The organism is Parendozoicomonas sp. 2304DJ65-17 (assembly GCF_058148445.1).
Map to the genome: position 1 here is coordinate 57,672 of NZ_JBYVJV010000004.1, position 115,343 is coordinate 173,014.

Annotated in this window: 102 protein-coding genes (2 of these 102 cut by a window edge); 34 read left to right on the forward strand and 68 right to left on the reverse strand. The window is 48.1% G+C overall.

Annotated elements, in window-relative coordinates:
- Nucleotides 1-713, forward strand: partial view of a BatD family protein gene (locus ACY2RR_RS12290; RefSeq protein WP_490108442.1) — the end only. The gene continues 1,018 nt to the left of window position 1, outside the view; 713 of the gene's 1,731 nt are visible here — the last part of the coding sequence; its start codon lies off the left edge, out of view; the stop codon is at nucleotides 711-713.
- A gap of 209 nt (nucleotides 714-922) precedes the next feature.
- Here the strand turns inward: ACY2RR_RS12290 and ACY2RR_RS12295 are convergent, their stop codons facing one another.
- The 9 genes from ACY2RR_RS12295 to ACY2RR_RS12335 all read right to left on the reverse strand — a co-directional run bounded on the left by ACY2RR_RS12295 (nucleotide 923) and on the right by ACY2RR_RS12335 (nucleotide 13,845).
- Nucleotides 923-3,277: an efflux RND transporter permease subunit gene (locus tag ACY2RR_RS12295; protein ID WP_490108443.1), complete on the reverse strand. Its 2,355-nt coding sequence runs from the start codon at nucleotides 3,275-3,277 to the stop codon at nucleotides 923-925.
- Nucleotides 3,278-3,296: 19 nt separating this feature from the next.
- A complete protein-coding gene (locus ACY2RR_RS12300; RefSeq protein WP_490108444.1) occupies nucleotides 3,297-4,262 on the reverse strand; it encodes a WD40/YVTN/BNR-like repeat-containing protein in 966 nt (321 codons plus the stop codon).
- Nucleotides 4,263-4,353: 91 nt separating this feature from the next.
- Entirely contained in the window at nucleotides 4,354-5,727 is a 1,374-nt protein-coding gene (locus ACY2RR_RS12305; protein ID WP_490108445.1) for a DUF1329 domain-containing protein, read from the reverse strand.
- A 165-nt stretch (nucleotides 5,728-5,892) separates the two neighbouring features.
- Nucleotides 5,893-7,866 (reverse strand): DUF1302 domain-containing protein, encoded by a 1,974-nt coding sequence (locus tag ACY2RR_RS12310; protein WP_490108446.1) that lies wholly within the window; start codon nucleotides 7,864-7,866, stop codon nucleotides 5,893-5,895.
- A gap of 261 nt (nucleotides 7,867-8,127) precedes the next feature.
- Nucleotides 8,128-10,770: an aminopeptidase N gene (gene pepN / locus ACY2RR_RS12315; protein WP_490108447.1), complete on the reverse strand. Its 2,643-nt coding sequence runs from the start codon at nucleotides 10,768-10,770 to the stop codon at nucleotides 8,128-8,130.
- 58 nt (nucleotides 10,771-10,828) lie between these two features.
- The gene (locus ACY2RR_RS12320; RefSeq protein WP_490108448.1) at nucleotides 10,829-11,686 is read right to left on the reverse strand and encodes a DUF2797 domain-containing protein; all 858 of its coding nucleotides are present in this window, start codon (nucleotides 11,684-11,686) and stop codon (nucleotides 10,829-10,831) included.
- Nucleotides 11,686-11,949, reverse strand: coding sequence for a YeaC family protein (locus tag ACY2RR_RS12325; RefSeq protein WP_490108449.1), 264 nt, complete (start codon nucleotides 11,947-11,949; stop codon nucleotides 11,686-11,688). The genes ACY2RR_RS12320 and ACY2RR_RS12325 overlap by 1 nt, the downstream gene beginning before the upstream one ends.
- Nucleotides 11,950-11,967: 18 nt before the next feature.
- On the reverse strand, nucleotides 11,968-12,837 hold the full coding sequence (locus tag ACY2RR_RS12330) for a rhomboid family intramembrane serine protease (RefSeq protein WP_490108450.1): 870 nt from the start codon (nucleotides 12,835-12,837) through the stop codon (nucleotides 11,968-11,970).
- 126 nt (nucleotides 12,838-12,963) lie between these two features.
- Nucleotides 12,964-13,845 carry an NAD(+) kinase gene (locus tag ACY2RR_RS12335; protein WP_490108451.1) on the reverse strand — a complete coding sequence of 294 codons (882 nt, stop codon included), beginning with the start codon at nucleotides 13,843-13,845 and terminating at the stop codon, nucleotides 12,964-12,966.
- A 270-nt stretch (nucleotides 13,846-14,115) separates the two neighbouring features.
- Between ACY2RR_RS12335 and ACY2RR_RS12340 the strand changes: the two genes are divergently transcribed.
- Together ACY2RR_RS12340 and ACY2RR_RS12345 are read left to right on the forward strand one after the other, a co-directional pair.
- On the forward strand, nucleotides 14,116-14,964 hold the full coding sequence (locus ACY2RR_RS12340) for a hypothetical protein (protein ID WP_490108452.1): 849 nt from the start codon (nucleotides 14,116-14,118) through the stop codon (nucleotides 14,962-14,964).
- A gap of 108 nt (nucleotides 14,965-15,072) precedes the next feature.
- Nucleotides 15,073-15,762, forward strand: coding sequence for an SDR family oxidoreductase (locus tag ACY2RR_RS12345; RefSeq protein WP_490108453.1), 690 nt, complete (start codon nucleotides 15,073-15,075; stop codon nucleotides 15,760-15,762).
- A 47-nt stretch (nucleotides 15,763-15,809) separates the two neighbouring features.
- Here the strand turns inward: ACY2RR_RS12345 and ACY2RR_RS12350 are convergent, their stop codons facing one another.
- From ACY2RR_RS12350 to ACY2RR_RS12360, 3 genes are all read right to left on the reverse strand, one after another.
- Nucleotides 15,810-16,310, reverse strand: a complete 501-nt coding sequence (locus ACY2RR_RS12350) for a hemerythrin domain-containing protein (protein WP_490108454.1) — start codon at nucleotides 16,308-16,310, stop codon at nucleotides 15,810-15,812.
- A gap of 104 nt (nucleotides 16,311-16,414) precedes the next feature.
- A complete protein-coding gene (locus ACY2RR_RS12355; protein ID WP_490108455.1) occupies nucleotides 16,415-17,719 on the reverse strand; it encodes an HlyD family type I secretion periplasmic adaptor subunit in 1,305 nt (434 codons plus the stop codon).
- Entirely contained in the window at nucleotides 17,716-19,401 is a 1,686-nt protein-coding gene (locus ACY2RR_RS12360; protein ID WP_490108456.1) for a type I secretion system permease/ATPase, read from the reverse strand. The genes ACY2RR_RS12355 and ACY2RR_RS12360 overlap by 4 nt, the downstream gene beginning before the upstream one ends.
- Nucleotides 19,402-19,590: 189 nt before the next feature.
- Between ACY2RR_RS12360 and ACY2RR_RS12365 the strand changes: the two genes are divergently transcribed.
- The 3 genes from ACY2RR_RS12365 (at nucleotide 19,591) to ACY2RR_RS12375 (ending at nucleotide 24,196) form a co-directional block, all read left to right on the forward strand.
- Nucleotides 19,591-22,788 (forward strand): FAD-dependent oxidoreductase, encoded by a 3,198-nt coding sequence (locus ACY2RR_RS12365; RefSeq protein ID WP_490108457.1) that lies wholly within the window; start codon nucleotides 19,591-19,593, stop codon nucleotides 22,786-22,788.
- Nucleotides 22,789-22,878: 90 nt separating this feature from the next.
- Nucleotides 22,879-23,604 carry a TerC family protein gene (locus ACY2RR_RS12370; protein WP_490108458.1) on the forward strand — a complete coding sequence of 242 codons (726 nt, stop codon included), beginning with the start codon at nucleotides 22,879-22,881 and terminating at the stop codon, nucleotides 23,602-23,604.
- On the forward strand, nucleotides 23,525-24,196 hold the full coding sequence (locus ACY2RR_RS12375; protein ID WP_490108459.1) for a hypothetical protein: 672 nt from the start codon (nucleotides 23,525-23,527) through the stop codon (nucleotides 24,194-24,196). Before ACY2RR_RS12370 ends, ACY2RR_RS12375 begins: the two co-directional genes overlap by 80 nt.
- A 93-nt stretch (nucleotides 24,197-24,289) precedes the next feature.
- Here ACY2RR_RS12375 and ACY2RR_RS12380 read toward each other — a convergent pair whose 3' ends face one another.
- The 13 genes from ACY2RR_RS12380 to ACY2RR_RS12440 all read right to left on the reverse strand — a co-directional run bounded on the left by ACY2RR_RS12380 (nucleotide 24,290) and on the right by ACY2RR_RS12440 (nucleotide 31,960).
- Nucleotides 24,290-24,754, reverse strand: coding sequence for an enterotoxin A family protein (locus ACY2RR_RS12380; protein WP_490108460.1), 465 nt, complete (start codon nucleotides 24,752-24,754; stop codon nucleotides 24,290-24,292).
- Nucleotides 24,755-24,822: 68 nt separating this feature from the next.
- Nucleotides 24,823-25,287, reverse strand: a complete 465-nt coding sequence (locus ACY2RR_RS12385; protein WP_490108461.1) for a hypothetical protein — start codon at nucleotides 25,285-25,287, stop codon at nucleotides 24,823-24,825.
- Nucleotides 25,288-25,299: 12 nt separating this feature from the next.
- Complete coding sequence (locus ACY2RR_RS12390; protein ID WP_490108462.1) at nucleotides 25,300-25,584, reverse strand: hypothetical protein; 285 nt, start codon at nucleotides 25,582-25,584, stop codon at nucleotides 25,300-25,302.
- A 69-nt stretch (nucleotides 25,585-25,653) separates the two neighbouring features.
- On the reverse strand, nucleotides 25,654-26,346 hold the full coding sequence (locus ACY2RR_RS12395) for a DUF4145 domain-containing protein (RefSeq protein WP_490108463.1): 693 nt from the start codon (nucleotides 26,344-26,346) through the stop codon (nucleotides 25,654-25,656).
- Nucleotides 26,347-26,370: 24 nt separating this feature from the next.
- Nucleotides 26,371-26,712: a hypothetical protein gene (locus ACY2RR_RS12400; RefSeq protein ID WP_490108464.1), complete on the reverse strand. Its 342-nt coding sequence runs from the start codon at nucleotides 26,710-26,712 to the stop codon at nucleotides 26,371-26,373.
- Entirely contained in the window at nucleotides 26,705-26,911 is a 207-nt protein-coding gene (locus ACY2RR_RS12405) for a hypothetical protein (RefSeq protein WP_490108465.1), read from the reverse strand. Before ACY2RR_RS12405 ends, ACY2RR_RS12400 begins: the two co-directional genes overlap by 8 nt.
- Nucleotides 26,912-27,011: 100 nt before the next feature.
- On the reverse strand, nucleotides 27,012-27,254 hold the full coding sequence (locus tag ACY2RR_RS12410; protein ID WP_490108466.1) for a hypothetical protein: 243 nt from the start codon (nucleotides 27,252-27,254) through the stop codon (nucleotides 27,012-27,014).
- A gap of 90 nt (nucleotides 27,255-27,344) precedes the next feature.
- Complete coding sequence (locus ACY2RR_RS12415; RefSeq protein WP_490108467.1) at nucleotides 27,345-27,992, reverse strand: HNH endonuclease; 648 nt, start codon at nucleotides 27,990-27,992, stop codon at nucleotides 27,345-27,347.
- Nucleotides 27,993-28,078: 86 nt separating this feature from the next.
- A complete protein-coding gene (locus tag ACY2RR_RS12420) occupies nucleotides 28,079-28,498 on the reverse strand; it encodes a hypothetical protein (protein WP_490108468.1) in 420 nt (139 codons plus the stop codon).
- A gap of 112 nt (nucleotides 28,499-28,610) precedes the next feature.
- On the reverse strand, nucleotides 28,611-28,871 hold the full coding sequence (locus ACY2RR_RS12425) for a hypothetical protein (RefSeq protein ID WP_490108469.1): 261 nt from the start codon (nucleotides 28,869-28,871) through the stop codon (nucleotides 28,611-28,613).
- A 68-nt stretch (nucleotides 28,872-28,939) separates the two neighbouring features.
- Nucleotides 28,940-29,641 (reverse strand): hypothetical protein, encoded by a 702-nt coding sequence (locus tag ACY2RR_RS12430; protein ID WP_490108470.1) that lies wholly within the window; start codon nucleotides 29,639-29,641, stop codon nucleotides 28,940-28,942.
- A 93-nt stretch (nucleotides 29,642-29,734) separates the two neighbouring features.
- The gene (locus ACY2RR_RS12435) at nucleotides 29,735-30,544 is read right to left on the reverse strand and encodes a restriction endonuclease (RefSeq protein WP_490108471.1); all 810 of its coding nucleotides are present in this window, start codon (nucleotides 30,542-30,544) and stop codon (nucleotides 29,735-29,737) included.
- 936 nt (nucleotides 30,545-31,480) lie between these two features.
- Nucleotides 31,481-31,960 carry a hypothetical protein gene (locus tag ACY2RR_RS12440; RefSeq protein WP_490108472.1) on the reverse strand — a complete coding sequence of 160 codons (480 nt, stop codon included), beginning with the start codon at nucleotides 31,958-31,960 and terminating at the stop codon, nucleotides 31,481-31,483.
- 397 nt (nucleotides 31,961-32,357) lie between these two features.
- Here ACY2RR_RS12440 and ACY2RR_RS12445 point away from each other — a divergent pair, with 397 nt between their 5' ends.
- On the forward strand, nucleotides 32,358-32,633 hold the full coding sequence (locus tag ACY2RR_RS12445; protein ID WP_490108473.1) for a hypothetical protein: 276 nt from the start codon (nucleotides 32,358-32,360) through the stop codon (nucleotides 32,631-32,633).
- A gap of 73 nt (nucleotides 32,634-32,706) precedes the next feature.
- Here ACY2RR_RS12445 and ACY2RR_RS12450 read toward each other — a convergent pair whose 3' ends face one another.
- From ACY2RR_RS12450 to ACY2RR_RS12470, 5 genes are all read right to left on the reverse strand, one after another.
- The gene (locus tag ACY2RR_RS12450; RefSeq protein WP_490108474.1) at nucleotides 32,707-34,020 is read right to left on the reverse strand and encodes a DUF723 domain-containing protein; all 1,314 of its coding nucleotides are present in this window, start codon (nucleotides 34,018-34,020) and stop codon (nucleotides 32,707-32,709) included.
- Between the two features lie 36 nt (nucleotides 34,021-34,056).
- Nucleotides 34,057-34,266, reverse strand: a complete 210-nt coding sequence (locus ACY2RR_RS12455; protein ID WP_490108475.1) for a hypothetical protein — start codon at nucleotides 34,264-34,266, stop codon at nucleotides 34,057-34,059.
- Nucleotides 34,267-34,380: 114 nt separating this feature from the next.
- Nucleotides 34,381-35,151 (reverse strand): hypothetical protein, encoded by a 771-nt coding sequence (locus ACY2RR_RS12460; RefSeq protein ID WP_490108476.1) that lies wholly within the window; start codon nucleotides 35,149-35,151, stop codon nucleotides 34,381-34,383.
- Nucleotides 35,152-35,244: 93 nt separating this feature from the next.
- The gene (locus ACY2RR_RS12465; protein ID WP_490108477.1) at nucleotides 35,245-35,757 is read right to left on the reverse strand and encodes a GIY-YIG nuclease family protein; all 513 of its coding nucleotides are present in this window, start codon (nucleotides 35,755-35,757) and stop codon (nucleotides 35,245-35,247) included.
- A 34-nt stretch (nucleotides 35,758-35,791) separates the two neighbouring features.
- A complete protein-coding gene (locus tag ACY2RR_RS12470; protein ID WP_490108478.1) occupies nucleotides 35,792-36,061 on the reverse strand; it encodes a hypothetical protein in 270 nt (89 codons plus the stop codon).
- Nucleotides 36,062-36,292: 231 nt separating this feature from the next.
- Here ACY2RR_RS12470 and ACY2RR_RS12475 point away from each other — a divergent pair, with 231 nt between their 5' ends.
- Nucleotides 36,293-36,616 carry a hypothetical protein gene (locus tag ACY2RR_RS12475; RefSeq protein ID WP_490108479.1) on the forward strand — a complete coding sequence of 108 codons (324 nt, stop codon included), beginning with the start codon at nucleotides 36,293-36,295 and terminating at the stop codon, nucleotides 36,614-36,616.
- Nucleotides 36,613-36,903: a hypothetical protein gene (locus ACY2RR_RS12480; protein WP_490108480.1), complete on the forward strand. Its 291-nt coding sequence runs from the start codon at nucleotides 36,613-36,615 to the stop codon at nucleotides 36,901-36,903. The genes ACY2RR_RS12475 and ACY2RR_RS12480 overlap by 4 nt, the downstream gene beginning before the upstream one ends.
- Here ACY2RR_RS12480 and ACY2RR_RS12485 read toward each other — a convergent pair.
- Genes ACY2RR_RS12485 through nirB form a run of 4 tightly spaced genes read right to left on the reverse strand, consistent with a single transcriptional unit; the run spans nucleotide 36,861 to nucleotide 43,734 of the window.
- Entirely contained in the window at nucleotides 36,861-39,524 is a 2,664-nt protein-coding gene (locus tag ACY2RR_RS12485) for a molybdopterin-dependent oxidoreductase (protein WP_490108481.1), read from the reverse strand. The genes ACY2RR_RS12480 and ACY2RR_RS12485 overlap by 43 nt on opposite strands.
- Nucleotides 39,525-39,572: 48 nt before the next feature.
- The gene (locus ACY2RR_RS12490) at nucleotides 39,573-40,820 is read right to left on the reverse strand and encodes an NAD(P)/FAD-dependent oxidoreductase (protein WP_490108482.1); all 1,248 of its coding nucleotides are present in this window, start codon (nucleotides 40,818-40,820) and stop codon (nucleotides 39,573-39,575) included.
- Entirely contained in the window at nucleotides 40,820-41,164 is a 345-nt protein-coding gene (gene nirD, locus ACY2RR_RS12495; RefSeq protein ID WP_490108483.1) for a nitrite reductase small subunit NirD, read from the reverse strand. The genes ACY2RR_RS12490 and nirD overlap by 1 nt, the downstream gene beginning before the upstream one ends.
- A gap of 35 nt (nucleotides 41,165-41,199) precedes the next feature.
- Nucleotides 41,200-43,734, reverse strand: a complete 2,535-nt coding sequence (gene nirB / locus ACY2RR_RS12500) for a nitrite reductase large subunit NirB (RefSeq protein ID WP_490108484.1) — start codon at nucleotides 43,732-43,734, stop codon at nucleotides 41,200-41,202.
- A gap of 496 nt (nucleotides 43,735-44,230) precedes the next feature.
- On the opposite strand from nirB, the gene ACY2RR_RS12505 reads away from it, so the two are divergent.
- From ACY2RR_RS12505 to ACY2RR_RS12515, 3 genes are all read left to right on the forward strand, one after another.
- Nucleotides 44,231-45,700, forward strand: coding sequence for a NarK family nitrate/nitrite MFS transporter (locus tag ACY2RR_RS12505; RefSeq protein ID WP_490108485.1), 1,470 nt, complete (start codon nucleotides 44,231-44,233; stop codon nucleotides 45,698-45,700).
- Nucleotides 45,701-45,707: 7 nt separating this feature from the next.
- Nucleotides 45,708-47,435: a bifunctional protein-serine/threonine kinase/phosphatase gene (locus ACY2RR_RS12510; RefSeq protein ID WP_490108486.1), complete on the forward strand. Its 1,728-nt coding sequence runs from the start codon at nucleotides 45,708-45,710 to the stop codon at nucleotides 47,433-47,435.
- Between the two features lie 102 nt (nucleotides 47,436-47,537).
- Nucleotides 47,538-48,251: a 7-cyano-7-deazaguanine/7-aminomethyl-7-deazaguanine transporter gene (locus ACY2RR_RS12515; protein WP_490108487.1), complete on the forward strand. Its 714-nt coding sequence runs from the start codon at nucleotides 47,538-47,540 to the stop codon at nucleotides 48,249-48,251.
- 3 nt (nucleotides 48,252-48,254) lie between these two features.
- Here ACY2RR_RS12515 and ACY2RR_RS12520 read toward each other — a convergent pair whose 3' ends face one another.
- Nucleotides 48,255-49,187 (reverse strand): nitrate- and nitrite sensing domain-containing protein, encoded by a 933-nt coding sequence (locus tag ACY2RR_RS12520; protein ID WP_490108488.1) that lies wholly within the window; start codon nucleotides 49,185-49,187, stop codon nucleotides 48,255-48,257.
- Nucleotides 49,188-49,316: 129 nt separating this feature from the next.
- Here ACY2RR_RS12520 and ddpX point away from each other — a divergent pair, with 129 nt between their 5' ends.
- Nucleotides 49,317-49,898 carry a D-alanyl-D-alanine dipeptidase gene (gene ddpX / locus ACY2RR_RS12525; RefSeq protein WP_490108489.1) on the forward strand — a complete coding sequence of 194 codons (582 nt, stop codon included), beginning with the start codon at nucleotides 49,317-49,319 and terminating at the stop codon, nucleotides 49,896-49,898.
- A gap of 36 nt (nucleotides 49,899-49,934) precedes the next feature.
- Here the strand turns inward: ddpX and ACY2RR_RS12530 are convergent, their stop codons facing one another.
- Nucleotides 49,935-50,180 (reverse strand): YecH family metal-binding protein, encoded by a 246-nt coding sequence (locus ACY2RR_RS12530; protein WP_490108490.1) that lies wholly within the window; start codon nucleotides 50,178-50,180, stop codon nucleotides 49,935-49,937.
- A gap of 137 nt (nucleotides 50,181-50,317) precedes the next feature.
- On the opposite strand from ACY2RR_RS12530, the gene ACY2RR_RS12535 reads away from it, so the two are divergent.
- Both ACY2RR_RS12535 and ACY2RR_RS12540 read left to right on the forward strand, forming a co-directional pair.
- Nucleotides 50,318-50,740, forward strand: a complete 423-nt coding sequence (locus ACY2RR_RS12535) for a desulfoferrodoxin family protein (protein WP_490108491.1) — start codon at nucleotides 50,318-50,320, stop codon at nucleotides 50,738-50,740.
- A gap of 82 nt (nucleotides 50,741-50,822) precedes the next feature.
- Entirely contained in the window at nucleotides 50,823-51,344 is a 522-nt protein-coding gene (locus ACY2RR_RS12540) for an acyl-CoA thioesterase (RefSeq protein WP_490108492.1), read from the forward strand.
- Here the strand turns inward: ACY2RR_RS12540 and ACY2RR_RS12545 are convergent.
- On the reverse strand, nucleotides 51,322-52,692 hold the full coding sequence (locus tag ACY2RR_RS12545) for an MFS transporter (RefSeq protein ID WP_490108493.1): 1,371 nt from the start codon (nucleotides 52,690-52,692) through the stop codon (nucleotides 51,322-51,324). The genes ACY2RR_RS12540 and ACY2RR_RS12545 overlap by 23 nt on opposite strands.
- Between ACY2RR_RS12545 and rnd the strand changes: the two genes are divergently transcribed.
- Genes rnd through ACY2RR_RS12560 form a run of 3 tightly spaced genes read left to right on the forward strand, consistent with a single transcriptional unit; the run spans nucleotide 52,691 to nucleotide 54,641 of the window.
- Nucleotides 52,691-53,836, forward strand: a complete 1,146-nt coding sequence (rnd, locus tag ACY2RR_RS12550; protein ID WP_490108494.1) for a ribonuclease D — start codon at nucleotides 52,691-52,693, stop codon at nucleotides 53,834-53,836. The two genes, ACY2RR_RS12545 and rnd, sit on opposite strands and share 2 nt — an antisense overlap.
- A gap of 24 nt (nucleotides 53,837-53,860) precedes the next feature.
- Nucleotides 53,861-54,160, forward strand: coding sequence for a YcgL domain-containing protein (locus ACY2RR_RS12555; RefSeq protein ID WP_490108495.1), 300 nt, complete (start codon nucleotides 53,861-53,863; stop codon nucleotides 54,158-54,160).
- Nucleotides 54,161-54,182: 22 nt separating this feature from the next.
- Entirely contained in the window at nucleotides 54,183-54,641 is a 459-nt protein-coding gene (locus ACY2RR_RS12560) for a YcgN family cysteine cluster protein (protein WP_490108496.1), read from the forward strand.
- A gap of 60 nt (nucleotides 54,642-54,701) precedes the next feature.
- On the opposite strand, the gene ACY2RR_RS12565 is transcribed toward ACY2RR_RS12560, so the two are convergent.
- From ACY2RR_RS12565 to ACY2RR_RS12575, 3 genes are all read right to left on the reverse strand, one after another.
- The gene (locus ACY2RR_RS12565) at nucleotides 54,702-55,778 is read right to left on the reverse strand and encodes a hypothetical protein (RefSeq protein ID WP_490108497.1); all 1,077 of its coding nucleotides are present in this window, start codon (nucleotides 55,776-55,778) and stop codon (nucleotides 54,702-54,704) included.
- Nucleotides 55,779-55,780: 2 nt separating this feature from the next.
- Nucleotides 55,781-56,269 (reverse strand): SycD/LcrH family type III secretion system chaperone, encoded by a 489-nt coding sequence (locus ACY2RR_RS12570; RefSeq protein ID WP_490108498.1) that lies wholly within the window; start codon nucleotides 56,267-56,269, stop codon nucleotides 55,781-55,783.
- Between the two features lie 232 nt (nucleotides 56,270-56,501).
- Nucleotides 56,502-57,056, reverse strand: coding sequence for a nitroreductase family protein (locus ACY2RR_RS12575; RefSeq protein WP_490108499.1), 555 nt, complete (start codon nucleotides 57,054-57,056; stop codon nucleotides 56,502-56,504).
- A gap of 133 nt (nucleotides 57,057-57,189) precedes the next feature.
- On the opposite strand from ACY2RR_RS12575, the gene ACY2RR_RS12580 reads away from it, so the two are divergent.
- Nucleotides 57,190-58,596, forward strand: coding sequence for an adenylate/guanylate cyclase domain-containing protein (locus ACY2RR_RS12580; protein ID WP_490108500.1), 1,407 nt, complete (start codon nucleotides 57,190-57,192; stop codon nucleotides 58,594-58,596).
- 45 nt (nucleotides 58,597-58,641) lie between these two features.
- Here ACY2RR_RS12580 and queF read toward each other — a convergent pair whose 3' ends face one another.
- The 3 genes from queF to ACY2RR_RS12595 form a co-directional block, all read right to left on the reverse strand.
- Entirely contained in the window at nucleotides 58,642-59,469 is an 828-nt protein-coding gene (gene queF, locus ACY2RR_RS12585) for an NADPH-dependent 7-cyano-7-deazaguanine reductase QueF (RefSeq protein ID WP_490108501.1), read from the reverse strand.
- An 18-nt stretch (nucleotides 59,470-59,487) separates the two neighbouring features.
- Entirely contained in the window at nucleotides 59,488-60,264 is a 777-nt protein-coding gene (locus ACY2RR_RS12590) for an ABC transporter permease (protein ID WP_490108502.1), read from the reverse strand.
- A gap of 81 nt (nucleotides 60,265-60,345) precedes the next feature.
- Nucleotides 60,346-61,257: an ABC transporter ATP-binding protein gene (locus ACY2RR_RS12595; protein ID WP_490108503.1), complete on the reverse strand. Its 912-nt coding sequence runs from the start codon at nucleotides 61,255-61,257 to the stop codon at nucleotides 60,346-60,348.
- 150 nt (nucleotides 61,258-61,407) lie between these two features.
- Here ACY2RR_RS12595 and ACY2RR_RS12600 point away from each other — a divergent pair, with 150 nt between their 5' ends.
- Nucleotides 61,408-61,791 (forward strand): PA2817 family protein, encoded by a 384-nt coding sequence (locus ACY2RR_RS12600; RefSeq protein ID WP_490108504.1) that lies wholly within the window; start codon nucleotides 61,408-61,410, stop codon nucleotides 61,789-61,791.
- Between the two features lie 171 nt (nucleotides 61,792-61,962).
- Here ACY2RR_RS12600 and tssH read toward each other — a convergent pair whose 3' ends face one another.
- From tssH to ACY2RR_RS12650, 10 genes are read right to left on the reverse strand one after another with little or no spacing between them, the layout of a single operon-like run.
- The gene (tssH, locus tag ACY2RR_RS12605; RefSeq protein ID WP_490108505.1) at nucleotides 61,963-64,599 is read right to left on the reverse strand and encodes a type VI secretion system ATPase TssH; all 2,637 of its coding nucleotides are present in this window, start codon (nucleotides 64,597-64,599) and stop codon (nucleotides 61,963-61,965) included.
- Between the two features lie 47 nt (nucleotides 64,600-64,646).
- A complete protein-coding gene (locus ACY2RR_RS12610) occupies nucleotides 64,647-65,636 on the reverse strand; it encodes a type VI secretion system baseplate subunit TssG (RefSeq protein ID WP_490108506.1) in 990 nt (329 codons plus the stop codon).
- Nucleotides 65,600-67,375: a type VI secretion system baseplate subunit TssF gene (gene tssF, locus ACY2RR_RS12615; protein ID WP_490108507.1), complete on the reverse strand. Its 1,776-nt coding sequence runs from the start codon at nucleotides 67,373-67,375 to the stop codon at nucleotides 65,600-65,602. Before tssF ends, ACY2RR_RS12610 begins: the two co-directional genes overlap by 37 nt.
- On the reverse strand, nucleotides 67,368-67,793 hold the full coding sequence (locus ACY2RR_RS12620; RefSeq protein WP_490108508.1) for a GPW/gp25 family protein: 426 nt from the start codon (nucleotides 67,791-67,793) through the stop codon (nucleotides 67,368-67,370). Before ACY2RR_RS12620 ends, tssF begins: the two co-directional genes overlap by 8 nt.
- Nucleotides 67,790-69,100, reverse strand: coding sequence for a type VI secretion system contractile sheath domain-containing protein (locus tag ACY2RR_RS12625; RefSeq protein ID WP_490108509.1), 1,311 nt, complete (start codon nucleotides 69,098-69,100; stop codon nucleotides 67,790-67,792). The genes ACY2RR_RS12620 and ACY2RR_RS12625 overlap by 4 nt, the downstream gene beginning before the upstream one ends.
- A gap of 14 nt (nucleotides 69,101-69,114) precedes the next feature.
- Entirely contained in the window at nucleotides 69,115-70,596 is a 1,482-nt protein-coding gene (tssC, locus tag ACY2RR_RS12630) for a type VI secretion system contractile sheath large subunit (protein ID WP_490108510.1), read from the reverse strand.
- On the reverse strand, nucleotides 70,596-71,123 hold the full coding sequence (gene tssB / locus ACY2RR_RS12635; RefSeq protein WP_490108511.1) for a type VI secretion system contractile sheath small subunit: 528 nt from the start codon (nucleotides 71,121-71,123) through the stop codon (nucleotides 70,596-70,598). Before tssB ends, tssC begins: the two co-directional genes overlap by 1 nt.
- Before the next feature lie 46 nt (nucleotides 71,124-71,169).
- A complete protein-coding gene (locus ACY2RR_RS12640) occupies nucleotides 71,170-71,703 on the reverse strand; it encodes an Hcp family type VI secretion system effector (protein ID WP_490108512.1) in 534 nt (177 codons plus the stop codon).
- A 13-nt stretch (nucleotides 71,704-71,716) separates the two neighbouring features.
- A complete protein-coding gene (locus ACY2RR_RS12645) occupies nucleotides 71,717-73,201 on the reverse strand; it encodes a type VI secretion system protein TssA (protein WP_490108513.1) in 1,485 nt (494 codons plus the stop codon).
- 52 nt (nucleotides 73,202-73,253) lie between these two features.
- Nucleotides 73,254-74,810, reverse strand: a complete 1,557-nt coding sequence (locus ACY2RR_RS12650; RefSeq protein ID WP_490108514.1) for a tetratricopeptide repeat protein — start codon at nucleotides 74,808-74,810, stop codon at nucleotides 73,254-73,256.
- Nucleotides 74,811-74,847: 37 nt separating this feature from the next.
- On the opposite strand from ACY2RR_RS12650, the gene ACY2RR_RS12655 reads away from it, so the two are divergent.
- Nucleotides 74,848-76,884, forward strand: a complete 2,037-nt coding sequence (locus ACY2RR_RS12655; protein WP_490108515.1) for a type VI secretion system Vgr family protein — start codon at nucleotides 74,848-74,850, stop codon at nucleotides 76,882-76,884.
- A gap of 11 nt (nucleotides 76,885-76,895) precedes the next feature.
- Nucleotides 76,896-77,459: a DUF6931 family protein gene (locus tag ACY2RR_RS12660; protein ID WP_490108516.1), complete on the forward strand. Its 564-nt coding sequence runs from the start codon at nucleotides 76,896-76,898 to the stop codon at nucleotides 77,457-77,459.
- 4 nt (nucleotides 77,460-77,463) lie between these two features.
- Here the strand turns inward: ACY2RR_RS12660 and ACY2RR_RS12665 are convergent, their stop codons facing one another.
- From ACY2RR_RS12665 to ACY2RR_RS12695, 7 genes are read right to left on the reverse strand one after another with little or no spacing between them, the layout of a single operon-like run.
- Nucleotides 77,464-79,491, reverse strand: coding sequence for a hypothetical protein (locus ACY2RR_RS12665; RefSeq protein ID WP_490108517.1), 2,028 nt, complete (start codon nucleotides 79,489-79,491; stop codon nucleotides 77,464-77,466).
- A 15-nt stretch (nucleotides 79,492-79,506) separates the two neighbouring features.
- Complete coding sequence (locus tag ACY2RR_RS12670) at nucleotides 79,507-80,250, reverse strand: protein kinase domain-containing protein (RefSeq protein ID WP_490108518.1); 744 nt, start codon at nucleotides 80,248-80,250, stop codon at nucleotides 79,507-79,509.
- A complete protein-coding gene (gene tssM / locus ACY2RR_RS12675; protein ID WP_490108519.1) occupies nucleotides 80,247-83,723 on the reverse strand; it encodes a type VI secretion system membrane subunit TssM in 3,477 nt (1,158 codons plus the stop codon). The genes ACY2RR_RS12670 and tssM overlap by 4 nt, the downstream gene beginning before the upstream one ends.
- Nucleotides 83,720-84,508 carry a type IVB secretion system protein IcmH/DotU gene (icmH, locus tag ACY2RR_RS12680; protein WP_490108520.1) on the reverse strand — a complete coding sequence of 263 codons (789 nt, stop codon included), beginning with the start codon at nucleotides 84,506-84,508 and terminating at the stop codon, nucleotides 83,720-83,722. The genes tssM and icmH overlap by 4 nt, the downstream gene beginning before the upstream one ends.
- Complete coding sequence (tssK, locus tag ACY2RR_RS12685) at nucleotides 84,508-85,839, reverse strand: type VI secretion system baseplate subunit TssK (RefSeq protein WP_490108521.1); 1,332 nt, start codon at nucleotides 85,837-85,839, stop codon at nucleotides 84,508-84,510. Before tssK ends, icmH begins: the two co-directional genes overlap by 1 nt.
- Entirely contained in the window at nucleotides 85,836-86,339 is a 504-nt protein-coding gene (tssJ, locus tag ACY2RR_RS12690) for a type VI secretion system lipoprotein TssJ (protein WP_490108522.1), read from the reverse strand. The genes tssK and tssJ overlap by 4 nt, the downstream gene beginning before the upstream one ends.
- Nucleotides 86,336-87,148, reverse strand: a complete 813-nt coding sequence (locus ACY2RR_RS12695; RefSeq protein ID WP_490108523.1) for an FHA domain-containing protein — start codon at nucleotides 87,146-87,148, stop codon at nucleotides 86,336-86,338. Before ACY2RR_RS12695 ends, tssJ begins: the two co-directional genes overlap by 4 nt.
- Before the next feature lie 141 nt (nucleotides 87,149-87,289).
- On the opposite strand from ACY2RR_RS12695, the gene ACY2RR_RS12700 reads away from it, so the two are divergent.
- Nucleotides 87,290-91,558 carry a PAS domain-containing protein gene (locus ACY2RR_RS12700; RefSeq protein WP_490108524.1) on the forward strand — a complete coding sequence of 1,423 codons (4,269 nt, stop codon included), beginning with the start codon at nucleotides 87,290-87,292 and terminating at the stop codon, nucleotides 91,556-91,558.
- Nucleotides 91,559-91,632: 74 nt separating this feature from the next.
- Nucleotides 91,633-92,805: a hypothetical protein gene (locus ACY2RR_RS12705; protein ID WP_490108525.1), complete on the forward strand. Its 1,173-nt coding sequence runs from the start codon at nucleotides 91,633-91,635 to the stop codon at nucleotides 92,803-92,805.
- Here ACY2RR_RS12705 and ACY2RR_RS12710 read toward each other — a convergent pair.
- From ACY2RR_RS12710 to ACY2RR_RS12725, 4 genes are all read right to left on the reverse strand, one after another.
- On the reverse strand, nucleotides 92,747-93,553 hold the full coding sequence (locus ACY2RR_RS12710) for an SDR family oxidoreductase (protein ID WP_490108526.1): 807 nt from the start codon (nucleotides 93,551-93,553) through the stop codon (nucleotides 92,747-92,749). The two genes, ACY2RR_RS12705 and ACY2RR_RS12710, sit on opposite strands and share 59 nt — an antisense overlap.
- Nucleotides 93,554-93,893: 340 nt before the next feature.
- Nucleotides 93,894-94,175 carry a pyrimidine/purine nucleoside phosphorylase gene (ppnP, locus tag ACY2RR_RS12715; RefSeq protein ID WP_490108527.1) on the reverse strand — a complete coding sequence of 94 codons (282 nt, stop codon included), beginning with the start codon at nucleotides 94,173-94,175 and terminating at the stop codon, nucleotides 93,894-93,896.
- Between the two features lie 68 nt (nucleotides 94,176-94,243).
- On the reverse strand, nucleotides 94,244-95,659 hold the full coding sequence (gene rmuC / locus ACY2RR_RS12720) for a DNA recombination protein RmuC (protein ID WP_490108528.1): 1,416 nt from the start codon (nucleotides 95,657-95,659) through the stop codon (nucleotides 94,244-94,246).
- 56 nt (nucleotides 95,660-95,715) lie between these two features.
- Complete coding sequence (locus ACY2RR_RS12725; protein ID WP_490108529.1) at nucleotides 95,716-97,143, reverse strand: hypothetical protein; 1,428 nt, start codon at nucleotides 97,141-97,143, stop codon at nucleotides 95,716-95,718.
- Nucleotides 97,144-97,252: 109 nt separating this feature from the next.
- On the opposite strand from ACY2RR_RS12725, the gene ACY2RR_RS12730 reads away from it, so the two are divergent.
- Nucleotides 97,253-98,182 carry an alpha/beta fold hydrolase gene (locus ACY2RR_RS12730; RefSeq protein WP_490108530.1) on the forward strand — a complete coding sequence of 310 codons (930 nt, stop codon included), beginning with the start codon at nucleotides 97,253-97,255 and terminating at the stop codon, nucleotides 98,180-98,182.
- Nucleotides 98,183-98,235: 53 nt separating this feature from the next.
- Here ACY2RR_RS12730 and ACY2RR_RS12735 read toward each other — a convergent pair whose 3' ends face one another.
- Both ACY2RR_RS12735 and ACY2RR_RS12740 read right to left on the reverse strand, forming a co-directional pair.
- A complete protein-coding gene (locus tag ACY2RR_RS12735; protein ID WP_490108531.1) occupies nucleotides 98,236-99,903 on the reverse strand; it encodes a GMC family oxidoreductase in 1,668 nt (555 codons plus the stop codon).
- Nucleotides 99,904-99,959: 56 nt separating this feature from the next.
- On the reverse strand, nucleotides 99,960-101,528 hold the full coding sequence (locus ACY2RR_RS12740; protein WP_490108532.1) for a long-chain-fatty-acid--CoA ligase: 1,569 nt from the start codon (nucleotides 101,526-101,528) through the stop codon (nucleotides 99,960-99,962).
- Between the two features lie 445 nt (nucleotides 101,529-101,973).
- On the opposite strand from ACY2RR_RS12740, the gene ACY2RR_RS12745 reads away from it, so the two are divergent.
- The 9 genes from ACY2RR_RS12745 to ACY2RR_RS12785 all read left to right on the forward strand — a co-directional run bounded on the left by ACY2RR_RS12745 (nucleotide 101,974) and on the right by ACY2RR_RS12785 (nucleotide 111,658).
- Nucleotides 101,974-102,600, forward strand: coding sequence for a TetR/AcrR family transcriptional regulator (locus tag ACY2RR_RS12745; protein ID WP_490108533.1), 627 nt, complete (start codon nucleotides 101,974-101,976; stop codon nucleotides 102,598-102,600).
- Nucleotides 102,601-102,776: 176 nt separating this feature from the next.
- Nucleotides 102,777-103,787 carry an amino acid ABC transporter substrate-binding protein gene (locus tag ACY2RR_RS12750; protein ID WP_490108534.1) on the forward strand — a complete coding sequence of 337 codons (1,011 nt, stop codon included), beginning with the start codon at nucleotides 102,777-102,779 and terminating at the stop codon, nucleotides 103,785-103,787.
- Between the two features lie 101 nt (nucleotides 103,788-103,888).
- Entirely contained in the window at nucleotides 103,889-105,241 is a 1,353-nt protein-coding gene (locus tag ACY2RR_RS12755; RefSeq protein WP_490108535.1) for an amino acid ABC transporter permease, read from the forward strand.
- A 2-nt stretch (nucleotides 105,242-105,243) separates the two neighbouring features.
- On the forward strand, nucleotides 105,244-106,323 hold the full coding sequence (locus ACY2RR_RS12760; RefSeq protein WP_490108536.1) for an amino acid ABC transporter permease: 1,080 nt from the start codon (nucleotides 105,244-105,246) through the stop codon (nucleotides 106,321-106,323).
- A gap of 68 nt (nucleotides 106,324-106,391) precedes the next feature.
- Entirely contained in the window at nucleotides 106,392-107,174 is a 783-nt protein-coding gene (locus ACY2RR_RS12765; RefSeq protein WP_490108537.1) for an amino acid ABC transporter ATP-binding protein, read from the forward strand.
- Between the two features lie 128 nt (nucleotides 107,175-107,302).
- Nucleotides 107,303-108,811 carry a hypothetical protein gene (locus ACY2RR_RS12770; RefSeq protein ID WP_490108538.1) on the forward strand — a complete coding sequence of 503 codons (1,509 nt, stop codon included), beginning with the start codon at nucleotides 107,303-107,305 and terminating at the stop codon, nucleotides 108,809-108,811.
- Between the two features lie 85 nt (nucleotides 108,812-108,896).
- On the forward strand, nucleotides 108,897-110,447 hold the full coding sequence (locus ACY2RR_RS12775) for a hypothetical protein (RefSeq protein ID WP_490108539.1): 1,551 nt from the start codon (nucleotides 108,897-108,899) through the stop codon (nucleotides 110,445-110,447).
- A gap of 59 nt (nucleotides 110,448-110,506) precedes the next feature.
- Nucleotides 110,507-110,959: a ferritin-like domain-containing protein gene (locus tag ACY2RR_RS12780; RefSeq protein ID WP_490108540.1), complete on the forward strand. Its 453-nt coding sequence runs from the start codon at nucleotides 110,507-110,509 to the stop codon at nucleotides 110,957-110,959.
- Nucleotides 110,960-111,082: 123 nt separating this feature from the next.
- The gene (locus ACY2RR_RS12785; RefSeq protein ID WP_490108541.1) at nucleotides 111,083-111,658 is read left to right on the forward strand and encodes a GNAT family N-acetyltransferase; all 576 of its coding nucleotides are present in this window, start codon (nucleotides 111,083-111,085) and stop codon (nucleotides 111,656-111,658) included.
- A gap of 14 nt (nucleotides 111,659-111,672) precedes the next feature.
- On the opposite strand, the gene ACY2RR_RS12790 is transcribed toward ACY2RR_RS12785, so the two are convergent.
- Nucleotides 111,673-114,771 (reverse strand): efflux RND transporter permease subunit, encoded by a 3,099-nt coding sequence (locus ACY2RR_RS12790; protein WP_490108542.1) that lies wholly within the window; start codon nucleotides 114,769-114,771, stop codon nucleotides 111,673-111,675.
- Nucleotides 114,768-115,343, reverse strand: partial view of an efflux RND transporter periplasmic adaptor subunit gene (locus tag ACY2RR_RS12795; protein WP_490108543.1) — the 3' end only. The gene runs 765 nt beyond the window's last position; only the last 576 of its 1,341 coding nucleotides appear in the window; its start codon lies off the right edge, out of view; it ends in the stop codon at nucleotides 114,768-114,770. The genes ACY2RR_RS12790 and ACY2RR_RS12795 overlap by 4 nt, the downstream gene beginning before the upstream one ends.

The window sequence follows — 115,343 nt, forward strand, 5'->3', positions numbered from 1 at the left end:
TAGGAACCCGCAGTGAATCTGTCGCGTTGGTACCCACACAAGCCGGACAGCTGGAAATCCCTGCGGTAACCATCACTTGGTTTAATACCAAAACTCAGCAGATTGAAACCGCCAAGCTGGAAGGACAAACGATTACCGTACTCCCCGGTACAACGTCATTGAGTGGAACACCGCCAGTTATCAATCAACCGGGGCTTGCTCAATCTGCTGCACCAGCAATAGAGCAAACGCAGCCAACAACTACTGAAACTAAAGACAGTGACTCGCTGATTTACTGGCAGATTGCGACCGGGACATTTGGTTTGTTATGGCTGGGAACGCTGGCGGCTCTTGTTCGCAGAAAAAAACATCCTGTTACTGCAAAGACCCCCACTAAAAAGAAAGCAAAGTCTGGAAGCGATGAACAAAAAGCTTTTCAGAATCTCCAAGCAACCTGCTCAAATAATAATCTAAACAATGTTGAGAGTGCACTGAAACAGTGGGGAATGCTTCTTCTAAAGCGCCCAATCTATTCTTCAGGGGAAGTTATCAAAACTCTGGAACACACCAAACTTTCTAACCTATGGGTGAGCATTCAGCAATCACAATACAGCCAAAGCAAAGCTCAGAACACAAATACTGCAGAACTCGCGGAAGCTTTGAAGGTTGCAAGAAAGCTTTATTTAAGCCGAACTAAAAAATCCACAATAGAACTGGAATCCATTAACCCTTAAACACAACTCTTCTGCTTGAGGCGGGGAAGTAGATTTCTGTTTTCAAAGGCTATGGATGGCCTGAGAGCACCTCCAGACCAGGGAATGGTCTGCGGTGCGGAAAACAGAATATCACTTCCCGGTTAACGCCAATAAATATCACAACAGACACAAAAAAAGAGCCATCCGCATATCACGGATGGCTCTTTTTATATCAGCTTGCTAAGAGTTTAGAGACTTACCGCTGGGCGGACCTCCTCATCCTTCTCAACAACCTTCTCAGTACGAATAAAGAACCGAGCCAGAGCAGGCAGCAGCCAGATAGCACCAAACATATTCCACAGGAACATAAAGGTCAGCAGCATACCCATATCCGCCTGGAACTTGATTGGGGAGAAGATCCAGGTGCACACGCCAATCGCCAGAGTAACACCGGTAAAGACAACCGCCTTACCTGTAGTTCGCAGAGTTTCATAGTAAGCCTTCTGCAAACTCATGCCCTGCTTCAGGAAGCTCTCCAGACGAGTAAAGATATAGATACCGTAATCCACACCAATACCAACACCCAGGGCAATTACTGGCAATGTTGCTACCTTAACGCCAATACCCAGATGCACCATCAACGCCTGACACAACAGTGAAGTCAGAGCCAGAGGTACGATAATACAGATAACAGCGCGCACTGAGCGGAAGGTCAGCAGCAACAGAACACTCACTACTGAGTAAACCCAAACCAGCATCAGGTTCTGGGCGGAAGAGATAACCTCGTTAGTCGCTGCTTCAACACCCGCGTTACCAGTCGCCATCAGGAACTGGATATCATCGGTATTGTTGGACGCTGCAAAGACCTTAGTAGCCTCAACCACACGCTCAAGAGTTTCGGCTTTGTGATCCTCCAGGAACAGCAGCACAGGGGCCAAGCTGCAGTCATCGTTATACAACTGCTTGGCAGTACCATTACTGATCGCATTATTCAGCACGTACTGGTTACGGGACAGAGTCTGCCATTGAGGGTTACCCTCGTTCAGGCCACGAATAACCTGCTTGGCAACTGTCACCATGGATACCGCATCCTGAACGCCCTGCACCTGCGACATGTGCCACATGTACTTATCAATAGCGTTCATCACTTCATAGCTGGAACACATCTCTGTACCAGTCTGAACCATAGTGACAAACGTATCTGCACTGGTGGAGTAGTTTCCGGTGATGAAAGCATTGTCCAAGTTGTAACGGGAATCTGCGCGAAGTTCTGGTGCGCCGGGATCAAGGTCACCAATCTTCAGCTCTGACTTCATCATCATGCCATAGCCAAAACCAGCCAGTGCCAGAACAATGGAAACTGGAGCTACGTAAGGATGAGAAAACTTGGAAATCAAAGACCAGAACGGAGAGTGTTTTTCGCTCTCATCACCACGCTCACGAACACTCTTGCTCACACCAACCCAAGACATAAGCACTGGCAGTAGAACAAGGTTAGTCAGGATAATAACCGCAACACCCAAGCTAGCAGCGATAGCCAAATCCTGAATTACATCAATCTCAATAACCAACAGAGTTAGGAAGCCGATAGCATCGGAAACCAGAGCCAGCATACCGGGGATATAAAGAGCACGGAATGTCAGACGGGCAGCTTTTAGTGAGCTTGCACCCTTGGACGATTCGATACCAATATTATTGATAATCTGAACACCGTGGCTCACACCAATGGCGAAAACCAGGAACGGCACGAGGACGGAATAAAGATCCAGTGCAAAGCCCAACGCTGAGAGCAAGCCAAGCTGCCATACCACTGCAATCAAAGAACAGATAATGGGAACAATCGTAGACTTGAGACAGCGGGAATACATAAACAGCAGAACCGCAGTAATACCAAGGGCCATCAGGAAGAAAATACCGATCGCCTGAACACCCTCAAACAGGTCACCAACAATCTTGGCAAAACCAATAATATGAAGATTAACGTCCTGATCAGCGTAGCGGTCACGCATATCTTCCAGAGCGGTTGATAGTGCTGCGTAGTCCAGCTTTTCCCCAGTTTCCGGATTCAGTTCAAACAGAGGAAATTCAACAATACTGGACTGGAAGTCGTTGGCTACCAAGCGGCCAACTGTACCAGAGCGAAGAATATTGGTTCTCAGTTCTTCAAGGCTGTAGTCACTGCCATCATAGGTTTGAGGAATAACAGGACCACCCTCGAAACCTTCCTCTGTCACCATCAACCAGCGAACATTTGGTGTCCAGAGAGACTTCAGTGAAGCACGGTCAACACCCGGCAGATAGAAAACTTCATCAGTAATACTCTGCAGGGTTTTCATATACTCTGCGTTGAAGATATCGCCGTCTTTTGGAGCAACAGCAATACGCAGAGAGTTGGCACTACCCATATCATCACGGCGTTCAAGCCAGTTCATAATGAACGGGTGCTTGAGAGGGATCATTTTTTCAAAACTGGCATCAACGCGCAGGCCAGTAAGTTTCCAGCTCAGGAAAACAGACGCAAGAATAAAAAAGGCCAGTACTGGCAAGCGGTTATTAAAAAACACTCGCTCCAGCAGCGGCTCTGATGAATGATTATTACTCATAAATTAAATCCGCTAGTTCTTATTGGCCCAGAATTCCAGGGCTTACTCGCTTAATACCGTTATCGCCAGTAACCACAAACATATTGTCACGGGACTGCACTATGCCCGTTAACGCGGCACGGTCAGACTGGTTAGCCACCAGACTGTCATCACCATCGTTCAAAGCAAAGGTGCCACTGCTGCCCACAAGAAGTGGTTGGTTGCCAGTCAGTACAACAGCACTGTAGAGAGACTGATCAGTACCTGTATCCAGCTCTGCCCAGGTTTTCCCGCTATCTGTGGTGATAAATGCATTACCCCGCAGGCCATACGCGACAGCGGCATTTAACTGCTCTAAAGGCTGAACGCCAAAGAAAGAACCTTCATAAGGGCTCTCCAGGGTTTCCCAGTTTTTACCACCGTCTATTGAGCGATAAAGAGTGCCCGCCTCGCCTGCAATAACCAGAGTTCCATCCTTCAAGCGAGTCATGGCATTGAAGTGGAATTCATCTTCGTTATCGATAGAGTCACGACGGTCATGCCAGGTTTTACCACCATCTGTCGTCTGAATCAGATACCCATACGCGCCTATGGCAAAGCCGTTGTTATTGTCTGTGAAGAAAACGTCCAGCAAAGGTATTTCTGCTTCTTGATCCTGGTAAACACGCTTCCAGCTTTGGCCGCCATCCTGAGATTTAAAGACTTCGGCATCATGACCAACAGCATAACCAGTGTCGTCGGACGGAAAATCAACGGCTGTGAGGAGAACATCAGAAGGAGTTTGAGTCTGCTTCCACTCCTTACCCATATTGTCTGACCAGAGCACATAACCACGGTCGCCAACTGCAACCAGTCGCTGACTAGAACCAACGCGGTCAATATCATTAAATAAAGAGGAAAGAACTTTTTCAGACGCTGGTTCTGCGGCTGCTACTCCCCCCGACAAAGCCACTCCCAATGCCAGTAGGCCTGAACACGCTGAAAGCACAAATGAGGGAAACTTCATAGCCAACCCTGTGTGATTATTATTGTTTATTCTCAAACTGGCGCCCTGAAAAGGACGCCAGTGAAGGACAGATCAAGCGATTGTGATCAGATTATCGGCGACCGCGACGACGCAGTGCAGATGGCTTGAAGTATTTTTCGGAAGGAATGGCCTTGCTGTAATCCAGGAAGGTTTCTTCTTCGTTCGCCAGGCCCTGCACATGGTAACGACGGGACTGCAGATCGTGGAACACATCCAAAGTCGTCCAGGTCGTTGGCAGATCGTAGATATTGGTCAGGTAAGCCATGCTTACACGCCACAGGTCACCACGTCCATCATACTGGTCTACAACCGCTGCACCCCAGCTATCTTCATCAAGGTGGATGACACGCTTAGAGTAGATATGGCGCTTGCCCTTCTTCAGAGTACCTTCGATAACCCATACACGATGCTTCTCGTAGCGGGTGTACTTAGGATTAACGTGGCCAGGATCAAGAATATCGTCGTACTTCACCTTATCGCTGATCAGCTCGTAGTTGTTGTACGGGATATAAATTTCTTTCTTGCCAACCAGTTTCCAGTCGTAACGATCTGGAGCACCGTTGTACATATCAGTATCGTCAGCAGTACGCAGGCCATCGGCAGCAGCGATTGGGGTATCGTAAGCCAGGTTTGGTGCACGACGTACACGACGCTGACCGGCGTTATAACCCCAGGCTTTACGTGGCTGCTTGATCTGGTTCAGGGTTTCGTGAACCAGAATTGCGCCACCAGCCAGACGGGCTGGAGCCTTAGTGAATGAAAGATAGTAGAAGATAATGTTCTTCAGGTCTTTTGCTGCCAGTTCAGGGTTGTTGTACTTGAAGTACACTTCCTGCTGGGAGGTTACCAGTGAGTAGCTACCGTTACGCTGTACAGCCACTTCGGATGCACGACGAACCAGGTATTCACCACGATAGCGAACAATATGGTTCCAGAGGGCTTCCAGACCTGTTTTTGGAATTGGGAATGGATAAGCATCCATAGCACCTTCAAAACCATTACCACCTTTCAGCAGAGTGGCAGAAGTCGCAGCCTTTTTAGTATTGGCATAGATACGATCAGGATACTTGGCATTACGACGGGTCTGATAAACAGGCATCTTGAAGGTGTCAGGATAGGCCTTGAATAGGGCAATCTGACCGTCAGTCAGCTGACCTTTGTATTTATCGAGATTAGCGGCCGTAATAGTAAACAGTGGTTTGTCATTGGGGTAAGGGTTCGCCAGATGCTTGCCAGGGCCTTTGTAGCCGGCAGGAATATCGGCATCAGTGAATGGCTTCCACTCAGGGATACTACCATCGGCATTACCCTTACGCTCAGCACCAATTGGTGTTAGTTCTTTACCCAGTTTACCGGCTTCGGCGGAGGACACTTTCGCCGCCACCGGACCGGCACACATCATAAGTGCAGCCAGACTGGCAATCAGTGTTCTTGTTGTTCTCATATTATTTATTCTCACTTAGCCCTGCTATCGCGAAACCTTGCTGTCACCAATAGCGATGACAAATCATTGTAGCGGTAAAAATCTGAGCAAAAAGTAAATGTGTCAAAGGTTGATAGTAAAGAGGCTGGCTGATGCCAGCCTCCTGTCTTGGACAATAACCAACGATTAGAAGGAGTACTTCACACCGATGGAGATATTGTCACGGTCACGCTGGCTGTTGGTGCTTGGACCAGTAAATTCTGTGTACTGAACCTCAGCTTCCACATCCAGGTACTGTGCGGACATACCCACAGTCATGCTGTTTCTTCCTTCGAGGAAGTTACCAGTACGGTGAGAGTTGCCCTTCACATCCTGGCTCCAGCGGAGGTATGGATTCAGGGTCACACCGGCGTATACGTCGTTCCAGGAACCAGCCAGTACTGCACTGTAACCATAGGCGTTTGCAGAAATCTGATCGTCTGCATCACACTCACCAGAAGAGAAATCAACATAGGCACAGTCACCGCGGCCTGCAAACTTGCGCTCGCCATTAAAGGCATTGTAACTCAGGTCAGAACCACGCAGATGCTCAGAAGCAAACTCAACAATACCAAACAGGGAGTCGAAGCTCAGAGTTGGACCGAAGTTATGGATAGCGGACAGAGAAACATTGAACGATTCAACACGCTCGTAGTTATTGATTTCTCCGCCTTTGGCTACAATTTCCCCACCAATGTTTGCTGTTCCGCTCAACGCCCCACTATTGTCAGCAAGTTGCGCCCCCTGTTGAATGATATCGCCAAGGAGGTCGTCAGTTGTTGAAATACCTATTGGAAGGTTTGGACGGTAAGCAACTTCACCGGCAAAGGATGTATTTCCATAAGTGGTGCTAAAACTGAATCCATAAACACGAATATCTTCTACGTACTTACGATTAGCTTCAACATTGTCTAGAAGTTCAACAGTAGCCAGACCACCTGCCGCAGTACTATTACCGCCCAAAGCGCCTGTTAAACCTGCAAGATTGACCCCTTCAAAATCTTTATCAAGTGCTGCATAAATAAGAGGTTCTTTATTGTGATAATTCACAAAATAGAAGCCAAACTCAGTATCATTTAATTGCTCGGCAACATAACGGAAAGAAACACCAAACTGACCGCCATCTTTAGCATTTATATCCTCACCGATACGAGCAACTTTTGTTACGCCATTTGCAGCAAAGTCAGTATTAGCATCACCGCTGATACCAAGAGCACTGAAAGCACCAGTCTTAGCAGATGGAACGCCTAATGCTTGATTACCAAAGCCATACAACCCAACGGCTGGCGCCAATTCGGAAGATTCGGTATAGGCCGTATTACCACCTTCAGCAAACAAGTCAGTCTCAGCGAAGAAAGTACCTACCGGGTCAATCTGAGTCTTACGGAAGTTATACTGGTAGAACGCATCCATAGACAGGTTATCAGTCAGACCAACACTCAGAGAGAAGGTCTCTACTGGAATCAGTGCTTCCTTCAGCTCTGAACCTGGAAGGCGGAACTTGGCAGCATCAAGCGGGTTGGTAGAGTTGATACCGTTGCGGTAGAAAATACCTTCACCCCAGCTCAATACCTGCTTACCAAAACGCGCATCTACCGGGCGATCTGCGATATCCCAGCTGCCATATACGTAGGCATCGAGAAGCTGTGCATCATGGCCAGAGATATCTTTCGCATCACTGGTGAAACGGTTAGCTGGATTACTGGCATTACCTTTCTGAGCCTGACTAGGCTGGTTTGCATGCCAGGATTCCTGGCCAAAGTTGGTCTTACCATCCAACTCAGAGTCATAGAAAGCAGTACCACGGGCAAACAGACCGTAGTTTTCGTAGTTCAGTTCCAGATCAGAAGTGATCTTGTAAACCTGGGATACGATGCCAGTGTCGTAGTTACGGTTACCATCGTTGCCGTTGATACCGTCGTTATTTTTGTCCTGTCCCTGCACACGCCACATAGCGCCGTAGGAAAGAGTGGTATCAAGGGAACCAGAAACATCGCCATCCATCAGGTCGAATTCTACGGCCTGAACCGGAGCCACAGCCAGTATACTGGCTAAGGCAAAACCGGCGCGAGCCGGTGCGATATGCATGGGAGTAGAAACAGAGATCCTGCGCAGTTTCATTCTTATTATCACCTTGTGGCGTTGTTATTTTTAGTGCCCGTGAGGCTTAAAGTAAGCAACAGTTTTCCCCCCTGCTGCTTCCCCGCGATTGACTTCTTTGACCATCAAGTTTCGGGCTGGGGTCAATTTATCCTGATTTTTCGAATTTGTATAGCCTTTCTAGGTATTTAGACGTACAAATCGGCGATGTTTGCTACACGACACAACCCATAAAAAAACCGGCCTGTTAAGCCGGTTTTTTTCGTCAATGTAATTGGCAGTTTATGCCAGAGACTTACTCACCACTTCAAAGATGTCGGTAGAAAGATCATGACTCTGAATACGCTTCAGAGCTTTCTGCATTAACTCCTTACGTTTTTCATCATAACGCTTCCAGCGAGTCATCGGGTTAATCAGCCTTGCTGCCAACTGAGGATTCAGTGCATCTACACGAATCACCTCGTCAGCCAGAAACTCATAACCTGAACCTGATAAGTCGTGGAAGTTCACCAGATTGCGGGAGCAGAACACAGAAACCACAGAGCGCATTTTGTTAGGGTTCTTTTTATCGAACGCCTTGTGCTCCATCAGCTCTTTGATCTTCTCCAACTTACCGGTACGTGGGCTACCAGCCTGAGCGGTAAACCACATATCCATGACGTTGTTGTCGTCGATCCATTTCTCAGCAAACTCAGAGAGTGCTTTTTCTGCAACAGGTGCAGCACTTTCGTGAGCCGCATGAATCAAACAGTTCAGGGCAGCCATGGTGTCTGTCATATTGGTGGCGGAAGCGTACTGGCTTTTAGCCAGCTCAACACCAACAACATCATCCAGCTCTATCAGATAAGCCATACAGGTATTTTTGAGGACACGCTCGGCAATATCTTCAGCTTCGGGACTGTATGGTTTTTCGACATTCAAACGCTGATAGGTTGCCAGCAGCTGATCTCTCAAACCTGCAGCCACCTGCTGCTTCACAGACTCACGAGCCTGATGGATAGCACCAACATCAATCACATCCATCTGTTCAGCCAGGTAAGTTTCTGATGGCAGGTTCAACATTTCTGCAACCATAGCTTTATCCAAAGAGGTGTCAGATAGAACCTGCTGATAAGCATTAATCAGGCTTTGATCTACAACCAGCTCTTTACCCTGCTGAACAGCAGTAACCAGTTCCAGCAAAACATCAATAGCCAGACGTTGGCAGCTATCCCAACGATTGAAGCCATCTTCATCATTGCTCATCAGGAAGATCAGATCTTCACGACTGTAGTCGTAATTCAAACGCACAGGTGCAGAGAAGCCTCGCAGCAAAGACGGCAACGGACGCTCATCCATTCCGGTAAAGACAAAGACCTGCTCTTCTTCTTTAAGGTCAAGAACCAAAGTTGTTTTCCCTTCCGGGGTAACCGGCATAGGTTCGCCTTCACCATCCAGCAAACCAACTTCCACTGGAATATGGAAAGGCAGCTTGATCTTCTGCCCTGGAGTCGCCGGGCAGCTCTGACGAATTGTCAGGCGATATTCCTGCTTGTCTTCATCGTATTCGTCGGTCACATCCAGAACCGGTGTACCGGCCTGTGAGTACCAACGCTTGAACTGGGTCAGGTCAACGCCATTGGCATCTTCCATAGCGGCGACAAAGTCTTCGGTTGTCACCGCCCGACCATCGTGGCGATCAAAGTACAGATCAGTTCCTTTGCGGAAACCTTCCTTACCGACAATGTTATGAATCATGCGCACAACCTCTGCGCCTTTTTCATAAACCGTCAGAGTGTAGAAGTTATTAATTTCAATAAAGGAGTCAGGGCGAATGGGGTGAGCCATTGGGCCAGCATCTTCTACAAACTGATGACTGCGCAGCAGGTTCACATCTTCCACACGCTTCACTGTGCGGGAATTCATATCTGCAGAGAACTCTGCATCACGGAAAACAGTAAAACCTTCTTTCAGGCTCAACTGGAACCAGTCACGGCAGGTCACTCGGTTACCGGACCAGTTATGGAAATACTCGTGGGCAACAATTGCTTCAATGCGTTGGAAAGCCGCATCAGTCGCAGTATCAGGGCGGGCCAGCACAGCAGCGGAGTTAAAGATATTAAGACCTTTGTTCTCCATCGCGCCCATATTAAAGTCGTCTACCGCTACAATCATAAAGATATCGAGGTCGTATTCCCGGCCATATACCCCTTCATCCCATTTCATGGACTTCTTGAGGGAACGCATGGCGTGATCACACTTGGTGATATTGTGGGCTTCGGTAAAGATCTGCAGAGTAACTTCGCGGCCGCTCATGGTGGTGAATTTATCTTCGATAAATTCCAGGTTGCCTGCCACCAGCGCAAACAGGTACGCCGGCTTTTTAAATGGATCGTTCCAAGTCATCAGATGACGCCCATCATCCAGTTCCTGACGATCAACAGCATTGCCGTTAGACAGCAAAACAGGATACTTTTCCTTGTCAGCAATCACCGTAGTGGTGAACACAGACATCACATCCGGGCGATCCAGATAGTAAGTAATCTTGCGAAAACCTTCGGCTTCACACTGGGTGCAGTACATGCTGCTGGAGCGATATAAACCTTCAAGAGATGTATTTTCCTGAGGCTTAATGCGGGTCACGATGGTGGTTTCAAAGCTTTCAGACTTTGGCTGCAGAACCAGCTGCTCTTTATCAACCTGATACTGATCCGCAGGAATCACTTCACCATCAATAGCAACACTGACCAGTTCCATCTCCTGCCCGTGCAAAGGCAGAGGTGGCAGAGTGTCATGCTGTTTGGAATCGTTCAGATGAAAATTCAGGGTCGACGTTACCAGCGTCGACTCTTCACCGAGTTCAAAAGTCAGCGCGGTGGTATCTATCCAATAGTCAGGCTGCTGATAATCTTTCAGATAGATAGCCCGGGGTTGCGCGTCTTTCATGCTCTCTCCTTAACGCCGAATGAAAAGCTTGTGGCTTTACACTCAACTCATGTCACTTTTAGTGAATCGCTACCGCCAGTTCATAAGCGGTGTATTTACGGATATTGATTACGCCAGTATCGAAAATCAGATACTGACCCTTGATACCCATCAGAACACCTTCCGCAACAGGGTTCTTATCAAGGTTGAACGAGGTTACTTTGGTTGGGTATTCGGTAACAGGATAGTGAATATCAACAGGCGCGGCATCACTTACCGGTTGCACCGCCTGCAAGCCATGTTCCTGTAATAGAGCATCGATACCATCCGCATATTTGTCCAACAGCAGCTCACGCTCCTGTTCGAGATCAATTTCAGCAGCCTGCCCTTTGAGCATGGCTCGCCAATTGGTTCTGTCATTCACATCCTGACGCAACATATCTTCAACAAAACCAGACAGTTGCCGGGTAGCGACTCGCAGAATAGGTAAAGCCTGAACCGCACCTTGGTCAATCCAGCGGGTAGGAACCTGACTGGCACGGGTAATGCCGACCTTTAAGCCGGATGAGTTGGCCAGATACACAACATGGCCGGTCATACAGAACTTTTCGCCCCACTCCGGCTCACGACAGGTGCCATTGTGGTAGTGGCATTTCTCCGGACTCATAATGCAGCTGTCGCAACAGGCCAGCTTTTGAAAACAGGGCCAGCAAAAACCCTGACTAAAGCTCTTTTTAGTTTTTCGGTTGCAGTGGGTGCAGAAAATATTGCCGGTATGCTCCAAACGTACTTTTTTACCCAGTGCATCATTGAGGGAAACAAATTCTTCCCCCACGGGTAACCGGTAAGAAACCGGCTGACCATTTTCGCCCAGCTCGGTATGCATTTTGGAGACCGTTCCGGTCAATTGAATAGCGTTATTCACGGCGGTGGACATCAGGCATCCTGAAAACGAAGAATGGTTTGCTCAGCCTCAGTTTCCTGTTTTTTTTCTGAGCTTTTACAGGCCTGAGGCATATAGCCAGTGCGCTGTTCTTCCGGAAGATTACGGGCTTCCCAGGCCAACACAGCCTGCAGGCTCTGTTCTCTCTGCTCTTGGGTTAACACACGGCCATCAGGCCATTTCCCCAGCTCAACAGCGCGCTTCATGCTGGTAACAATTTCTGGTGTCAGGGTGGACAACAGCTGTTCAAAATCCATGATTACCCCCTTTTCGAGTTATCCTGCCTTTCTACCAGCAAATCGATTGAACAGCCAGCCTGCAGCAACACCGGATAACAATCCGCCGGTATGGGCAGCATTAGCAATCTTTCCAAACCCAAAGATATCGAGCATGCCAGTGGCACCAATTACCAGCCATAGCAACATAAACAGATAAATACCGGAGGGAACTCCATACAAACCCGGCTCCTGCTTTTCACGAATCCAACAGAAACCCAACAACCCATAGATAACACCGGACATTCCACCAAACAACGGATAACCATCCATAGCCACAAACTGAACAAGGTTGGAGATCAGCCCCGTACCCAGAACCAGTAATATTAAAAATGGTGTTTTATGGCGACTTTCGATTCTGTAGCCAAAGTCCATTAGCCAGAGCATATTGAACAGGAAGTGGAAAATACCGAAATGCAAGAATATGGGTGAAACAAGGCGCCAGAATTGCCCCTGTTCTAACATGGCAGTCAGGCTTGAATAGTGAATGTAGCCACCAGCAATGCGATAGTCCGCCATGGTAAACAGGGCAACCAGTGATTCGTTACCACCAAGACGGGTAATCGCAGCAACAACCAAACAGCCCAGCATAAACAACAGCGTGGCTGGCATTTTCTTCCAGTTCGCCAGCGGGCCAGTTACCAAACCGGCAGATGACTTCCAGGATACTTTCACCTTACCCAGCTGCAGCATCCCTGCTTTCCATTCCTGGTAGAAAGACAATACCTGCGACATATGCTCAGGGTGCTGAACCCACAATACCTGCCGCCCCCCTTCCTCAGTAATACGATGGGGAATGCTCTGCTTCCAGAGAAAAGCGGAGAATGGCAGAAGATCATCTTCAGAAGGAAGGTCAAAAACCCGGATCATATCCATAAGTCCTGGATCAAAACTCTGTGAATACTGCGTCTTCAGATAAGGTTGACGCAAAACAGAGCCAAAAGTAGTTCAATTCAGAAAAGCTCTGCCACCGCAGAAACGGCAGCAGAGAAGAAATCAGGTATCGAGACGATTACCCCAGCCCAGTTTGGACCGGCAGACTTCGTAGTAATTGTGATTGAGCGGGTGAATCAATCTCAATTTAAATGGTTTTTTGTGAATGGAGAGAGTATCTCCCGGCGCCGCGGTAATATGCACCTGACCATCACAGGAAAGCTGCGGATAAGTGGGATTCTTACGACCAATAACAATTTTGATTTCGCTATTGCCATCAATCACCAGCGGACGACTGCTCAGAGTGTGAGGGAACATCGGTACTAGCACCAGCGCATCCAAGCGAGGATGCATAATTGGCCCGCCGCCGGATAATGCATAGGCTGTAGAACCTGTCGGAGTGGAAATAATCAAACCATCGGAACGTTGGCTATAAACAAACTGCCCTTCAATAAACAGTTCAAACTCAATCATTCGAGTCGCTTTACCAGGGTGCAGTACCACTTCATTGAGCGCGTCCGCATGACCTATAGGCTCACCATTACGTTTCACTGTGGCTTCCAGAAGGAATCGGCTCTCGACTATATATTTGCCGTCAAGAACATCGCCCACCTGCTCTTCCAGATGATCTGGTTGAATATCGGTCAGAAAGCCCAGACTGCCACGGTTAACCCCAAGTACGGGAACATTGTGGCGCGCCAGTGCCCGGGCTGCCCCCAACAGGCTGCCATCACCACCAATAACAATCACCAGATCACAGATTTCCCCCATCATCTTGCGACTGCTGACCTGAAGGCCGTGCCCAGGCAACAGTTGAGCCATTGGCTCTTCAAGGATGACATGGAGATCCCGGGAAAGCAGAAAGCTTTTCAGGCGTTTCAGCGTGTCTACAACCTCAACACTGCCCTGACGCCCTATTACCCCTATATGTTTGAATTGTTCCATAAATGCCGGAAGTTTCTACGAGATTCCTGTTTGCCCCAGCCAAAGGGCGGCTGGAGACTATTACCCTTTATTATCGGCGAAGGTCAGGAAACAAGTCCATTTGTCTTTTCACTCTCGCCTGAAATCAAGCCCCCCCAAAAAAGTTCCCTTTCCCTCCTAATACCTAAGTCGTAATTGCGACCAAAGGCTCATGGCAGCTCTTCCAGCCCCTGACAATACTTCAGGCATAACGATACAAAATCATATTTATTGACAGAGGGAGAGGTCGCCATGCTAACACGTTCAGAATCTATCAAATCGCCATTTGCTGATCCGTTAAATGTAAATCAGGTAAGTCCATCGGAAACAGCAGTAACAATTGAAAGCTCTTCACCGGTACAGAGCTTGTCTGATGTAGAGCCTATGACGCCAAAGTCTGATAACTCTGATGTACTGGCTTTTAGAAAGCACAAACTTCTGAGTGACTACAAAATCACATGGAAAAAGAAAGTTAAACTATTTTTCAAGCATGTATACCGTGGCGCAGTGAAAGGTGCAAAGATTGGTGGTGCAGCAGGCTTTATCGCCGGAGTAGGAACTGCTTTCTTCACCATGCATATCACCGCTGTACCAGCAGGCGTAGGTATTGGTCTTGCCGCAGGGGCAGGTATTGGTGGAGCCGCTGGCGCAGTGAAAGGTGCCAGAGCTGTCCGCAACCTGACTCCACAAACGCTTTTGCAGGATAAAATTGATGATGCAGCTGCTGATGTGAAAAAGGCTCAGGAAGTTTATACAAAGGCAGCAAACCGTGCTGATGGTCTATTCCTGAAAGCTCAAAGGAAAATGGGTTTTGGTTTCGACTATCCTCAGCCAACGTTGTTGACTCATACCCGTGGGCTTGAAACACACCTTGGTGAAAACATTAACACTCTTACTGCTCTGAAAGATCCAAGCAGTAAGGATAAAAGCAACTTGAAAGCTTTGCAGAACCTGAAGAAGCAGCTCAATAAGTTGAACCCGCTTAAAGAAAAGCTGGATAACCTAAAAACTATTGAGCAAGGTCTGAAAGATGATCTGGAGCTTATCTCTGAAAAAATTGATGCAGACTCTCTGACATCAGACAGTGATAGCCCCGCTTAAACCTGATTTATCACTGACACAACCGCCTCTGCTTCCAGAGGCGGTTTTTATTATGAAAACAACAGATATGGCAGTTAAACTCTCCTGAGAATTAACAGGGGATATAACATGCCAAAAACCATTGTCATTACTGGGGCTAACCGCGGTATTGGATTGGAATTCTGTCAGCAGTACCTCACCGCTGGCGAGACTATTTTTGCTGTTATAAGAAACAGCAAGCCTTCTGAACAGCTGAGCGCACTTGCTGAAGAGTTTCCCAACACTCTGACATTGATCACGGCAGATGTAACCAAACAGGAAGACCTGCAGCACGTTCGCTCAGAACTTCAGGGGCAATCTATAGATCTTCTGATTAATAATGCAGGCATCTACGGTGAGCGGCTGCTTTTTGGTGAAGTCACTCAAGCGGAATGGCTGCGGGTTTTAGAAGTGAATAGCGTTGCGCCTCTTATGGTGACTCAAGCTCTTGTGGACTTGTTACCTGCAGGGGCTAAGATCGCCCTGATCAGCAGCAAGATGGGTAGTATTGGGGATAACACCAGTGGTCGCAGCTATATCTACCGCTCCTCCAAAGCAGCTGTTAACGCCGTTGGCAAAAGCTTGTCTCATGATCTTGCAGACAAGAGTATCTCTGTTGCCATCTGCCACCCCGGCTGGGTAAAAACAGATATGGGTGGCCCCAATGCTTTAATCGATACCCCAACATCGGTGGCTGGTTTACGGAAAGTTATTGAAAATTTAAGCACTGAGAATTCAGGTGAGTTCTTCAATTACGATGGCACTAACATCGATTGGTAACTGGAAAAAAGGAGCAGGCAGAGGTATCACTGCCTGCTCCTTATTTGTTAACTCGCCAGATCTCGATAAATCGGGTAAAGAACATTCTCTTCCAGCTCAATTCGCTCCCTTAAAGTCTGCCCTATTGATGAGAAGCGCCCGGCAAAGTGATTATCCTTACGGTCGTAACCCTTGTTTTTTGCCGTCTGGACAAATGAAGAAATCCTGGAGCTGGTTTCGCGCATACGCACACTGATGCCTGATATTATTGACTGAGAGAATGGACACTCTGTCAGCCCCTTAATCAACTGCGGGTACAGTTTCGAATCCTCAAGCACAAAGTGGTTTTCCAGTTCAGTCAAAAACTGAGCAAGCTGAACCTGCACATCAACCGTTTTTCGCTGAATACCCAAAGAAAGTTCAATATAACTTGCTAATAATTTTGTATGTTCCTTGGTAAGAACATCAGTCAATCGTTCATCGTAGCCAGAAAAACCGGGATACACAGAAACGAACCCCATTGGCTCAATTGAAACACCATCAAAATAATTATTATTGGCACACTTCATTATCAACACCTCGGGTTTAGCCCACTATTATCTATAGCTCTGAACAGAAGGCATTCCACGAAACCCAATAAGTAGTTAACGACAAATTTCAGGCACTCCCGAAGTCACGACTCACGCCAGGCCTTATTAAAAGAGTCCCTTAGAGGCTGGGTAAGATATTCCAGTGCTGTGCGGGTTCCCGTAGTAATCATAATGTCCGCTGGCATGCCTGGCTGAAGGCTTTTCCCCTGCAATCGCTGAATTTCCTCTGCAGTGACTTCTATCTGAACCAGGTAATAAGGCTCCTGCGTAGCATCATCGATCAAGCTATCTGCAGAGGCATAAATGACACGTCCATTTAACTGTGGTGTGGTTCGTTGAGGAAAAGCCGTTAACTGCACCCGGGCAGGCTGACCTACATGCACCTCATCCACATCCATAGGGTTCATACGAGCTTCGATAATCAGTGCGTCATGACCCGGCACTAACTCCATCAAAGTTTCACCGGCTTTCACTACCCCACCCACGGTATGAATCTGCCTGTCAACAATGACACCATCCGCAGGCGCCAGCACATCGAGGTGTTCCAGCATATAACGAGAAGCTCGTACCCGCTCAGTGAGGTCATTAATCTGGGCAATCGTACTATTTAAATCATTGACCAGTGCTTCCCGGCGATCCTGTTTCATTTGCAGGATTTCCAGCTGGGCTTCAGTAACACTGGTTTCTGCTTCTGCAATATCTGCCAGATACTCGCTGACCTTCCCTTCCAGATCAGCCTCCTCCTTAAGAGAAGCATTCACTGTCATTTTCTGGATGTAGCCCTGATCAAGAAGTTTATTCAGCCCCACCAGCTCTTCCTGAACCACATCCAGGCGTTTCCCACTGGCTTTGCGCAAACCTTGTAAGCCAACGATCTGTTCACCAATCTTTTCTATGCGTTGTTGAACGATAGATATCTTACCTTTATGAGACTGCTGCCGTTCATGGAACAATCGCGTCTGCAGCAATAATGCATCCGACAGACGTAAATTGTCGCCGGCCTGTTTCTGCAAAAATGCAGGAAAGCTTACCGTTGAACTGTTTTCAATCTCAGCTTGCACCCGAACCTTTGTCGCTTCGGCATAAAACAAACTGTCTTCCAGAATGGCCAGCCCGGCTTTGGCACGGGTATCGTCCAGACGGACAAGTACATCCCCTTTTTTAACAACATCACCATTAGCAACCTGAATATCCCCCACCCTTCCAGGTTGCAGGCTTTGTATCGCCTTACGCTGGCTATGCACCGTAACCTTCCCACTGCTTAATACCGCGCTATCTAAATTTGCCAATGCTGACCAACCAAAAAAGCCAGCAAACGTAGCCAACACAACAGCCACACCAACCCAGACATAAAGTGACGGCGCACTATAAAAATTGTTCGAAGTCATGCGATAGCTTCCCTGCTTTTCGAAGATTCTCTGGTAGATTCTCGATTTCCGTCGCCAAAATGCTCAATACAGCCATTTTTCAGAACCATTACTTTATCGACACAGTCGAGTAACGAAGGTCGATGAGTCACGATAACGACTGTTGTTTCCTGTCGTCGTAATTGTTCCAATCCATTGATCAGTGCAACCAGCCCCTGCTGGTCCAGATTGGCATCAGGTTCATCCAGCACTACCAGACAAGGTTGCCCATATACTGCTCGAGCCAATGCCACACGCTGCCTTTGCCCCCCGGAGAGGTGATAACCACCAGTTCCGATCACGGTTTCATAACCATCAGGAAGCGACAGAATTAATTCATGAATATCTGCCTGCCGAGCAGCTTCAACCACAGTTTCAGCATCGACATCGCTAAATCGTGCAATATTGTCGCTGATGGTTCCGGGAAACAGTTCCACATTCTGGGGCAGGTAGCCGATCCAGGGGCCAAGTTCGCTTCTATCCCAGCGGCTGACATCACCTCCATCAAGTCTCACTGCGCCGGAAGATGGTTCCCAAACGCCAGTCAACAGCCTTGCCAGAGTGCTTTTCCCCGAAGCACTTTGACCAATAATTGCCAGACTCTCACCAGCATCAAGCTGGAAGCCAATCCCTTTAATCACTGGTTGCTTTCCGCCAGGAACAGGAGCAACCAGTTTTTCAACACTGAGAAAGCCTGTAGGACGGGGGAGAGACATAGTTTGAGGTTGCCTATTGGCAGGCTGAAAACAAGGCTTAAGAGAGCGCCATGCAACCCTGGCCAGCAATATGTTTTTCCATTGGCCAATCACCATTTCCAGCGGAGCCAGTGCCCGACCAAGCAATATTGAGCTAGCTACCATCGCCCCGGCAGTCATCTGCTGGTTCAGCACCAGCATTGCCCCGGCACATAACATAGCCACCTGCAAAGCGGGTCTGAGGAACTTCCCCAAAGCCTGAAAGTTCCCACCCAGATCACTGGCATGATGGTGACTTAAGCCCGCCTGATAACGTTTATCCTGCCAATGCCTGACCAGACCATCGGCCATCCCCATAGCACGGGCAACTTCAACATTGGTTAAAGCCTGATCAGCAAAAGAACTGGCATGACCTCGTAATCGGGTGGCTGTCGTCAAAGGCTCATGGGTCACACGCTCCGACAGTAGAGCGACAGCTGCCAGAATAATGGCGCCACAAGTCGCAATAAGGCCCAGCACGGGATGAAGGAAACCAATAACGAGAAGATAAACCGGCAGCCACGGCGCATCACACAGAGCGAGAAAGCCACTCCCACCAAGAAAGCCTGATACCCGATCCATATCAGACAGCTTTTGCTTGCCTTCCTGGCTACCCTTCCCCTGAAGAAGTTGGTACAGAAGGGGCTTTTCCAAAAAGCCTTCCAGAAATCCTGCAAGCCTTACCAGCAGGCGACTTCGAACCCATTCCAGCAGGCTTGCCATAGCTACAAGCCCTACAGCGACAACAGTGAGAGCCATCAGCGTTGGTACGCTGCCAGCTGTTAAAACCCGATCATAAACCTGTAGCATATAGAGCGGCACCGTGAGCATCAGCAGGTTCAGGAAAAAGCTGAAGCCAAGCACTGTGCCAACCCTTTGCCTGAGCGTTCTTAGAGTCGATGAAGTGTCATCATTCTGGTCAGTGAACACACGCAATATCCTTTTTCGCGATCCACAGCCATTCTGGCAGGCAAATATTTCAGAGATGTGGCGAAAGTCTGTTTTTTGAAAGAGTTACGGAAGCAGATTAGATACTTCCCTGTCGCTCAGGTATGCCTCACTCCATCTCTGTATACACTTTCTGGTTAAGGATGAATAATTACTACTGGGAATGTAGCCATGTTAGGAACAGACGGTGCCGGCCATTATGATTTGGTGGCAAAGAACCTAGAAGCCCTTTCCAAAGCGGGACGATCCAAAGGTCGCCTGAAGGTTAAAAACCAACGGGGCCAAACAGTTGTCACTGTGGCTCCACGCTGGAGCCTGAAGCTCTGGTTAAAAAACACACTGTTTAACCGGTCAGCCCATAAAGCCCTTCATGAACAGGCCCGGGAAACACTCACCAGCGATACGGCTTCTCTGGATTTGAAACAACGTCTGGTTTCTGTAATTCAGGATGGAAGATTCCCGTTTCTCTCCAAACGGGAAAGACGTTCACTTTACAACCTGGCCTCGAGACAAACTCCTCCACCAACGCAACACTGGCCATCACCCCATAGTGAACCTCACCCTTATAGACCGGAAGAGCCTGACAACAGACCACCATTCTCAGATATCCATCGTCCTGAACCTCATTACATCCCACCTTTTGAGGATGACATCCCTCCCCCTCTACCGGATGATCACAATATCGATCCTGTTACAGACGTAGAACCACCTGTGCCAGACTCCGTTGATGTAACGCCCGCAGCCCCCTCTCTTGTTCCGCTGAAACTGAACCATACACAGTCACTGAAAACAGCAAGAGAGGAAATGAATCGTCTAAAGGCCAAGTTTCCATCAGTGAGTGTGGCTGATACCAAACAATATATGAGGGCGGTACAGAGCTTCGCCCTGCAAAAGCCGGACTCCGATGCAGAATTCTTCGAATTTAACGAAACCCTAAAGCAACACTTTACGGACACTCTGCAGAAACGCCTGTATGACCAGACAGGCATTGATATAACAGCAAAACTTCTTGAGGATTTTGAAACACACCTGCCTGATGAATTTCATCAGATACACGCTGGCTTTTTGGCGACCCCAGAAGAATATCCATCAATAGTGAATTATGTTGCGGATATGAAGAGAAGGGTCCGTCAGGAGCACTCTGCAACGGGCGACAAGCCAGACTATTTTACCGCCCAGGATATGCACGCATTAAAAACTTTTGGCTCCAAAGTCATCCACGAAGAAGCAATAGATGAGCTGGAATGGTCAGTTCTCGCAAGAAAGCCCGGTCGCGCCTTTACCGCAGCAACTGAACAGCTAGCCCATTTAGATATCCCTGCCCTGAAGAAAGATGTCGCAACGATTCAGCAATATTGGCAGGACATGACCAAGCCTGATTTACCAGCTGTGGAAAGGACATATTTAAAAGAACAGAGAGAAAGAATTCTCCTGAAGATTCAACCCAGCCTGAAAATAGCGGCGCAAGCACGATCCCATTTCCATACAATAAATTCCACTGCTGGCCGCAAATGGGCTCCTGATGTCTTGAGAAACCCATCTTTATCCGGTGCAAACGCCAGTCAAACCTACAGGGAACTTGAGGAGCTTGAACAACTTGCCGGGCCGGTAATGTACGATGCCCAGCTCGAGTTTATGCACGATTCCCATAACCTGAAACCCAACCACCCCAAAGTCGTTATTGAGGGTGGTGGCCCTGTGGGATTGATTTCAGCTATGCGCCAATATGAAAAAGGTGCAGATGTTGTTGTTCTGGAACAGAGAGACACTCTCTATAACCGGCCACAAATCGTACGACTGGATAATCAATGGATCAAAGACCTTCGTTATTACCTTGGTGAACAGTTTGACGAACTCTTTGCCGAAGGCAGCGGAAAAACCAAACTTCAGCCCGACGGCTCCACCCATATCGTTACCAAGGCTCTTGAAGAAGCCCTGCACAAGCGCTTGTCAGAGCTTGTGTCTTCCGATCCTCACAATCCACCCAGAATACAGAGATTTGCTGCTCATGAGCTGACAAAGGTTGAGGCACCGGACCATGCTGGCGGAAAGTATCGGGTCAAAGCACAGTACAAGCCAAAATATGATCTCGGCGCTAAAAAGAACCCCAAGCTACGAGAAGAGGAATTTTTTGAAGCCGATCTTTTAATTTGTGCCGGAGGTAAGGAAAGCCCAACCCGGAACAAGTTCCTGAATCATTGCCCGGTGACTCACCCGAAACAATATGGGGTAGCGTCGTGGGAAGGAACCGCCATAAGAAACGAAGGTTTAAGCACCTTCCCGGCTTTCCAGGATGTGCTCGCCACAGATGCAGAATTCCAACAAAGTTATAAAAGCCAGCTTCATGAAGCCTTGCACCCGTTCACCGGCAACCTTGGCGTAATACTTACTCCGGCAGGCAGGAAGGAGATGACCCGAGCCCTGGGGTTAACAGAGGATGAATTGATTCCTTTGCGCTCAAAGGTTCCAGAAGAGGACAAGGCATTCCTTGAAGAAGTTATCGAGGACTTAAGAGCAGGCCGCATCAACAGAGCTGTCCCCGTTCTGGATGATATGCTCACAGCCATCGACAAAGAGGTTTGTCAGTTACGTACCTTTGAGAATCGCAACCTCATCTACCTCGGAATGGAAATTCCTGGACCTGTTCACCAGTGGATGGAAACCGTTGGTACCAAACTGCCTGAAGATGAAAAGAAAAACGTTCAAAAGTTACTGCGGCAACTGTGGTTCCAGGCTGCTGGTGAAAAGCAGGGTTTTGCCAAAACCCTCGGCGCAAACCTGGGCCTTATGAACAAACAGTTCGCTACCACATTCCCAGTTGCACAGGAAAAGCCTTTGGACCATTTCACAGTTATTGCCGGTAAGAATGGTGGACCGTCACTGACAGTCGCCGCCTCTGGGGATGCGGCTACCAGCCCACACTTTATGACTTACAGTGGCTTAACTGGGGGCAGGGAAACAATCGACGCACTGTGCTCTTTCACGGATAAGGTTGCCAGCGGAAAAAGAACACGCAAAGACGTGGAACAAAAGCTGCTCAAAGACTACGACAGAACTGCCGAGTTTATTCTCTACAAGGGCAGCAACTTCCTCACGGCAAGGGGTCAGGATCAAATCAGCGAATCTCTGAAAGCCAATGCCAGAAAGGAGATGGAGAGCTTAGGGGATACTACCCAAACAGGCTACACCGTCACCAAAACCGATGGGGACTCTTATCTCCTGGATAACGGTTCCAAGACCTTTTCTATGATTATTGATGAAAAAGGCAGATTTCAAGCTGAAGGCTACAACAATGGTCTCACGGCGCCTGAAGATTTAGGGGAATTTTCGACATTCGGGCACTTTGAACTGGAATGCCTGAGTCGATAATGGGTTATCTATAAAAACGCTTCTGCACCACAGTGGCGTTTTTATTTAAAAGCTATTTAACTCTATATATTGCAATCAAGGATTTCAGGAATGGAGTGGCTCAGCGATCCTCAGGCGTGGGTATCCCTTCTTACCTTGACAGCTCTGGAAATTGTGCTGGGTATCGACAATATTATTTTTGTCAGCATTCTTGCTGGCCGCCTCCCCCCACAGCAAAGAAGCAAAGCCCGCACCCTTGGCCTTATTTTGGCTATGGGCACCCGCATACTATTACTTGTTTCGATTGCATGGGTTATAGGACTGACTGAGCCTTTATTCAGCCTGTTCGAACACTCTATTTCCGGCAGGGATATTATTTTGTTTGGTGGCGGTTTGTTCCTTTTAGCCAAAAGCACCCACGAAATTCACGCTTCCCTCGAAGGTACAGAAGAAGATTCCCCCACAAAGGCCATCGCATCAGGCTTTGCCATGACCCTTGTCCAAATTGCCGTACTGGATATTGTCTTCTCCCTGGATTCGGTTATCACCGCAGTAGGCATGGCGGAACATCTGCCCGTTATGATTATTGCCATTGTTATTGCCGTAGGCATTATGCTGTTTGCAGCCAAACCGATCGGGGACTTTGTTGATAAACACCCCACCCTGAAAATGCTGGCTCTCAGTTTCCTGATTCTGGTGGGAGTTTCCCTGATCGCTGAAGGCCTCTCCTTCCATATTCCAAAGGGCTATATTTACTTTGCCATGGCGTTCTCGTTGGGCGTGGAGATTCTCAATATTCGCCAGGCCAACCTCCGCAAACAGAAAAACAGCTCCTAAGCACCGCCACAAAAGAGCTTTCACCCTAGTAGCCCGGCATCTGCCAGGGCTTTGCCCCCCAGATACCCCTCTCATCTACAATAAACAGGAACCCGTTACAGCTTTACCTGAGACGTACCAGCTGGATACATTCTTCGAAGAAGTTAGCGGTTGGGCTGCTTTCGAATGGACTCACCCAATAAAGGGTACAACCTACCGTGTCAGATTCGATAAACCATACACTGCAAAGTTCTCTGGTGCTGAAGAGATTCGTGACCGAGCCAGAGAGTATGCCCCTGTCGATGAAGGTGATCTTGAGGAGGCTATCGAAATCACTGAGTCCAGAGGTGACAAGCGTCGTCTCGAACAGGCAATCGACGTGAACCCAAGCAAGCTCGGTGACGGTTATACATCAACCGGAGTTAGGTACGATATTCTTCAGCATGAGGGTATCGACCCCAGAACAGGCAACAGATACCAGCCTGGTCCACGTACAAGAGCGAAAGGCAGTTCTGCCGGTGCCAAGTTTCTGGAACGTGCGGCTTTAGAGCTGGAACCTGAGATCGTGAAGGATATGGAGAAGATTGCGGACGAAGAGGCGAGAAAAGTGTAATGCCCAATGAGACCTTTGCGCTCGATTAAAAAATACCGTACTTGGGACGCCTTCAACGTCCCAAGAGTAAAACAGCGAATAGGATAAGCGTCGTTATGCCTGTGTTTTGGCAATATAACGTGTATCAACAATAATGTGCTTTGGTATTTCGCCACCGTCAGCTGCACGTATAGATACTTCTTGTTCTTCTGGGTATTTGGCGTCTTCGAACCTTCTACCTATAACTTGATGCTCATCAAATAAGTCAGGATCAATCACATAGATATATCCGTCACGAGTGCCACTTTCTGTCGCAAAATATTTTGCACATTCAACGGATGTAGTGGTTGAAAGAAAACAGCCATCATGCATACCTGTTTTCATTTGGTGTGCCCTTACGGTATTAATTTCCGAACGATTGCGTACGAATGTTCCATCACGCAACAACTCTACACCAAGCGAAGAATTATGATCATCTCTTCTCATTGTTGCTTCAATGTTATTGCCAGCCGGGATAAGCCTGCCTTCCAAACGGCTGTGCATTTCTACAGACACACCTCTGTAAAGGTACTTCTTCATGTTTACTCCGTAGGGTCTAACGTGAAGCTGTGAGACCCAAGCAGCTTGCTACCGTTCACGACACCTGTTTATGCCTTTACACCTAAGTCTCTGATTCCAATGGCTTTGACCTGCTCAAGGCATTTATCAATTGCAGCCCCTTGTTCGTCAAGATGTTCAAACCAAGACTCTGCAGATCGAGCTGAAGATAAGCCGCGCTCCATTTCTTGGACTATGGGAAACACCTTTGGAGATATTAAAAAAGAACTGCTTTCAGTCACTTTCCAAACTTGTTTTCGAGCAACGTTGAACTGCTGCCATAATTCTTCGCTATATTCCTCGGAAAGCTCTCTGCGCTCGATGCCCGCTTCGAAATGCTCACTCGATGGCCAACGCATGTTATGTAGAGCCTCGACTAGCTCCGTATAAGCTGATGCCTTCCTTTCCCACCACTTCTCACTCTTGAAGCGTTTAAGAGCAAGCTGTGCCCCCAGAAAGGCTGCAGATATTGTGACAACTAACTGTATGAGGACTTTTACTATCTCACTTTCCATAAGTTATATTTTCTACTTGAAGAACTTTATAGCCTTTATAATTTGCTTTTCTTTCTCAATATTTCCATCACAAACCACCTGATGCAGTAGCCCGGATAACATTGCATTTCGAGTTTTTTCAGGTATCACACAAGGGCTTAGTATTCCTCGAGATTGTGGATAGTCTCCCCAATGAACTCCAAGGGCTTTTTCCCCTCCGTTGTATTGATTTTTGTGATCATACCAACCAATTATCAACGTTAACCCATCATCAATGTAAATCTCTTCTACATCTTTCCAGTAAGAGATCATTTTCACTTCACTACTCCGGTATTGAATTTGAGCCTAATCTTGACCCAGGTGCACTGTCGGCGTCATCTAGATTTACTAACTAGCCGTACTCTCAGGAAACACTGAACCGACTCTAGCCGGGATAATATATGTACCTTCCAGCATGTGCTCAATAATTTGAAGAGCCAGTTCTAGTTGTCGGGAATTATGAGCTTTTACTTCATGTGCGGAGTCATTTCCCAGCACTCTAAGCTTGTGTAGAGTTTGGGAGCCTTCTGCCGTAACTATCGAGCGATCCCTTAACGCATCAATCTTCTGGTATAGGTTTCCACCTTCGGCTTCCAGGTCTTTGCAAATTGTCTCTACGATTGCCCTGATTCCGATACCAGTCAGAATAAGCTGCTCATTTTCCAGAGATAGCACTGTTTCTCTGTAAATTTGTTGAACTTTGTGTGGAAGTAAATGTGAGTCTAAGGATTTCACACCTTCAACACGCCCCGGATAATACTTGATCGTTTCAGGGTGATACGGACCATCGTAATCGTGCTCAACGTCTTCCGAACATGTTGAAACGGTTCTAAATGATACTGTTTCACACCCCAAGCACTGAATTATCTGGTTTTTACAGTCCCAATCCACATAGTTGCCCTGACCACAATCTTCACATCCACTTTCGTTGAATGAAGCAACTATGGAGTGCAAAGTGATACCACTACACTCCTTACAGTAAATACGATGCTTGTCTTCACCATTCTTCGCCAAGCTAAATTTTCTGGAAAAATCTCCCATGTTTACTCCATAGCGGCTAGCGCCTCAATCAGCCGCCGCATCAGCAGTCGACGGAATTGACTTGCTAGCTGTATCTTTACTTGTGGACTTGAATACGTCTTTGCTGATGGCCTGCATAGAAACAAATAGAACGGCAATGCCACCAATAATAATGTAGATATCAATACCACCAAGTAGCTCTTTCACAGAAGGGAAAAATGGACTAATTGCTAAAGCAATACCACAGATAATACCACTAGCATTCAAAACGGAACTGATAACTATCGCGTTATTTGGCTCTATCCCATGTTTGTAGCAGCGGTATAGATACACTGCGATCATGAGGGTCGCTAGTATCGTAGAGGGTATCAAAATGGATTTATCCATTCTTTTTCCCCCCACCCTTCTTGGAGTCATTTGCAACTTCACCAAGGATGGCACCAAAAATGCCACCTATGATTGCTCCAGCTGGCCCACCAATAGATGCCCCAAATATTGCTCCTCCCATTGCAGCGCCAGTTGTTCTTGTAGTTTCCTCTTCTGAACGTCCTTTTGAAGGGAAATCATCTTTTTCTTCTTTATCCAATTTCATCTCCATTGTTGGATGATTTAGCTAAATCCTGCGTGTTGGGCACCGAAGGCGCCCATAGAGAAAAGCAACTATCACTACTCGCTTATATGGTGTTTCAGCTGCCAGACCATGATTCTTGTACGACAATGTTTCCAGAGCTGTCTGTTTGCGTAACCGATTGGGTACGCTTGAATCCGTTAAGTGCCGTTGTATCAGTGTGCGTTACTTTACCTACAACTTCGCCGTTTTCATTTATTATTGAATAAGTTTCAATATCCGTTTGGCCCATTGTCCCCTTGCTTCGGGATTTTTCCAATTTAAGCCTTTCACCTGAGTTCAATTTAAGTCTTTCTTTCATGAAGTTCTTGCTCCTTCTGTATATCCCTGACGCCTACGTGTGGGCGCCCCAGACAGCTTTCTGTCGTACACGATGCACTTGTTTACATTTCTATTTCATGAACCCTTTTAGCTCTTCTATCGACAGTGCTGGCCTTGTTCTATGAATCATTGCGTGACAGTTGGGACAGACTGGCCGGAGGTCTTTGATTGGATCAAGCTCATATTCTTCACCTATTTCTGAAATAGGTTTCAGGTGGTGTACATGTATAAATCCTGCACCAATGTGACCATATTGCTCTTCAAAATCAAAGTCACATACAAAGCACTTTATTCCCCACTTCTCAATGCACTTTGTCCTTGAAGCACGATCCCGTTCATAGATATTTACAGAAATCTGCTTTTTAGCACCTTCGAAGACTGTCTCGGAGCTTTCAATTTCATCGGGATAATTTGAACCACCGCTATCTGAGGTGCCCTCAGACCAGTACCGAATGACAGGGTTTCCCCATTCTTTTGGGGCTTCACGATAATCTAGTTTTTCAAGCTTCTCAGCATTGAAGTATTTGTTTAGATAGTGAGCAATGCGGCTATAGGCACTGTAGTGAGTTCCCGCACCTTTACCACCCTCACCATATTCTTCTAAGATTTTCTCCCAGCTGCTTGGGAAAAATGACTTGTACCTTGTCGAGAACTCAAGAGTCGAAAATGATTTACCACTAAATGATTCTAAAACAGATGAGAATTCTGTGTCATTCATACTCGTAACTCGATTAAAAATGTAACGCCTGCGTGTGGATCGCCGAACACAAACGCCTTGTTAGCCGCCTCAGATTAAGATTGGTTTCACATGAAAGACGGTTCCGTGACGAACTTTGAACTCGTAGGGGAATGCAAATTTGTAGAAAACTCTTTTGCAAAAACATGGCAATCTGCTTGCTCATAACTAGGGCTCTGATTATGAACATCGGTAAAGGTATTAAAAGCATCTTCACATGTAATTGTATTACCTTCAGTTAGATCTACTGGAAATGCAAATAGTGTAGGCATAATATTGCTTCCACCATTCTCAGTAGCTCCAATCTGAAAAGTATCATCATTATTGTTTCTTGATATCCGAATTAGTGTACCATCCATTAGCGTTAGCATTACTTCCTGATGTTGACCATCAGTCCAAGACCCTCTTAGACGAATCAATCGTATTTTTGTATCACCAAGCCTGCGCCGAAATTCTTCAAAATTTGAATTTATAGTATTATTTCTCATTTTTATCCTTCCAAGTTGGATTTTTGAGGATATCTGCGGCTAACGTCCAGACCATCGGCGAGAGAAGCGAGTCCGGTGGAGGCCGCAGATCGGAACGAAATGCAGCTGCTTGTTATACGCTTGCCTCGATTGTAATAGCCTCTGTTTCAAGCTGTAAGTTTTGACAGACGACTTTTACACTATCTATTGCTTTTTCTTCATCCAAAGATTCAGTGGATAAGAAAATAACCATATTATCTTCATCATCGTAATCGAAGCCATTATCTTTCATTTTGCTGTTAGAAAGCTTCTCGACCATTTTGGGAATGGTATACCTCAAGTCTGCATCTGGGTTGGTTAGTTTACCCGGATTAAGGGTTAACGTGATTTCCATATTCGATATCTCAATTCTCACTGCGTACAACGCCTAAATCAGGTGCGCCTCAGGCATCACCAGGATTTTCATTGATACAACCTTTTATATTCGTTCTCATATTCGCTCAACTCATGCCATTTTCCAGAGAACTCATACTCAATATTGCTGCCGTTATAGTCAACTCTATCGACTGCTATGCAACTCATTGATGGAAGCTCAGAGTCGATATCTCCAGTGTGTATTGTCACTTTGTAGTATGTGTCTTTTGACACTGAGCGGTATAACTTTTCATAACTTGGAAGCTTGTTTGTCCCGTGTGTACTATAGCCAGAGTGAGTCATTGGTCTGAATTTCAGTTCATTGGACATTTTCTTCAGTATATTACTGCATGCCTGTGCAATATTTTTCTGGGTATTCTTCAGTACACCATTATTTTCGTTTTCAGGAATGACGTATAAACTCCAATCGACATGAAGTGAGAAATAGAAACTACCTTTTTCATAATCGAAGTCTGCTGATATAAATCTTGGTTCTATTGGAAAATCAACCTGTGCATTTTTTGAACTTTTTCCCCAATCATATTTTGATCTGTATCTAATAAAATCTGACTTAAAGCTTTGCTTGAAGTAACGCCTTTCAATAAATCTATCTGCCTGAGTATCAGCTTTAAACACCATCAAGTCTAATAGTGAAACAGGCTCATTCAGAAGAATGTTCTGATAATCCTTGGGTGCTGCACTCAGAACCGTAGGAAAAAGTAAGAAAACAACTATGAATATACTTCTCATAATGATTACTCAAATATTGGTTGAAAATCAAACGCGAAGTTGTGGGTCGCCGTAAGCGTCACACACAGCTTGCTACCGTACACGACGCACTTTTTATGTGTTGTTTAACTCGGTATTTACTGTTCCATCAGTGTGCAGGTAGTGGACATTGTTATTTACTATGTCTTCGAGGACTGCGGTGGCAGAGTTTGGAGACTCAATCACGCTTTCGATTGTTTTTGAGCGGGTGTAGCTAATATCGACCTCAAGGGATTCGAGCAAAACTGTACCGATGTTCTCAATATCAACGTAGAGTCCATCTATAAGAATGATATTCTTCCCTTCTATCTTGTTATGCTTTCTAATGAGACTGTTGAATGTCTCAACAGTTTCACCTTTATCGTTCAATAGCCCGTGTTCACCATCGAAGCTGAATGTACGATCATACTTTTCAAGGTTATGCCTCTTTAGTGCTTCAACTACACTTTCCCGGTTAAAGTTCAGCTTAAAGTTATCATAGTTTGTCATTATCGGTTGCATGCGAAAGTGTACAGTCTTAAGCAAATAGTTGACTTGAACTAACCGTATATTATTTTGTTCAGCGAGCAACTTTGCACCCTTTTGGTAAGTTGAAGTTGTAGCGAAAATACCGTTCGCATTACCAATATCCCTAAGAATTTCTGCAAAAGCAGCCACGTGCACTTTCTTTACGGGCGATGAATAGTTTTTACACTCAACACAGGTTTTGTAGGTTTGACCTGCTGCTTCAAACTCCCAATAGACATCGATCTGGTGAGTAGCCCCACTCTTTCCTGTAATGGTCACATCATGCTCAACACGTATGTTGTTAAACCCATCATAGTCAAGCATTCCTTGATGAATTTCCTTTACCAGTCTTTCATATTCTGTGTTTGGGTCTTGCATAGAATTTCCTTAAACGCGCAATGCCTGCGTGTGCGACTCCTCAGGTAGCTTACTTCTGAACAGCACGCACTTGTCAGCCCTCAAATGTAACCATACCCTTGTCTCGTTTTTCATACGCGAGAGAGAATATCTTTGTAATCTCTGGTATGTCGTAAATAGTGATATTTGGGCATAACAAAATGTTTTGATTAGACTTAATAACACCTTTTAAACTCCGTTCTTTGAACTTCAGACCGGGCACTATTGCCTCGAAGAAAAAACCTTCAAAAATAAAACAAAAAGAGTAGCTTCTCGCTGTGTTTTTTCTGAAGAAAGGAGACATTAATAGATTTCTTAAATCAGAATTACTAAACCCTTTGCCGCTCATGTCATCGAATAGCTTTCTTGCTCGTATAGATATGAATTTAACTGGAATTGCTCTTTCATTTTTAATGAATAATTCTTAATTTATCTTTCCACTCATCAGGAAGGTAAACTTTCTGATACTCCGGGTTACTAGAAATAGCTGCACGCCACAAGATTGAAGCAATGAATCCAGAGAGTTTTTTAAGTCGATACCGGAAAGAGTTACTCCATCTGGGTGTTTTATAACACCTATATGCTTTCCTCTGAGAGCCTCTAAGGAATACTTTTCATATTTCTCACTCAACTCAATTTCACAATCCTTGCACAGAAGGTAATCCCACCAACTATCAGAGGAATATTGAATGAGCGAGTCTGGAGAGGAATCCATTGTTATCGCTTTGCCGTTCATGCCCCGTGTAATTCTGCGAAAAATTGAGTTCGGAATCACATGAGACTTGCGTAATTCTCTCTTGTTAAGGCAGAAAGCACACTTTGAAGTTGGCACAATATCTCCTTTGAGAACTAACGAGAAGTTATGGCTCGCCGCAAGCCCCAAGGGCGAGGCGACGAACACCAGTTACTTGTTAGCAGCTATTCAATGATTGGGGTTGATTTACCATTCCAGCTATCATCTCGCAGGCAATGAGCGCCTTCTACCCTGACATGAAAGGACAGTAAAGATTTCAGTTCACTCGCGGTTTCATATGCTTTTTTTGCATGTGGAAGGGTTATTTTATTTTCGAGTTTTGAGTTCGGTGGGAATGTTCTTTTTCTATCATACTCATCTCGAGTCCAAATGTGTGTTTCCTCTATACGCTCTGGTTTTGCATGCACTATCGCGTTTCTCAAGCGAATTAGCCAAACTATGTTATTCCAAGTATTTTTGTTTTTTTCAAAATTAATATTATGGTTGTAAAAGATAACTCGTAGCTTAGCTATAGGGTTAGAACTCTCAAAGTCTTTCCATGACTTGATGCTTATCTTACCAAATGAGTTGCACAGCGCTTCAATTGCCAACGCACTAAATGTTATTGCTATAAGTCGTTGATAGAAACATCCAGGATGTGTCATCCGCAGACTCTTCCAAGGCTAGCCTTGCTGCGCCAAGAAGCATGTGATGAGCGGCAAATTCTCTATATTTCTCTACTTTTACTTTACTCACCTGAATACACTCCATGTGCAGGTTTGGGGGTGACTATCAGTCTACGTATACTAACTGAGGTGTCAGATAAGAAGAGTTAAGGCTAGTCAAGTGTAAAAGGATACCTTAACTCCTTGGTGCATATCTAACTCTGACAAGGGTTGTTCACGTATGTGTTCCGTTCCTCTACTTAACTTCGATCTGGTTGTTTCAGCACCCACTTGTCGAAATATTGTAACCCTGCCCTATCTTACGCACATTTTTTGGGGACATAATAGCCGGGAGCAACAACGGAGCTAATTTATCTATTACAAAAGGGAAACGAGTATGTTTGATAAGGTGGTTGGTAGAGATGGCAGTGGAATAGTCTACGTTGGCTGTAGCGGATGTAGTGATAACGATGATGTTGTGGATGTAAGCGATCTCGTTGAGCTTCAGATTAAAGGCGAACCACTTTTTGTAGAAGTAACGAAAGTAACCGAAGGCGGATTCAAGGGGGAAGTATCATCTATACCATTTGATTCCGAGGTTTCTGATGTGGAAATTGGTGAAAAAGTTAAGTTTAAACTCAAACATATATTGCAATGCATCCACCAAGATTAGTCTCATAATGCCCACAAACTAGTGGGCATTCATACATGCAAGGTAGGAGTTTCTATCTCTTCGACAAACAGGTTCACGTAAGCAACGAGCGGTCAAGAAAGTCATAAGGCAGCATTTCAGTACGCCCACCAACCGGAAAATCTTCGACTGATACGCCAGTGTTGTATCTTTCGATGATTGCCTGCTCAAGCCCGAAACACTCCTCAAGCGTTCCCTTTTTGATGAGAAGATACTCAGCGGTGACTGTTTTACCGTTCTTTGCCCAGCGAGTTCTAGCAGTCTTCTCAAGGCCAATCTTGAAGAAAGTATTTCCAGTATTCTTATTTACTAGCTTTACGTAGTAGATGTGATACGGAGATTCAGCCAGCTCCGGGTCACGCTTGATGATGGTTCTGTTGAGGCAACCAGGGTTTTCTTCGAAACCACACTGAATGCAACCATTACCCATAAGATGGGAGTTCGGTTTTTGCTCGAAAACACCATGTTCAGGACAAGTGATCTTTACCTTAGTCTTGTTCCCATCGTACTTAACTAGGCTGTAGTCGTATTTGTCACCATGCTCCTTTCTAGCCTTTGCGATGAAGGTTTTATTTGTCAGCCTTTTGGTACCTCCGCACTCACCACACCCAAAACCATTCAGATGGCTATTGATCTTCTGAATGAACAAACCGTGCTCCGGACAAATAATGGCCACTTTGGACTTGTTGTTACCAGCAACCTCAGTCTCACTGTAGTCATACTTTTCGCCGTGCTTCTGAATGGCTCGCTTTATGAACTCTTCAGTAGTCAGTGGTTTGCGATCAGCACACTCAGGGCACTTCTGAGCATGGTGAATATGATTAGCTGGGGTCTGCCAGAATGAGCCATGCCCCCGGCATACGATCTCTACTTTGGTGTGCAGGTTTTTGTACTCTGCACGGCTGTAATCGAACTCCTCACCATGGACAGCTCTGGCCTCTTCAATGAACTCCCCTTTGCTCTTTGAGGCTGATTCAATCTGCCTGTCTCTGCCGCAAGTGGGACAGCCCTGCTTGGAGTCAGCATGCTCAGTTGGCGTCTGTTCGAAGTCACCATGTTTATGGCAGGTGATAGTGACCTTTGTTCTGTTGTTCACATAAACAATCTTGTCATAGCTGTACCTGTTGCCGTGAACCTTACGAGCCTTCACCAGGAACTCTTCTTGTGTCAGAGTCGAAGTACCACCGCACTTATCACACCCCCGACCACGAATATGATCATTGGGAATCTGCGTAAACTCATCGTGTTCCGGGCAGGTTATGCGAATCTTTACCTTGCTGCCTTTGTACTGTTCTGGGTACTCATATTTATCACCGTGAGCTTTTCTGGCATCACGGACAAATTCTTCGTGGGTCTTCTTTCGTGGCAAAACTAATACTTCTCGAATGAATAGCGGCAGTGTGAATTATCTGGCACGACAAGCGTGGTTGTCGCAGTAGTCGTAGGAACCGCGAGGGGTTGGACGATCGCCGGGGTTGCGAAATTCATCGACAGCCAAAATCAAAAGCAACACTGCCAACAGTGCAGACCTCACACGCTCGTCGGTGAATTTGTCTTTCTTAAAGGCAGAAACTGTGAAAACGATTGTGAAGAATGCAAGGATGAAAAAGGCCACGAATGATTCTCTGTAAAGATTGAACTTAAAACGTCTTGCGACTTGATGAAGTGAATTATGTATTTGGCTATACGGGTGATCTATAGATGGCAAGCGGCACAATACGAACAGCCATTACCACTCTTCATTTATGCCATTTGATTTGTAGGTAGGGCCTTTCGCCTTCTCTGGAAAGGTCAGCTTTTCATGTGAAAGGTGCCACCGATAGACAGTCAACTCCTTCCCATATTTTGCATCCCTGAAATAAGGCATGAACTTGAATATATAGCTATTCATCTTTTTCACACCCTCCCTATTCTCGGCGTTGTATTGATACCTCCACCTCGTCTCTGGCGTTACAGATACCCAGTTTGCACCTGCTTCTGAAACTCTCACTTTTGGCAAGAGCATACCGGTCAGTAGCTTCCCATCTTTTCCCTTTGGGAATTTCTCAACATAGCGACTGGTGCAGTACTCAATATTCTTTGGCACCTCTGACTGGCAGTAGAACTCAACCGCTTCCATAGCCGGTACGAACTTGTATTGAAACTTTATGCCTGAAACCTTCCTTGCGTCGTGGTAACTCCATCCGTATGGCCCATGCCATGATCTACTCGCAGGCTCGGTGAACGCCTTGTCTTCTATTACACCGCTTTCCTTAAGAACCAGCTGTCTGCACTTACCAGTACCGGAAACCACCTCTTGAATGCTTTTGTGGCAATAACTATCCGGCTTGTAAAAATGAGCCATGTTATAAATTTCATGAGAGGTGCCATCAGCCCCAATGAACGTCCGCGAAGATCCACCCTTTTCGTATGTATGTTCAGCTGAATACACATAAACGGGCTTTGCCATTGCTGGCATTGCTGCGGCTGCAATAGCGGCTGCAATAACTGCTTTCTTCATGATCTGGAATCTCTGTTCACATTTAAGATATGAGAATTATTAAGTTGAGCCTGCGGGTGATCTACAGAAGGCGATAGGCCGGAATAAACCAGCCTAGAAGACTTGGGATAGAACTTTCATCGCGCCGTCTGACTGATGCGTTCTTAGACACTTGGCAACGAGCTTCATTATTTGGACAGTTTTGAGACACTTCTCAACAACGGCGTTCTGGTATTCATCGACGATTCCAGCAATGTGCCTTTTCGTCTCTTCTAACTCACGACCAGTGACAGGCTGTCCCATTGCGTTGAAGGTTCTTAGGGCACTGAATATGTGATTGAGGTTTATCGTGTAGCGACAGCGCGATCGGTAGAGAATGAAACCGATCTCTTCAAATGCCTCACCCACACTGAGCTTGAAGAATTCCCTTTTCTGATTAAGGCGTTTGCTATCAAGAAGCCTATGGATTCTCAGTTCTGTCGCCTTGCAATCTCTAACCAAGAATTCCTGTTCAGCCATAAATGGCAGCGGAACTCCGGTTGCGTGACTCAACTCAACTGCCCTTTCATCAGTACAGCCATAGGTGCGACCGATCTTTACGATTCCAGGCATGGCCGGGTTGGACATGATGTATATGTTGCCTACATCTAGCTCTTTAGCCTTACTCACCCCCAAGTATCAAAACTGCAAACATCTTCACCGTCACATCGAGCAACGCACCTTCGGCAAACGCTTCAAGCTCTTTCTTTTCTTTGGAAGTCTGACGGAGCTGCCCAACCATCTCTGTGATAACCATTCTTGGTATTAGTGAGGCGCGCATTTTGAAGAAATCGCCGGAGGTTTTGCATTGTGACTTTTCATTACCGCTAGCGGTAAAAAGTGCAAGGAAGTAGCCAGTTACCCAAATTGACCAGGCATATCGAGTCGTCACTGAGCCAGGCCCTGCCCTCCTCTCAGCCAGATTTATTACCAATATGGGTGATCATGTACAGCTGGCACGGTGGTCTACATTTAGAGTGTTACGTCTGGAACTTTGGTTCAAAAAGTGCCGTTTTTATGACTAAACGTCATCACAAACGTCGCGCGGTGTTTTCAGAAATGACCAATTCCCGCTGATACCAACGGTTCCCAGTGTTTTTCCGATGTACCAGAGAGGTGTAAGATGTTCTGGAATGGATTCCGCCCGCTTATAGCCGGTGTTGGGTTACTCACCCTCACTGCATGTTCCCACTACCCCTTCAAATACGACCCTTACTCCAAGCCCCAGTCCTTTTCCAGCTGGAGCGAAATGGAGGCCACGGTTAAACGACTCGAAAGCTACGCAGAAAACTGCCGACCAGAACAAGTAACAGTCGGAAGTTGTACTGTGTTTAACGAAGAGTACGAGCATACCTTGCTCAGAATTGAGAAAACCGAATTCAGGCTGGCACCGGCACACGTGACCAGACTGAATGAGATGCACGCGCTCTACAGGAGCACTGAATGAACTCGCCCCAGTTCGATGGATTTACCTTCGATGGCACCTATTTTGAGGCGGCCTGCGATGGTAATTCCGTAAGCTGGCGCTGCCATGATGGCTGTGATGGCAAACTGGAAATCCCAATGGCAAAGCTTTGGAGCCAGAAGATGGGAACACTAAAGCTTGAATGCCCGCTCTGCCACAGTCAGTGGCAAATGGAAATTTCCAGCCTCTCACGACCCATCCGGGCAGATATTATTGAGCTGGGCAGTCACACTGCCAGCTCCAACTTGTTTTTACACTCGAGAAGATAGCGTTTTAATTCAGGGATGCAGGAACCACAATTGGTTCCTGCATTCAGTTTCTGACCAATAGTTTCAACACTATCCAGCCCCTGCTCAATTCCCTTGCAGATCGGACCTTCAGAAACACCGAAACAGGCACAGACTACAGGCCCCTGACTTTTTCCAGAACCCGCGCTTCCGGCGAGAACCTTCCAATCAACCGTTTCTCCCTGGAGCTGCTGCTCAAGCCACTGCCGATCAACTTCCAAAGGTTTCTCAGAAAACAGCAACAAGGCCTCTATACATCCATCAACAATAACAGCCTGACGCTGAACACCTGCACGGGACATCAGAGAGATAACATCGCCTTCGGGCAACAGCTGATGAACAATATCCTGCTCATCACTATGACTTAACTCATAGCGCCAACAGCCTTCACCTCTTACCGCGGCACAGTAATCAATCTCCGGCAGCTCCAGTTGCTGACGACTGATAAGAACCCCATACCAAGAAGCTTTATAAGGCGAGGCGCTTACCGGAGTAGCTTTACTGTCTGGCTGACGGGAAACAGGATCAATACGACTGTGCACCAGAGGCCCCATCAATCCTCCGCGACTGAATTCCCGAGTCCAGTGCATAGGCATAAACAGTTGTCCGGCATTTATTGCACTATCAACTTGAACTCTGGCAATAGCACATCCATTACCGGATTGAATCTCGGCAAGCTGCCCATCTAACAGTTTGAAATCTTCGGCATCTACAGGATTTACTTGCACAGATGGTTCATCGATATGGCGATTCAACCTGACCGCTCTGGCTGTGCGAGTCATTGTGTGCCATTGATCCCGAATACGACCGGTATTTAAAAGCAGTGGAAACTCGGAAGCTTTGGAAATTCCTTCCACTGCTTCAGGAACAATAAACCGAGCTTTACCGGATGGTGTAGAGAAACCACCCTGTGCAAAGAAACGCTGATCAACGGACTCAGAAGAATTCAGAATTGGCCAGGTTTTCGGCTCAAAACTTTCGTATTGCTCATGGGTTATTTGAGCCAGTCCGGACAAATTGAAAGCCCGATAGCTTTTATCCCGAGAGTTCTCAAAAGCTGACAAACAGGCATGCTCCCTGAACACATCCGCATTACAGCCATAATCGAAAGCCTGATCAAAACCCAGACGCTTGCCAACCTGCGAAAGAATCCACCAGTCAGGTTTTGCCTCACCAACAAGAGGAAACAGTGCCCGCTGGCGAGATATACGGCGTTCGGAATTGGTCACCGTTCCATCCTTTTCACTCCAGGGAGCGGAAGGAAGCAGAATATCGGCATAAGCGCCGGTATCCGTGTTTTGCAGACAGTCCGACACCACAACATGCTCGCATTTCTCAAGTGCTGCCCGGACTTTATCTGCATCAGGCATACTGACAGCCGGATTGGTACCCATAATCCAGACAAACCGAATCTCACCGCGCCCTATAGCCTCAAACATATCGACAGCCGTCAAACCCGGCTGATCGACCATATTAGGGGCATCCCAGAAACGCTGAACCCGGTCAATATCATCGGGATTACTGAAATCCATATGAGCGGCAAGCTGATTTGCTAAACCACCAACTTCCCTGCCCCCCATAGCATTGGGTTGACCAGTAAGAGAGAAAGGCCCGCACCCAGATTTACCAATACGACCCGTTGCCAGATGGACATTGATCATGGCATTGACCCGATCAGTGCCATCAAATCCTTGATTGGACCCTTGAGACCAGGCTGTCACGGTTTTCTCGGTTTTTAAAAAACAGGAGTAAAAAGTTTTTAAATCCTCGATTTCCAAGCCACAGGTTTCAGCAACATCATCCAGACTGGGGGCAAGCCCACGGGCATTCTCCAGCGACTGCCCAAAGTTTTCAGTGTGCGCCTGCACCCAGTGATTATCGATTCCTTCATTGTCAGCAAGCCACACCAGAAGACCGGCAAAAAGTGTGGTGTCGGTACCCGGTTTAAGGGGCAGGTGAAGATCTGCCCCTTCACAGGTTGCTGTTTTACGTGGATCAATAACAATCAGTTTTTTCGCAGGATTTTCTTCACGAGCGGCCTGAAGTCGCTGATAAATCACCGGATGACACCAGGCCGTATTTGAACCAACCAAAACAATAAGTTCAGCCTGCTCCAGATCTTCATAACAGCCGGGAACAATATCTTCACCGAATGCCCGTTTATGACCAGCCACTGTAGAAGCCATGCAAAGTCGGGAATTGGTATCAATATTGGAACTGCCAACAAACCCCTTCATGAGCTTGTTGGCAACGTAATAATCTTCTGTCAGTAGTTGGCCAGAACCATACAGGGCAACACTTTTGGGGCCATGCTGATCAATAACAGCCTTTAACCTTGATACAACACTATCAAGAGCAGTATCCCAATCCGCTTCTTTACCATCGATACGGGGAGCTAAAAGTCTATCACCCAAATCAACCGTGTCGCCCAGAGCTGAACCTTTGGAACATAAACGGCCGAAATTGGCGGGGTGGGAAGTGTCACCAACTATTTTTACAACATGATTATCAGAATCTTCAACCTGGGCCTGAATGCCACAGCCCACACCACAATAAGCACAGGTTGTTTTAATACAGGATTTCTCAACAGAAATAGTGTTCACACTTACACCACAAAGGAACTTTTGTTGGAGTTATATTTGGTTTTATTATCAGGCCGCTTCAGCAGCATCTTGTGATATATAAGCCTGACCAAAAATCATCAAATCCCGAATACCAGATATATCCTGACCAGCTTCAAACAACTGCTGATACCAAGCTGCATCGGACACATCACCGTAGAGCAACACACCTTTCAACTTGTTATTGCGCACCACCAGTTTTCGATAAATTCCCTGAGAAGGCATACTGAGAACCAGCTCATCATTAACCCCTTCTACCGATGGAGAACCTCCGGAATAATCCCCCAGGGAGAACAGATCAATACCTGTCACTTTTAATCGGGTGGCCGTTTCTGCGGGAACAAACTTCGAAATCTCTTTTTCAAGAAGAACATCAGCCAACACTTTCGCTTGTTTATAAACCGGCTCGACTAAACCAAAGGTTTGCCCTTCAACCTGAACACATTCACCAAGGCCATAAATAGCAGGGTCTTCCGTTTGCAAACAACCATCAACCAGCAGTGCTTTTTCACAAGGCAATTCAGCAGGCAGCATTAATTCAATATTGGCTTGAATACCTGCGGTAAAAACAACAAGGTCAGCAGGCAGCACTTTGCCGCTACTTAATTCGACTCCTGCAACGGCCCCCTGATCACCTTTTAGCGCGACCGTTCGGGAAGCTAATTCAAACTGCAAACCTTTTGCTGACAGACTCTTTAACAGCAGATCACCGGAATCCGAGTCAAGTTGACGATTCATCAAAACCGAACGACTGTGAACCACTGTCGCCTGCATTCCCTGAGCCTGTAGTGCACATGCGGCTTCAAGTCCGAGCAAGCCACCACCAACAACAACGACACGACCACCAGCTTTTGCTACGGAAAGCATGAGTTCCACGTCATCCAATGTGCGGAAACCCATAACACCATTTAACTCAGAACCGGGAATTTCTGGAATAAAGGGTCGCGACCCGGTTGCCAGAATAAGCTTGTCGTAAGAAAACCATTCATCGTTTGCAGCTCTAACCTGCTGCTGCACCCGATCAATCTCAACCGCTTTATAATCCGCACCACAATACAGCTGTATGCCACGCTCGCGGTACCAGGAGGCCGGGCGCAACAGCACACCATCAGCCTCAAGGTCACCCGCCAGAAGCGGGGAGAGCATAATGCGGTTATAACCGGGCACAGATTCCGCAGAAAGAACGGTTATGTGATAGCCGTGATCTGGATTCTCTGTCAGCAATTCCAGAAATCGAACGCTGGCCATACCGTTTCCTACAACAAGCAACTTTTTCATTAAGCAGCCTGCTGACTGGCAGGAGAACCCAATGCCACCTGCACCATACCATCCTGCACACGCACCGGATGAACAACAATGGAAACCGTTCCATCTTCAAGGCAAGTACCGGTTTTCAGGGAGAAGTGCTGTTTATAGATTGGAGAAGCAACAACCAGCTCTCCTTTTAAATCACCAACAATCCCCCGGGACAAAACATTGGCCTGACTGAATGGGTCATAGTTGTCGATCGCATACAGTTCACCATCCACCTTAAATACGGCAACCTGATGATCAAAAACCAGCGCACCCACACCCAAAAGCTCTGTCACTTCACCGGCACTGCAAACCGTTGTCCATTCCATAATTGCTTACCTTTATCGTTTTATTAATAAATTCTTCAGGCGCTTTTCGCGATTATTTTCTCTTCCTGACTGGCAGGACGAATCTGGCTACGCTCTTTAACAAACACAACGTTGCTATCGACGGCATCGGCATTAATAAAGTGACGGAAGCGCTTGAGTTTTTCAGGGTCTTCGAGGGTTGTTTTCCACTCACACTGATAGGCATCAACATTCGCAGCCATCTCTGCATCCAGCTGATCACAGATACCCAAACTATCTTCCAGGATGACTTGCTGCAGGTATTCCAGCCCACCCTCCATATTCTCCATCCAGACAGATGTCCGTTGCAGCCTCTCACCAGTACGCAGATAGAACATCAGGAATCGATCAATTGCCTGAATCAACTGCTCATCATTAAGTTCTGTGGCAAACAGATCTGCATGACGTGGCTTCATACCACCATTGCCGCAAACATAGAGGTTCCAGCCTTTCTCTGTGGCAATGATGCCAACATCCTTACTCTGAGCTTCGGCACATTCACGAGTACAGCCTGACACGGCCATTTTGAATTTGTGCGGGCCACGCAAACCGCGATAACGCTCTTCAATATGAATAGCCATCCCAACACTATCGAGCACACCATAACGGCACCAGGTCTGACCAACACAAGACTTCACTGTTCGCAGAGCTTTGGCGTAGGCATGACCCGTTTCAAAACCAGCATCAACCAACCGCTTCCAGATACCTGGCAACTGATCCACACGAGCACCAAACAAATCGATACGCTGACCACCTGTCACCTTGGTATAGAGGGAATAATCCCGGGCAACCTCACCAATAACAATCAGCTTCTCAGGGGTAATTTCGCCACCCGGTACACGAGGCACAACGGAATACGTGCCATCCTTTTGCATATTGCCAAGGAAGTAATCATTGGTGTCCTGTAAAGGAGCATGCTCGTTTTTCAAAACATACTCGTTCCAGCAGGAGGCGAGAATGGAACCAATAGTCGGCTTACAGATATCACACCCTTTACCCTTGCCGTGCTTTTCAAGCATTTCATTAAACGACTTGATTTCACCAACACGCACCAGGTGATAAAGCTCCTGACGGGAGTATGGGAAGTGTTCACAGATATCTTTCTTAACTTCAACGCCCAGCTGCTCAAGTTCATGATCAAGCACCTGTTTAACCAGAGCCGTACAACCGCCACAACCAGTACTGGCAGATGTTGCATCCTTCAGGCTGGCCATATCCTGGCAACCGCCAGCAACAGCACCAGTCAAATCACCCTTGGTGACGTTAAAGCAAGAACAGATCTGGGCAGTATCTGGCAGAGCTGACACTCCCATACCTTTTGGCGCTTCACCTGAGCCTTGAGGAAGAATCAATTCAGCGGGATTTTGTGGAGGCTTGATATCATTCAAAGCCATCTGCAGCAGGGAGCCATATTCTTCAGCATCACCTACCAACACAGCACCCAGAACTTTCTTTTTATCGCCGGAAACAACCAGTGACTTATAAACTTCTTTTTCTTCATCAACAAAGCGGTAGCTGAGTGCGCCCGGTGTACGTGCCTGAGCATCACCCACACTGGCAACATCCACACCCATCAATTTCAGCTTGGTGCTCATATCAGCACCGGTGAAGCCTGCATTTTCAACACCAAGAAGATGATCAACAGCAGCCTGCCCCATTTGATAACCAGGAGCCACCAGTCCAAATATACGGCCACTCCACAAAGCACATTCACCGATGGAATAAACATTGGCATCGGATGTCTGGCAGTGGTCATTGATAACTATACCGCCGCGTTCGCCAAGCTCTAACCCGCATTCACGAGCCAACTCATCCCGAGGGCGAATACCTGCAGAGAACAAAATCAAATCCGTATTCAGTACTTCACCATCGGCAAACTGCATCTGGTGGGCAGCACCTTCACCATCGGCAATATTTTTGGTGTTTTTTGAGGTGTGAATTTTCACACCCAGATCTTCGATCTTACGGCGCAGCATCTGGCCGCCACCTTCATCTACCTGAACAGCCATCAGTCGTGGGGCAAATTCCACGACATGGGTTTCCAGACCAAGATCTTTCAGGGCTTTAGCAGCTTCCAAACCAAGCAAACCGCCACCAACAACTGCGCCAACCTTTGAGTTCCGTGCCGTTTCAGCAATGGCTTCCAAATCATCAATGGTGCGATAGACCAAACATCCGTCGCGATCATGACCAGGAACCGGTGGAACAAAAGGATAAGAACCTGTAGCCAGCACAAGCTTGTCATAACTGATTTTGCGGCCAGACTCGGACACAACTTCACAAAGTTCACGATCAACAGTGCAAACCTTGTCAGACAGAATTAATTCAACACCGTCCTGATCATAGAAGCCGTCTGAAACCATAGACAGCTCTTCTGCAGATGTTCCGCTAAACCAGGATGACAGTTGAACCCTGTCGTAGGCAGGCCGGGATTCCTCACCAAATACTGTTACTTGATAACGATCAAGGCCACCCGCCTGCACAAGCTGCTCAATAAAACGGTGGCCGACCATGCCATTACCGACAACAACAAGTGACTCTTTATTACTCATACACGGCTCCAGCGCTTCAGGGCTTAATTATTTCTGGCGTCTTGCCAAATTTTATTTACCCCTCTCCTAGCACTCACCGTGCCCAATCAATTATTTTTCTTATTTTTCATTGAGTTAAAAAGAAAAATCCTAACATCAAGGCAATCAACCAAATACATAACGCTCCCTTCTGGATCACAGGTACTCAAACCAAATTCCAAACAGGTGCATCCACATCCTTTCCAATCAAGCAGCACGCACCAAAACAAAGCAACGCAGCAAAATCGACCCAAATCGTAGACCGCACCACAAAAGCACATGCACCTTATTGAGAAAGAAGGCGTGCACCATTTGCTAACCAAACCAGATTCAAAACAGCCCTCAAAAAGCGCATACACAATGCCAAACTCTTATCAAAAGCCCCATAACCAAAGGACCTAACAAGTGTTGGCCTCATATTTGCTCAGACTTGCGCCAAACAATTCCAATTAAGAATAACAACCCACAGGGTCAGACAATGAGCAACCCCGATAGAATTAACCTGCTGTCATTCAGTGGAAATATGCGCATCCTGCATATGACCTGGATCGCCTTCTTTATTACTTTTTTCGTCTGGTTCAACCATGCACCTCTGGCGCTTGCCATTGCAGAGTCGTTAGACCTGACCAGAGCTCAATTAAAAACCCTGTTGATTCTCAACGTTGCCCTGACCATTCCAGCTCGGGTGATTATCGGCATGCTGACCGACAAGTTCGGCCCACGCCGCACCTATTCCGCCCTTATGATTATCTGCAGCATTCCGGCCTTTATGTATGCGACAGCGGATACCTTCGAACAGGCTGCCATAGCTCGCTTCCTGCTCGGAACAATTGGCGCTGGCTTTGTGATTGGTATCCGTATGGTTTCTGAATGGTTTCCGGCTCGCCAACTGGGCACAGCGGAAGGTATTTATGGGGGCTGGGGTAATTTTGGTTCAGCGGCAGCGGCTATGACTCTTCCCGCACTGGCACTCTGGTTTGGCGGTGAAGATGGCTGGCGTTATGCCATCGGTGTAACCGGTGCCCTCTCCCTTATTTATGGTGTTATTTATTTCTTCTCTGTCACCGATACACCGAAAGGCTCTACCTACTTTCGCCCTAAGAATATCGGCGCCATGGAAGTCACATCTAAAGGCGACTTCTATCTGTTGCTGATCATGAAAATCCCCATGTATACGGCGCTGGCACTGCTGACATGGAAGCTTTCTCCAAAAGGCGTAAATATGCTGGCGGCGACTACAGCCACAGGTATTTATTTCGGCCTTGCGGCTTTGTACCTGCTGGAAAGCTGGAAAGCCTGGCAGGTAAACAAAGAGATCTTTGTAAAACCTGTTCCTGCTATCCACCAGTACAAATTCAAGCAGGTTGCGGTACTGAATGTTCTCTATTTTACCACTTTCGGTTCTGAGCTGGCCGTGGTTTCCATGCTGCCTCTGTTCTTCGCCGACACATTTGGCCTTGACCCGGTTATGGCAGGCTTGGTTGCATCAGCCTATGCCTTTATGAACCTGATGTCCCGCCCTGGCGGCGGTCTGATCAGTGATCGCTTTGGTCGTAAAACCACGTTGCTGGTACTGACTGCCGGACTCGCCGTTGGTTATGCCGTTATGTCAGTGATTGATTCCACCTGGCCACTAGCCCTTGCTGTTGTGGCAGCCATGACCTGCTCTTTCTTCGTACAAGCCGGCGAAGGTGCTGTTTTTGCTGTTGTTCCCCTGATCAAGCGACGCCTGACAGGTCAGATTGCAGGTATGACCGGTGCCTATGGTAACGTTGGGGCAGTTTTCTATCTGACTGTACTATCACTGGTGAGCTATGAGACTTTCTTTCTGGTTATTGCCGCAACAGCACTGCTTGGTTTTACCGCTCTGCTGTTTCTGGAAGAACCCAAAGGGCAGATTGCTGAAACCATGCCTGATGGCTCCGTCACCATGATAGATGTGAAATAATCGATTCATGTCTACGCTCGTGCAAAGCTCCCTGACTCTGAACACGGCTGCCTGCAGCCGTGCCGGAGTGAAACCTGAGAATCAGGATGCCTGGTCTATTGAAGTACCTGGTAGTCCTGGCACACTGCTCCATAAAGGCGCAGTCTTTGCGGTTGCCGATGGGGTCAGTGCCTGCACCCATGCCAGACAAGCCAGCCATACCAGCACCAGCAGTTTCACCAGCGATTATTACAGCACTCCGGATTCCTGGACGGTACGAAACGGGTCAGCCAAAGTTTTAAGCGCCCTGAACCGTTGGTTGTTTCAGCAAGGCAATCACAGCCCAATGGATGAAGGCAGCTGGTGCACAACATTCTCTGCCATCATCATTAAATCAACCACTGCTCATATTCTACACGTGGGTGATTCGCGGGTATGGCGTTATCGTCGTGGAGAACTGGAATGCCTGACCAGAGATCACACATCGTCCATGGCTGGTCGTCACTTTTTAGGGCGGGCTCTGGGTATGGCTCCCAGTGTTGAGGTGGATTACCAGACAGAAGCCGTAGAAGAAAATGATTTATTTCTGCTCACGACCGATGGTATTCACGATGTTTTGTCAGTATCACAGCTTCAGGAAGCACTTCGGGAACAGAACAGTGATCTGCCAAAGCTTTGCCAGACTGTTGTTGAAACAGCCCTTAACCAGGGCAGTACAGATAACCTGACCTGTATTACCGGTCGGGTATTAACCCTTCCCGCAGAACAACCTGAAGAAAAACTGGCTCAACTGGCACAGTTAAGAATCCCTCCCGATCTTTATCCCGGACAACATTTCGAAGGCTATCGCATTCTGGAACAGATACATGCCAGCAGCCGCAGCCAACTGTATCTTGCCGAGGATATTGACAAGAATCGCCAGCAAGTGATTCTGAAAACACCTTCGGTTAATTTTGAGGATGACCCTGAACATCTGGAGCGATTTATCAGAGAAGAATGGATTGGCCGACGCATAAGCCATCCAGCCATAATGGAAGTTTATTCGCCCAAACCTGAACGGCGTCACTTGTATCACGCCTGCGAATATATACAGGGCCAGACTCTCAGGGAGTGGATAGTAGACAATCCTCATCCTGCTCCAGTGGTTGTTAGAGAAATTGTTCGCCAGATTGTCAGTGCCGTGCGCAGCCTGCACCGTTTACAGATTCTGCACCAGGACCTTAAGCCAGAAAACATTATGATGGATAAGGATGGCCGCATTCGTCTGATCGATTTTGGTGCTGCCCATATCACCGGAGAACAGGAAGCGTACTCCACACTGGAAACCGATACGCCACCCGGCACAAAAAACTATATTGCACCGGAATATTTTCTCGACGGAATTGTCGATGAACGTGCTGACCAGTTTTCCATCGCCGTTATTGCCTATGAGCTGTTAACTTGCCAGCTACCTTATAAAGAGCAGGCAGGCTATAGCATTCGGGTCAGGCACTACAAACATCTTCAGTACAACAGCGCACGGGAAATACGGGAAGACCTACCAGCCTGGATTGACCTTGCACTCGCCAAGGCTCTTAAGCCAAACCCTGCCGAACGATATGCGGCGATGTCTGAATTTATTCAGGATCTCAGTAAACCCAACCCCGACTTTGCAAAAAAACAACGTAAGCCGCTTATAGAGCGCAACCCCGTGCTCACCTGGCAAATACTCACAACCTTATTGTTACTGCTCAATGCGTGGCAATTCCTGAAGTAATCCCCTGCTATAAGAAAACGCACTAATAGACAAAAAAAGAATTACCTGTAAAATCCGGCGCCTTCGAGTTCCCTCACCTCGCGCTAACGAAAAAGGTAAACAATGCCAAGGATTGATCTCTCTGCGATCTCCACAGAATCAAGCGCTAACCAGTACAAACGACTGATTCTGACTATGACACTGCTCCATATCGCTATTATCACAGCCAGTAATTATCTGGTTCAGATTCCATTTCAGATGTTTGGTCTCCACACAACCTGGGGCGCCTTTACATTTCCATTTGTATTTCTGGCCACAGACCTGACTGTACGCATCTTTGGCAGACAGCCCGCCCGACAGATTATCCTGCGCGCCATGCTGCCAGCCCTGACTGTATCCTATCTGGTTTCGGTGATGTTTTATGAAGGAAGATATCAGCCAGACGGCCTGAACGGCTTTAATCTGTTTGTGGCTCGTATCGCCTTTGCCAGCTTCTCGGCTTATTTGATCGGGCAGATGCTGGATATCACTATTTTCAATCGTCTTCGCCAACTAAAAGCCTGGTGGATTGCTCCGGCAGCGTCCACGATTCTGGGCAATATGATTGATACCATCAGCTTCTTCAGTATCGCTTTTTACAGATCCACCGATGCCTTTATGGCAACAAACTGGATGGAGATTGCCCTGGTAGATTACGGTTGGAAACTGGCTATATCCCTTGCCCTGTTCCTTCCTCTGTACGGCGTACTCTTGAATCGCCTGCAAGCACTATTGATGAAAAAGACTGCTCAGAAGCAGACTTCAGAAGAAAGCGCGAGCTTCTCTCAGGCGGCCTGAGACCTACTCATGGGTAGAGGGCTTTTGGGAACCCTCTATCCATGCCACCAAGGCCGGTTCCGGCGAACGGCTTATACCATTCAAACCCTGCTGAAGAGCATCTTCCAGCCCGGTCATAATTCGGGTCATCAGGCTGAAATAGCTGACCGGGTCAAGCACCGACTCGCTTTTGCCATTCTGCAAAGACTGAATCCTCACAATAACGGCCTCAAGCCGGGGAATAATATTTTCTCTTGCCAGCACCGTGATGGCCGGATCAAACAGTTTCTTCTGGGTGTCAGACAAAGCCACAAACTTAGTCATGGTGGCTCTAACATTGGCAATATACCGTTGCGCTTCACTCAGACTGTAGGCAATACGAGCATTCAGTCGGCGGGACGGTTCGGTAAGATAAAGTCGGTGACAAACCAGTCCCCGCATCTGGCCGGCCAGCTCTTTTAACCGTGCAAGATCATTCAGAACAAAGCGCATCAGGGGAATGCCTTCAACAAAGCAGCCACTCTCTGATTTTCTCGCCGTTTGCCAGAGAAGACGTAACAGCTGCTCAATAAGATGACTGTGAAGCTCATAATTTGTCAGAGGCTGATCTTGCCGCCACTGACGACTGAGGGTTAACCACTCCTGATACAATCCCAGTACCAGCTGCAGATTCAGCTGTTCTTTTTCCAGAAGCAGTTGATCGAGCTGACTGCGTATCTGATGCTGAAGCCTCATTAAGCGCTGTTCAAAGAACACATCTCCAGCCAAAACTGCCAGGCTGGCTCCCCGATGGTGCTGAATATGGCCCACCAGGCTCAACATCTGTGCACACAGTGCCAGGCCATGCTGCCTGTTACGGTGCCTGCGGATCAAATCCTGGGGAGCATCATCAAGCGTCGACGCCTCCGCGAACTGAGCAAATTCCTCATCTATTTTTCTCAGGGCCTGATAAGCCATAGCAACTTATCCCTATGCTTTTTCTTGCTTTATCCCTGACTATGCATGTCCTGTGCCGTTTTCCGACAGGCTGTTGGAAAACCTATTGTCTACCCTGTCTGAAGACCGATTAAAAAATGGTACACCTGAATGCTCGATTCACTGGTTCAGCTTGATGACTCAATGCCCGGAATAACACTGGATATTCGCCTGGCCGCAGATAATAACTTTACCGGCAAGCAGATTTACGCCGAAGCCAAAGCTTATGTTCACAGGGATACCGCCAAAAAGCTTGAAACAGCCAGAAGAATCGCGGCCACATTGGGGCTTCAACTCCATATCTGGGATACCTTCCGGCCCTTGGAAGCCCAGCAGAAACTCTGGGATTACCACCCCGATTCCCGCTATATATCTCCACCGGATAACGGCCCGCGCACCCACTGCCGCGGAATTGCTGTTGACCTGACTCTGGAATCGGCCAAAACCGGTGAACTGCTCGACATGGGGACTGGGTTTGATGATTTCAGGGATTTAGCGCACCACAATAATACGTCGATCAGTGATGAGGCATTAAGAAACCGGCTGACACTTGCAGGATTAATGCATACGGCGGGATTTCGGTGCCATCCGTATGAGTGGTGGCATTATGAGTTGCCAACCCTTGATCGCTACCCGGTTCTGACAGACCGGCTGGCGGGCACACACCTTATGGGGGAAGAGGAAAAAGAATAAGGCACTATTGCAATAGCAATAATGCCTGACAGCTTATCAGTGATGGCTGCACATTTTAGAGGCATCAGCAACGATGCCTTCAGCACTTTCTACCAGTTTGCCTTTACCCAGGAACAGTTCCAGCAAAGCTTCTGCGCTCAGTCCCTTAACGGAGCAGGTGTGGAATTCAGCTTCTGCGCCAAACTGATCCGCGATTACCTGCAGCAGTTGTGCGCGAGGTTGTGCCTGCTCAGACTCCAGAACTAGCTTCAAAACGTTACGACCATGTACAGACTGAGCCATATTTACCTCTTAACTATTTTACTTTGGCTATTATCTAGCCACATATTCATAGTCACGATACTGCACTGACGCATTCGCAGGCATGCGTACTTATGCCTAGGAGCCTTGGTAAATAAGCATTAAAAGGCCAATTCCTTATGAACAGACGCTTCTTTCTTTATGCTGGTACAATAACAACAGGGGCACTGATCGCTTTTCCATCGGCGGGCAAAACCCTCAGCAGTAACAATGTTTTTGGTAATCTGATCTTTACCGCCGAACAACCGGGCCGTTTTGCCCACAAAGCAAAAACTCATCTTCCCATTATCACTCCGGTAGATACCCCTCAGGGTAAAACCATCCGTGTGGAAACCAACCATGAAATGAGAGGTTATGAACACTACATCGTTAAGCACCAGTTGTTTGACCGGGGTTACAACCTTATTGATGAAAAATTATTCAACCCAGAAGTAGAAAGACAGCCGGTTTCTCTGTTCAAACTGGAGGAATATACAGGGCCACTGTATGCAACAAGCCTGTGCAACAAACATGATCTGTGGCTGGCTCAGACGACAGTGTAATTCTGCATAAAAATCATTGCCGGCTCTGCACTTGAACAGGACAATAGCGCCCAACAAAAAGCCGTTAATAAGAAGTACACAAATGAATCTGGTTTTTCGTCTAGCAATCCTTTTAATTCGCTGTTATCTGTCGCCTAAAAGCTCCGTTTATAAAACATCGAAAACCAGTTTTCGGGCATGGCCCCATGATTTCAGACTACGGGACCATCTGCCAAACCAGCGCTTTTTTAACCTTATGGAGCTGGGGCGTTTTCCTCTCTGGCATGGTGCAAGGCTGGCGTTAGCCGGGCATTTTTCTGCTCGCATGATTGCGGCCCAACAGCTTGTCTATATCAAACCTATTGGTCGACAAAAACGCTTTGATGTTTACTCCAGAATCGCAGGCTGGGATGGGAAATATGTGTATTACCACCATGAATTCCGTTCAGGCGATAAATTATTTGCGACAGGGTTGGTCAAAGAAGCCTGCCTGAAAAAAGGCAGGCTTGTGTCTCCTGAAGATGTTCTCGGAGAAGCTCAGCCCCTGCCAGATATAATTACAACCTGGCTCCACAACCAACAGGCTCTAAAAACTGCAAGTATTAAACACCCTCAAGAGCAGTAGCCTGGGGCCGGCCGCGGCGTATCCAAAACATCAGCAGCCCCAACATAGCAACCAGAATCGGCAATGTCAGGACAAGAAGCCCTTCCCAGCCAATCTGATACAGCACGAAACTGGACGTTAAAGCTCCCAGAGACTGGGAGCAGAAAACCAGCAGATCATTTATACCCTGAGCCTGATGACTCTGCTCCGCCCGGTACATTTTCGGCAACAGCGATGTACCGGCCACAAACAGGAAATTCCAGCCAATACCCAACAACAAAAGCGCCCACCAATAGTGGAGCCACTGGTTATCAATGATCCCAATCACTACACAAAGAACATACGCAAGCAGTCCCATGGTGATCATCTTCACATGACCAAGTTGAAGTATCAGACGCCCGGCAAATAAAGAAGGAATAAACATCGCCAGAATATGGCTTTGAATCACCAGTTTGGTATCTACCAGTGAGAAAGAATCCATTTCATGCATACTGATAGGCGTTGCGGTCATAATGAAGCTCATTACTCCATAACCAACACCTGCGCTCAGTGCCGCCACCAGAAAACCACTGTGGGTTAACAAATCAGTCTTACTTCCTGCAGAAACCTTATTGCTATCAACCTGACTCATCACCGGGTTACGAAAGCCCACCAGCAAAACAACCAGTGCCAGAACAAATAAACCGGTCAGCAGAAGAAAGGCTCCAACAAATTTGTCATCCATCACCGATTGTCCAAAAACAACCAGCTCAGGCCCCAGAACCGCAGAAATAAGGCCTGCACTCAACAGCCGGGACGCAGCCACCGGCATCAGTTCAGGTCTCACACTTTCCATAGCGGCAAAACGGAACTGCTGTACTGCGGCTACCATCACACCAATCAGCAGACTGGACACCACAAAGCCAGCAAAGAATTGAATTTTCAAGGAATAACTAGCCAGCAGAGCGGCAACAATGCCAACAACCATTGCTCCCATAAATACGGCTTTGCGGCCAAAACCCTTTGCTAACAGCGCTGCCGGGTATACGGATAAAGCTGTCCCAGTGAAAACCGCGGCAACGGGCAGAGTTGATAAGGCTGGCGAGGGAGCGAAATCACGGCTGGCCAACGCCCCAGCAAATACCATAAGCGGGGTCGCGCAAAAAGCCATCGCCTGAGCGAGAAAAAGAACCCAGACATTTCTTGTCATAGGAACACTCCCTGATTTTCTTGTTGTTAGATCCATAATTTTTATCGTGGCTGGAGTATGACACCCAAAGTGACTGGTTACACGCAATTTCAGCTGGCATGAAAATGCATCACCGCCGGAATAGCCGATAGCCACGGTTCCCCGTATAATGCGGGTTTTCCCTCTTTCCGGTAATTGCATGTCTCAACCCCGTATCCACTGGCTGACTGAGAACAAACAGCTCAATCAGGCTGTCGCCCTCTGGCAGGAGCAACCTTGGTTAACGCTGGATACCGAGTTCATGCGAACCAAAACTTTCTGGCCGATCCCTGGCCTGATTCAGGTCGGGGTGGATGATGATGTCTGGCTGATTGATCCTCTGGCCATTTCTGACTGGTCAGCTTTTACCGAGTTTCTGGTAAATCCAGACGTCACCAAAGTCATGCATGCCATGAGCGAAGATCTGGAACTGTTCCGGCACCTCACCGGCCAACTGCCGGTGAATGTCTTTGATACCCAGATTGCCGCCGCCTATGCCGGGCTGGATTTTTCCATGGGTTATCAGCGCCTGATTGCCGAACTGCTGGATATCAGTGTGTCCAAGGGAGAAACCCGGTCGGACTGGCTGGCCCGCCCTCTGACTGAGTCGCAAATCAATTACGCGGCTTTGGATGTGTTCTACCTCGGCAAAGCTTATCCAAAGCTGGCTCAAGCTCTCGAAGACAAGGGGTTCTCCGATTGGCACCGGGAAGACTGCGAACGCCAGATTCAATCTGTTGGTACAGATACCGATCCCAAACAGGCCTGGCGGGATGTCAAACTGGCCTGGAAGCTCGGCCCACAACAGTTGGCTGTTCTGCAACAGCTTTGTTACTGGCGAGAAACTCAAGCCCGGGAACGAAATCTGTCTCGAAACAGACTGGCACCGGCGGGAGCCTTATGGGATCTGGCACGAGTTCAACCAAAAACTCTTCATGATCTTCGACAGATCAAAACCCTGAAGCCACAAACTATTCGCCAATCTGGCAATGAAATTCTGATGCAGGTGAAGAAAGGTCAGCAGGTCCCGAAGCCCGAGTGGCCGGAACAACCTGCAGGGCCATTGCCTAAGAAAGTGCAACCCTGCGTGGATGCCATTAAGAAATTCTGCAAACACCAGGCTGCGGAGCTCGGATTACTACCTGAGCTTATCCCATCGAAAGCCTGGACTGGCAGCCTGCTGAGAGGCTGGCTGAAAACATCGGAGTTCACCCCCCCCTCCAATGTAACCGGATGGCGGGTAGAAGAGGTGCTCAAACCGATGATTAAACATTTAAATTCTCAGAATTTTCAGAAACAGCAATAACAATTTATAACGGGGAGTACAGTTATGAAGATGGTGGTATCTGTCTACAAGACAGAGCGTCGGGAAGGGCTATACCTTTACATTAACAAGCTGAAAGGGCTCGAAAGCATCCCTTCAGAGTTAAATGACCTGATGGGCGACCCGATTCTTGTGGCCGACTTTGTACTCACTCCAGAACGCAAACTGGCCCAGGCCGATGCTGAAGAAGTTCTCAGCAAAATCAACAGCCAGGGCTATTATCTGCAGATCACTCAGAATCAGGAGAAGGATGACTATGCCATCACCCTGCCTGATGAACTGCTTTGTTTTAACGATCCACAATAACGGTCTTCCGTTGTAGAGTTGAATGACCCAGATTACCGATAGCCAGAAGCCCTTCTGGAAAACCAAAACCCTTGAACAGATGAGCCGTGACGAATGGGAATCCCTGTGTGACGGCTGTGCCCGCTGCTGTCTGCAGAAGCTGGAAGATGAAGACACTGGCGATGTGTATTACACAGAACTGGTATGCCACTACCTTCAGGAAGACAACTGTCGCTGCACCATCTACGAAGATCGTAACAACAAGGTACCTAACTGCATCTGGCTGAAACCAGAACATGTACCAGAGTTTCACTGGCTGCCAAGCACCTGTGCTTACCGGATCATCTCAGAAGGTAAAGATCTGCCAGAGTGGCACCCTCTGGTATCCGGCACCACGGAAACTGTTCATCTAGCAGGGATTTCGGTGAAAGACCGGGTTATTCCTGATACCCGGGTTCCTGAGGAAGACTGGGAAGAGCACGTTATCAACTGGGTTGAGTAAACCGAAAAGAAAAAGTCAGGCCTAGAGCCTGACTTTTGGTTTTGGGGGGTGATTTAACTGTTACACAGTCGGGTTAATCTGCCCTTTGGTATGCAGCATATTTTTTGCACCTTCCAGAGTTACCGTCTGGCCATTTTGCAGATTCTCGATAACTTCACTGAGTCCTTTCTGCTCTTCTTCCATCATCATGGCCAGTTGAGCAAGGAACTGCTGGAAATCATCGTCATTGGCCTGCATTTCCCGAGCCTGGGCAAGATCACTTTCAACCGAGCGGATACCATCATCAATATCTCCACCGCTCAGTTCTCTGCTGGCAATACGCTCACCTAAACGCTCAATTTGCTCGTTCTTAGGTGAAGTTCCATCCACATAGCCTTGAATAGCATCATTGAGAATACGGTCATCGATGGCATCCGGGCTGGCACCTTCTGCGACCATCTGACTTAAGTCCTGATGAAGATCTTCATCAATAACACCCTTGGCTTTCAATTCATTCAGCTGCGTAAGGTGTTTTGGGGTATCGATAGGTTTACCGGTAAACTCATGTTCAATAGAATCTTTGGCATACTCCTTGGAAAAAGACTCCACCTGCCCTGCCCCTTCGCCGAAATGTGCGCCCAGCATCTGCTTGTGGGCACTATCAGTCGCCTTAACAGCTTTCTTATCCTGAATACCATCAGCCAACAACGCAGCACCTGCCGGTAGCAAAAGTGCACCAAGAACAATTTTGGCCGTGGCACATTTATCTTTTTTATCATTCTTTGAAGGGTCAAGCTGGGATTCCAGATCCTGAATACGTTTCTCACGAGCGCTTTTTGTTTTTTCTCGGTTGGCAAGAGTGGCTTGCTCATTGGTCTGGTTAATGGTTTCTTCGGACTCAGTTTGTAACCCCTGCAATAAAGCCTCCAGCTCACTCATATTGACTGGGAAGTTTGCAGAGCCAGCAACCGGGGCAGGAATAGGCACAACACGCCCATCATTTCCTATAGGCTGAACACCACTCTGGTAATAACCAACACTGTTTCCTGCTCCCAGAGATCCTGCGGCCACCTGTTCTTTAGCTTTCGCCTCATGCAGCTGCTGATTGTAATTTGCCTGCCTTGCGTGCTGAAGGCCGCCAACGCCATCTGTAGCCATGGTTATTCTCCTGGAGTTGGTGCCATACGCTCCATCATGGAGTCGGCAATCTTTTTAATGGGCTGGAACTGGGTATCTTTACCCGCTCTTGCGGAAGCAACTAGCAGCGCATCTCTGGCTTTTTCCTTGTCGCCCATGGATTCCCAGGTATGCGCAAGATTCAATGCTGGGCCGGGATCGCTGGGATCCATCTCTGCCGCCAGCTCCAGAATCTGGGCAGCCTGCTCATGTTTGCCAAGCTTCAGGCAGGTCGCCCCAAAGCCAGCCAGAAAACGTGCCTTGGTGTGATCATGAAAACAGAGGTAAAGGAACAGGTCGTGAGCTTCCTGATTACTGCCGCTCTGGTAGTGGCTGTAAGCCAAGGCATATATCGATTCAAGAACGTCATCGGGGATATTCTTAAACTGGGCAATGGTCACGCCATCCTGCAGTTTCCCGAGAAGATGATGATCTCCTCCAAGAGCCCCCAGCACATTTCTGAGCACACTCATAATCCTTTACTCCCATACATCCGGTATCGCGGACTTCCCGCCACATATCAATAAAAGGATACAAGTCGAGAACAGAAAGCCCCCCATCAATTGGGAATCGCACTGAAGAACTGATATTCGCTGAAGCTATATAAACCCAGGAACAGAGAAGAAAAGTGATGATGAAGCCGTTACCTTGACGGCTTCAAAGGGTGAGAGAAAGGTTATACGGACCGACCTATGATTATCTGTCTTACCAGTCCGACAGGAAATCTTCCGGCTTGATAGCCTCTACGGTTTTTCTATTCCCGGCAGGAGTACCAAGGTAAATAAAGCCATAAAGCTTTTCATGGTCAGCCAACCCTAAATCACGGGCAATTGAGGGTTCGTAGCAGATCAGCCCTGTTCGCCACATAGCTCCTATTCCCATCGCATGGGCTGCATTGAGGATATTATTGACAGCGCCTCCCAGCGAGAGAACCTGCTCCACCTCTGGCACTTTCGGATGTTCTTTCGGGGTCAGTACGGGCAATAACAACTCAGGTGCCCGGAGAGGATTCTTCAATAACCTTGCCTGCTGCCCTTCACTAAGCTCAGAATCCCGTTCAAGAACCGCTTTCAGCATAATTTCGCCGAGGGCATGACGGCGATCACCCGCAATCCGTATAAAGCGATAAGGCTGAAGATGAGCATGATCCGGTGCTCGAAAGGCAGCCTGAATCATGGTTTGATACTGTTCTCGGGTTGGTCCCGGCTCTGTTAATGCTGGCACAGAAATCCGTGACAACAAAAGTTCCAGCGCGTCCATACAGCCCCCCAGCGCATATAGAAAATCGCATGATAGCTCTATTAAAGGGCCAGTGGCCAGCCGACCATCGACAGAGACAGAGTAAACCTATAGTCTGTGCGGGTATAAAAAGGTAAGTGGAGCATCGCCATCTATGGCGAACGATACAAATAATAATTCTTCCGATAATTTTCTTAGCCTGCTGTCAGAAGAACCTGGTCCAACAAGAGATCGTATTATCCTGTGGGTTATGACGGTAGCACTTCTGGCTACGTCTTTGTTTCTGGGTATTACCAGCCCAGTCTGTCTGTGGATTTTACCCGCGGCAGTGCTTTACCCTCTGCTCAGCACAAAATTCTTAAAACTGATCAAAAACCCCGCAAGGCAGCATACTGTTACGCTTGCTATAGATACTTTTTTGATCAGTGCTTTTGCTTATTACCTACAGCCTGGCCTGGAAATTTTTGCAGCCTATCTGCTTATGCTGCTGTACCAGGGCATATCTCACTTTGGTTATAAGTTCTCCCTGTTTCAAATAGTCATGATGTTTGCTGGGGGCGGTTCAGCCTGGCTGGTTTATTCTGTGCCCTTGACCCTGGAAGCAAACCCCATTTTAAAAGCCATAGCCTTCTTCTCAACTCTCGCCTTTTTCCTGTATCACGGTTATTTCTTTAGAAGCCGGCAATATCAATACATAGAAAAAGTGGCGGCAGAACGCAAAGAAATGCAGAAGCAGACCTGGCTGACAACAACCATGGCTAATTACCTGTCGCCACAGGTTCGGGAACTGATTTATCGCGGTAAAGACAAGATGCAGCGCGTTGAAACCAGACGACGTCGCCTGACTGTGTTCTTCTCAGATATTGAAGGGTTCACCCAGTTAAGTGATGAACTTGAGCCTGAAGCGCTCTCTACCCTGCTCAATGATTATCTTGATGAAATGTCTCGCATCGCTCTTCGTCATGGCGGCACCATCGACAAATACATAGGCGACAGCATTATGGTGTTCTTTGGCGATCCCACTTCACGAGGGGACCGGCAGAATGCCAGAGCGGCATTGGCCATGGCCATAGAGATGCGCCGCCATATGAAAGTTATGCGCAAGAAATGGCGCAATCAGGGCATCGTTCAAAGCCTGAATATTCGGATGGGTATCAGTACCGGCTACTGCAATGTAGGCAACTTCGGTACCCGAGACCGTATGGATTACACACTGGTTGGTCGCACCGTAAACCTTGCCAGCCGCCTTGAAGCACTTGCCGGTTCTAACGAAATCCTTATATCAGAAGAAACCTATGCACTGATAGAAAACCAAATCATGTGCCGGCGCTCGAAGCCCATTATGATTAAAGGTGTTCAGCAGCCCATGTCGGTTTATCAGGTCATTGATTTCAGGAAAGACCTAGGCGCTAACCCAAGCTGGATTGATGAAGAGCTGCAGGGATTCTCACTTTATATGGATTCAGCAAGACTGGATCCGATTGAACGTAATAAAGCCATTCGCGCACTAAACAAAGCAGCACGACAGCTCAAAGACAGAACCCTAAGCAACGAAGCTTAATCCTATAAATGAGACAGGTAACTTGATTACCTGTCTCATTCATTATTACTGACGAGCCAAGCGCTGGTTCTTATCTTCCAGACCACAGTCACTGCGCCATGGATTAATATCCAGGCCACCCCGTCTTACATAGCGCGCGTAAACTGTTAATTTCTGGGCACCACAGAGTCGTTTAATATCCATAAAAATGCGCTCAACACACTGTTCATGGAAATCCTGGTGCTGGCGGAAAGAACAGATGTATTTCAGTAGTCCTTCCCTGTTTAGCTTTGGCCCGGTGTAATCAATAACCAGCGTACCCCAGTCAGGTTGACCGGTGACCGGACAGTTAGATTTCAAAAGATTGGTATGCAGAGTTTCACTGACAATCTGCTCCTTATCTGACTCCAGAAAGCCTGTTTCCAGCGTATAAGTATCAATAGCCACATCCAGACCATCAATACACTCTCCCGCTACAGGCTCAATGCCCTGCTGCTGAATATCACTGAGACTCTGCAGTCTCACTTCAACAGGCTTTCCAGCTGCAGCCGAAAGATCTCTGGCCATGGTATCCCGTACCACAGAGGACGAAGAGAAGTGGGTCTGGTTAAAAGAGTTCAAATATAGCTTGAAGGATTTGGACTCAATAATATTGGGAGAATTGGCGGGAAGAACAAATATACCGGCCATTACCACAGGTTTGCCTTTACTATCCAGCCAGGACAGTTCGGGACCATTCCAGGTGTCTGTACCGGTAAATGGCAGGCACTGACCATCCAGCTCAAGAGCTTCCCACTTGGGCGCTCGAGGAATGGGGAACAGCAGGTCAGCATCATACTCGCTGATGTACTCGCTGTGCTGGCCAAGGGGGGAATCGTTAACGCTATTACTCATAGATCACACACTCACGGATCAACTTCTCAGTCCTTTACCTTTGTTCAGCAGATGCAGGGATACTGCAAACAGCACGGCCACAGTCACAACCATAATGGCAAACGCCATACCCAAGTCGACTACACCACTGTAGCCCAGCATGCCATAACGGAAAGCATTCACCTGATAAAGTATGGGGTTAATCTGTGACAGGCCACGCCAGAACTCAGGCAGAACAGACACCGAATAAAACACACCGCCCAGATAGGTCAGGGGTGTCAGAACAAAGGTTGGGATAATAGAAACATCATCAAAGCTGTTGGCAAACAGCGCATTAATAAAGCCGCCCAGAGCAAACATCAGTGCTGTGAGCAGCACCGCCAGCAAAGTAATGCCAATGTTGAAGACCTGAAAATCCACGAAAAACAGCGACAGAATTATAACAATAGTCGCGGTCATCAAACCTCTGGAAACACCACCAGCCACATAACCGGCCAGGATAATCCAGTTTGGCACCGGAGAAACCAACAGCTCTTCAACACTCTTCTGGAATTTATTACTGTAAAAACTCGAAGATACATTGGAATAGCTGTTGGTGATCACAGACATCATCACCAGTCCGGGCACCACAAAGGTCATATAATCAAAGCCGCCCATGGTGCCAATACGGGAGCCAATCACATTCCCGAAAATAACGAAGTACAATCCCATGGTAATGGCGGGGGGTAACAACGTCTGAGGCCAGATACGCAAAAAGCGCCGTACCTCTTTAATAAAAATGGTGCAGAAAGCAATCCAGTTCTGATGTATTCCCATCTTTTCTTTGAATTCTCAATACAGGTCTTAAAAGAGCTTTATCAAAGCCTTAACTCGTTATTTATTTGTTGTTCAGCGTGATTAACGCTTGGTCATATCAACAAACAGTTCTTCCAGGCGGTTGGATTTGTTGCGCATACTGACCACATCCACCTGATATTCACTCAGCTGCCGGAACAATCCATTCAACCCCTGGGTTTTATTCACTTCCACTTCCAGAGTGTGATCATCAACACGGCGTACGTCGTATCCGGCAAACCTGGCCTGCTCAGGAACACCCTGCTTCACATCCAGATAGAAACTTTCCCGATCCAACTTCAACAGCAACTCTTTCATGCTGGTGTTTTCGACAATATCCCCTTCGTTAATGATGGCGATATTGCGGCACATCTGTTCAGCTTCTTCGAGATAGTGGGTTGTCAAAATAACGGTTGTACCAGCCTCGTTAATTTCCTGAACAAACTCCCACAGGCTACGGCGTAATTCAATATCAACACCGGCGGTTGGCTCATCAAGAATCAAAAGACGGGGATCATGAATCAAAGCCCGGGCAATCATCAAACGGCGCTTCATACCGCCAGATAACATACGGGATTGGGTATCACGCTTATCCCATAGACCCAGTTGTTTCAAATATTTCTCAGAACGTTTGCGGGCTTCTTTCCCAGCAATGCCGTAATAACCCGCCTGAGTAATCACAACATCCTGGACTTTCTCAAACTGATTGAAATTAAACTCCTGAGGTACAACACCCAGCTGGCACTTGGCTTTCACCAGCTCGCGGTCAATGTCGTAACCAAAAATATCGACAAAGCCGGATGTTTTATTCACCAGCGAGGAAATAATGCCAATGGTTGTCGACTTACCAGCACCGTTTGGCCCCAGCAAGGCAAAGAAATCCCCTGGGCCGACAGTCAAGTCAATGCCCTTCAGGGCTTCGTGACCATTGTCGTAAGTTTTTCGCAAATCGCGAATCGTAAGAGCGTCTGCCATGTCACTCCGATATGACTAAAAACTAATGCAAACCGCGATCTTATAATATTTAGCTTTAAATGATGACTGACTTTTACAGGTTATCCTGTTTGCCCCTATTGACCGAGTACAACAGCTTGTCTAACGTGTGCCGATTTCCGGGTAGATACCATGACCACCGAACATACAGATTCCTTCTCTTTTCATCGGGCACTGCTGGCAGAGTTTGTAGAAAAACTGCCAAAAGCTTTGGCAGAAGTGGTGCAGGAAGAGCAGCAGAAAGAGCTGATAGAGAATTTACATCAGGCCTGCAATGAATTAGATACTGATCAGGCTAATGGTTGGCATTTGGGGCAGAACTGGTTGTTCAGTTTTATTGGCAACCATCCTCAACTAACACCGGTCGTTCCCCGCGATCTGTTATGGTTCTTTGGTGGCGATTGCCTTCACTTCCTCTCAGATGAGGAAATCAGTCGTTTCCAGCAGATTGAAGATCGCGTGGCTGAGGAAGGAGCAAACTGGGCGGATGTTCGCAGACAGGTTATGAATCACTGATTCAATTTTTCTGGCACTAAAACTATTTAACAATGTAGGTCGGGTTAGACGCGCAGCAACGTAACCCGACATTTCAATGTAGAGTACTTTGAGTGTGTTGGGTTACGCTTCGCTAACCACAACCTACGCAACATACAGGTCAGGGCTCGAGAATTAATTCAAGACTATGTATTAAGAAATCTCCGGCACCACTGCATCGGTTTCAGCATCCCAGCAAACTCTAATATTAGAAATATCCTCTCGATCACCCAGCCGGGTAATACAGGCTGTTGCCAGCTGAGGCATCAATTTTCGATTAATGGTATGCTCAATAGCCCGGGCACCAATATTTGGGTCGTCACATAAACTCACCAACCGCTCCAGAACCTCATCTTCCCAGGAAAAGCTGGCTCCATAATGACCTTCAACCCGGCGTGACAGTTTTTTCATGGCCATCCCACCAATGGTTTTTAACTGCTCTTTGGTCAGCGGATAGAATGGAATGGTTTCAATCCTTCCGAGAAAGGCCGGTTTAAAATATTGTTCCAGAGTCGGGCGAATAGTTTTCAGCAAGTCACGTGTAGCAGGCCAGCCTTCATCATCTTCGTCGTCGAGTGGGCAGGCTTCAGCAATATCTCTGGCAGCAGCGTTTGAAGTAAGAATAATCAGTGTGTTGCGAAAGTCGACTTCACGCCCTTCGCTGTCGCTCACACGCCCCTTATCAAAAATACGGTAAAAAATATCATGAACACCCGGATGAGCCTTTTCGAACTCATCCAGCATCAGAATACAGTAAGGGTTTCGGCGAACAGCTTCTGTCAGCACACCACCTTCACCATAACCCACATAACCGGCAGGCGCGCCAAGCAGCATGGAAACTTTATGCTCTTCCTTAAACTCTGACATATTGATGGTGACCATATCCTGCTCACCGGTAAACAATATATCTGCCAGTGCTAAACCCGTTTCTGTTTTGCCGGTTCCGCTGGGGCCACAGAAAAACAACACCCCAATAGGCTTGCTGGGATCAATCAAACCCGCCCTTGCTACCCGCAAACTTTCTGCCACTGCAGAGAGCGCATGCTTCTGGCCAATCACCCGGTTGGATAAACGTTCTTCCAATGTCCGCAGGCGATTCATTTCATCGGAAACAATATTGCCCAGTGGAATGCCCGTCCAAGACGACAGCACATCAGCAATCACCGGTTCTTCCACTACTGCTGGCATTAACCCCCGCTCTCCCTGACAGGCCACCAGTTTTTCCCGGCATTCTCGGTACTGGCCACGCAAAGCCTGATCAACCTTTTCCACACCTTCCGAATATTGCTGATCAATGGATTGCTGTAGCTCGGTCATTTCCGCAACCAGTGTTTTCTCGGTTTCCCACTGGCTTTGCAGCTGCTCCAGCTGAGCACTGATCTCATCCAGCCTTTGCTTCAGTTCAGGCAGTTTTTCATCAGCACCATCAACCACCAGCGCTTCTCTTTCTCTGGAGGCATATTCTTGTTTTAAACGTCGCTGCTCCTGCTCCAAAGATTCAATGTGCTCTGGCCGGGCGTGTCTCCCCAAAGCCACACGGGAACAGGCAGTATCCAATACACTGATGGCTTTGTCGGGCAAGCGTCGTGCAGGCAGATAACGAACTGTAAGATTCACCGCAGCGAGCATAGCTTCTTCCATAACCCGAACACCGTGGTGTTTTTCCAGTGATGCGGCAAGCCCGCGCAATATCTGTACGCAGTCTTCAGAAGTCGGCTCCCCAACCCTGACAACCTGAAAGCGTCGAGCCAGCGCCTGATCCTTTTCCATATACTGGTGATATTCAGTCCAGGTGGTCGCAGCAACTGTTTTAAACTCTCCCCGAGCCAGTGCTGGTTTCAACAAATTGGCCGCATCATGCTGACCACTGGCGCCACCGGCACCAATTAGAGTGTGGGCTTCATCGATAAAGACAATGACAGGTTCAGCAGACTGCTGAACTTCGCGGATGACATCTTTCAGACGGTTCTCAAATTCCCCCTTAATACTGGCCCCGGCCTGCAACAGCGCCAGATCCAGCGTATGAAGATGAACACCTTTCAGCCGATCAGGCACTTCTTCTGCCACTATTGCTTGAGCCAGACCTTCCACAATAGCCGTTTTGCCGGTTCCGGGATCGCCCAACAGCAGAGGGTTGTTTTGCCGTCTGCGGCAGAGAATATCGATGGCTTTGCGAATCTCACTGTGGCGACCAATCACTGGATCAAGTTTGCCAGCTTTGGCCTGAGCGGTCAGATTGATGGTAAAACGTTCCAACGCCCCGCCATCTTCCGCGCCTCTAGGCTCTCCTGCACTCTCACCACCTTGTGCTTTTGTGTCGCTGCTACGAGAAATTCCTGCTGCTGTTTTCTTTAAACCTTCAATAGAGATTTTTTCAAACTCTTCGGTGAGTTTTTCTCCACCCAGCTTTTTGTTTTCCCTATCCAGTTCCGCCAGCAACAAATCAACCGCAGTTATGGACTGCCGGTTATAGTTCACCGAGGCAATGAGCCAGGCATTTTCTGCCAACTCCACCACCGATGATGACAATCCCGGCTGGCGGTCATTCCCAGTACGAAAACGATTGAGTCGGGTAATGAGATCATCATCAAAACGACTTCGATCCAGCTGCATGCCATCAATAATCTGGGCCAGCTCCGAATTACGCTCAGTCAGCAATGCCTTAAACCAGTGTTCAATCTCTATATCATGGTGCCCTCGCCCCATTGCGTCTCCAGCTGCGACTTCCAGTGCCCGGCGCATACTGGTATCCAGTCTGGCAACGAGTTTGGTGAGATTAACCATGAACATAACGACTATTCCTATTCAGAAAGGCAAGTCCCGGTCAGGGAAGAAACTTAGACTCGTAAGCGAATTCGAACGACACCTTCAGGATATCGTTCTGGAGCCAGACATACGCTCTGGCCAAGCTGACACTGTGGTTTCTGGCTACTGATCACCGGACGTTTAAGGAATCGTCGGCGCGCCATCACAAAAACGGCTGAAGGTGTTCTATCGCCAAGATAAAGATTGGTTACTTTTTTTATTGCCCGAGGTAGTTCATCAGAGTCAAGAGTGGAACGTAGCTGCCCTTTATCTCGAGGCATCAGTAACACATCGACACGCCAGCTATCCAAATAACCACTCAAGCCTAATGGTGCCCCACGCCCCAGGCTACAGTTCTTACCCGAGTTCCCAATAACTGCTAAAGCATCCGGATCGATACGATGACGACGCACAGACGCCGCACGGACAATAACCCGCTGGTTAAAGTAGTCACAGAGAATCAGTCGTAACCCTTCGAGGTTACGGCGGCCAAAGCTAAACATACCGGCAAAGCGAAACAGATCACGCTCTTTATTCGAAGACTTCTGACCACCCGGCAGCAAATGCAAAAGCAAATCATCAAGAGGAGGGATGCCACTTAACTGCCCGGATTGTATTTCTGCCTGCGCACAAAGGTCATACTTCACCCTGCTGCGGGCAACACGCTCCAGCCAGGGAGCTTCGAACAGTGCCAGAAACTCCCGCATAGACCGGTCGCCACCTTCCACTTCGGTTGCTAAAGAAGCATCCCGCAGGTAATGAGGCAATACTCCTCTGGGGCCAGTTAAAGCTTCTGCGGCACACTCCACCGTCCAGCCAGAACGAACAGATTCCGCACTCAAAACCTCTTCCCGTGAATACCTTGGTACAGCGCGAACTACAGCTTTTACTGGCTGTTTCTGGCCACTTTTCCGTGCCAACTGACGGAAGATCCGGTAGACCTGTTCCAGCTCAAAACAGGAAGCATCTTCCTGCAGTCGCCGGATTACAGTCCTGCCTGGCGAGCTTGGTGACGACGACACTGGGTATGGACTCCATGCTGTCCCTGGAGAGAAAACTCCAGCTGTAGAAAACTGTCAAAGCCGGCATAGTTAGCCGCAAGACGATCCAGAGTATGGATCAACAAGTACAAAGACGATTCCCGTAAAGGGTCAGGATCTATATATATCCTGATTTTCATACCCCGAGCCAGGCAGTGATAACCCCCGATATGAACAGGCGCAGTTACGGGCTCGATTTTTACTCTTTGTAAAGCCTCAATCCAGGCGTCACCTTCAGCATTCTGGCCGCGCATGTACATACGCAGCAGCAGCCTCAGGCTCTGCTCCGGGTGGCGATCGGCAAAAATATCTTCATAGTTCAGCTGTAAATGTGCCAACAAAGCCCAGGCAGCTTCGTAGCCTGTCGGAGGGAGTTTTTGAGATGTAGGGCTGTTCAGCAAATAAACTTTGCCACTCACCTCAATATTGTCCAGACAGGTTAACTGGGTACCACTTCCCAGCGAGCGGGGAAAGTTGCCATTACTGCACCATGTTTCAATGGCAAATACGCGTCGATCATCCACTACTGGATTGTAATCAATATCAGAAATGGTCAGATAGCTATGCTGTCGCCCCTGAGCATCTCTCCCTCCCACTTCCAACCAGTAAAGCCCAGTATCACTGTCGCCAAACTTTTTCCCGTAAAGTGGGGGAATCGGTTGAGGGATATGACGGGTGATCTCAGTGACCTGATTAATAGACCACACTTCCAGATGCTCACCGGCCATGGCATCAGGGATCACCTTCTCCCGCATACGACCATAATCTATGACCAATGGCTCTGCCTGACAGGGGAAAAGATTCACAACCGGGACACAACCCGTTTTAAAACGATCCCCCCTAACCGCCCGGGATAACTCCGGCGGAGCTTCCCTGAGTAAAAAATAAAGATTCAGTTCACGGCAACCCAGCTGTGCAAGAAGCGGCCTTAGTCCTGAGAGGGTAAAACCCATAAAAGCATCAGAAAATGCCAGCACTTCCATAAGCTGCTGAAAGCCAAAAAAACTAACCGCTGGTTCCGGAAGCAGGGACAGGTTTTCACCAACAGGCTGCAGACAACTGGTATCAAGATACAGCCCTTCACCTGCACTGCCGCCACTGACAATAATGCCGTTCAAAGCGCCACTAATCAGGTCAAACAAGCTGCGCCTGAGAGTTGGCTCACAGTCAAAATGGAAGGTTAACCGATCAAGATTCAGACTGGCGACCTGCAAATCTGAATCAGCACCCGCCAAGCGCAGATGCAGCATGGCAGAGGCTGATGTTCGTGGAGAAAAGTTAAATGGTGCCTGTTCCAGCTCGGCAAACTGTACTTCCAGTGGAGTAAGCTGGATATCCCAAGCGGTGGTAAACGTCAAAGACTGACCATCACTTTTGGCTTCAAAGCGAGTACCTTCCGGGATTCTGGTAACCTGTTTCAGGGTTGGATCGGGTTTGATCACAGCCATTGCCAGGCAAGGCATAGCGCGCAGGTAATGGGGGAAAAGCCGTTTTAACAGTGCTTCAGCTAACTGGGGATAGCTGTCATCAAGGCGTTTCTCCAGTTTCGCATTAAGAAACGCAATACTTTCCAGCAAGCGTTCCATGTGGGGGTCGGCAATATGTTCTCCTGCCATACCCAGCCGGGTTGCCGTGCCTGGATGAGACTCAGCAAACTGCCTTGCCCTTATGCGCAGGTGCTCCAGTTCACGACTGTAATACTGCAGCAGGGAATCACTCACTACCCGTCTCCCTAATATCACAGTTTCCGTCTGTCAGCCGAATATCCGTGGCAAAACCAACAGGTTCATCCTGACCAATCAAGCGAACAGTAATTAATAACTTCAGGGTATCACCCGCTACCTCTTCATCACGGGCTGTACGCACTGATGCTGCAGTAATTCTCTTATCAAAGGTCAGAATGCGCCGGGCCAAATCATCACAGTAACTGTCTATCTGACGGGAATTACGCAGGCGATGAAGATCACCGACCCCAAAATTAAGAATGGAGGATTCCAGGGCTTTAATATTTTCGGAGGGATAAACATCAGTCTGCCGTGCCCCCAGCAGCATAAGGATGGCGATAACCACCGAGTTGCGTTCAGGATCCCCGGAAACCTGCAGAAACTCACCGGTAAAGGCTTCAAGAAATGCCGTCACTTCTGGCCTCCAACCGTTTCGGAAGCCATATCGGTATGAACAACAATTTCAGAGTCCATCTGGTCGTACTGATATTGTGGCTGGAGATAAACGACACAGCGATAACGGCCAACACCTCTTGGATCAAGTTCAAGCCTTACCCGTGCCTGTTTGAGGGGGAAACGAGCCATGATACTGTCTTCACCGTAATCCACATCGCTAACATAGCGTTGCAGCCAGCGGCTCAGGTAACGTTCGCAGTCGCCAACGCTGTCGAACGAACCTATTCGATCCCGCACCAGCACTTTCAGATAGTGAGCAAACCGGCAACCTATCAATGTACTTTGTAAAAGACCATGTATCTGCTCATCGGTACTGTTGCCACAGGCCATTACTGAATTGTTATTGTGAAATGCCAGAGTATCTGACAGATAACGTGTACCAGCCACAAGAAACCCCAACTGATGAAAGGAGTTTTCAAGGTACTCACTTAACCGGATACTGGCGACAGCACGCATAAACAGGTTTGTTGATGATGCCCGGGCACCTGGAGCCACACGACCGCCACCATCAACACCGGCATCACAATTGCGCAGAAAACCAAACCAGTGACATCGGTCGAACTCCCGCATAACAATACAGGCGAATGCCCACCCTGCACCCACCTGTAGTGTATGACTGGAGGATGCATGGCTGCGGTAACAGAACCTCATACTGTCATCCCACTCACAGTGGTACAGCAACATTGGCCAGGCAACACCAAGAAAGGCCGCTTCCCGGGTTTTTCTCAAAAGTTGCCAGCTATGGAAGTCCTCACTGTTAATAACACGTTCCAGTCGCCCGGTAGAAACAAGAAGGCGATCATCGCGGCTGCCAAAAAACTGATCCTGTATAGATACAACAACCGGGCACAAAGCCAGTGCGCCAACGGAGGCCAATATCTGCAATGTGAATAAATCATCTCCAGAAGAAAGAATTCCTCCGGGGTCAGAAGAGGGAAAGTAATCAGCGAGTAAAAGCCCGAATGGCAACCCGCCCGGAGTATTCAATTCTTTTCGTCCAAGACGGTCATAAAGCCACGACCGTTCAATATCAACAGACCGGTTCAGGTTGTCAGACAGCTCATCCCAAGTGCAATGCATGATTTTGAGCAACACCTGCCGGTGATCAATACTCAAATCAATCAGCGACCAAAGCGCCAACCAGCGGCCATGAAGCTCCTTCAGCTGTTTATCCCCGAGAATAACATCCAGCTGCAGGCTAATTTTGTCATCAATATCCGCCACCATTCCCAGAACAATAACGGTAAACCGGTCATAGTCGACCACCCTCCGACTCCTGCTTATCCTGGAATTTCAGCAACCATGCGCAGAGATGTGGTCAACTCCTCCATTTGCAGCCAGGGGCGTAAAAAAGCCACTGCAGAATAACAACCTGGACGCCCTGGTTGCTCAATAACATCGATCCTGGCTTCACGCAGAGGGTGTGTTGCTCTTGCCTCATCACCTATGGCATTGGCATTCACATACTGGCCAATCCAGGCTGTCAGGTATTTCTGTACATCTTCCGGGGTTTTATTAGAACCAATCTGATCCCGGCCGATGACTTTGAGATAATGGGCTATACGACTACTGGCCATAATATAGGGAAGCCGTGCAGAGATAGCGGCATTAGCTGTGGCTGAAGGCTCGGTATAGGTTTTGGGTTTCTGAATTGTCTGCGCCCCCATAAACACACCGAAGTTACTGTTCTTGTAATGAACCAGGGGAAGAAAGCCAAGATCACTTAATTCCTTTTCCCGCTCATCGGTAAGGTTGATTTCAGTTGGGCACTGCTGAACCTTATCGCCAGCATCCGAGGTATAAAGGAAGTTGGGAAGGTTTTCGACCATACCACCATTTTCCTTACCCCGAATAGCAGTACACCACCCAAAGCGGGTAAATGCCTGAGTGGCATTCAGTCCCATCTCCCAGGCAGCATTACTCCAGACAAAATCATCCTGGCCACCAGGTTTAGGATCACCATGGGCATCCAGTTCGAACTCTTCGAAGTCAAAACTTTTGACTGAAGTTGTGCTCTTGCCGTAAGGAAGCCTCGCCATCACTTTCGGCATGGTCATGCATATATAACGGGCGTCATCACTGTTGCGAAGCGCATTCCAGCTGGCATAGGAAGGAGCATCAAAACCAGCAGCGACCGGGCGTCCCTCATTAAACATCTGAAAACTGCTGTATTCAAAAACCTCTGAGCCAGCCCCGGTAATAAACGGCGAGTGACTAGCAGCACATACTTCTCCCATATATCGCAGCAAGGCAACATCTTCTTCAGCGTGACTGAAATAGAAATCGCCAATCATGATGCCATAGGGTTCACCACCAGCCGTTCCAAATTCATGCTGATAGACCTTGTTAAAGAAAAGGCTGCGATCTATGGATGGAGCATCTTCAAACTGGTCAAGCAGTTCATCGCGTTTGGTATCAAATACCCTGACTTTCAAATCCGGGCCAACTTCCGATTCCCGGATGAGCTTGTTTAAACCCCGCCAGCTTCCTTCCAGCTGCCGGAATTCATCGGCATGCATAATAGAAGACAACTGTTTAGAAATAGTTTTATCAATGGCAGCGACGGCCTGCTCAATGGTCTTGGTCAGGTTTTTATCCCAAACTACAGCTCCAGCCATTGCCTGCTCTGTCAGAGCTGACAGCAATTCTTTGGTGGTATCTGCCGGAGTATAACTGGTGGCTGAAATAGCCTGGTCAAGAAAACTGAGTTCTTCTTTGGCTGTCTCTTCACCGGCAGCTACAGCAGCTTTTTCTTCAGCCATTACTCGTCACCTCCCTCTGGGGCGCCTTCACCAATACCGAGTTCTTTCGACAAGTTCCCCAAAGCCTCAGTATCTTTCAGAACATCCTGCAGCAGTTTTTCCAGATCCTTGGAACGATCAGCCTTGCTCAACAGAACCTTGAGATTATTGCGAGTTTCAAGAAGTTTTCGCAGAGGATCTACCTGATTCACAATCTGCTCAGGTTCAAAGTCCTTCATGGTGCGGAACTTCAGATCAACTTGAAGCTCGCTATTACTTTCTTCCTGACTCAGGGTGTTATCAACTTTAAGCGACAACTCAGGCCCAATCCGCCCCATCACATTATTGAAGTTATCCTTATCAATCTGGGTAAATTCCCGTTCATCCATAGGCTGGCGTTTGTCTTCAGGCTTATTGCCGGCAAAATCCCCAATAACCCCAACAACAAAAGGCAGCTCCCGAGTTTCCACGGCACCGTTGGTTTCCACATCGTAAGTAATGCTGACCCGGTTCTTGCGAACACGTTTATGCTGTGAACTGACAGGCATAACTGCCTCCTTGTGTAGACAACAAAAATTTAGGGCTAATTACCGGTTACTTCTTGCCGGAGATCACTTTGCCTGTTGGCAGGTCATAAGCCACAAGACCACCAGCCTCAAGCTTGCCGCCTTCGGCTTCATGCCAGTGCTTCACTTTGATGGTGTTGTAGGCGATGGCCAGACTTTCAAAGGGTGCGGCACCATCACTGCCACTGACGTTGTAAGACACCAGCCGTGCCTTTTCCATTTTGATTTGCAGATACACCTGGGAGCCCTGTCCGGACCGGTCTGGCTTGGTGGAGATCAGATCGATCGTTTTACCCTCATCACCGGGCATGTAGAGGCCAGAAAGTAATTGTTCCGAAGCACCGCAAACCTCTTTGGTCACGGTCATTTCGTTCATGGCCACCATCCCGGAATCCTGGTTCATACCATTACCGATATCCATTCCCACAGAGCGCACTGCCCCCCAGGAAAAACTCTTGATTGCGAACCAGCCCTGTTTGGACATATCGTCGCCACCGGTATATTCCGCAGTCGCACCGCCTTTCACGTCATCAGTACCAATGCGCATATAGAGACTGGCCATGACTACAGGCCTCCTAGATCAGTTGCTGGTTAATATCTCCGGCTAGGCCGGTTGTTGATTCCGGAGGCTGATGATCAGATATGTCATCAGTCATGGAGTCGGAATTTTCGAAAGAGGCGGTATTCTGAGAGCTGGCTGTACTGGGTGGCTCCTCAATATGAGGAGCATTTTCCATCATGCTATCCCATCCTCCAGGCGATGGGCTTGAAGGCGCCGCTCCTGACAAAACTGTTTTTTCCTCTGAGGCTCCAGCCCCTGAAGAGCCTGTAGAAAAATGATAATCAGCTCTTACTGGTACTGGACTGGCACGCATTGCTAACAGCCCCGTCAGGTCATCAACTCTTTCGAGGGCATGCTGATGACCTTTGAGAAGTTCCTGCATAAGCTCGGTAACAGACATCTGCCCCCAGGCCAGTGCCCGGTCTAATAAACAGACGACTGGACTATGAGGTTCAGCCCAGCGAAAATAATCCGCCAGTTTCTGCAATTGCTGGTACGCATCTGCACGACCGCTGACAGCTCCGGTGTGATGCTCAACAACCTGACCATAACCATCTGTCCATGATGACTGGGATTGACTGGTTTCCGGTGCTGCGCTTTCAACAACCCCATTTTCCGAAGCTGTATGGTTTGATCCCGCGTCCACCTGAGTCTGAGCCGACTGCGGTTGCACATTCTCTTCTGGCAGTCCATCAGGCCAATCGGAAACCTGGTCTGCACAGATAAAATCCAGCCAGCGAATCAGGGTTTTAATAAGGTCAGTGAAAGGTTGCATACCACCGGCAGGCCACGCACTGCCACACAGCGTCATCAGCTTCTTATCTATCTCTTGAATCTGCTGCTCTATCCCATAGAACAACTTGACCCGTTCACGTAAACCTTCCGCTTCAGCTTTAAGAGAGGAACTCAGGCTTGCTTTTATGGTGTCAGATTCGCTTTTATGCTCAGCTGCGAGAAAATCTGCCAGTGTCGTTAAACCAACAAGCGGTGCCATACGCACTGGCAAGACCAAAACACCACTGTCATTGCCTTCACCAAACAGCATCCGTAAAAGGGCAACTCTTTTGGTAACGTCAGGAGTTGAATCCTGATCTGATGCTTCGCTGCTTATTGCTCCGGGGTGGCAGTCAAACCAGTACAGTTCAATAAGTTGCAGTAAAACATCCATTGCCACTTTCAGACTCACCCATGGAGTTGAACCAAACAGCTGGCTTTCACATAACCATGAAACTAACTCCAGATCCTTGGTTTTGCCGGTCAACATTTCAATCAACTTGCCAGATAACCCCTCCCAGCTACGGCGGGTTGTCTTGCGCAGCTCATCACGGGCTTCGGCGTCGGGTTCCTGAAGCAGCTGACGAAAACTGGTTTTGGCAGCATTGTATTGATTACGCAGTGGTCGAAACGTACTGCGATCCGCACGAATATCGCACCCGGCAGGCCTTTCGTCTGAGCAAGCCTGCAATAGACTTTCAAGGTCTGTGGGTTCCAGGAACATAGGCGACAGTCGCACTCTCTACAAAACATCAACAAGGCAGAGAGAGCATAGATCAGGCTTTAGGCTTTGCCAGAGAAACCGCTACAGGAGGAGGTTGTCGTGTTATTTCTTCAACAACATTCAGCTGTCTGTAGTTGTCGAAAAGCGTCTGGGCTCTGCTGCGACCGGCTTCACGTTGAGCCTCTGTCATATGGCTGGCAACCAGATCTCTTAAGGTAGCCGCTTCATGAATACCCCAAGCTGCGACAACGGAAAAATTAGACCAGGCAACAATGAGATCCCGGGGCACCCCCTGCCCTACACCATAAATAAGTCCCAGCGCATACAAGCTGTAAAGATCGCCATCCTCTGCTGCACTAAAGAAAAACTGACGTGCCTTTTTAAAATCAACCGGTCCGCCTTCCGGCCCCTGCCAGAAAAGAAATCCGACCAACCTGTTAGCATCAGTACGACCTTTACCTGCAGCATGGTAGAGATTAATCAAAGCCTTATGGGCATTGGGGGAACGCCCAAGCCCCTCGAAATAACAGAGCCCAAGGTTGTAGGTCGCTTTGGCATCCCCAGCTTTGTCACCATATTCAAACCAGCTGGCTGCTGACGTATATTCCTTTTGATTCCAGCGACTGAGACCTAACTGGTTATAGGCTTGGTAAATCCCTTCTCTGGCTGCAAATTTAAGGTAACTTTCGCGGGTATCCAGATCAGTTCCTGTTTTAGACAAAGCTGCCAGATATGCGGCCTGAGAATTATTGGATTCGATCGCGCGTTTCCAGTTGGAAACTGCCGAAGTTTCATCAACTTTTTTGCCAATGCCAAACCAGTCCATCAGGGCAAGGTTTTGCCAGGCATCAACCCTGATATCACGGCTTATATTCGATGCCGTAAGCTTGCTATACCAGTGCCTCGATTTATCAATGTTTTGAACCAGCGCAAACCCATCGCGGTAAAGCCTGGCCAGAGCCACTGGTGCCTGAGGTATATTTTTCTTTGCTGCCAGCAATAACCATTTTTCCAGTGCAACTGGATCAACCTTGCGGGCAGGCCCATCGACAGAGCTGTCTTGCAATAAAGCGCTAGACAATTGCCACGCTGCAAAACCGTCTCCTTTTGATGCCGCCTTGTTAAGCCAAAGTTGCCCACGATCATTTGTTTCAGAATGCAAAACTCCTGTCTGCTGCAGCATACCAACAGAGATCTGAGCAACAATATCGTCGCTAGCCGCCTGCTTATTCAACCATTGCAGCCAATCTTCAGAGGCCGCTCTTATCTGTTCAATATCTTCACGGCTGATATTCAAAGGAAGTAATGGCTTTACCAGTGTCGGTTCCCTCAGCCACACCAACCAGTGACTCCAGGCCACCAGATTACTCTCGCCCTTGTTAACACGCTCTCCACCCAGCGAGTGTTCGGCCAGCGGCGCTCCCGGATACAACAGCGGAACTGTTGCTATCTGCTCTTCGAGCAGAGGTTTTGGCATCACCACCGTTTTGTCGCCTGCGCAGCCGTACAACAGTGCCCCTATGACAAAAACCAACAACAGCTTTTGCCACCATGTTGAAATCACTGCTCCTGTGACTGAAGAAACTGACATCAACACCGGCATGCTCATCTATCCTCTTGCCTGTTAGCAACTTGATCATTCCGCAATGGCTAAAACTGCAGGACAACTGACACAAGATATTCGCCCACTCACAGCCTCTTCAGAAGATGGCCAAGAGTGGATACTGAATCGGCTGATTGTGGATGAATACGTCTGCCAAACCTTTGTGATGGAAGCGGACCTTCTCTACGACCAGCCGGAAGCTCCCGATCTGCTGGGTCAGTCGATGGCCATCAACTATAGACCGGGTCTACAGGGCAGTCGGCAGCAAGCCCGGAATTTTCATGGCATCGTCACAGACATTGCCCTGTTACACAGCCGTGAAGCGGATAATCTGCAGACCTGTCGATTAACCCTGAGGCCATGGCTGCAGCTGCTTGACTTAAGAGACAACTGCCGCATTTTTCAAAGTCAGGACAGTAAGAAAATTATTACCAGCCTTCTCAGCGAACACGACCTGGGTGGAGACTGCTCTTTTAAAAACAGTGGCTCCCCTAAAGAGCGAAACTACTGTGCCCAGTACAACGAGACAGATCTGGTTTTTATCGACCGCCTGCTCCGTGAAGATGGCATGCACTGGTTTTTCCAGCATGAAAGCAATAAACATCAGCTGGTTATTGGTGACAGTAACCAGTCTTTTCAGAAATGTTGTGATGACCTTGAGTATTACCGAGATGCCACAGATCTGGAAAACGCCCTCACCCACTGGCAACCTCATCTACAGTTGCAGATGAATACACAGACCTCTGGCAGTTATATTGACGAGCAAGCCAAAGTTATCAATAGCAGCCCCGCCAATAGTCGTCACAGCTGGAACAGTAATCTCAAGCTTGCAGCTTATCGCTATTCAGGTCATGGCAGAGACCGGGATCAGGCAGCAGAACTGGCTCGTTTTCACATGGAGTCCAAGGACTGTCGCTATCTTCAAATTCACGGTCGTTCGGCAGAACCATCTTTACAGGCAGGCGGTCGTTTTAAACTCGCCCGCCATCCGGATAAAAGCCAGCTTCGGGATTACCTGTTATTATCTGTCAGGCATTGCATTGAAAATACTGAAAAACGACAGGGGGTTGAATACAGCAACCACTTTACCTGTCAGCCTGCAGACTGGCCGTTTCGACCTTCGCCAGCACACCCGGTGCGTATTCCCGGCCTGCAAAGCGCAACGGTTACCGGGCCTGATAACAGTGAAACTCATACCGATGATCAGGGACGGATCATGGTTCGCTTTCACTGGGATCGGGAAGACAACCCTGATGATCATTCCAGTTGCTGGCTAAGAGTGCTTCAGCCAATGGCCGGGGACAGTTTTGGCTGTCATACCCTGCCCCGAGTTGGCCAGGAAGTTCTTGTTGGTTTTTTGAATGGAGAGGCTGACCAGCCAGTTGTTGTCGGATGCCTGTATAACGGTCGCCTGAATACCCCCAACCCTTCTGCTGAAGTCAGTGGTTTTCTTAGTCGCAGCACGCCTGATGCAGGCAGTGACCATGCCAGCGAGTTACGCATTGACGATACCAAAGACAGCGAACTGTTTTATCTGCAGGCGCAAAAAGATATGACCACTCTTGTTCGCAATGACCGGACTATAACTGTAGAAGGGAAAGACACTCTCGAAATAACCAAGGAAACCAGCTGGCAATGCAAAGACCAGTTTCAGCACACCATTGATAAAACCGCAGAAGTAAAATCTACCGATGCCATGACACTGGAAACCAGCGCAACGATGACCTGTAAGGCCAGTCAGGCACTTGAGTGTAAAGCAGGTACCGATGGCAAGTTTGATGCGGGTACCAGCCTGACTCTTTCTGCTCCCTCAATCAGTATTAAAGGGCAAACCAGTATCGAACTCAGTGTCGGTGGGAGCAAAATCAGTATCGGCCCAGCCAGCGTAGAAATCAGTGCGCCACAGGTAACAGTAAAAGGTCAGGCTACAGCTGAAATCAACTCGGTTATGACCACAATTAAAGGGACGGCCAAGGTGGAAGTTTCTGGCACCCTGGCAACCCTGAGCGGCAATGCTATGGCTGAAGTAAAAGCACCGGCTATGGTTCAGATTCAGGGAGGGTTGGCCAAGATAAACTAGGCCTCACATTTATGCTGATTAAAATGCCCTACCCCAAAGCGATACAGATTACTGAGCGCTACAAACCATCGGAAGAACTGTTGAATAACTTAACATCGGAGCAGTCACCCGAGCAGTTGATAAAGTTACTGGAGCAAGAAAAACTTTATCAGGATCTTGTCGTTTTTCTGGCTCACGGCCTACCGCCCAGGGAATGCATTGCCTGGGGCTTAGCTTGCTGCAATGGTGTGGAAGCGCAATACAACCAAGCTGAAAAAGAAGCGTTAGTTGCTGCCAAGATCTGGTATAAACAACCTGACGAACCAAACCGACGATTTGCGGAACAGGCAGCCCAGAAAGCAGAGCTGCAAACAGCTCCCGGATGGGTCGCTCAGGCGGTATTCTGGAGCAGTGGTAGTATTACTGCACCAGACACACCTGTCGTTGCTCCACCAGCCTGGCTTTACTGCCATGCTATTTCTGGCGCAGTTAATCTGGCAGCCGTTCTTCCCGATGGCAGTGAAGCTGACAAACGTTACCCGTCATTTATCAAATACGGGTTAAGTTTGGCTGCTGGCGAAGCTCTCCCCCTATAACAAATCACGTTCCGTAGCGACGATCCTGGGTAGCAAACTTGGCAAACATCCAATCGTAATTAATATCTGTATTTACAGTTTTAGCTAACAGGTTAATATCTACCGGCTTGCGCATATTTGCCTCGCTTGCGCCCTTGTACCAAGTATCTGAAGCAACCTGCAGTTTGGAGAAAGCATCGGTCAACGCATTTTCATCCACACCGGTCTTACGTCCTGAACCTGTGTCATAGGTGTAGAAGGAAGATTGGGTATGACCAGTGAACCCTGCTACAGACTGCTCATCTGGCATCGCACCATAGCTGGCGCCGGGCTTACGGGGTTGTTGCTTATAAAGGTGCTCTGCATCTTGGTCTAAGGACGCAATGCAGGAGCTGATAATGGCAATACATTCTCTGGACAATGCCCGTACTTCCGAAACATCAGCCATGCTGTCAACCGCTTCCACAACCCGATTCATATGCTTGGCAAAGGAACTGTTTCGGGTGTGAGTAGAGCTGTTGAGTTTTTTCCTGATCATCCACAACGATGGCACGATTGCCATATCGTAGGCTGCAAGTCCCAGAGCTAATGGAGATATGCCAAAGTCTGTGGTAATTTTGCTGCCAATGCCCAATGTGGTCTGGGATTCGGCTTTCAGGCTGAAACGTTCGATCCCAGCGGCAAATTCAGCGCTTGCACCGGCCCCAATCCCTGCGGTAAAGGCCTGTCGTCCTTTCACTGAGAAAATCGTCAGTTTTCGTTTCGGATGTTTGATCGCCACCCGTTCTTCCACTGCCGCTTCAAAACCGGCAAAGACTTCCGCGCTGGCACCGAACCGCACGCCACCACTCTCTACAAAAAATCCGCCTTCAGCACTAGCTTTGGCTCCGGCAAACATCTCACCGGAAATTCCCAGTTCCAAGGCCTGGGCAACAGTTAATTCAGCATTACCGGTGACCGTAAAACCAATCCAGATATTGGCTTCTCCTCCTGCCCGAACACCAATATTTCCTGACTCTTCCCAGGAACCGGCTTTGTTTTCCGTATCCATAGGATCATAGGAGTGTTGGGCACCCGCCATTCCACCCAGCCCGGCACGGGCAGATACCCCGGCAGAACCTCCCGCTCCCAGCTTGGAATGGGCTTCTGCTTTGGCGTGAATCACCTGAAATTTATTGCCGAACATACGGCGAAATGCGTCATTGGTTACCGCGAAGGCGTATTCCGTTTCAACCTCAACATCACCGCGCATACCGGCTTCGGCTTCTATCCCGGCCGCGGCCGCCGCATTCAGTTGTTCTCTGTTATAAGTGGCCGTTGCTTCACCACTGCCTTCAACATAAAGCGCGCCACCAGCCTTCACCTGATGACGCCAGGGGCTGTTACCGTGGGTATCTCTGCTGTCATACTCAAAATCACGGCCAATCATGGCTCTGGCCTCACCACGAACAACCGCTTTACCAACAGCCAGCGTACTTTCTTCAACTTCCATCTGGGTATCTGTTTCGCGGCCCCTATCCCGGCGATTCGCCCAGCGATACCAGGTTTCCCAGCCATCATAAATACTGCCCTGATAACGTCCCAGAACAGCTCTGGAAGAGGCCGCGAGAATTTGCAGTTTTATCCGGGAATGAGCCAAATCGCTAAGAGTCTTCACCTTATATTCATGGTGGGTCATGAATTCATGCAGAAGACGCTGTTTATCTTTGATAATACCAGTAGCAATACTGTTCCGAATCAGCATCAGCTTACGCTGCTGCTCAACAGGTGTCGGATAGTAAACCTCTACCTCATTGGGAAAATGCTTGGCAATCAGCTCAACCATGGCCTTCCATAACGGATCGGTCATAATTTGCTGGCTGCTGGTTGTTTTCAGTTTACGTTCAAGAGATGTATACACTTGGTCCAGTGCCTGCTGAACATGTTCGGTTCTGGTATCACGGGTATATCGCCAGCTCGCCATTCTGGCCAGCCAGGTACCAACCAGCCCCGTCAGCTGGCCTAATGGCACATCCGCAGGGTTTGCGTTATTTATCAGCTCAGAGAAACGCATAAAACATCCTCGGCTTTACCAGCCCAGTGCCTGTACAGCCAGATCCTGCGCAGTAAGGTCATTTGGGTATTCCAGGGAGTATTGAAGAAAGTGCCACTGTCGGCGGCTTAACCGGCTGGGTCGATCAAGTCTCCGGGACCAGCGACTGAAATCAGTTCGAGCCGGACCGGGAACAGGTGGCTGCCCGGTTAAAAGAAGACATGACAACAATAATAAACTGTAAACATCATCCGTGGGCGACACCCGCCCTTTACCTTCCAGCAAAGCAGGACTGCTCCAGGCTGGTCGCACCTGACGACGCCAGGGGTACCTTTTGCCAAGAGCCAGGGAGGCACCAAAATCCAGCAGCCAGACTTTACTGCCATGAAGCTGAACATTCGCCGGGCAGATATCACAATGGGCCCAGCCTCTCTGGTGACACATAGTTAAAATGCGGGAGAGTCTTGCAATTAACCAACCTGCCCGTTCTGGGAATAGGTTTCTCGCTCTCGAATCGGCAATTGTGTTTCCCGGAATACGATCAAGCACCAGCCAGCACCGTCGGCGTTCCCGAAAACATTGTCGTAAGCCCACCACGCCCTGAAAGGAGAGCTGCTGCAAAATATCGGCTTCCTTTTGAAAGCGGCCTTCATCAGCGCAAGGCAGGAAAGGCCCTTTAACAATAAAAAGCTTGCCGGTCACTGTATCCCGGGTTTCACGGGCAAAACGCCCATAAACCTGGCCGGTAAACTCCATTCCAGGAATTATTGGCAGATTCACAGAAGGTGCTCCGGCATTTGCAGACGTCCAAAAATCTCCGATGGCATAAGCTGTCCAGGTGGGCGAATCACAAACTCACTGCGATATTGCCGCTGGCTGATATCAATACGGAATTCACCAAAACCTGCTGGAGATACGCGCCCGGATTCCAGCCAGCGCAGCCAGCGCCATGGCCCCCGCCAGGTTTGTTCAGCAAGTAACAGGTCATCACTGAATAAGCTCTGTACCAGAGGAACATCCGGGCTGCTTCCCATCCATTTGAATAACTGCCACTGGGAAGGCCCGTGCCTGCCTGTTAAAACACCACTGTCACTATCCAGTCTTAACAAGGTCACTTTCGGGCTCATGGCTTCAACCCGCACTTCAAGGTCCAGTTCCATCCGACTACTGGTTGAAAACAGTAACCGACGGAGGTCTGATGCAATCGAAGCCTGTTCCCAGATCGCTGGCACCAGTGGTACAGATATCCCCAGAAAAGATTTGGGAGTGAACCCTGTACGACCAGTACCGTCTACATAAGTTACGGTAAATGGGCTCAGGCAATTGGAGCTAAACTCATCAAATACTCCACCTTTGCCGAAGAAGGCCTCTACAACGGCAGGAGAGGCATCTTTTCCACTACTGTTGAACGGATAATTATTTTCCAGATCACCTTCCCATATCGGCCTCACATGACTCTGCCATGCAGTATTAATCTGTTCTGCAGTTCCCTGAAACAACCTTTTTAACACTGTCAGGTAAACATTATTCATCAAACGGCTGGGGGAATCCGGCAGTCCCTCTATTAGTCCGCTCCCCCAAGGAACAGCATCGGCATTGCCTTCCAACTGGGCCTTCATCAATTTAAAAGAGTGTGCTGTTCCGCCTACACCGGTAAGCGCCGGATGAACAGCACTGTATAGCTGGTTCAACAGCTGAGTAACGGCATCCATTGCTCCAGTATTTTCGCCTGACACTTCTTTATAACGGGTGTAGTCTGAAAACCGTCGTGCCATGCCAGCCATAATGATGGCCTGTGCATTACTGGTTTCGGGTAGAGCTTTCTTTCTCAGGAAACTGGCAACACCGCCAGAAGGCTTTTCGGAAAGTTTATTGGGTATGCCACTTTTCTTAGCTGGACTGTCCTTTGCAAGCGCATCACCTGAAGTAGTTTGCGTATCTTTTATCAGCTGGGTATTTGTAACAACCGTTTCAATTAACTCCTCCAAGGGTGACTGCCCCGGTGTCCCCAACTTCAAAAGCAAAGATGACAATTGTGTTCCACTGCTCACAGCGCGGAGAGAGAGGGTTGATAAAAACTGTTGCCAAAACTCCGCATAACGCTGAAAGTAGATTTCCTCCATCTCCTGGATCACCAGCAGTTTTTCCTTTCTGGAAACAACTGGATTCAGTGGATGAAAAATAGCTTGTCGAACGCCAATATAAACATTTAACAAGGGGCTATCAGGATTAAAATCCAGCTGTGAAGCTGCTTTAGCGGTATACAGTGTCGGAAATCCTGCCCCTGTCAGTTCTTGAGAAGGTTCGAAAACTTCCAAAAAGCTGCGACTGAATACTTGTTCCAGAGAAACTTTGTTAAAGCCTTTTAAACCAGCAACATTCAGCAGGAAAACGGACCCTGACCCTATTTGCTGCCAGCGCTTTCGCATGGCCTCCATAAATTCACTGTTGCGCTCAGCGGGTGTACCCGGATGATCCAGCATGGTGACTAGCTGAGCGGTAAAAACATCTTCAAGACGTGGATGAGTTTCGCCCAAAACGTTTCTAACCAGTTGCTGAATAGCAGCACTTGTCGGTCGAATACCAGGTTGTCCGGTCAGGGACAGATAAAACTGAACATTGGTCACCAGTCGGTCCGGACGCCCCTGACCAATATCACTGATAACAGCTGATGCCAGCCACTTTAAAAGCAAAGGTCGCAGCCAGGTTGCCAGCTGCTCCTGCCATAGTTGATTGAGCACCTTCCCCTGTCCATAATGAATAAACCAAGTAGATATGTACCAGGGAACTGGTGCCTGGAATTCCTGCACAATCCCCTGCAGGCTACCTAACCAGCGAATCTGATCCAGCAGATCATCGCCTGGTGGCGCGGAGCTGAGATTGTCCCAGGAATCCTGTAATTCCATGCCCCGGTGTTGCACATACTTCAGGTTTTCATAGGTCCACATCCCTGTTGCCAGAATCAGTAGCAGACAAAAAGACAACCAGCTCGAGCAAAACATACGCCAGCGCCATTCCCGAGACATATTCCGCCCAGCCAGCCCGCTTTCCGGTAACAGAACTCCCGGCACAATTCCCCGGGTAAACAACGCTGGTACACCAGAAGCTAAAGGATGCTCAACTGGGCCGGTAAATCCATACCGCCCCTGAAGATAATTCGCCAGAAGATCCTCTGTCGGGGTTTCACCACCACGCCCCGTAAGAAAATAGCCCCGCAGATGCAGAGGGACACCCAGCGGGTGATTACTGAAAACACCTTCCATCATTTCTGCCAGCCTTGGTGCCAGCAACTGCAGCTGCCAGGACAGTGTCACCACATCAGTGCGATGGCTTTTCTCATTCTCCTCGTTCAGGGCAAGGGTCAACCGTCCTTCAATCCGGCTACGCAACTCTCCCCAGCTTTTCTCAAACCAGCCACGGTCGTATGTTTTCTGCAGCCGGGCATCTTCAACCAAGGCTCCCAGGCTCTGTTCAACTTCACCTGCCAGAGCCATTCGAAAAGCTCCGGAAAAACCTGCCAACCGATCACACTGGGTTACGACAAGATAAACGGGTAACTTCTGGCCAAAGATATGCCCGGTCTCCCGCAGACGCCGCCGGAGGAATATCGCCTGCTGCTCACGTTGCTCCATATCACCTGAAGTCAGCAGTGTCACAGGCAACGTGGCGATCACACCATTCAGGCAACGCCGCGGACGTTCATTCAATAGCTGCCGCATGCTCCGTTCCCAGAGCCGGATATCGCTTTCACCCTCCATCTGCTCATACAACCGGCCCCAGATTTTCACCACAAGCAGGTGTTCACTACACCACACTTCCATATATTCCGAAGCTAGCTCCAGCTGGGGAGTGCGCATACGTACCAGGCCAAATGACTTTAACAACAGGGTTTTACCCGCCCCCTGAGGACCAATCATCAGGTACATTGGCAACTGATAGGGGTTGCTGTCAGTCCTTTCTTTCAGCAGCCGAAACACAGAGCGAATAGCTTCCTGAACCTCCCGCTCCCGATGAACATTCTCACGGGCGAGGTCTTCTTTGTTCTGACGAGCTTCCCGCTGTTCCGGAGACAGGTTTTTATTTTTACGTTTGCGTCGCCAGCGAACAACGATAGAAATCAGCGCAACCACAATCATGACGCTGAGAAAGAGGGAAACGGACCACCAGCCAAATTGTTTCAGCAACAGCCAGCCAATACTGGCCAGGCCAACACCACCACTGAGAATAATCAGTACAAGCTGCAGAGGATTCATAATTGTTTACCTGCAGCACTCTGGGATTCCATGATATTTTTTTGCAGGGAAACTTCCCGGCCATAGCGGCCACCTGCCACCAGCAGGATGATCCCCATCAGAACCAGTGCGATCGTGGTAATACGCCCAAACCGGAAACGCAACAGGCCAGATCGTTCCCTGACTGAAGGCATCTGTCTGCATTCCAGTGCCCGGGCTGGAGCAATTCTCTGCAGCACACGATAGAGTTCATACCCGGTGGACTGCCATTGCTCGGGTTTATTATGATACTGTCCGGTGAAACCGAGGCGTAACAACACATACTGCAACTCAAGAAGATCAACCATTATCTCAGGCTGAAGACGAGCTTGTTCCAGTAACTGGTAAAACAGTTCACCGCCATTTCTTCGTCCGTAGATACGGCTAAGCAACGTATCATTAGCCCAACCGGATAAACGCCCCCACTCTGTTCGAAGAACCGCCTCATCCATAGCGGCACAGAACACCAGCCCACACTTTTCCAGCGCCCATGGATGACAGGCCATAAAGGCCCCTTCTGTACGAATCCGGATAAGCTGTTCCTGAATCTGTTCACGCATTCGGTTCACATCCGTGGGGCGCCCCATTCTTGGTATAAGGGCAATCAACGCCAGCAGATCAGAACCAAGACGCATTAGGATATTGCAACGAACAGAGCTATCTGGATTATCCAGCGCAAAGGTGCGATCCGCTGGCGGGGCATCCTCAACAATGCGGGCTTGCTCTCCGTGCCCCTCAACAACCAGAGTGTCATCATCCCCGGTCATCAGAGACTGTCTCCGGTGCGAATCACATAAAGAGTTAACTCTACATCTGGCAGTCGTTCATCAATATGAATAACCAAACGATCAGCAGCCGCAATCAACTCCCGCCACAGTGAATCACTTCTATCAACTTCAAAGTAAGCGATATCCGGCTGACTCTGGAGTTCCGCTGGAGCTACCGGCATCTGTTCAAGACGTATCCCCGGTAAGGCACTGCACACCAGTTCATCTATACGTCGGGAGCCGACTAACTTGCTGGCATTCACAAATCGTTGTCCAGTCATAACTACACCAAGACTGGACTTCACCGCTAAAATCACACGCCCTCCCTGTAAGCGTTCCGAGCCTTCTTCTTCCAGAACAAGAAGTCGTTTTTCCGCAAACTGATCCTGGTTCCATTCAATAACCAGAACCCGCTCATCAGCCATGCTACTGAGCACTCTTCTCAAACTACGGAACAGCACCATCATGGCTGGCCCTGGATCACTGTGATTAAACGGCGGGATATCAGGTAACGGTTCAGGCATCAGCGCCAGAATATCTCCAAGGCACATAGCCAGCTCCCGATGCATATCGGCACAGGACATATTTGAGCTGGCAGCAAACCAGGGTTGCCAGCGGTTAAGAGTTTGCAACCAGAGCAGATCCAGCACTCGCATCTGGCGACTTTTGGCTTGGGCTCCAGCCTGCAGACGTTGACAGGCCTGACGCGACCGCTGAATCATCAGGGCCAGTAATTCATTGAGTTGCTCCAGTATTACCGGAGAAGCAGAAACATCCAGACATGGCGGAACAAAACTGCCGTTAACAATCAATGAGCCATCGCTGTGCATCTCCCCGATTTCCAGAATCGGGATCAGGGAGTAACAACTCATATCCCAGCCCTCAAGCTGCAACGACATGTTTAAACAACACTGCTCGATAGCAATCACATCGTTGTCGGAAGAACAGTCATCCACCACATCTGCTGAAAAACTGGTGTAACGAATTGTTGGCGAAGCATCCCTGACCGTATTGACCTGACCGGGACGATACAGAGGCACAGCCAGATAAATCTTTTTGTTCACCGTACCTGGAGGAACCTGCAGAACAAGCTCTTCCGAGGAAACAAAAGGAGTTCCATCAGGGAAAACCCCCTGAACAGACATAATCCTGACCCTACCCACCTGAAACTGTGACTTATCAATTTCAAGGCTGCGAATCCCCCAGCTTTCCCCAAACCGGCTGTTCATCCAGTCACGAACGAAATTGTGCATATACCGGTCGTGCTGCTGAAAATGCTGAGGGGTGATAAACATCCCTTCCAGCCAGACAGTATTATTCGCAGAGTTCATTGGTATCCCTCTGTCAAGACAACACGCAAACCTTCTACGGTGAGCTGAACATTGCCAGACTGCATAATGGGTAAAGTCGCTGAAGGGCTGCCCTCTCGGTATTGGCTATAGCCCGCCAATGCGGCCAGACAACCAGCCCCTTTAACCAGAGGAATATCCAAGGTTAGCGTCTGTCCGGGATGAAGGGGAGCCAACTCCCGGGTGTAAAGAAGTTGGGATCCCAGAAAATGATCTGCCTGATTGTAGAGATCAAGAAACCGGAACTGGCCAAAAGCATCGCAATCGGGAAGTTCATAAATCCTGAGTACAACTGGACATGGACGCCCATAAGTGTCTGGATTTACATAATCCGCCCCCCTGACTGACAACTTGATGATGCCTGCCAGTACCGGCTGGGAATCTTTGGGCGTTGAATCACCACCAAACCAGCTGCAGCCTGCCAAAGACACCACACAGATACACAACCATCGCCGTATAGAAAACATATATTGCAGACTCATGCGCCCCCACTACCCAGACCACCAGAACGGAGCACCCATTCCCGAAGACGTACATGCAGCTCGCCGGTTCGCTCCAGCTGTTGATGGTAGCTACGGTAAAGTGACCACCAGGATTGTCGCCGCCAGCCCTTTCCCCGCCAGGGAGCCAGTTTGTGCTCCAGTCGTTCAGGGCTGAATTCACGCAGCATTTCATCCGCCAGAGCATCAATACTCGCAAGACCATGGGCGAAAGGAGCACCGTGCCCACCTTCCCAGGAAGAGAGCACCATATTTTCACTAGCCTCTATGCTGGATCGATCCGGAATATCAAAAGCATCGCCAGATACAGAAGGTGAAATAGCTGCTATGGATGTATCAGGCACAACTCGCTCCGTCAGCATTGGGGGGCTCTTGGTATTCGGTAACAGATCATCTGAAGCCACTTCACCTGATGTTGCTTCCTCGGCCACCACAGGTTCGGGAATCGCATCATTGGAGCGCGATTTCTCCGCAGAAGGATTGCTGACCAGCAAGCGATACTCCCCTAACGTCAACAGGTCTCCGTCATGCAGTTTTCTTTGCCCTGCGGTGCCAGCCACAATAGATTCACCATTCACCTGCAACCCATTCCGGCTCAGGTTGCACACTGTGTAGTCATTCCCATGACGACTGATTTCACAATGCTGGCGGGACAAAACACGACTGCTGTCTGACAAGCGAACAGCACAACCTTCACTGCGGCCAATAAGGCCACCATTTTCTGGCAGAGTCAGAACCTGCCCGGTGGGGCGTTCCTGTTCAGGCCAGGCGATCATTGTCAGGGTCAGCACGTAAAGTTATCCGTTACCACTATCGGAAAGGCGCTCTAAATATTGTTCACTGGCGCGGTTTTGCAAGCCCGGCAGCTAACTGGAAAAACTACGCCTATCCTGTAAGCGGATTTTTAACTGGTAACCGGTCGAGTCTGAGATATGGCTGAACCTGAAGTTCCTTCGAAGCAAGCAGCTTCCACCCGGCTATCGGAAGGATGTTTTTCTGATGTTTCCTCTGACAATCTGTCTTCACTACTAAACGCTCTTCCCGGGGTACATTTTCGTTATCAACATATCCCGGACAAAAAAGGATGTTTTCTGAAAATTACCGGAGAGCCTGAAAAGCTTTTTGGCCTATCAGCGGCTGCCTTAATCACAGACTCCCGACTCCTGTGGCGCAGATGCATCCGCACTGATCTGCAAAAGCTGGAAAGTACGATTGTTCAGTGTGTGCAGAATGGTACGACCTTAAATATAAACTGGAAGATTCGTTTTCAGCATGGCTTACGAGAGCTGAGTGCCCGGGCAGTTTGCAGTCAGGTCAATCCAGACAAAAGCCAGATATGGGCAGGTGTTATCCAACCCGCTGAGGAGATCAGCATGGATTGTCGGAACAGCCGCCTATCCCAGAGAGTTGTCGACCGTATTCCCTGCTTTATTCACCGTTTTCGATATTTCCCTGACGACACTTCAAAGTTTGAATATGTCAGTCAAGGAGTGGAAGAAGTTCTCGGATACACAACCGATGAACTTTACAAAAATGGAAACATTATCTGGGAATCGATGCATCCCGATGACCAGGACAGAGTTCACAAACGAATGATGAGAAACATTCAGGACAGAACCCTCTGGGACTGTGAGTGGAGAACAATAACCAAAACCGGTGAAGTGCGCTGGATTCGGGAAAAAGGCAACCCACCTGAACTGATGGAAGATGGGAGTAAAGTCTGGGAGTGCATGATTGAAGATGTCTCCCGGAAATACAATGTACTCACAGAGTCTGATGATGACTCCAAATTTGTTGAGCAGTCCCTTTATAAAATGCTCAATATTATTCCCGGCATCGTTTTCCAGAGCCGTCACTACCAGGATGGCCATATTGCGTTTGAATATATTTCCGAAGCCGCTGTTGATCTTCTGGGTATAGGTCAGGAAGCGTTAATGGAAGACGCTGACCAGATGTGGACACGTTTTCATCCTGATGATTTACCCGGTTTAATGGAATCTATTCACCAGACTGTGTCCAGCCACAGCGACTGGGATTACACATGGCGGGTATTACACGACGGCGTTAATGAAGTGTGGCTGAGAGGTCTGGGCAGACACTTCGCCACACTGCCGGATGGCAGTATTTTACGGGCTGGAGTGTGCACAGATATCAGCCATGAAAAGGAGCTGAAAGATCAGCTGGATAGCCAGGCTCAGGTTCTGCAAAGCAATCAGCAAACGCTCCAGAAAATTACTGATGTGATTGCCGGTGTGATTGTTCAGGCCCGTTATAACGCTGACGGGCCCATTGAGTATCAGTATGTATCCAAGGGTGTTAAGGAACTGTTCGGAATCACCCGTGAAAGCCTGATGGCCGACAGCCAGTTATTCTGGAAACTGTGCCATCCTGACGATCGTCAGAAGGTAAAAGCCAGCATTCACCGTGCAATTATCTCTCGTGATGACTGGGAAGACAGCTGGCGTATAAAACGCCCCGATAATGAATTGCGCTGGATCAGGGTTTCCAGTCGTCATTATCGAACTCTTACCGATGGAACATCTGTAAGGGTCAGCTGTTTTGTTGATGTTTCCCATGAACACTCCCTGCAAACCCAACTGGACAGCAAAGACCAGAAACTGCGCCACAGTGAACGAGCCCTGACCGATATAACTGACCTGATGCCCGGCGTGATCATGCAGGTTAACAGGCTGCCACAAACCCACAGTGTGTCCTTTTCTTATATTTCAAAGGGCATACAGGAAGTTTTCGGACTCAAACGTGAACAGCTGGTTAAAAACAGCCAACTGTTCTGGGATATCTGCCACCCTGATGATCTGGATACCGTTAAAAACACAGCACTCAAAGCTACGGATGAACGTAAAGACTGGAATCACAGTTGGCGTATTATCCGACCAGACAATAGTGAGACCCACTGGATAAGGGTTGCCAGCCGGCACTTTCAAACCTTGCCGGACGGGCAGGTTGTCAGGGTAGGATATTTCTTCGATATCACCCATGAAAAACAACTGGAAGCTGATGTGCTGGAAGCCCGCCAGCTGCTTGTTGATGTGAACAATGTGATTCCCGGCTGTGTTTATATGGTTCGCCAAAGCAAGGGAGGCAGCTGGGACTATCCCTTTATGAGCGCTGGCGGGGAAGGTCTGTTTGAGCGGCCACTGGAGAAACTCCGTCAAAACAGCCGGCTTATCCTTGAGTATTGTCACCCCGATGATCGGGAAATGTTGAGTAATAAGCTCAACAATGCCTTCCGCTACAACGGCTTGCTGCATGTAGTCTGGCGTATTATTACACCGTCAGGAAAAGTGAAATGGATCAGGGGGGACTCCCGGCCTTTCCGCACCAACGACGATGGTTCCGTACTCAGAGCAGGTTTTTTTATTGACGTAACCCGTGAGCGCGAACTGGAAGAAAATCTGCAGAAAACAACTCATCGCCTGGAAATGATTCTGCAGGCTATACCCGGCGGGCTCTATCAGTCGGAAGTCACTCCGGACGGTAAACAAACCTTCCTGTTTGCCAACCAGACTGTATGGACTCAGGTCGGGCTACCAGCAGATACTCCTCTAAGTGACAGCTATAAGCTCATTGAAGGTATACTTCCCGAAGACAGGCAGAAGCACAAAGAAAGTTCTGTTATCTCCCATAGTAATCTCAGCTCCCGCCACCTTCGCTTCCGCTTCAAACGTTTTGACAATGGCAAGATTATCCATATCTCAGTTCATACCCAGCCTTCAAGGATAGAAGACTCAGAGAACGTCTTATTTACCGGTGTAGCTCTTGATGTCAGCCACCAGGCTGAGTTGGAAGAGAACCTTCTTGAAGAAAAAATTCGCGCCGAGGAAGCCAGTGTTGCCAAGAGTACTTTCCTGGCCAACGTCAGCCATGAAATGCGTACTCCTCTGAATGGTATTCTCGGCTACGGCCAGTTACTGGCCCATGAGCTGCGCCTGACCGGGCAAGCTGCTCGTAATCTGGTGTCTCTGCGCCAGTGCAGCGATCATCTTCTCGCAGTAATCAATGAAGTGCTCGATATGGCCAAGATTGAGAGTGGACGCCTTGAGCTCGACCTCAAATCCATGGCTCTGTACCGTTTACTTGATGAAGTCGAGTCGGTGATTTCACCTCTGGCAGATAATAAAGGTCTTGAGTTCCAACTCAATACCAGCCAGGACCTTCCAGGTTATATCAAAGGTGATGCCACACGACTTCGCCAGATACTGATCAATATTCTTAACAATGCTGTGAAATTTACTCCCAAGGGAGAAGTTTCATTGCAGGTTTCTATTGAAAGCGAGCAGATCAAGTTCAGTATTAAGGATACCGGCTGTGGTATTCCCCAATCCCGTATCGATAAGATTTTCCAGCCTTTTGAACGCATGGATGTTCACCATGCCGTTGAAGGAACCGGCCTTGGACTTGCAATTACCCGCCGTATTGTCGAAGCACTTCACGGCACAATAACACTGGAGAGCGAAGAAGGTTCTGGTAGCTGTTTCACTGTACTGCTGCCCTGTGAAGAGGCAGAGGCTATCGAAGAGTCTGCCGAAGCATCTGATTTTGAGCTGCAAAAGCTCAAGCTTGATAATCCTCCAAAACTGCTAGTTGTTGATGATCGAGAGTCCAATCGTGATGTTATGAAGCAGTGGCTGGAACTAGGGGGATTCGACATATCTATGGCAGCTAACGGTCAGGAGGCTCTCGATCATCTGCGCAGCAAGCCCTGCGATCTTGTATTGGCGGATTTGCGCATGCCGGTTATGAGTGGGCTGGAAATGATGGAAATTATCAAGAACGATGAACAGTTACAGGGTATTCCCTGTATTGCTGTATCTGCCAGTGTGTTCCCGGAACAGGTGCGAAAAGTTCTTGTGGCAGGGTTCCGCACATTTCTGCCAAAACCCTGCAATCTGGGCACCCTGTTTTCAACCATTTATGAAGTTCTGGATCTTAAACCAGAGCCCAGCGGGAAGAAGGAAGCAACACCTGAGAGCGATCAACAGGAGAAACCGATACCCTTCCCGGAAGCCGAGCGGGCAACCATTATGGATATGCTGGATATGGGGGATATCGAAGGGCTTCAGGAACACATTCACACCCTTCGTGAGACACCTGGATTAAGAACTGTCGCAGAGAAGCTCAGCCATTGTCTGGATGAACTGGATATGGAGGGGTTCCGGCAGATATTGCGGGATAGCTAATATAACAGCCTGGTTATGGATTATCAGAAAGAAATACTAGAGGGTTTAGCGGTTTAAAATGTGTGGACTCTCCGATGCAGCCATCAACACCCTCGGCAGGAAATTTAACGAGTACTAGTATTTCCAAACATGCCTCCACCAGAAGACAAAGTTACAGGCATCTGGGTAAAGCCACCCCTTACTATGGTCATTCGGTCACTCGGAAAAAGCCTCGGCAGGACCGGTATATTCAGACTCGCCAGGACATCGAAGCTTCCACGCCTGTTTCATCATCAAGCTCCCCCGTAGCAACCACTACAGATATCCCAGACATCCCCCCTTCCGTATGCCCTCCTTATATTGCCAGAGAGTGGTGGAAAAGATATATGATGCTGAAAAGTGATCATGATGCAGGAATAGCTTTTGATGATGTCAAGAATCGAAAAACGGCTAGAGATTTGAAGGAATGGTTTATAAACCAACGTAAGGAGGTGGGACGCTCAGCTTTAAGTCAACACGGTCTAAAGTTGAACGCTGTTGAAAGGAGAACCATTTATAAACGTATACAAACGTGGGTTTTGGACAATTTTGAAAACTGGTATTTCCAATCCTGGATTCACCCTGAAGTTAAAGCTTCGCTTATTTTGCTCGATCATCTTGCTGATACTGCCAAAGAAGAAGGCCGCCCATGTACTCCCGCAACCTTATTCACCCTGAATCAGGTTATGTACGAGAATATATGGAACTTAACCATGCGGCCTGGTGCTCCATGTCATATTGCAACTTATACCATGCAGCAGAGCGACTGGATGCGGGATGAGTTAATGGGAAGTTTAATCAAAACCGGGCTGGACCCCCTAAACTTGCCACACCCTTATAGCTTTTATCGGATCTCAACAAATCCCCCTACCCCCGAAGAAGTCAAACGCTGGCAGTATCGCCTCAAAACCCTGAACCACATTTGCGCCCAAAATCCTGCCGAACTAAAACCATGGCATTTAACTGAAATCCAGCATGCTGCAAGTCACATTAGTAATGACAAAGATGAGTCTGACTACATCTCATTACTTTTGCACTGCAAAGCTTTTGCACCAAACTTAGCCAAGAAAATGCCTTGGATAATCAAGATGAAGCCTTTCGCCGTGGAAACAACTTTGGAAGGTCCTGTCCCAGAGCTTTTCTCAATGTTATCACTGAAGCTGACTCACTCTATTCGTACACCATCTTCCTGGTCATCCCGCCATCAATCACAAAGTTCTGCCCTGTAATAAAACCGGCCTTGGATGACAACAGATACCCAACCATCCCAGCAATGTCCTCGGCCTTGCCAACCCGCCCTGCCGGATGTTGGTTATGGCAGGTTTCTGTTAAGTGCACTGGCTTGTCATATTCACTGAAACTTCCGGGGCCAACATCAATCCAGCCGGGGCTGATGCAGTTCACCCGCACCTGACCAGACAAGCTAATCGCTAAAGCGTGGGTCAGAGAAACAACTCCACCTTTAGTGGCTGCATAGGCTTCACTTTGAGGCTCTGACTGCAGCCACCGGGTTGAAGCAATATTGATTATCGCTCCCTGACTCTGCCGCAACATAGGCAGTGCGGCCCTGGTTACAAGAAAGGTCCCGGTCAGGTTAACGTCTATATATTGCTGCCAGTCTTCGAGGGCGAGAAATTCGAAAGGGCCGGTATAGGGTTCAGCAATTGCCGCATTATTAATCACCCCATAAAGGCTGCCAAACCAGTTCTGGACACGGGTCAGAGCTTTATTGATCTGTTCTTCATCGCTGACATCAGCACGAATAAAACGAATATCTCCATAGCTGGCCAACTGTCTTACCAGTTCTTCACCGTCGTCACGCAAACAGTCGAGAACAACAACGCGATAACCATGCCCAAGCAGGTATTTAGCAATACCCTTCCCTATGCCACGAGCACCGCCAGTTACCAGCACTACCGGCTTTTGTTTATCGTGGCCACCATTATGGGAATGTGGAGAATGCTTTTCTGCTGCCATCAAGAAACCCCGCATAGATACAACTGCTAGAGTTGCAACCTTAGCGGAAATTTCCCAGAGCAAAAGTTTGGCGGCAAGAAAGTGCCATGAAAAAAGCCAGCGCCCCCCTCAAAACACTGGCCATAGAGATTTGGTATTCTGAATCATCCCGGTTGTTAACTTAACTCCCTGATGAGGTATATCAGAAAGGTACGCCGGTCTATGAACGGTGCCACTGGCTGATATTGTTATCCGTCCCCCCCCGTCGCATGATTCACACTCTACTAATATCGTGACGAGATGCATTGATACAAATCAACGAAAAATAAGTATTTACACCTACTTACATTATTCACACAATTTATTCATAAGTGCACAGATAGGCTGTATCTGCTTCCACCTGCACTTTGAATACAACATTAGCTGCAACGGTAAACGATTCACTGCTGTGAAAAACTTTCCAGTTATCAGCTTCTGGCAGCAGAACATTCAAAGCACCACTGACAACCGTCATCACTTCTTTTTGGCTGGTGCCAAATTCGTAGTCGCCGGGAGCCATAACACCAACAGTTGAAGGTAACTCCTGCCCCTGAAAAGCGATGGACTTTACCTTACCTTCAAAGTACTCATTGACTGTAAACATTACTTTTTACTCCCGACTTTTCATTATTGTATGCCTGCCATGAGGTTATGGCAGGGGTGGGGAGCTTATCAGGGTAACCTGGCAGACTCTATAGCTTCAGGTGTTTGCTCACTATCACCATCGGCATCCAACTCCGTCGCAGCCCGGTCAAGAAGTTCGGCAGACATCTGCTTTTTCACCTTCACACCCAGCTCAACAAACTGTTGCGCCTGCCGTACAGCATTACCACGACCACTGGAGAATTTATTCATGGCACCGTCATAAGTTTTTCTGGCGGTATCCAGCTGGTTGCCGAGCTTCTGCATATCCTCAGTAAATCCACGAAGTTTGTCGTACAAAGCAGCGGCTTTATCAGCAATCACTTGGGCATTACGGTTCTGGTGCTCGTAGCGCCAGATATTTTCAATAGTTCGCAAAGCCACCAGAAGGTTGGTGGGGCTAACCAGCATAATATTGTTATCCAGCGCTTCCTGAAACAGCTTGGGACTATGCTCAATGGCACTGTAGAACGCAGCCTCAACCGGAATAAACATCAACACATAATCAAGGGTCCGAACCGCTTCAAGATCTTGATAATTTTTCTTTCCCAATCCACGAATATGATTGCGCAGACACTGAACATGAGCCACCAGCGCTTTGCTGCGTTCCTCTTCCGTTTCAGCTTCAACAGAACGGCTGTAATCATTCAGGGAAACTTTGGAATCAACAATCACATCCTTGCCATCGGGCAGATGGACGATCACATCCGGTTGCTGTCGTTCACCTTCATCATTCCGTAAGGACACCTGCCGGATATACTCATGCCCTTCCCGAAGGCCGGATTCTTCCAGCACCCGGTCCAGCACCAGCTCTCCCCAGTTACCCTGCAGTTTTTTATCACCTTTTAAGGCACGGGTAAGGTTCAGCGCCTCTTCACTCATACGCTGATTCAGTTCTTTCAAGCCACTGATTTCATCTTTCAAAGAGCGGCGTTGCTGGGCTTCGCTGTCATAGGCTTGGGACACCTGCTGGCGGAAGTCAGTGATCTGCTGACGGAAAGGCCCCAGCAGGCTTTCCATGGCAACTTTATTCTGCTCAGTAAAGCGGTTGGTTTTATTTTCAAAAATTTTGTTAGCAAGGTTTTCAAACTGCTGCCCCAGTCTTTGCTCAGACTGTTCCAGAACGGTTAATTTTTCTGTGGCGTTTTCCAGGTCTTTGCGGGCAGCCACCAGAGCAAGACCGCGCTTTTCCAGTTCTCGCTCACAAAGAACAAGTTTCTCTTCTTTAACAGACAGTTGCTTCTTCAGTTCCTGATTATTTTCAGACAGGAAAGAGGCCTGTTGTTGGGCTTCCAGAAGCTGGTGAGATTTCTCCTGCCCCTGGTCCCGGTTCTCATTCAATATGCGGTTACGGGTATGGATGGCAGAAAAACGCCATGACAGCAGTGCGGCGATAAAAATAAAAACAAAGGAGAGTGCAAAATAAACGAGTGTTTCAGTTGTCATCAGGTGACGATCCATGCCAAAGGGTCTTTATTCAATAATACCCTAATCGCGACCCATCACTGAACGCCGCTACCCAAATTCCAGCGACAGAAGATTTTGCCGTTGGCAAAGTAACTTTCAACATCGGGCTTGCTGAGAGACAGCCCTCTTATTCCCTGAGCTTCGAGCCATTCCTGCCATTCGTTTGAACGGGTTTGTGTCGATTTATCTGCATCCGCTGCCACAGTTTTATATTTGGGTTCCGGTGGTTTGGGAACAAAGGGATCAACGGCATAACGAATACCAATGGAAATACCCTCTTCGATTCCCCTCAGAAGCAAAGTCGTTGCCCAATATGGCACTACCTGTACATGGTTAGAGGCAATTAATGTGTTTTCAAAATCGTACTGGCTGTAATTATTTAACAGAGGCTCAACCTGATCACAGCTTTTCAAACTGTTCAGGTGCATATAACCAGCAAAGCCGCCATATCGGGTACTGTAATCAGAAATGCCGAGATAAGCGCAACCGCTGGCCTCAGTTGAATCATCTACGGGCCGGTAAAGGCCAACCACCGAGGCCTGTTCAGACTCAGCAACCTTCTCATCCGGCATCAACAACGGATAAAGCTCACCCTCCTGGCAATCCAGAGATTTATCCCAAAACTCTGTACTGCTCTCCGAAAGAAGAGAAAACGCGCTGTTTAACATTTCTCGGCCTTCCCAGGGGACAATGCTCTCGGCCAGAAGCGGCTGACTATCTGGTCTGGGGAGGGTGCGATGCCACCAGTGTCCAGAATTTTTCTGCACAGAAAGAACCAGTTGATCGCTCTTCAGGCTGATAATCATTCTGGCAACCTGCTTTCTGTGCAAAGTCTCAGACAGTTGCAACCAGCTTTGTTCATGATCAGCCAGAGGTTCGGGATTTTTAATGATTCGTGAATAGGGAAGAGTCACAATATCAAGCTGGATAGTGCGCTCATCAGCAAGAGGAAAACGCCAGTTCACCACCAGCTGCTGTTGAAGTTCAGGAGACGCGAAATAAACGGGCATACTGCCAACCCGGGAATGTCGGTAGTTCCAAAGACCATGAATTGCAGTTTTATAGGAATACCACCAGGTCAAAGGAAGACGGTACTTCCACAGCACCGTTAACATACCTGCCAAAACAGCTCCTGGGCCGGTAGCAGGAAGCATGGCCAGCGCGGTCATCAAATAGTAGGTCATCAACATACTCTGTGCAGCGCCAAACACTCCGCCCTGCAGGGCATTGCCCATACCAGTAAAAACATCCACACCCTCGAAGTAGAGCAACCTGCCATTATCTCGTGGAAAAAATGTCCCTGCGGGAGTTACAGTATGGGATTTGGGAGTTTCATCATTGCCCTGGGAGCAGGCACAACCAACCATCAGCCCGATGCTGATACATACCCCTTTTAACAAATGTTGTGCTCTTGCCCAGTTCCCTCTGTTTTGTTTTGCTCTGGCAGAGGCTGTCTTTGTCATATTCCTGTGACAGCCTAGCTGACATTCAGTTCCGGCAGCAGTGCCATTTTCACAGGAATCCGTCATCCTTAGGCTTACCACCTTTCAACCCACTGATGGCGAACCAAAAATGACAATAAACAGCCGTATTCGGGCTTTACTCGTTACTTTTACTCTTCTGTTCATAACAGGCTGCGCGACACAGATTCCTGTTAATGAACTTACAGATCGTTACGCACAGCCACCTTCCCAGTTCCTTCAGGTAGCTGGCATGGATGTCCATGTCCGTGACCAAGGTGCAGCTGACAAGCCTGCAATTGTTATGTTTCACGGTATTTTTTCTTCCCTGCACACGTGGGAGAAATGGCGCCCTCTGCTGGAAAAGGATTACCGCCTGATCTCTCTGGATCTGCCTAACTTCGGCCTGACCGGCCCCATGCCTGACGAAGCCACCAGTGATGAAGCCTACATGGCCGCGCTGGATCAGGTGATGGAGAAGCTGAATGTTTCTGAGTTTTATCTGGTTGGTAACTCTCTGGGAGGTTATTTCGCTTACCAGTATGCATCCCGTAACCCGGAAAAAGTTAAGAAACTGGTGATGCTGGATCCAGCCGGATACTTGTTTGTACCACCAACCGCCATGCTGATGTGGGGGACCCCAATTGTTGGCCGCGCAGGTGATTACATTGAGCCACCCCGTTTCCTGTTCCGTGACCTACTCCACCGTGCTTACGGCAACCCTGAGGTTTCTACAGAAGAAGAACTGGAGCGTTACGCCACCCTGCTGAATCGTGAAGGTAACCGCAAAGCCGGTGGACGCATGATTCGCCGTATCCGAAATAACTTGGGTTTTGACCTCAGTCGCCTGGACCAACTGACCATGCCTGTGCTCATTATGTGGGGTGAAGAAGATGGCTGGATTCCGGTCCGTCACGCCTACAAATTCAATGAAGCGATCGAAGGCAGTGAATTGATTGTTTATCCGGGCGTTGGACACATGCCAATGGAAGAAATCCCTGAGCAGAGCGCTCAAGATCTGGTGATATTTTTAAATAAATAAGAACTTTTCTGGAAAGAGAAACTCCGCCAGCTGGCGGAGTTTCTCAGTACTGATCAGACAGTTTCTTCAGTCAAGAGCTCAGTTCCCAACTTGCTATTAACCGCATTTTTATCCAATCTCCCATAACCAAAACGAATCAGGTCGGCTGCACGTTCAGCAATCATAATAGTCGGGGCATTGGTATTGCCGCTCACAAGTGTTGGCATCACTGAAGCATCCACCACTCGCAGGCCATTCAAGCCATGAACCTTCAGCTGGTCATCAACAACCGCCATTGCGTCATGCCCCATCTTGCAGGTACCAACAGGGTGATAAACCAGTCCGAGGCGCTCTTTACAGGCCTGCAAAATCTGCTCATCGGTTTGAGCCTCTGCACCAGGAGCCAGCTCCCCACCACGCCAGTCATCAAACACTGGAGCCGCCAGGATTTTACGTGCCAGGCGAATACCATCCACCAGTGACTGACAATCTTTCGGATCATCGAGGAAGTTGTAATCAATAACTGGTGGATCGAAAGGGTCAGCAGAGTTCAGAGTGATTTCGCCTTTACTTTCCGGGCGCAACACACAGACATGCAATGAGTAACCATGTTTACTCATCAACTTGAGATCACGACCAGAATCATCAAACAACAGCGGCACAAAGTGCATCTGCACATCTGGTACTTCAATATCGTCACGGGTGCGGAAAAAGCCGCCGGTTTCGGTAATAGAATTAGCCAGCTTGCCGGTTTTGCTACGCATATACTTGAAGGCTTCCGGCACCATTTTCATTAATCCACCCGGGCTAGTTGTGAAACCATCCGTTTTTTTGCTGATCTGCAGCACAGAAGCATCCACATGTTCCTGCAAGTTCTTACCTACGCCGGGAAGGTTATGAACCACGGTAATGCCATGCTTATTCAACTCTTTCTGGTCACCAATACCAGAGCACATCAGCAGCTGAGGTGAATTAATTGCGCCACTGGACACAATAACTTCCTTACGAGCGCGGGCAACTTTCGCCTCTCCACCACAGAGATATTCAACCCCTGTCGCTCTTTTCAACTCCACCAGAACACGGCTGGCATGGGCATCGGTTTCCACTGTCAGCCCTGGGCGCCCCTCTGCCGGGTGCAGATAGCCACGGGCAACACTACAACGCTGGCCATCTTTAATGGTGAACTGGTAAGTTCCGGCACCCTCAAAATTCGGGCCACTAAAGTCATCAGTCAGTGGTAAGCCTGCTTGTTCAGCAGCTGTGACAAACATATCACTTAACGGATATTGCGCTGTGACAGTGGAGACATATAGTGGGCCGGTATCACCGTGCCAGTCACAGGCACCACGATCATTGGTTTCCGATTTACGGAAATAAGGAAGGGCATTTTCCCAGCCCCAGCCTGCATTACCCTGCTGCGCCCAGTTGTCGTAGTCACTCTTATGACCACGGATATACACCATGCCATTTACAGCGCTGGAGCCACCCAGGGTTTTGCCCCGAGGGGTAAACAATGGGCTGCCATGACGAAAGCGGGTATCCGGCTTACTGTCATAGGCCCAGTTATATTTCTTGCTGAACATAAAGTAGGCGAAAGCACCAGGCGTGCTGATCATCGGTGTTTTGTCTTTAGGTCCAGCTTCCAGCAGCAGTACCGAAACGCCTTTATCTTCAGTCAAGCGATTCGCCAGTACACAACCCGCCGAGCCAGCACCAACAATAATGTAATCAAACTCGCCCATGCATCCCCCTTCATGTAACTTGGGCGGAATTCCTCCGCCCAATTGTTTTGTTGTTATTAAACTGTTTCTTTTAACTGTTCCCGCAGTTCCCTCTTAAGAATTTTGCCGGTTGCGGTCATTGGCAGTTCATCAAACAGCTGAACAACTCGGGGGTATTTATGGGCAGCAATACGTTCCTTAGCCCATTCGGTAATTTCACCAGTACAGGCTTCCATACCATGATGAGGAACAATACAGGCCATAACCTCTTCGCCATGAACATCATGGGGAACACCCACTACGGCTACGTTGGCAACATGAGGGTGGGTCATCAGCACTTCTTCCAGTTCACGGGGATAAACGTTGTAGCCACCGCGAATAATCATGTCTTTTACCCGATCCACGATATAGAGGTTGCCGCCTTCATCCATACGACCGATGTCGCCGGAGTAGAACCAGCCATCACGAATGGTTTCCGCCGTCTTTTCCGGATTATTGAAATAACCGGCCATAATGTTATGACCACGAATAATGACCTCGCCCTCTTCACCAGTCGGGACGGCCTTCCCATTCTCATCCACAATGCGAATATCAATACCCGCCACAGGTTGACCGACAGAGCCGGGGATACGCTCGCGCTCAAGAGTATTGAAACAGGCAATAGGTGAGGTTTCGGAAAGGCCGTAACCTTCGAGAATTGGTGACTGGTACTTCTCTTCAAAACGGTGAATCACTTCAACAGGAATAGCAGCACCACCACTAATATTGATACGCAACTTGCTGGCGATGGCTTTAAGATCAAACTTTTTCTCTGCGTCCTGAACACCCAGCAAACCAATGTACATGGTGGGTACACCGGCAAAGCTGGTCACCTCTTCTTTTTCCATCAGTGCCAGAACCTGTTCCGGTTCGAAACGCGGCACAAGAACCATAGTGGCTGCAGCTGCCACACCAACGACCATTTGGGCAATCTGCCCAAAGCAATGGAACAACGGCAATGTGATCAAAAGAACATCTTCACTGTTCATTCCCAATAGCGCCTGCCCCATCATCGCATTCATGGCGATATTGGTTTGAGTCAACATGGCACCTTTGGGGTAACCGGTAGTACCCGAGGTGTAGATCAACAGTGCAACATCGTCATCTTTACGCTGGACATAATCAAAACTCGGGCTCTGCCCAGCCATGAGAGAAGTCAGAGTTGGCAACCCATCCAGCTCCATCGCAGCCTGATCGGCTGCTGCCATAACAAACATTTGTTCACAGCTTTTAGCCTGGAAAAATGCCTCTTTGGCCAGCCGTGCCAGAGGCAGGTCGGGCGTACCTTCAAAGCACAAAAGGAACTTGGCACCGCTATCTTGCAAGTGGTACTCAATTTCCCGTGGGCGCAACAACACATTAAGGGGAACCACCACGCCGCCTGCTTTCAAAATACCGAAGTAGGCAATAGGAAAGTAAGGAAGATTTGGTGAACTTAAAGCAACACGATCGCCTGGCTGCAAACCTTTAGCAACCAGGCCAGAAGCAACCTGACTGGCAGCAGCATCAAGCTGTGCATAAGTTAAGCGGGTGTCACCACAAACGACAGCAGTCTTATCTGCATAGAGAAAGGCACTGCGCTGGAGTAGAGCGGCAATATTCTGCATGTTGAAACCTGACTTTTATTATTCTGGTTTTTTGTTGTTATTTGTTATCAGGGAATCACAACACTCAGGAGCCTGATTGGCTGCTGGACAACAGTCTCTGCCCTTAATCAACGAGTATACGGAAACAGTCGTTTGCCATCACACATTTGTGCTGGCTTTCCGTTTCGCTCTCTCGTGATTCACTCAGCAGTAATGATTCCTTCAGTATTTTTTATTTTAAATGTTGAATTTGTACTGAACGGTCAGTACAAATTAAAGGGGAGCGGAAAAAGAGTCAAGCAACACAAACAGAAAGTCACAAAACTTGACACAACGACCTTGTCGCCGGGACAACACAGCCACCCCTACAGGGGTTTAAAGACGATAACATCAAGCTATCCGGTATCACCTTCACTCTCCAATGACGGTAACTGCCAACAGCATTAACAAAATAAGGCAAAGATTTATGCAGGTGTCAGCCCCCACAAATGTTCGCAAATACCGCCGCGGAGAAGAGAGCAAACAAAAAATCCTGGAAGCCACTATCAGCCTTCTGGAGCGGTATGATTTAAAATCTCTGTCACTGGATCGAGTTGCAAAAGAAGCAGGCATCGCCAAAAGCAGTGTGCTTTGGCATTTTGGCAATAAGGAAATGCTGGTCGCCGACGCAATCAATCAGGTGTTCCAGGAAATTGAAAGCTCTGTTCATGATATGGAACTCAGTCACCTGTCAGTCCTGAAGCGACTGGAAGCCATGCTGGATCATATTATTACTCTGATGGAGAACCGCCCTAAGCTGAAAGGTATTATCCTGAGCCTGGTATTCAGTTCTGACTTGAGTGAACCAGTACGGGAAAAGATTCTTGTTACCTGGCAAAGCCACCGACAGGAAATTATCCACACATTGTCCGATGAAACATTCACTGTAACCGATGAGATGGCTTCCGCCCTGCTGGGTATGATTCACGGTTGCTATATCCAGTGGGCGATCAGTGAGTTCAAACAACCTTTAAGACCAATTATGCAATCAGTACCCCGCCTGCTGCGCACCCTTATCCTCGCGCAGGAACAATCTTCAACAACATACCTTTGAGGTTAAAAAATGTGTAGATTCGATCAAATCTGCACACCACTTCTTACTGCGCTGACTTGCATCAATGCACGTTCTTTGCGCCCTCTATAGATTGCTGACGTTCGCTTGAAAGCACAGCTCCTTTCATGGGGCTGTTTACCAAACAACATATAACATCCGTCATGGAGTCGATGTTTATGACACGTCGCTTTGGTTCTCTCCTCGCCGCCCTGCCCCTGATGGTGGCTGCAGCTAACGTCTCCGCTAACACAATTGAAGATGTGCAATCCCGCGGATACATGAAGTGCGGCACCCATATTGAAAACCCCGGTTTCTCAGCCCTCGACAGTTCCGGTAAGCGCCTCGGTTTTGATGTTGACTTCTGTCGCGCTGTTGCTGCTGGTGTGAATGTTGATACCAAGTACACCCCATTAACATCAAAAGAGCGCTTGCCTGCTCTGCAGTCCGGTGAGATCGATATGCTCTCCCGTACGACCACCTGGACTATGAGCCGTGATACCAAACTGGGTCTGGATTTCACCGTAACCACCCTGTACGACGGCCAGGGCATGATGGTGCGTAAAGATTTGGGCATTACTACTGCCAAAGAGCTGGATGGCGCCACTATCTGCTTGCAGACCGGCTCCACCACTGAGCTGAATATCTCCGACTACTTCCGCAAGAACGGCATGACCTTTACTCCCGTTGTGTTCGACAAGCAGCAGGACGTGCGTAAAGCCTACGACTCCGGTCGTTGCGATGTTCACACTACCGACGTATCCGGCCTGGCAGCGCAACGCAGTCTGATGAAGAACCCAGCAGAACACCTGATTCTGCCTGAGCTGATCTCCAAAGAGCCTCTGGCTCCTCTGGTACGCCAGGGCGACGACCAGTGGGCCAACATTGTTCGCTGGACTATTTACCTGACTCAGGCGGCTGAAGAGCACGGCGTCACCGCCGCTAACGTTGAGCAGACTGCCAAGAACACCACTGACCCGGAAGTTCGCCGTATGCTTGGTCAAACCGGCACTCTGTGGCAAGACCTTGGTCTCGATAAAGACGCGCCAGTTCGCATCCTGAAAACTGTAGGTAACTACGGCGAAATCTTTGCTCGTCACTTGGGAACAGAAACTCCTCTCGGTCTTGAGCGTGGCTATAACGCCCAATGGACTGACGGTGGCCTGATTTACGCTCGTCCCTTCCGTTAATCGTCTGCTATTTGCCTGATTAGCCTCTGCGACAGAGCTGGCCACAGCTCTGTCGTCATATAATCCTACTCTTCGTGTCGTTTATGATAGAAAAGCCCAAGGTGCCCCTCTGGCGAAACCCGACGGTTCGCGCCCGGTTTTACCAGTTTGCCATGCTCGCCGGACTCATAGTTCTGGCTATTAATGTTTATCAAAATACTCTTACCAATCTGGCTCAGCGAGGCATAGGTTCCGGTTTTGGATTCCTTACTAATGAAGCCGGTTTCCGAATTGGTGAGATATCTACCCTGCCAGTATTCCAGGGTGGTTTTCTATTCTTCTTAGGATCAGTTGTCGTTGGCCTGTTCGCATCTCGCGCTCTGGCTGGATGGCTGAAAACACAAGGGCGCACCATTGGCGACAGTGACCGCTGGGTTCTGGCGGTGATTGTGCTGACTATTGCCATTCCTCTCCTGATACTTTATCTCGGCCGGGATACGGTTGAGACAGTTCGCTATTCCGAATCCAGCAGCTATACCCTCGCTCTGTTCACCGGTTTCGCCAACACCATTAAAGTCACCATTATCGGCTGTGTGTTATCAACCATTCTTGGCTTGTTTGTTGCCCTTGGACGTTTATCTCCCAACTGGCTGATCAGCAAACTGTGCAAATGGTATGTAGAAGTTAACCGTAACCTGCCGGTACTAATGCAACTGTTCTTCTGGTATTTCATCGTTATCCAGCGCCTGCCCAATGTTCGCCAATCTATCAATATTGGTGACTGGCTGTTCCTGAACAAACGTGGCCTCTATATCCCGTCTCTGGTTCCACAGGACAGCGCACTGGTGTTCTGCGGCGCTATCGCTGTAGCCCTGTTCAGCATAATTTTTATCTGGCGCCGTTCTAAGCGAGTGCTGGAAAGTACCGGCGAACCGGGCAAAGTTTTTCTGCCTTCTCTAGCAGTACTGGTGATTCTGCCAGCACTAGTCTGGCTGATTGGCGGCACACCTTTCGCTATGGAAATGCCAGTTTTGAAAGGTTTCAACTTCAAGGGTGGAACCGGCCTGACTCCGGAGTTTACGGCTCTGGTTACTGGCCTGACTGTTTATGTTTCCGCATTTAACGCAGAAATTATCCGTTCCGGCATTCAGTCCGTCTCCAAAGGCCAGCGGGAAGCTGCTCGCGCGCTCGGTTTGAAAGAACGTCATGTTATGCGCCTAGTAATCCTGCCACAGGCCATGCGGGTGATTATGCCTCCTATGACCAGTGAATATCTGGCGATTGCTAAAAGCAGTTCATTGGCGGTTGCCGTGGGTTATCCGGAACTGGTTTCTGTGGGCGGCACCATTCTTAACCAATCCGGCCAGTCTGTGGAAATTGTTGGTATCTGGATGTCGGTTTACCTGAGTATCTCCCTGCTGATTTCCGCCGGTATGAACTGGTACAACGCACGTATTAAACTGGTGGAGCGGTAATTATGAGTCACACACATATTGAAGACCGCCATCCACCGGTAACCTCTACCGGTGCTGTTGGCTGGGTTTACAACAACCTGTTATTCCCCTGGTACAACGCGCTGCTTACCCTCGTGTCGGCGTGGATTATCTGGTCAATCGGTAAACCATTTTTGAAGTGGGCGGTTGTTGACGCCTACTTTGGTACCGATCCCAATGTCTGCTCAACCACAAACGGTGCCTGCTGGGCATTTATCCGGGATATGTGGCCAGTATTTATGGTGGGTGTTTATCCGGAAGATATGCGCTGGCGCCCCTTGGTTGCACTGATCTTTGTACTGGCTCTGGTTGCCCTCACCTGCATTAAGCAGTTACGCAACAAGCGTTGGCTACAGGGTTTGTGGCTGTTGTCGCCTATCGCTGTTTTCCTGACCATTGGTGGCAGTGAAACTCTGGGCATCCCTGTTGTGACCACAGATTTCTGGGGCGGTTTGATGCTGACCCTGATTCTCTCAGCAGTTGCAATGGTTGTGGCCTTTCCTCTCAGTGTTTTGTTGGCGCTTGGTCGTACATCCAACCTGCCGGTTATTCGTGCAGTCTGTGTCGCCTGGATTGAATTAATCCGTGGTGTGCCGCTGATCACCATTCTGTTTATGGCTTCTGTAGTTCTGCCACTGTTCCTGCCTTCCGATATGGAACTGGATAAAGTATTGCGAGCCATGGTGGGTATCACTATGTTCTTCTCCGCCTACCTTGCCGAAAACATTCGTGGTGGTTTGCAAGGGTTGGGAGCCGGACAATATGAAGCCGCCGATGCTCTGGGCATGAGTTACTGGCAGAAAACCCTGCTGATTATCCTGCCACAGGCTCTGCGCATTGTTATTCCACCGATGGTGAACAACTTCATCGGTATTCTGAAAGACACGTCTCTGGTGGGCATTGTTGGTCTGGTTGACCTGCTGCAAATCGCCTTTGCTACCACTTCCAGCCCGGAATGGTTTGGCCGACTGGAAGAAGCTTACGTATTTATCGCCTTCTGGTACTGGATCCTGTGTTACAGCCTGTCCCGTTACAGCCAGCATCTCGAAAGTAAGCAGCCATGAGCTGGAAATGCAACACCCGCGAGTACAGAAACAGCATTTCCTCCTTAAGCAAATCAAGGACACTGATTATGACTTCTCCTGAACAGCAAGACACACATAAGCCATTATCAGAGCGCCCTGTCGTGATTGAAATGAAAGGGCTGAACAAGTGGTACGACAAGTTCCATGTACTGAAAGATATTAATATTCAGGTACGCCAGGGCGAAAAGGTGGTTATCTGCGGGCCATCCGGTTCCGGAAAATCCACCATGATCCGTACCATCAATCGACTGGAAGAACATCAGTCAGGCCAATTGATTGTTGATAGCACCGAGATGACTAACGATGTGAAAAACATCGAGCTGATTCGCCGTGAAGTGGGCATGGTGTTCCAGCAGTTTAACCTGTTCCCTCATCTGTCTATTCTCGATAACGTGACCATCGCTCCGATATGGGTACGTAAAATGCCCCGTAAGCAGGCAGAAGAAATTGCCATGACTTATCTGGAGCGTGTTGGTATCAGCGAGCAGGCAAAGAAATTCCCGGGGCAGCTTTCCGGTGGCCAGCAGCAACGTGTAGCTATTGCCCGGGCACTGACCATGCAACCCAAGATCATGCTGTTTGATGAACCAACATCTGCTCTTGATCCGGAAATGATCAAGGAAGTACTGGACGTTATGCGTGAACTGGCGGATCAGGGCATGACCATGATGTGCGTAACCCACGAAATGGGTTTTGCCCGGGAAGTAGCAGACACCATGGTATTTATGGATCAGGGCCAGATTGTGGAATATGCAGGCTGCCAGGACTTCTTTAACCATCCGCGGGAAGAACGTTGTAAGGCCTTCTTGGATCAAATTCTGAATCACTAATTATAAAAAGGTGAGTCAATCAGATTGACTGGCTCACCACCCCTCCCACCTTAACTGTCTTGTTAGTAACAATGCCCCCTAGCACTGTCTGACTTCAACAGCTGATTCAGTAGACTGGGGAGGGATACATGTACGGCACACAACGGTTAACAACAGGAGCTCACGCCAGTCTGGTTAAGAGGCTTGCAAACACGCCCTCTAAGAAAAAACGCAAGAAAGTCTGGTTTCCTGAAAACAGGTTAACCGCAAATGCTGATCGCTGGTGGTTTGAGGTAAAGCAGTTGCGCTCAAGGAAGTGCTATGCGTCTATTCCTCAAAGTACGGAAGGTGCCCATCGAGACAAGCATGTCCTTGCCTACCAGATAAAAACTCAAACATCAGTTAGAACCTTATCTGACAATGCTCATTTAAGTGAAATTGGATCTTTGTCTCAGGAAAGAATCAAGCGATCCCCTCCTCAACTAAAAGAGTGTACAGATGAAAGCAATGATGAGTGGATCACTGGACTGAAAGTCATTAATCGAAATACCTATTTCAAAAAAGGCATACATGAAATTACCGATGTAGAAAACTTTGATTTAAATAGCCGGTCATGGAAATCAGAGCATCCTAATACAGTAATCGTTGATGCAACGGCAATCAGTCAAACTAATGTTATTGCACTGACTGAGACAGGGGAATTTATAGGATGGCAATACAACACCGAAAGCGAAATACCAAAGTGGGAATTAAAGCGAGAAAGCCAAAACCTTGATACTGGAACAAGGTGTAAAGAGATTGCACACATAAGTGATACAAAGTTGATAGTTATGACAAACAGGGGGGATTATCTTTTATGGACACAAAACAATGGCATATGGGAACTTACTAAAACTATCCATCGACCAGAACCAAATCTCCCTCCCACGACATTAATGGTGACAAAAGACGGTGAAGTCTTTTCCCATGGTTTATTAAAACCTACTCTTTGGCGATTAAATCCCAACGCAAATGAAAACCATTGGAAAAACGTATTTCCAGATAGGCGGGTCGAATCTGTTTCCTACCAAGGCCAGCACATATTAGTAAACCTATTAGTACAACTTCACTCTGACCCATCCCTAAGGGGTATTGAGGCAATGTATTACAACAGTCTGAGCAGCTGCTGGTCATCAATAGCCTATCACTCAGACAGTACTGGTAACATGCTCACATGGGTGCCTTTATCAGATAATCATTGCCTGCTCCAAATAAGCAATAAAAGTGTTGGGCATGAAGAATGTGAATCCGACATAATTCTATGTACATTGTCCCCAACAGAGCAGTCCTATGAAAGACTGCAAAAAGAGCCTGATGATAAACATACATTTTTCGGCAAAGCTGTAATGCTATCAGATAGACGAATAGTCACCATCGAACACGTTATTGGGAGCATTTCACGCATCAGAAATACGTCACAGGCGCGCATCAATGTCTGGAAGAAAATGGATTCAGGACAATGGAATTTTGTGACAATTGCAAAACTGCCGGTCGAACACAAAGCGCGCGCCATGCATATTGCCGAACTTCACCCTGGAACACTGCTTGTTCACGATGGAGACAGGGATTTCACATTTGATTTGTATAACTCACACCCAGGTGGCTCAACACTGTCATAAACAAACCACTAACCATTTTGTTTACAACACCGTTTTCATAACACTGTCTTACTATCATCGTTGTTAATAATATGTAGGTGATGTCATGCACGGTGCAAAAAAATCAGCCAAATTTAACAGTCTCTGGGGCAAGGCCAGAGCAGACAGGCCAAAAAGACTTGGGGAAACAAAAAAACAGAATCACAAAAGTAAAATCTGTTGCCCTGAATACATATTAACAGCTAACGCTGATCACTGGTGGATTGAGGTCAAACACCTAGATTCAAGAAGGTGCCATAAAGCAGCCCCTTCGCCGCTTTTTTCATCCTTCGATAAACATACTGGCTTTTTAAAATTCACAACAAGAATGTCAAAAGAAATAAGAAAAAGCACAGATTCCGAACAGTTAATGATGATGGGTTCTTTATCTCAAGAGCGATTACGACGAACATTATCACTACAGGGGGAATGCATAAACAAAGGCACCTTGGAAAACAATTCGTCCTCTTGGGAACGCGCCCCACTCTCTTGGGAAAGACCTTCGTACTTAAAAGTAATCAATCAACATACTTATTATAAAAAGAGCGAACTAAAAATAACTGATGTGAACGTTTTTGATTCATGCAGCAGACTTTGGAACTCCAACATTATTGGTTCTCTTGTTGACATTACAGTGATAAACCCTGCTCGTTTTATAGGATTGAATACCAGTAATGTACTTGTAGAGTTTTCTTTCAAGACAACTGACGGTGTACAAAAATGGGAGACTAAAACAATGGGTTCATTTAGCGAGGTAGGCGAATGCGCAAGAATTGCCTATTTGGATGAATCATCAATACTAGTTATGACACGCGAGGGATACCACTATTTATTGGCACAAAAAGAAGACACATGGCGCTATACAAGGATACATTCAACGTGCATACCACACTCTGAAATGAGCCACCTTTACGTGACCAAAGATAGATCCATGTTTTTACATAACCCTCACGCTTCACGTATTTGGAAGTTGCGTACAAACGATAACAAATACCACTGGGAGATTGTATTTCCAGAACGAGAAGTCGTGTCAGTCTCTTATCAAGATCAACAACTACTAGTAGAGCTTCAAACAGTTATAGGAATGGAAGCTATGCTCTACAATAATAAAGAAGGTAGCTGGTCGAATATAGCATTCCTTACAGACTCCTCTAATTATAATTACGAGTTCACATGGGCTTCTTTATCAGATGATCAAGCTCTACTTCAAAAGTCGGTTTCTTACTATGAAGAAGATATAGGATATGAATCCAGCATAGTTCTATGTACGCGATCTTCTAATGGTTGGTTTTATGAAAGGCTTCAAAAAGAACCAGACCATTCACACGCCTTTTTCGGCAAAGCACTACTTTTGTCCGATGGACGAATTGTTACAGTCGAATACATCAACGATCGTAACTCTCTGAAAAACATCACATCAGAAGCCCATATCAGAGCCTGGGAGCGAGGGGATTCTGCCCAATGGGAAGCTGTAACAATTACCAAGTTACCTGACGTAAACAGAGTAAAAACCATGATGCTTGCCGAGCTTTATCCCGGAATATTGTTAGTCCATGATGGAAACCGGGACCTCACTTTTGACCTGTACAATCCACAACCAGCAGTTAGTAACCAATAAAAAACCCTTGTCTATACTCCACTGGCCTGATGAGCAATAAAAACCGTGGAGACTGCAGTATGTCCAATCACAAAGCCGCTATTGTGGCCAAGCTAAATAATATTCTCGAGCATGAACTGGCCGGTGTTGTGCGTTACACCCACTACAGTTTTATGGTCTTTGGTTACAGTCGTATTCCTATCGTTGGGTGGTTACGCGGTGCCGCAACGGAAACGCTGACCCATGCCCATGAAGCTGGAGAGATGATCACCCATTTTGGAGAACACCCTTCCATAGGCATTGGAGAACTTCTGGAAACCTCCCAGCACGATATTCACAGTATTCTCACCGAGTCTCTCCAGTTTGAGAAAGATGGCGTTGCCCTCTATTACCAGCTTCTTGATCTGGCCGAAAAGAAAAAGTCGGTGCTAATTGAGGAGTATGCCCGCCGACTGATTGCCGAAGAAGAAGGTCATATTGGCGATATTGATAAAATGCTGAGACAGCCCGGAGATATTGCCAGCGTTATTTAACATCTTAAGCAGTACAGGCTGTTTGTCGTGAGCAGTCTGTACTGTGGTGAATACCCACATAACCAGCCCATTCCAGAGAGTAAGCTGTCATATTTGAATCTATGGAACTGAGGCTGGTTATAGATGGATACACAATCAGAACGGAAAGGATGCAGTAGACAAGAAACATCTGACTTCTTTCTTGAATCTGAACGGTTGGGCTTTCGCTGCTGGGCTGAACAGGACATTGATCTGGCAACAAAGCTATGGGGAGATTTTGAAGTTACCAAACTCTTCGATGGGCGCGGCTCTCTTTCCAGTCAGCAGGTATCTGAACGCCTTCATAATGAAATCCAGAATCAGCGGACCTATGGCGTTCAATACTGGCCGGTTTTCCACTTAGAAACCGGAGAACATATTGGTTGCGCAGGTTTACGGCCTTACGATCTGTCTAACGCTATTTATGAGATAGGGTTTCACATCTGCTCAAATCAATGGCGCAAAGGATACGCTGAAGAAACTGCCCGCACCGTTATTCAATACGCCTTTAATACCAAAGATGCCAAAGTCCTGTTTGCCGGTCACAACCCAAAGAACAAAGGCTCACGCCATCTGCTGCTTAAACTGGGGTTTACCTATACCCATGATGAATTCTATGGCCCCACCGGGCTGGAACACCCGTCTTATCTTTTAAAGAAAGATGAATGGTTTTCAGAATAAGCAGCAGTGTTTATCTACGCCTTATTCATAGAAACCCAACCTCTGTCATCAAGCACAGCGTAGGCCGCTGGTACCACAAACAGAACCAGCAGTGTTGAGGCAAAAATACCAAATACAATCGATACCACAAGCGGTTGAACAACCTGAGCTTGGATGCTGGTTTCCAACATCAGAGGCAATAATCCGACAGCAGTGGTTATAGACGTTAGAAAAACAGCACGGAACCTGTCCCGACTGGCGCTAACCACGGCCTGCTCAACAAGTTCGCCGGCATCAACGTGGTGACGTATATATTGCACCAGCAAAATAGAATCGTTAACCACAATACCGGCCAGGGAAATAAATCCCATTATGCTGGGCATACTTAACGAGAATCCCAACAATAAATGCCCCCAGAACACACCGATTAAGGCCAGAGGAATCGCCAGCATAACTACGAAAGGTTCCCGATAGCTGCGGAACTGAAAACTGAGAATGGCAAATACTCCAAACAGCCCCATCAGAAAACCCCGAGCCATAGAAGCAGCCGTTTTCGCTCTATCTTTCACTTCACCTTCGAAACCTATACGAAGTTCTGGAAATTGTTCCCGGAGTTCAGGAAACAGCTCCTGCTGCATTTTCTGATTGATTTCAGTGGCATCAGCCTGCTTCTGGTCGATATCTCCAAACACGGTCAGGGTTCGTAACCCTTCTATCCGCTGAATGCGTACAAAGTTTCTCTGGTAATCCAGGGTTGCCAGAGTCGCCAGAGGAACCTTGTTTCCATCATTCAGAACAATGGGAAAACTTGGAAGAGCCTGCAAATTACCTGCTTCTTTACGATCAAGGCGAACCTGTACTTCAATATTTTCAGGGCCAATCTGGATTTCATCCGCCGTTGTTCCGTAATAAGCAGACCGCAACTGGCTGGCAATGGTCTGTCCATCAACCCCAAAGCTCTCAACGCCCGGGCGAAGTTGTACCAGTACTTCCTCTTTACCCCGACGCATGTCGTCCAGAAGATTACTGACACCCAGAAACTGAGCCAAATATTGTTGAATGCGTAAAGACACATCTTTCAAGACATCCAGATCATCATGCTGAAGCCTCACCTCAATATCCCGGCCTCCTGGCCCCATGCTTTTCTGGCTGAAGACCATAGATACAGGTTCCGGCAAAACGCCCACACGTTCCCGCCAACTATCGATAAAGTCATCGATACGGGTGTTGCGGATTTCTGCAGAAAGAAGATCAACCCGCACTGTGGCAATATGAGGCCCACTTTCACCGGCATCCTGGTTGAAGTTGTATTGCTCAGTGGTGCTTTGCAGTAAACGGCGCCCGCCTTCTTCCCGTTCACTGTATTCCATTCCCAGTTGCTCGGCAGCACTGACCAGCTTGGCAACTATCGACTCTGTTTGCGCAAGAGTTGCTCCGGGAGGAAGAATGATCCGCGCTTCGGCAACATCACCGTCAAGATCCGGGAACCCGATAAACCGAATTACGCCTCCAGCCACTAAAGAAAAAGAGATCAACAGTAAACTGAACACTCCACCGAGAAAGAGGTAACGCCATTTCACGGCAAGTGTAACCAGTTCTACCAACCCCTCAGTTCTGAAACGTTCAAAACCATCAAGAAACCTTTGTTTAAACGCAGGGACAGGTTTTTTCTGCTTATGGGAATGAAGCGAATGAGACAGGTGATGAGGAAGTATCAAAAATGCTTCTATAAGACTGAGAGTCAGTACAATAATCAAAACCTGGGGAATCAGCCTGAGCACCGTGCCCATTTCCCCATCAAGAAACATCAAACCACCGAAAATGCAGGCCGTGGTCAGGAATGATGAAAACACACCTGGCAGAACTTTTTTCACACCTTCAATAACGGCATCATCCAGTTGCAGCCCTCTCTCTACATGGGCAGCAATGGATTCAGAAATCACAATGGCATCGTCCATCATAATGCCGATGGCCATTAACAAAGCCACCAGCGACATGATGTTGACCGAGAGCCCAAGCAGGGACATCACCACCAGTCCACCAAGAAAAGCTACAGGCAAACCAGCTGCAACCCAGAAGGAATAGCGCAGACTGAAGAACAACCACATCACCACAAACACCAGAACAACACCCTGCAGGCCGTTATCCAGCATCATGGTCAGGCGATCCCAAAGCAGGGATGAGAAATCATTGGTCAGGGTGAGAGTAATACCAGCCGGAGCAACAAGCTGTTCATTCTCAACAAATTGTATGACCCGATCTTTGATACGCAAAGCATCATCAGCTTTGTTTTTACTGATAGTCAGAATGGCTGCGGGCTTGCCATTAAAACTGATACGTTCTTCATCCAGTTCAAAACGATCGGTCAGGGTAGCAATATCTTTTAACCGAACCACACCACCCTCAGGGGATGAAACAACAATCGTTTCACCAAGGGTATCCGGAGCAATTTTTTGCTCATCAAAGCGAATCAGCAGATTTTTGCTGGCTGTCTCAAGATTGCCACTCGGCAGCTTTATATTCTGGCGGGATAAAGCCGATGCCACTTGATCAACACTCATCCCCAACCGACGCAGATCCACCTGCCTGAGAGACACTTCGATCTGGTGATCAGAGAATCCCTTAATAGTGACAAGGTTGACTCCGGCATCAATTTTCAGGCGGCGCTTGAGTTTTTCTGCATAGGCCTTCAATTCAGGTTTGGAAGTCTCCGCAGTAATGGCCAGATCAATAACCGGTTCATTCCAGTCCATCTCTTCCACAACAGGCCGTTCAATCTCCGCCGGGAAATCATTAACGGCATTAATACGGGTCTGCACATCAATCAGCATGCGGCCGATATCCGCACTTTCTTCCAGTTCGAGAATCAACTGCCCCAGGCCTTCAGCGGCCTGGCATTTGGTTTCTTTTATATTGCTTAAACCATCAACCGCATCTTCCATGCGCATGCACAGACTTTCTTCGACTTCTTTCGGAGTCGCTCCGGGATAAACAACTCTGGCAGAAATATACCGGGCACTGAACTCGGGGAAGGTTTCTCTTTTAATCTGGGGCAGAGTCAGAATGCCAGCCAGCAACATAGCCATCATCAGCAAGTTTGCCGCTGTTGGATGACGGGTAAAAAAGCGGATCATTGCCCAGCCTCCGCCACGACCTTAAGGCGAGCACCGGCAATAGCGGGCATCAGATCATTTGTAACAATCTGCATGCCTTGTTTAACGGTTTCACTATCCGGAAGGCTGGCTATAGCGGCCAAATTATTTCTGCGGAACAGCAATTTTACTGAAGCTGGCTGCATACGCTGATTTTCGTCAACCAGATATAACGTACTTCCATGCAATGCCCCCTCTGGTACTACTAAATGAGGCTGTGGCTGCCCGGTTAATTCCGCTTCTACAAACAAACCATTCACCAGTGGCGGTTCTTTTTGAGCAGCCAGAGCCGCAACATCTTGGTCAACTTCCAGTATCACGCCCACAGTGGCCTGGTTGGGATCAACGGTTTCGCTGATTCGGGCAACCCGGGCCTGTTTTTCCAAACGGAAGTCTGCACTGGTCAGAATAACCTTGGCTTTTAACCCAAGGTTTTCAACCCGCGGGCGCTCACTTTCACCATCAAGAGCGACGCTGTTAATCAGAGTTTTCATATCATGCAAAGCAACCTGAGCTTCAATTTCCACCGTTTCCACTCCATGGGCTTCCACCAG

Excerpts from the sequence above, each read along its gene's own strand:
- ACY2RR_RS12305 (WP_490108445.1), bottom strand. The coding sequence starts at position 5,727 with ATGAGAACAACAAGAACACTGATTGCCAGTCTGGCTGCACTTATGATG.
- ACY2RR_RS12460 (WP_490108476.1), bottom strand. The coding sequence starts at position 35,151 with ATGAAGAAAGCAGTTATTGCAGCCGCTATTGCAGCCGCAGCAATGCCA.
- ACY2RR_RS12520 (WP_490108488.1), bottom strand. The coding sequence starts at position 49,187 with ATGGCTTATCAGGCCCTGAGAAAAATAGATGAGGAATTTGCTCAGTTC.
- tssJ (WP_490108522.1), bottom strand. The coding sequence starts at position 86,339 with ATGAGTCTGCAATATATGTTTTCTATACGGCGATGGTTGTGTATCTGT.
- ACY2RR_RS12320 (WP_490108448.1), bottom strand. The coding sequence starts at position 11,686 with ATGTCCACCGCCGTGAATAACGCTATTCAATTGACCGGAACGGTCTCC.
- ACY2RR_RS12350 (WP_490108454.1), bottom strand. The coding sequence starts at position 16,310 with ATGAAGTGTGCCAATAATAATTATTTTGATGGTGTTTCAATTGAGCCA.
- tssC (WP_490108510.1), bottom strand. The coding sequence starts at position 70,596 with ATGGCTGAAGAAAAAGCTGCTGTAGCTGCCGGTGAAGAGACAGCCAAA.
- ACY2RR_RS12475 (WP_490108479.1), top strand. The coding sequence starts at position 36,293 with ATGTTCTGGAATGGATTCCGCCCGCTTATAGCCGGTGTTGGGTTACTC.
- ACY2RR_RS12735 (WP_490108531.1), bottom strand. The coding sequence starts at position 99,903 with ATGGGCGAGTTTGATTACATTATTGTTGGTGCTGGCTCGGCGGGTTGT.
- ACY2RR_RS12750 (WP_490108534.1), top strand. The coding sequence starts at position 102,777 with ATGACACGTCGCTTTGGTTCTCTCCTCGCCGCCCTGCCCCTGATGGTG.
- ACY2RR_RS12430 (WP_490108470.1), bottom strand. The coding sequence starts at position 29,641 with ATGAGAAGTATATTCATAGTTGTTTTCTTACTTTTTCCTACGGTTCTG.
- ACY2RR_RS12440 (WP_490108472.1), bottom strand. The coding sequence starts at position 31,960 with ATGACACATCCTGGATGTTTCTATCAACGACTTATAGCAATAACATTT.
- ACY2RR_RS12580 (WP_490108500.1), top strand. The coding sequence starts at position 57,190 with ATGGCGAACGATACAAATAATAATTCTTCCGATAATTTTCTTAGCCTG.
- ddpX (WP_490108489.1), top strand. The coding sequence starts at position 49,317 with ATGCTCGATTCACTGGTTCAGCTTGATGACTCAATGCCCGGAATAACA.
- ACY2RR_RS12785 (WP_490108541.1), top strand. The coding sequence starts at position 111,083 with ATGGATACACAATCAGAACGGAAAGGATGCAGTAGACAAGAAACATCT.
- ACY2RR_RS12300 (WP_490108444.1), bottom strand. The coding sequence starts at position 4,262 with ATGAAGTTTCCCTCATTTGTGCTTTCAGCGTGTTCAGGCCTACTGGCA.
- ACY2RR_RS12515 (WP_490108487.1), top strand. The coding sequence starts at position 47,538 with ATGCCAAGGATTGATCTCTCTGCGATCTCCACAGAATCAAGCGCTAAC.
- ACY2RR_RS12335 (WP_490108451.1), bottom strand. The coding sequence starts at position 13,845 with ATGGAACAATTCAAACATATAGGGGTAATAGGGCGTCAGGGCAGTGTT.
- ACY2RR_RS12545 (WP_490108493.1), bottom strand. The coding sequence starts at position 52,692 with ATGCAATTACCGGAAAGAGGGAAAACCCGCATTATACGGGGAACCGTG.
- nirB (WP_490108484.1), bottom strand. The coding sequence starts at position 43,734 with ATGAGTAATAAAGAGTCACTTGTTGTTGTCGGTAATGGCATGGTCGGC.
- ACY2RR_RS12730 (WP_490108530.1), top strand. The coding sequence starts at position 97,253 with ATGACAATAAACAGCCGTATTCGGGCTTTACTCGTTACTTTTACTCTT.
- ACY2RR_RS12565 (WP_490108497.1), bottom strand. The coding sequence starts at position 55,778 with ATGGCTACAGATGGCGTTGGCGGCCTTCAGCACGCAAGGCAGGCAAAT.
- ACY2RR_RS12385 (WP_490108461.1), bottom strand. The coding sequence starts at position 25,287 with ATGGAAAGTGAGATAGTAAAAGTCCTCATACAGTTAGTTGTCACAATA.
- tssB (WP_490108511.1), bottom strand. The coding sequence starts at position 71,123 with ATGCCTGTCAGTTCACAGCATAAACGTGTTCGCAAGAACCGGGTCAGC.
- ACY2RR_RS12535 (WP_490108491.1), top strand. The coding sequence starts at position 50,318 with ATGAACAGACGCTTCTTTCTTTATGCTGGTACAATAACAACAGGGGCA.
- ACY2RR_RS12435 (WP_490108471.1), bottom strand. The coding sequence starts at position 30,544 with ATGCAAGACCCAAACACAGAATATGAAAGACTGGTAAAGGAAATTCAT.
- ACY2RR_RS12445 (WP_490108473.1), top strand. The coding sequence starts at position 32,358 with ATGTTTGATAAGGTGGTTGGTAGAGATGGCAGTGGAATAGTCTACGTT.
- icmH (WP_490108520.1), bottom strand. The coding sequence starts at position 84,508 with ATGACCGGGGATGATGACACTCTGGTTGTTGAGGGGCACGGAGAGCAA.
- ACY2RR_RS12540 (WP_490108492.1), top strand. The coding sequence starts at position 50,823 with ATGAATCTGGTTTTTCGTCTAGCAATCCTTTTAATTCGCTGTTATCTG.
- ACY2RR_RS12725 (WP_490108529.1), bottom strand. The coding sequence starts at position 97,143 with ATGACAAAGACAGCCTCTGCCAGAGCAAAACAAAACAGAGGGAACTGG.
- ACY2RR_RS12705 (WP_490108525.1), top strand. The coding sequence starts at position 91,633 with ATGCAGCCATCAACACCCTCGGCAGGAAATTTAACGAGTACTAGTATT.
- ACY2RR_RS12510 (WP_490108486.1), top strand. The coding sequence starts at position 45,708 with ATGTCTACGCTCGTGCAAAGCTCCCTGACTCTGAACACGGCTGCCTGC.
- ACY2RR_RS12590 (WP_490108502.1), bottom strand. The coding sequence starts at position 60,264 with ATGGGAATACATCAGAACTGGATTGCTTTCTGCACCATTTTTATTAAA.
- ACY2RR_RS12310 (WP_490108446.1), bottom strand. The coding sequence starts at position 7,866 with ATGAAACTGCGCAGGATCTCTGTTTCTACTCCCATGCATATCGCACCG.
- ACY2RR_RS12340 (WP_490108452.1), top strand. The coding sequence starts at position 14,116 with ATGCTAACACGTTCAGAATCTATCAAATCGCCATTTGCTGATCCGTTA.
- ACY2RR_RS12395 (WP_490108463.1), bottom strand. The coding sequence starts at position 26,346 with ATGGGAGATTTTTCCAGAAAATTTAGCTTGGCGAAGAATGGTGAAGAC.
- ACY2RR_RS12505 (WP_490108485.1), top strand. The coding sequence starts at position 44,231 with ATGAGCAACCCCGATAGAATTAACCTGCTGTCATTCAGTGGAAATATG.
- ACY2RR_RS12355 (WP_490108455.1), bottom strand. The coding sequence starts at position 17,719 with ATGACTTCGAACAATTTTTATAGTGCGCCGTCACTTTATGTCTGGGTT.
- ACY2RR_RS12425 (WP_490108469.1), bottom strand. The coding sequence starts at position 28,871 with ATGGAAATCACGTTAACCCTTAATCCGGGTAAACTAACCAACCCAGAT.
- ACY2RR_RS12640 (WP_490108512.1), bottom strand. The coding sequence starts at position 71,703 with ATGGCCAGTCTCTATATGCGCATTGGTACTGATGACGTGAAAGGCGGT.
- ACY2RR_RS12595 (WP_490108503.1), bottom strand. The coding sequence starts at position 61,257 with ATGGCAGACGCTCTTACGATTCGCGATTTGCGAAAAACTTACGACAAT.
- ACY2RR_RS12665 (WP_490108517.1), bottom strand. The coding sequence starts at position 79,491 with ATGCGTTTCTCTGAGCTGATAAATAACGCAAACCCTGCGGATGTGCCA.
- ACY2RR_RS12415 (WP_490108467.1), bottom strand. The coding sequence starts at position 27,992 with ATGAATGACACAGAATTCTCATCTGTTTTAGAATCATTTAGTGGTAAA.
- ACY2RR_RS12365 (WP_490108457.1), top strand. The coding sequence starts at position 19,591 with ATGTTAGGAACAGACGGTGCCGGCCATTATGATTTGGTGGCAAAGAAC.
- ACY2RR_RS12325 (WP_490108449.1), bottom strand. The coding sequence starts at position 11,949 with ATGGATTTTGAACAGCTGTTGTCCACCCTGACACCAGAAATTGTTACC.
- ACY2RR_RS12420 (WP_490108468.1), bottom strand. The coding sequence starts at position 28,498 with ATGAGAAATAATACTATAAATTCAAATTTTGAAGAATTTCGGCGCAGG.
- rnd (WP_490108494.1), top strand. The coding sequence starts at position 52,691 with ATGTCTCAACCCCGTATCCACTGGCTGACTGAGAACAAACAGCTCAAT.
- ACY2RR_RS12560 (WP_490108496.1), top strand. The coding sequence starts at position 54,183 with ATGACCCAGATTACCGATAGCCAGAAGCCCTTCTGGAAAACCAAAACC.
- ACY2RR_RS12380 (WP_490108460.1), bottom strand. The coding sequence starts at position 24,754 with ATGAAGAAGTACCTTTACAGAGGTGTGTCTGTAGAAATGCACAGCCGT.
- ACY2RR_RS12410 (WP_490108466.1), bottom strand. The coding sequence starts at position 27,254 with ATGAAAGAAAGACTTAAATTGAACTCAGGTGAAAGGCTTAAATTGGAA.
- ACY2RR_RS12600 (WP_490108504.1), top strand. The coding sequence starts at position 61,408 with ATGACCACCGAACATACAGATTCCTTCTCTTTTCATCGGGCACTGCTG.
- ACY2RR_RS12655 (WP_490108515.1), top strand. The coding sequence starts at position 74,848 with ATGGCTAAAACTGCAGGACAACTGACACAAGATATTCGCCCACTCACA.
- ACY2RR_RS12740 (WP_490108532.1), bottom strand. The coding sequence starts at position 101,528 with ATGCAGAATATTGCCGCTCTACTCCAGCGCAGTGCCTTTCTCTATGCA.
- ACY2RR_RS12555 (WP_490108495.1), top strand. The coding sequence starts at position 53,861 with ATGAAGATGGTGGTATCTGTCTACAAGACAGAGCGTCGGGAAGGGCTA.
- ACY2RR_RS12295 (WP_490108443.1), bottom strand. The coding sequence starts at position 3,277 with ATGAGTAATAATCATTCATCAGAGCCGCTGCTGGAGCGAGTGTTTTTT.
- ACY2RR_RS12400 (WP_490108464.1), bottom strand. The coding sequence starts at position 26,712 with ATGGATAAATCCATTTTGATACCCTCTACGATACTAGCGACCCTCATG.
- rmuC (WP_490108528.1), bottom strand. The coding sequence starts at position 95,659 with ATGACAACTGAAACACTCGTTTATTTTGCACTCTCCTTTGTTTTTATT.
- queF (WP_490108501.1), bottom strand. The coding sequence starts at position 59,469 with ATGAGTAATAGCGTTAACGATTCCCCCCTTGGCCAGCACAGCGAGTAC.
- ACY2RR_RS12770 (WP_490108538.1), top strand. The coding sequence starts at position 107,303 with ATGTACGGCACACAACGGTTAACAACAGGAGCTCACGCCAGTCTGGTT.
- ACY2RR_RS12745 (WP_490108533.1), top strand. The coding sequence starts at position 101,974 with ATGCAGGTGTCAGCCCCCACAAATGTTCGCAAATACCGCCGCGGAGAA.
- ACY2RR_RS12490 (WP_490108482.1), bottom strand. The coding sequence starts at position 40,820 with ATGAAAAAGTTGCTTGTTGTAGGAAACGGTATGGCCAGCGTTCGATTT.
- ACY2RR_RS12710 (WP_490108526.1), bottom strand. The coding sequence starts at position 93,553 with ATGGCAGCAGAAAAGCATTCTCCACATTCCCATAATGGTGGCCACGAT.
- ACY2RR_RS12480 (WP_490108480.1), top strand. The coding sequence starts at position 36,613 with ATGAACTCGCCCCAGTTCGATGGATTTACCTTCGATGGCACCTATTTT.
- ACY2RR_RS12650 (WP_490108514.1), bottom strand. The coding sequence starts at position 74,810 with ATGAGCATGCCGGTGTTGATGTCAGTTTCTTCAGTCACAGGAGCAGTG.
- ACY2RR_RS12345 (WP_490108453.1), top strand. The coding sequence starts at position 15,073 with ATGCCAAAAACCATTGTCATTACTGGGGCTAACCGCGGTATTGGATTG.
- tssM (WP_490108519.1), bottom strand. The coding sequence starts at position 83,723 with ATGAATCCTCTGCAGCTTGTACTGATTATTCTCAGTGGTGGTGTTGGC.
- ACY2RR_RS12330 (WP_490108450.1), bottom strand. The coding sequence starts at position 12,837 with ATGATCCGGGTTTTTGACCTTCCTTCTGAAGATGATCTTCTGCCATTC.
- ACY2RR_RS12790 (WP_490108542.1), bottom strand. The coding sequence starts at position 114,771 with ATGATCCGCTTTTTTACCCGTCATCCAACAGCGGCAAACTTGCTGATG.
- ACY2RR_RS12570 (WP_490108498.1), bottom strand. The coding sequence starts at position 56,269 with ATGAGTGTGCTCAGAAATGTGCTGGGGGCTCTTGGAGGAGATCATCAT.
- ACY2RR_RS12660 (WP_490108516.1), top strand. The coding sequence starts at position 76,896 with ATGCTGATTAAAATGCCCTACCCCAAAGCGATACAGATTACTGAGCGC.
- ppnP (WP_490108527.1), bottom strand. The coding sequence starts at position 94,175 with ATGTTTACAGTCAATGAGTACTTTGAAGGTAAGGTAAAGTCCATCGCT.
- ACY2RR_RS12575 (WP_490108499.1), bottom strand. The coding sequence starts at position 57,056 with ATGGACGCGCTGGAACTTTTGTTGTCACGGATTTCTGTGCCAGCATTA.
- ACY2RR_RS12645 (WP_490108513.1), bottom strand. The coding sequence starts at position 73,201 with ATGTTCCTGGAACCCACAGACCTTGAAAGTCTATTGCAGGCTTGCTCA.
- tssK (WP_490108521.1), bottom strand. The coding sequence starts at position 85,839 with ATGAACTCTGCGAATAATACTGTCTGGCTGGAAGGGATGTTTATCACC.
- ACY2RR_RS12370 (WP_490108458.1), top strand. The coding sequence starts at position 22,879 with ATGGAGTGGCTCAGCGATCCTCAGGCGTGGGTATCCCTTCTTACCTTG.
- pepN (WP_490108447.1), bottom strand. The coding sequence starts at position 10,770 with ATGAAAGACGCGCAACCCCGGGCTATCTATCTGAAAGATTATCAGCAG.
- ACY2RR_RS12780 (WP_490108540.1), top strand. The coding sequence starts at position 110,507 with ATGTCCAATCACAAAGCCGCTATTGTGGCCAAGCTAAATAATATTCTC.
- nirD (WP_490108483.1), bottom strand. The coding sequence starts at position 41,164 with ATGGAATGGACAACGGTTTGCAGTGCCGGTGAAGTGACAGAGCTTTTG.
- tssH (WP_490108505.1), bottom strand. The coding sequence starts at position 64,599 with ATGTTCATGGTTAATCTCACCAAACTCGTTGCCAGACTGGATACCAGT.
- ACY2RR_RS12530 (WP_490108490.1), bottom strand. The coding sequence starts at position 50,180 with ATGGCTCAGTCTGTACATGGTCGTAACGTTTTGAAGCTAGTTCTGGAG.
- ACY2RR_RS12760 (WP_490108536.1), top strand. The coding sequence starts at position 105,244 with ATGAGTCACACACATATTGAAGACCGCCATCCACCGGTAACCTCTACC.
- ACY2RR_RS12775 (WP_490108539.1), top strand. The coding sequence starts at position 108,897 with ATGCACGGTGCAAAAAAATCAGCCAAATTTAACAGTCTCTGGGGCAAG.
- ACY2RR_RS12465 (WP_490108477.1), bottom strand. The coding sequence starts at position 35,757 with ATGTCCAACCCGGCCATGCCTGGAATCGTAAAGATCGGTCGCACCTAT.
- ACY2RR_RS12700 (WP_490108524.1), top strand. The coding sequence starts at position 87,290 with ATGGCTGAACCTGAAGTTCCTTCGAAGCAAGCAGCTTCCACCCGGCTA.
- ACY2RR_RS12765 (WP_490108537.1), top strand. The coding sequence starts at position 106,392 with ATGACTTCTCCTGAACAGCAAGACACACATAAGCCATTATCAGAGCGC.